The organism is Botryobacter ruber (assembly GCF_003347595.2).
GTDB lineage: Bacteria > Bacteroidota > Bacteroidia > Cytophagales > Hymenobacteraceae > Pontibacter > Pontibacter ruber_A.
The window spans coordinates 228,533-343,875 of record NZ_QCZK02000055.1; the positions used below are offsets into that span (position 1 = coordinate 228,533).

Annotated in this window: 74 protein-coding genes and 1 tRNA gene (1 of these 75 cut by a window edge); 41 read left to right on the forward strand and 34 right to left on the reverse strand. The window is 48.3% G+C overall.

From position 1 onward, the window contains the following. From DCW36_RS19200 to DCW36_RS19215, 4 genes are all read left to right on the forward strand, one after another. Positions 1–509, forward strand: partial view of an AAA domain-containing protein gene (locus DCW36_RS19200; RefSeq protein ID WP_114778375.1) — the 3' end only. The gene continues 3,454 nt to the left of window position 1, outside the view; 509 of the gene's 3,963 nt are visible here — the last part of the coding sequence; the start codon falls outside the window, past its left edge; the stop codon is at positions 507–509. A gap of 237 nt (positions 510–746) precedes the next feature. Beyond that, positions 747–1,301: a hypothetical protein gene (locus DCW36_RS19205; protein WP_114778376.1), complete on the forward strand. Its 555-nt coding sequence runs from the start codon at positions 747–749 to the stop codon at positions 1,299–1,301. A gap of 161 nt (positions 1,302–1,462) precedes the next feature. After that, the gene (locus tag DCW36_RS19210) at positions 1,463–2,335 is read left to right on the forward strand and encodes a hypothetical protein (protein ID WP_240676246.1); all 873 of its coding nucleotides are present in this window, start codon (positions 1,463–1,465) and stop codon (positions 2,333–2,335) included. 157 nt (positions 2,336–2,492) lie between these two features. Next, entirely contained in the window at positions 2,493–3,377 is an 885-nt protein-coding gene (locus DCW36_RS19215; protein ID WP_114778377.1) for an SDR family oxidoreductase, read from the forward strand. Here the strand turns inward: DCW36_RS19215 and DCW36_RS23055 are convergent. Continuing rightward, a complete protein-coding gene (locus tag DCW36_RS23055; protein WP_394344823.1) occupies positions 3,341–3,466 on the reverse strand; it encodes a hypothetical protein in 126 nt (41 codons plus the stop codon). The genes DCW36_RS19215 and DCW36_RS23055 overlap by 37 nt on opposite strands. 123 nt (positions 3,467–3,589) lie before the next feature. Then, positions 3,590–5,467 (reverse strand): hypothetical protein, encoded by a 1,878-nt coding sequence (locus tag DCW36_RS19220; protein WP_128396995.1) that lies wholly within the window; start codon positions 5,465–5,467, stop codon positions 3,590–3,592. Between the two features lie 432 nt (positions 5,468–5,899). Here DCW36_RS19220 and DCW36_RS19225 point away from each other — a divergent pair, with 432 nt between their 5' ends. After that, entirely contained in the window at positions 5,900–6,091 is a 192-nt protein-coding gene (locus tag DCW36_RS19225; RefSeq protein WP_114778379.1) for a cold-shock protein, read from the forward strand. A gap of 88 nt (positions 6,092–6,179) precedes the next feature. Here the strand turns inward: DCW36_RS19225 and DCW36_RS19230 are convergent, their stop codons facing one another. The 3 genes from DCW36_RS19230 to ricT all read right to left on the reverse strand — a co-directional run bounded on the left by DCW36_RS19230 (position 6,180) and on the right by ricT (position 9,196). After that, positions 6,180–7,274 carry an endonuclease/exonuclease/phosphatase family protein gene (locus DCW36_RS19230; RefSeq protein ID WP_114778380.1) on the reverse strand — a complete coding sequence of 365 codons (1,095 nt, stop codon included), beginning with the start codon at positions 7,272–7,274 and terminating at the stop codon, positions 6,180–6,182. Positions 7,275–7,473: 199 nt separating this feature from the next. Further along, a complete protein-coding gene (locus DCW36_RS19235) occupies positions 7,474–7,953 on the reverse strand; it encodes a gliding motility lipoprotein GldH (protein ID WP_114778381.1) in 480 nt (159 codons plus the stop codon). Continuing rightward, positions 7,946–9,196 (reverse strand): regulatory iron-sulfur-containing complex subunit RicT, encoded by a 1,251-nt coding sequence (gene ricT / locus DCW36_RS19240; RefSeq protein ID WP_114778382.1) that lies wholly within the window; start codon positions 9,194–9,196, stop codon positions 7,946–7,948. Before ricT ends, DCW36_RS19235 begins: the two co-directional genes overlap by 8 nt. 369 nt (positions 9,197–9,565) lie before the next feature. Between ricT and DCW36_RS19245 the strand changes: the two genes are divergently transcribed. Both DCW36_RS19245 and DCW36_RS19250 read left to right on the forward strand, forming a co-directional pair. Continuing rightward, positions 9,566–10,999, forward strand: a complete 1,434-nt coding sequence (locus tag DCW36_RS19245) for a lipopolysaccharide biosynthesis protein (RefSeq protein ID WP_125185155.1) — start codon at positions 9,566–9,568, stop codon at positions 10,997–10,999. 12 nt (positions 11,000–11,011) lie between these two features. Next, positions 11,012–12,070: a hypothetical protein gene (locus DCW36_RS19250; RefSeq protein WP_114778384.1), complete on the forward strand. Its 1,059-nt coding sequence runs from the start codon at positions 11,012–11,014 to the stop codon at positions 12,068–12,070. A gap of 20 nt (positions 12,071–12,090) precedes the next feature. Here DCW36_RS19250 and DCW36_RS19255 read toward each other — a convergent pair whose 3' ends face one another. Then, entirely contained in the window at positions 12,091–13,251 is a 1,161-nt protein-coding gene (locus DCW36_RS19255) for a zinc-dependent alcohol dehydrogenase (protein ID WP_114778385.1), read from the reverse strand. Between the two features lie 309 nt (positions 13,252–13,560). On the opposite strand from DCW36_RS19255, the gene sugE reads away from it, so the two are divergent. Then, positions 13,561–13,890 (forward strand): quaternary ammonium compound efflux SMR transporter SugE, encoded by a 330-nt coding sequence (gene sugE / locus DCW36_RS19260; RefSeq protein ID WP_114778386.1) that lies wholly within the window; start codon positions 13,561–13,563, stop codon positions 13,888–13,890. A gap of 518 nt (positions 13,891–14,408) precedes the next feature. On the opposite strand, the gene DCW36_RS19265 is transcribed toward sugE, so the two are convergent. The 5 genes from DCW36_RS19265 to rsfS all read right to left on the reverse strand — a co-directional run bounded on the left by DCW36_RS19265 (position 14,409) and on the right by rsfS (position 19,203). Next, a complete protein-coding gene (locus DCW36_RS19265) occupies positions 14,409–15,239 on the reverse strand; it encodes a hypothetical protein (RefSeq protein ID WP_114778387.1) in 831 nt (276 codons plus the stop codon). Next, the gene (locus tag DCW36_RS19270) at positions 15,229–15,999 is read right to left on the reverse strand and encodes a UDP-2,3-diacylglucosamine diphosphatase (RefSeq protein ID WP_114778388.1); all 771 of its coding nucleotides are present in this window, start codon (positions 15,997–15,999) and stop codon (positions 15,229–15,231) included. The genes DCW36_RS19265 and DCW36_RS19270 overlap by 11 nt, the downstream gene beginning before the upstream one ends. Continuing rightward, positions 15,983–16,633, reverse strand: a complete 651-nt coding sequence (locus tag DCW36_RS19275; protein ID WP_114778389.1) for a LutC/YkgG family protein — start codon at positions 16,631–16,633, stop codon at positions 15,983–15,985. The genes DCW36_RS19270 and DCW36_RS19275 overlap by 17 nt, the downstream gene beginning before the upstream one ends. 10 nt (positions 16,634–16,643) lie before the next feature. Beyond that, entirely contained in the window at positions 16,644–18,767 is a 2,124-nt protein-coding gene (gene ftsH, locus DCW36_RS19280; protein WP_114778390.1) for an ATP-dependent zinc metalloprotease FtsH, read from the reverse strand. Between the two features lie 61 nt (positions 18,768–18,828). Beyond that, on the reverse strand, positions 18,829–19,203 hold the full coding sequence (gene rsfS, locus DCW36_RS19285) for a ribosome silencing factor (RefSeq protein ID WP_114778391.1): 375 nt from the start codon (positions 19,201–19,203) through the stop codon (positions 18,829–18,831). Positions 19,204–19,252: 49 nt separating this feature from the next. Here rsfS and DCW36_RS19290 point away from each other — a divergent pair, with 49 nt between their 5' ends. Next, positions 19,253–20,002, forward strand: a complete 750-nt coding sequence (locus DCW36_RS19290) for a biotin--[acetyl-CoA-carboxylase] ligase (protein WP_114778392.1) — start codon at positions 19,253–19,255, stop codon at positions 20,000–20,002. A 262-nt stretch (positions 20,003–20,264) separates the two neighbouring features. Here DCW36_RS19290 and DCW36_RS19295 read toward each other — a convergent pair whose 3' ends face one another. The 3 genes from DCW36_RS19295 to DCW36_RS19305 all read right to left on the reverse strand — a co-directional run bounded on the left by DCW36_RS19295 (position 20,265) and on the right by DCW36_RS19305 (position 27,168). After that, positions 20,265–22,196, reverse strand: coding sequence for a T9SS type A sorting domain-containing protein (locus DCW36_RS19295; protein WP_114778394.1), 1,932 nt, complete (start codon positions 22,194–22,196; stop codon positions 20,265–20,267). A gap of 841 nt (positions 22,197–23,037) precedes the next feature. Then, positions 23,038–24,705 (reverse strand): T9SS type A sorting domain-containing protein, encoded by a 1,668-nt coding sequence (locus tag DCW36_RS19300; protein WP_164891186.1) that lies wholly within the window; start codon positions 24,703–24,705, stop codon positions 23,038–23,040. Positions 24,706–25,356: 651 nt separating this feature from the next. Further along, the gene (locus DCW36_RS19305; protein ID WP_164891187.1) at positions 25,357–27,168 is read right to left on the reverse strand and encodes a T9SS type A sorting domain-containing protein; all 1,812 of its coding nucleotides are present in this window, start codon (positions 27,166–27,168) and stop codon (positions 25,357–25,359) included. Between the two features lie 591 nt (positions 27,169–27,759). Between DCW36_RS19305 and DCW36_RS19310 the strand changes: the two genes are divergently transcribed. From DCW36_RS19310 to rlmB, 4 genes are all read left to right on the forward strand, one after another. Further along, entirely contained in the window at positions 27,760–28,377 is a 618-nt protein-coding gene (locus tag DCW36_RS19310; RefSeq protein ID WP_114778397.1) for a T9SS type A sorting domain-containing protein, read from the forward strand. A gap of 127 nt (positions 28,378–28,504) precedes the next feature. Further along, positions 28,505–31,459: a glycosyltransferase family 117 protein gene (locus DCW36_RS19315; protein WP_114778398.1), complete on the forward strand. Its 2,955-nt coding sequence runs from the start codon at positions 28,505–28,507 to the stop codon at positions 31,457–31,459. Between the two features lie 232 nt (positions 31,460–31,691). Continuing rightward, positions 31,692–32,963 (forward strand): GWxTD domain-containing protein, encoded by a 1,272-nt coding sequence (locus DCW36_RS19320; RefSeq protein ID WP_240676247.1) that lies wholly within the window; start codon positions 31,692–31,694, stop codon positions 32,961–32,963. Next, positions 32,936–33,781 (forward strand): 23S rRNA (guanosine(2251)-2'-O)-methyltransferase RlmB, encoded by an 846-nt coding sequence (gene rlmB, locus DCW36_RS19325; RefSeq protein ID WP_114778400.1) that lies wholly within the window; start codon positions 32,936–32,938, stop codon positions 33,779–33,781. Before DCW36_RS19320 ends, rlmB begins: the two co-directional genes overlap by 28 nt. 191 nt (positions 33,782–33,972) lie before the next feature. On the opposite strand, the gene DCW36_RS19330 is transcribed toward rlmB, so the two are convergent. Together DCW36_RS19330 and DCW36_RS19335 are read right to left on the reverse strand one after the other, a co-directional pair. Beyond that, positions 33,973–35,049, reverse strand: coding sequence for a mannose-1-phosphate guanylyltransferase (locus tag DCW36_RS19330; RefSeq protein ID WP_114778401.1), 1,077 nt, complete (start codon positions 35,047–35,049; stop codon positions 33,973–33,975). A gap of 1 nt (position 35,050) precedes the next feature. Continuing rightward, the gene (locus DCW36_RS19335; protein ID WP_114778402.1) at positions 35,051–36,022 is read right to left on the reverse strand and encodes a KpsF/GutQ family sugar-phosphate isomerase; all 972 of its coding nucleotides are present in this window, start codon (positions 36,020–36,022) and stop codon (positions 35,051–35,053) included. A 65-nt stretch (positions 36,023–36,087) separates the two neighbouring features. Here DCW36_RS19335 and recQ point away from each other — a divergent pair, with 65 nt between their 5' ends. Together recQ and purD are read left to right on the forward strand one after the other, a co-directional pair. Further along, positions 36,088–38,268 (forward strand): DNA helicase RecQ, encoded by a 2,181-nt coding sequence (recQ, locus tag DCW36_RS19340; RefSeq protein ID WP_114778403.1) that lies wholly within the window; start codon positions 36,088–36,090, stop codon positions 38,266–38,268. 177 nt (positions 38,269–38,445) lie between these two features. Beyond that, positions 38,446–39,741: a phosphoribosylamine--glycine ligase gene (gene purD, locus DCW36_RS19345; RefSeq protein WP_114778404.1), complete on the forward strand. Its 1,296-nt coding sequence runs from the start codon at positions 38,446–38,448 to the stop codon at positions 39,739–39,741. 167 nt (positions 39,742–39,908) lie between these two features. On the opposite strand, the gene DCW36_RS19350 is transcribed toward purD, so the two are convergent. Then, positions 39,909–40,325, reverse strand: a complete 417-nt coding sequence (locus tag DCW36_RS19350) for a BrxA/BrxB family bacilliredoxin (protein WP_114778469.1) — start codon at positions 40,323–40,325, stop codon at positions 39,909–39,911. A 515-nt stretch (positions 40,326–40,840) separates the two neighbouring features. Here DCW36_RS19350 and DCW36_RS19355 point away from each other — a divergent pair. After that, positions 40,841–41,185 (forward strand): hypothetical protein, encoded by a 345-nt coding sequence (locus DCW36_RS19355; RefSeq protein WP_114778405.1) that lies wholly within the window; start codon positions 40,841–40,843, stop codon positions 41,183–41,185. 94 nt (positions 41,186–41,279) lie between these two features. Here DCW36_RS19355 and DCW36_RS19360 read toward each other — a convergent pair whose 3' ends face one another. The 8 genes from DCW36_RS19360 to DCW36_RS19395 form a co-directional block, all read right to left on the reverse strand. Then, complete coding sequence (locus DCW36_RS19360) at positions 41,280–42,623, reverse strand: hypothetical protein (RefSeq protein WP_125185157.1); 1,344 nt, start codon at positions 42,621–42,623, stop codon at positions 41,280–41,282. A gap of 389 nt (positions 42,624–43,012) precedes the next feature. Continuing rightward, on the reverse strand, positions 43,013–43,999 hold the full coding sequence (locus DCW36_RS19365; protein ID WP_114778407.1) for an aldo/keto reductase: 987 nt from the start codon (positions 43,997–43,999) through the stop codon (positions 43,013–43,015). A gap of 149 nt (positions 44,000–44,148) precedes the next feature. Further along, positions 44,149–44,508: a CZB domain-containing protein gene (locus tag DCW36_RS19370; protein WP_114778408.1), complete on the reverse strand. Its 360-nt coding sequence runs from the start codon at positions 44,506–44,508 to the stop codon at positions 44,149–44,151. Positions 44,509–44,553: 45 nt separating this feature from the next. Further along, positions 44,554–45,813 carry a PAS domain-containing protein gene (locus DCW36_RS19375; protein ID WP_114778409.1) on the reverse strand — a complete coding sequence of 420 codons (1,260 nt, stop codon included), beginning with the start codon at positions 45,811–45,813 and terminating at the stop codon, positions 44,554–44,556. A 471-nt stretch (positions 45,814–46,284) separates the two neighbouring features. Then, positions 46,285–46,824 carry a hypothetical protein gene (locus DCW36_RS19380; protein ID WP_114778410.1) on the reverse strand — a complete coding sequence of 180 codons (540 nt, stop codon included), beginning with the start codon at positions 46,822–46,824 and terminating at the stop codon, positions 46,285–46,287. A 224-nt stretch (positions 46,825–47,048) separates the two neighbouring features. Then, positions 47,049–47,462 (reverse strand): hypothetical protein, encoded by a 414-nt coding sequence (locus tag DCW36_RS19385; RefSeq protein WP_114778411.1) that lies wholly within the window; start codon positions 47,460–47,462, stop codon positions 47,049–47,051. 458 nt (positions 47,463–47,920) lie between these two features. Then, positions 47,921–47,997: transfer RNA gene (locus DCW36_RS19390), tRNA-Arg, on the reverse strand. A 70-nt stretch (positions 47,998–48,067) separates the two neighbouring features. After that, positions 48,068–48,793, reverse strand: coding sequence for a TVP38/TMEM64 family protein (locus DCW36_RS19395; RefSeq protein WP_114778412.1), 726 nt, complete (start codon positions 48,791–48,793; stop codon positions 48,068–48,070). A gap of 149 nt (positions 48,794–48,942) precedes the next feature. On the opposite strand from DCW36_RS19395, the gene DCW36_RS19400 reads away from it, so the two are divergent. Both DCW36_RS19400 and DCW36_RS19405 read left to right on the forward strand, forming a co-directional pair. After that, positions 48,943–50,085 carry a cystathionine gamma-synthase gene (locus DCW36_RS19400; RefSeq protein WP_114778413.1) on the forward strand — a complete coding sequence of 381 codons (1,143 nt, stop codon included), beginning with the start codon at positions 48,943–48,945 and terminating at the stop codon, positions 50,083–50,085. Positions 50,086–50,118: 33 nt separating this feature from the next. After that, a complete protein-coding gene (locus tag DCW36_RS19405) occupies positions 50,119–50,643 on the forward strand; it encodes a DUF6141 family protein (protein WP_114778414.1) in 525 nt (174 codons plus the stop codon). Positions 50,644–50,772: 129 nt separating this feature from the next. On the opposite strand, the gene DCW36_RS19410 is transcribed toward DCW36_RS19405, so the two are convergent. Then, a complete protein-coding gene (locus DCW36_RS19410; protein ID WP_240676248.1) occupies positions 50,773–51,417 on the reverse strand; it encodes an OmpA/MotB family protein in 645 nt (214 codons plus the stop codon). A gap of 443 nt (positions 51,418–51,860) precedes the next feature. Between DCW36_RS19410 and DCW36_RS19415 the strand changes: the two genes are divergently transcribed. Then, entirely contained in the window at positions 51,861–52,916 is a 1,056-nt protein-coding gene (locus DCW36_RS19415; RefSeq protein WP_114778416.1) for an isoaspartyl peptidase/L-asparaginase family protein, read from the forward strand. Between the two features lie 418 nt (positions 52,917–53,334). On the opposite strand, the gene rho is transcribed toward DCW36_RS19415, so the two are convergent. After that, the gene (gene rho, locus DCW36_RS19420; RefSeq protein ID WP_114778417.1) at positions 53,335–55,065 is read right to left on the reverse strand and encodes a transcription termination factor Rho; all 1,731 of its coding nucleotides are present in this window, start codon (positions 55,063–55,065) and stop codon (positions 53,335–53,337) included. A gap of 287 nt (positions 55,066–55,352) precedes the next feature. Here rho and serS point away from each other — a divergent pair, with 287 nt between their 5' ends. Beyond that, positions 55,353–56,627 (forward strand): serine--tRNA ligase, encoded by a 1,275-nt coding sequence (gene serS / locus DCW36_RS19425; protein WP_114778418.1) that lies wholly within the window; start codon positions 55,353–55,355, stop codon positions 56,625–56,627. 179 nt (positions 56,628–56,806) lie between these two features. Here the strand turns inward: serS and DCW36_RS19430 are convergent, their stop codons facing one another. The 3 genes from DCW36_RS19430 to DCW36_RS19440 are packed head-to-tail and all read right to left on the reverse strand — an operon-like array spanning position 56,807 to position 59,944. Further along, positions 56,807–57,220 carry a hypothetical protein gene (locus tag DCW36_RS19430; RefSeq protein WP_114778419.1) on the reverse strand — a complete coding sequence of 138 codons (414 nt, stop codon included), beginning with the start codon at positions 57,218–57,220 and terminating at the stop codon, positions 56,807–56,809. A gap of 4 nt (positions 57,221–57,224) precedes the next feature. After that, positions 57,225–58,217 (reverse strand): glycosyltransferase family 9 protein, encoded by a 993-nt coding sequence (locus tag DCW36_RS19435; RefSeq protein WP_114778420.1) that lies wholly within the window; start codon positions 58,215–58,217, stop codon positions 57,225–57,227. A 20-nt stretch (positions 58,218–58,237) separates the two neighbouring features. Continuing rightward, the gene (locus tag DCW36_RS19440; RefSeq protein ID WP_114778421.1) at positions 58,238–59,944 is read right to left on the reverse strand and encodes a DNA polymerase/3'-5' exonuclease PolX; all 1,707 of its coding nucleotides are present in this window, start codon (positions 59,942–59,944) and stop codon (positions 58,238–58,240) included. 160 nt (positions 59,945–60,104) lie between these two features. On the opposite strand from DCW36_RS19440, the gene DCW36_RS19445 reads away from it, so the two are divergent. The 11 genes from DCW36_RS19445 to DCW36_RS19495 all read left to right on the forward strand — a co-directional run bounded on the left by DCW36_RS19445 (position 60,105) and on the right by DCW36_RS19495 (position 87,374). Continuing rightward, entirely contained in the window at positions 60,105–60,506 is a 402-nt protein-coding gene (locus DCW36_RS19445) for a hypothetical protein (protein WP_114778470.1), read from the forward strand. 209 nt (positions 60,507–60,715) lie between these two features. After that, complete coding sequence (locus tag DCW36_RS19450; RefSeq protein ID WP_114778422.1) at positions 60,716–61,120, forward strand: EVE domain-containing protein; 405 nt, start codon at positions 60,716–60,718, stop codon at positions 61,118–61,120. A gap of 939 nt (positions 61,121–62,059) precedes the next feature. Then, positions 62,060–63,076 (forward strand): GntR family transcriptional regulator, encoded by a 1,017-nt coding sequence (locus DCW36_RS19455; RefSeq protein ID WP_114778423.1) that lies wholly within the window; start codon positions 62,060–62,062, stop codon positions 63,074–63,076. Positions 63,077–64,232: 1,156 nt separating this feature from the next. Continuing rightward, positions 64,233–66,272 (forward strand): fasciclin domain-containing protein, encoded by a 2,040-nt coding sequence (locus DCW36_RS19460; protein WP_164891188.1) that lies wholly within the window; start codon positions 64,233–64,235, stop codon positions 66,270–66,272. Positions 66,273–66,308: 36 nt separating this feature from the next. Next, positions 66,309–69,563 carry a SusC/RagA family TonB-linked outer membrane protein gene (locus DCW36_RS19465; protein ID WP_114778425.1) on the forward strand — a complete coding sequence of 1,085 codons (3,255 nt, stop codon included), beginning with the start codon at positions 66,309–66,311 and terminating at the stop codon, positions 69,561–69,563. Between the two features lie 33 nt (positions 69,564–69,596). After that, positions 69,597–71,090, forward strand: coding sequence for a RagB/SusD family nutrient uptake outer membrane protein (locus tag DCW36_RS19470; protein WP_114778426.1), 1,494 nt, complete (start codon positions 69,597–69,599; stop codon positions 71,088–71,090). Positions 71,091–71,186: 96 nt separating this feature from the next. After that, on the forward strand, positions 71,187–72,797 hold the full coding sequence (locus tag DCW36_RS19475; protein ID WP_164891189.1) for a fasciclin domain-containing protein: 1,611 nt from the start codon (positions 71,187–71,189) through the stop codon (positions 72,795–72,797). Positions 72,798–72,894: 97 nt separating this feature from the next. Next, entirely contained in the window at positions 72,895–74,343 is a 1,449-nt protein-coding gene (locus tag DCW36_RS19480) for a fasciclin domain-containing protein (protein WP_164891190.1), read from the forward strand. 18 nt (positions 74,344–74,361) lie between these two features. Next, positions 74,362–77,541 (forward strand): SusC/RagA family TonB-linked outer membrane protein, encoded by a 3,180-nt coding sequence (locus DCW36_RS19485; protein WP_205702964.1) that lies wholly within the window; start codon positions 74,362–74,364, stop codon positions 77,539–77,541. 34 nt (positions 77,542–77,575) lie between these two features. Then, complete coding sequence (locus tag DCW36_RS19490) at positions 77,576–79,330, forward strand: RagB/SusD family nutrient uptake outer membrane protein (RefSeq protein WP_114778472.1); 1,755 nt, start codon at positions 77,576–77,578, stop codon at positions 79,328–79,330. 1,132 nt (positions 79,331–80,462) lie between these two features. Beyond that, a complete protein-coding gene (locus tag DCW36_RS19495; protein ID WP_164891191.1) occupies positions 80,463–87,374 on the forward strand; it encodes a CARDB domain-containing protein in 6,912 nt (2,303 codons plus the stop codon). Between the two features lie 116 nt (positions 87,375–87,490). Here DCW36_RS19495 and DCW36_RS19500 read toward each other — a convergent pair whose 3' ends face one another. The 4 genes from DCW36_RS19500 to DCW36_RS19515 all read right to left on the reverse strand — a co-directional run bounded on the left by DCW36_RS19500 (position 87,491) and on the right by DCW36_RS19515 (position 93,826). Next, entirely contained in the window at positions 87,491–88,180 is a 690-nt protein-coding gene (locus DCW36_RS19500) for a hypothetical protein (protein WP_114778430.1), read from the reverse strand. Between the two features lie 291 nt (positions 88,181–88,471). Next, positions 88,472–89,806 carry an FGGY-family carbohydrate kinase gene (locus DCW36_RS19505; protein ID WP_114778431.1) on the reverse strand — a complete coding sequence of 445 codons (1,335 nt, stop codon included), beginning with the start codon at positions 89,804–89,806 and terminating at the stop codon, positions 88,472–88,474. 411 nt (positions 89,807–90,217) lie between these two features. Further along, entirely contained in the window at positions 90,218–91,501 is a 1,284-nt protein-coding gene (locus tag DCW36_RS19510) for a TIM barrel protein (RefSeq protein WP_114778432.1), read from the reverse strand. 198 nt (positions 91,502–91,699) lie between these two features. Continuing rightward, positions 91,700–93,826, reverse strand: coding sequence for a bifunctional aldolase/short-chain dehydrogenase (locus DCW36_RS19515; protein ID WP_114778433.1), 2,127 nt, complete (start codon positions 93,824–93,826; stop codon positions 91,700–91,702). 781 nt (positions 93,827–94,607) lie between these two features. Between DCW36_RS19515 and DCW36_RS19520 the strand changes: the two genes are divergently transcribed. The 10 genes from DCW36_RS19520 to DCW36_RS19565 all read left to right on the forward strand — a co-directional run bounded on the left by DCW36_RS19520 (position 94,608) and on the right by DCW36_RS19565 (position 115,234). Further along, positions 94,608–95,849 carry an NAD(P)/FAD-dependent oxidoreductase gene (locus DCW36_RS19520; RefSeq protein WP_114778434.1) on the forward strand — a complete coding sequence of 414 codons (1,242 nt, stop codon included), beginning with the start codon at positions 94,608–94,610 and terminating at the stop codon, positions 95,847–95,849. A gap of 307 nt (positions 95,850–96,156) precedes the next feature. Beyond that, a complete protein-coding gene (locus DCW36_RS19525; protein ID WP_240676249.1) occupies positions 96,157–96,999 on the forward strand; it encodes a glycoside hydrolase family 16 protein in 843 nt (280 codons plus the stop codon). A gap of 529 nt (positions 97,000–97,528) precedes the next feature. Next, complete coding sequence (locus DCW36_RS19530; protein ID WP_114778435.1) at positions 97,529–98,419, forward strand: T9SS type A sorting domain-containing protein; 891 nt, start codon at positions 97,529–97,531, stop codon at positions 98,417–98,419. Positions 98,420–98,514: 95 nt separating this feature from the next. Further along, the gene (locus DCW36_RS19535; protein WP_114778436.1) at positions 98,515–101,541 is read left to right on the forward strand and encodes a BNR-4 repeat-containing protein; all 3,027 of its coding nucleotides are present in this window, start codon (positions 98,515–98,517) and stop codon (positions 101,539–101,541) included. A gap of 391 nt (positions 101,542–101,932) precedes the next feature. After that, positions 101,933–106,381, forward strand: coding sequence for a BNR-4 repeat-containing protein (locus DCW36_RS19540; protein WP_114778437.1), 4,449 nt, complete (start codon positions 101,933–101,935; stop codon positions 106,379–106,381). A 406-nt stretch (positions 106,382–106,787) separates the two neighbouring features. Then, a complete protein-coding gene (locus DCW36_RS19545; RefSeq protein ID WP_114778438.1) occupies positions 106,788–107,186 on the forward strand; it encodes a BlaI/MecI/CopY family transcriptional regulator in 399 nt (132 codons plus the stop codon). Next, complete coding sequence (locus tag DCW36_RS19550; RefSeq protein ID WP_114778439.1) at positions 107,161–108,672, forward strand: TonB family protein; 1,512 nt, start codon at positions 107,161–107,163, stop codon at positions 108,670–108,672. The genes DCW36_RS19545 and DCW36_RS19550 overlap by 26 nt, the downstream gene beginning before the upstream one ends. A 139-nt stretch (positions 108,673–108,811) precedes the next feature. Further along, positions 108,812–110,449, forward strand: a complete 1,638-nt coding sequence (locus tag DCW36_RS19555; protein ID WP_164891193.1) for an energy transducer TonB — start codon at positions 108,812–108,814, stop codon at positions 110,447–110,449. A gap of 423 nt (positions 110,450–110,872) precedes the next feature. Next, positions 110,873–113,083, forward strand: a complete 2,211-nt coding sequence (locus DCW36_RS19560; RefSeq protein WP_114778441.1) for a family 43 glycosylhydrolase — start codon at positions 110,873–110,875, stop codon at positions 113,081–113,083. A gap of 339 nt (positions 113,084–113,422) precedes the next feature. Next, on the forward strand, positions 113,423–115,234 hold the full coding sequence (locus DCW36_RS19565) for an NPCBM/NEW2 domain-containing protein (RefSeq protein ID WP_114778442.1): 1,812 nt from the start codon (positions 113,423–113,425) through the stop codon (positions 115,232–115,234). Positions 115,235–115,343: the final 109 nt, after the last annotated feature.

Here is a 115,343-nt window from a genome sequence, read left to right on the forward strand (position 1 = left end):
CCGGTGGCGAAAACCGCCTGAATGTGGCGGTAACACGGGCCAAGCAGCAGATATTTGTCGTCAGCAGCATATTACCCGAACAACTGCAGGTTACGGAAACGCAGCATCCGGGCCCGAAGCTGCTGAAGGCCTACCTGGCCTATGCGCAGCAGGTAAGCCAGGGACTGTTTACGCCCAAACCACGCCACGCACAGGCGCCCGTCCACACCACGCTGCTGAAAGAAAAGCTGCAGCAGGAAACGCTGCCTGCCGGTATCACGCTCAAACCGGAACTGCCCTTCGCCGACTTAACTGTTTTGCAGCAGGGGCGCTACCAGGGGGTGGTGCTGACCGACGATGACCTGTACTACAGCCAACTCTCGGTGCGGCAGTCGCATGCCGATGTGCCGCAGCTCCTGCAACAGCGCCAGTGGCCTTACCGGCGGGTGTACAGCAGGCAGTATTGGGCAGCGCCGGAGGAGGTGCTGCAGCGCCTGGTGCAGGTGCAGCAGGAGGAAAAAAAGCGATGATAAAAATCATTAACAAAAGTGATATTTTGTTAGTTTTATTCAACCGGAAAGCTGCCACCTTTACGCAGGTTTTCCTGTTGGTTGTTGCAGTATAGTTTTGAGAAAGAAGAGCTTAGTTGTCGGAAAGCTCGGGTTAGACAACGATACAGGAGATAACCTGGTCTTTCTGCAACCGGACGTAATTGTTCTGTTGCCGGAAGGCATTTAGCGTCTTTTTCAAAGTTTTATATCTATAAGATGAACTGTATCAAACCAACACTCGCCCTTGTTATTTTCTCCCTGCTTTCCTCCTTACAGCTTTTCGGGCAACATGTAGCAGACAATCATAAAAAAAATGAAGTGCACGAGGAGAAGCATTTCAGGTGTAGCCTGACTATGGACCATACCTATATCGGTACAGAAACAGCCAGGGGGATAAGCTATCATGCTGTACCGGCTGTTGGCTTTGACGCGGAGTACTGGTTTACCGGAAAATGGGGGCTGGGACTACATAACGACATGGAGCTGGTTACCTACGTAATACACAAAGGCGAGGAACTACTGCATGAGCGAAACACCCCTTTGCTGGTTACCATGGATGGCTTATGGAAACCGTACAAACATTTCGTTTTTCTGATTGGTCCCGGGGTAGAACTGGAAGAAGAGGAAACGCTGTTTGTGGTGCGCGGAGGGTTGGAATATGAGATAGAGCTGAGCTCACACTGGGATATTGCCCCAACTGTTTTTTACGACACCCGCCTGCATGCCTTCGATACCTTCTCGATCGGAATTGGGATAGGGAAGCGGTTTTAAGTAGGTTCACTTCGTGTGCTGAGGCTGTGGTGACTGGAGCAGCAGAATAAATTAGCTTATTTAAGGCAGGAAGCTATCGAAAGGCTGGTGTTGCAATAGGTTCCCGGGTATTTTTGTCGGAATTCCGAACCTCTGCTTAACACTTAAGGTAAGTACAGCACATGCAGCCTCTGATACTAAAATTATTTGCCGTGTACGTGTACCTGCAGGCGCTTTTCTGCGGCTGCCTCCCCGACAGGCGTAACAGCGGTTTTGTAAGACTGCGGCAGGAGTACAAGGTAAAGGTGCAGCGTATTGGCCGCCTCGACAGCCGCATTACCGAAAGCTCCGGCCTGGCCCGCGCCTCCGACTCCACCTTCTGGACACATGCCGACGGCGGACCACTGAACGAACTGTACCTGGTGAACCTTACTGGTGAATTGCTGCAGACAGTGCCCCTGCAGGTGCCGAATAACGACTGGGAAGACCTGGCGCAGGAGGGGCCGGATACCCTGTACATCGGTGACTTTGGCAACAACACCAACACCAGGCGCAATCTGCAGGTATTTAAAGTTAATCCCGGAACAAGGGCCGTGCTTGATACCATCCGTTTCAGCTTTGGCGACCAGGCGGCATTTCCGCCTCCACGCAAGGAGCGCCACTTCGACCTGGAAGCTTTTTTCCACTACAACGACACACTTCATCTTTTCACAAAGAGCCGTGCCCTTAAGCCCGTTACCAGGCTTTATAAATTGCCCGCATCCGGTGGGAACTACAAACTTCAGCCAGAAGAAGAACTTCGGCTGCAGTCGGCTGTAACGGCGGCTGATGTTTCGGGGGCGCACGATAAATTTGCGCTGTTGGGCTACGGCAGGCTTTACCTGTTTCAGTTGGAGCCGGAGCAGGCATCGGTAACTTTCAGGGACAGGCGCTTTTGTCTGCCGCTGGGGCGGACGGGGCAGGCGGAGGCCGTGTTATTCCTGTCGCCGGAGCAGCTGCTTATCAGCAACGAGAAAGGGAACCTTTATCTGGTCACAATTCACGAAAAAAAATAAGTGTTGTAATTCAGTTAGTTAGCGGCAGGTTTGTGACTGCCCTGTTACGCCCGTTGCGGGAGGCAGGCTTTTTAGAAAATGGTATATACTATTTTCTATACTCAATGTGCAGTTTCTCCGTAGTTATGGAAATTAAGAGCCAACTAACTGAACAAACATGAGAGAAACAATATTGGTAACGGGAGCCACAGGTACCGTTGGGAGAGAGATTGTAGCCCTGCTCTCCATGCTGGATGTGAAAGTACGTGCCGGGGTCCATTCCATCATTAAAGGGGAAAACCTGAAACGGCTGCCAGATGTGGATATTGTAGAAATGGAGTTTGCGGCACCGGGTTCGCTTACGGCGGCTTTTACCCATGTCGATCGGGTTATGCTAATTACTCCTTTTACCGAGAACCAGGTGGCATTATCCAACATGTTGGTGGATGAAGCTGTGAAAGCAGGTGTAAAGCATATTGTAAAATTATCGATAGCAGGCGCTGAACAGGAGACAGGCGTTCAGGTGTTGCAGTGGCACCGTGAGGCGGAAGCATACATAGAAGCAAGCGGAATTCCGTACACTTTTTTGAGGCCTGCTTATTTTATGCAGAATTACTACAAATATTTCGGCGATACCATCAAAAAGGAAAATGCCTTTTATTTGCCCACCGGCAACGCACAGGTAGCTCTTGTAGATTCCAGAGATGTTGCCACTACTGCCGTTGCTGTATTAACCGGTACAGGTCATGAAGGGAAAGCCTATGAACTGACTGGACCAGAAGCTATTTCGAATGAACAGGTTGCTGCCCTACTGAGCCAGGTAACAGGGCGGGAGATAAACTATGTGGAGGTGCCGGCAGAAAAAGCACGAGAGGCAATGGTGGCCAGGCACATGCCTGAAAAACTGGCAGATGCGATGGTAGAACTTTACAGTGCCTACAAGGCCGGTTTTGGCACCCGGGTAACCAACACTGTTGCTGAAGTTTCAGGACGGGAGCCCTACACTTTCCAGCTCTTTGCCGAAGACTACAAGGATTGTTTTTCTGAGTCCGAAACAAAATAATAAAGGCCGGCTTCAGGCTTAAATTTTCGGTGGTTTGCCTGCAAACAGTAGGAGCAAAGGCTATGGTGGCAGGGGCTGCAGAAAAAAATTACCTGGTTTCCGGGTTAAGCAGCTGCCACCATAGCCTTTGCTGCTGTTAAAACCAGCCACAAAAAAAACAGCCGCCTTCTGTTCGGAAAGCGGCTGTTTTTTTGTGGCTTTTACGCCTTAGCTTAGTCTCGGTCTAGATCCCGGTAGCGGTTGCTGCGCCTGCTCTGATGCTCCTGGTCCTCATCGTAATAGTTAGAGGAACCGCTGCGCTGCGAACTACCCTGGTTTCTATTGTCTCCACGGAAATTCTCGCGGGAAGTAGAGCCCTTGTTGTCGCTGTAATAGGAGGTGTGGCTATCCATAGAACCATAACGGCTCTGGTCGCCGCTGCGTCCGCCCTGGCTATAGCCGCCTTCGCGGTAGTCGCTCTGGCCGTAGTTGCCCTGGCTAGAACCATAGCCGCCACCGCTCATGCCGCGGCTGCTTTCGCCCCAGCTACCGCGCTGTTCTCTGCCATAGCCCGATGGAGAACCATAGCCAGACTGTCCGTAGCTGCTGCCGCGGTCGCCCCTGGATGAACGGTACTCATCGTTGTAAGAGCCGCCCCTGGAGCCGTAGCCGCCCTGGCTGCCATAACCACCCTGCATGTCGCGTTGCGAGCTGTAGCCTCTGCTGGAGCCATAATCGTCGCGGTCGTACTCCCGCATGTTTCTGAAGTCGGAATTGTTGCGGCCGTAACCATAGTCTCTGTTCTGGCCATAGTCGGAACGGCCATAGCTGGAGCCGCCACCAGAGGTGCTGCCGCCTTCGCCGTAGGAAGTGCCGCGGCTGTAATCGCCGGTTGCACCGGAACTGAAGTCTCTGTAGGAGCTTTGTCTGCCACGCGAAGAACTCATATCATCCCAGTCGCCGCGGGAACCATAATTGCTCTGGCTTCCCCAGTCGTCGCTGCGGTCGTGGTCGCCTCTGCGTGAGCCATAGGTGTCGCGGTCCTGCATTCTGCTGCTGTAGTCGCGGCCTGCATAGCCACCGCCGCTGATGCCGCGGTTGCCAAAGCCTTGTCCGCTTCGGCCGCTGTCGTAGCTGCCATAGCCGCCCTGTGCCGAGTTACCTTCCATCCCGAAAGCGCCTGAGGCACCACCATAGATGTTACCACCCTGCATGTCGCCTTCCCGGTCCTGGTAGCCGCCCTGCATACCGCCTCTGGAAGCCCCGAAATCCTGGTCTTGGTTTCTGACACGGTTGCCTTCCATGCCTCCCTGGTTGCCGTAGTTGTAGCCGCCGCTGGAGCCCATGTTACCTTGCATGCCGTAGTCGCTTCCCTGCGAGCCATAGCGTGCGCTTCTGTTCCAGTCCTGCTCCTGCGAAGAAGAGCCATAGCCGCCGCTCTGGTTGCTGAAGCCGGTATTGTCGCCGTAGCCGCGTTGCATGCCGCCACCCTGCGAGGAGGAGCCATAATCGCCCTGGTAGCCATAGCCACTCTGGCCGCCATAGTTGCCATGTTGCGAGCCGTAGCCGTAGCCACCCTGGCTGCCATAGCCCCCTCTGTTGCCCTGTTGCGAGCCCCAGTCCTGGTTTCTGTCCTGTTGGGAACCCCAGTCCTGCTGTGCATTCCAACTGCCCTGGCCTCTCTGGAAATCTTTTTGCTGGCTGCTGCTGCCTTGTGCATATTGATCTGACGTGGCACCAGTGCTGCTCATAGCGCTGCTTCCTGCCTTCTGTGTGGTAGCGCTGCTTTTACTTTTTTTACCGGTTGAAGCAGAGGTGCCGGCAGTTGCTGTTGAAGCTTTGCCGCTCTTGCTGTCGGTTGTTTTGGCTTCTTTGCTGCTGGTGCTGGATTTTGCTTTTGTACCTGTTGTTTTAGAGTCAGATGCAGAAGCTTTACTGCTTTTGGCAGAACCGGAAGCTGACATCTGGCCTGTTGATGTGCCTGCTGTACCGGAAGCAGTAGGAGTGTTTGTGCGTGATGTATCCGTTGATGATGCTTTACTCTGATCGTTGAAGCCGCTTGAAGATGAGGACGGCTGGTTCATGTTCTGATCTTTTTCGTTGTCTTTCATAGTATTGTTCTCCTGAGTTTTAGTTAATATAGTTTTGATTTATTGTTTTATTGTAGATGTTTTAAAGCATATCAATGGATTGATTTTCTGTTTTCAAGAAAGTTCAGGTGCAAGTCAATTTTGTTACAGACCGTTTAAACTATACGAGCACTTTAAGAGAGAGTTATTGATATAGCGCGATATATCAACGTTGCGACCTAACAAAAGTTTGTTATTGCGGGAGGCGGAAAGGCATAAACAGAAACAGAAATATGCAGGTAAAATGAGAAGGGGAGGAATAGTTGTAAATGCTTGTTTTTTTGGTATTTGTGTTTGTTTTCTTAAGCAGTAACAACTGCTGTGCGCCTGTTTTCGGTTATTAATTTTTTTGACGATAGTAAGAATTTAAAACTAATTACTATCTTTGCTTCTCTTATTTAATTATTCATTATCATGAAAACAGGTAAAGTTAAATTCTACAATGTGTCTAAAGGCTTTGGATTCATCATCGCTGACGATACAAACCAGGACATCTTTGTACATCAGACAGGTCTGATCCACGAAATCCGTGAGAACGATCTGGTGTCTTTCGACGTGAAGGAAGGCAAAAAAGGATTGAATGCAATTAACGTAGAGAAAATCTAATTTCTCAGGTTAACGATATATAGTGCCCTTTGGGGCAATCATTCATCTGATTTAACCCGCTCTTTTTGGAAGAGCGGGTTTTTTTGGTTTAAACCTGACCGCTCTGTCTTTTCTTATGGTTTAGCTCATCCCCTTTTTCCAGGCCCTCCTGTATCAGCTCGTTTGCTTCTTTTTTATCGTCCTGGTCAGCAACGGGTTTTTCCTGCTCCTCTTTCTCCTGTGGTTCATAATTTAACGTGATCAGGATAGGGAAGTGGTCTGAACCAAATTCCGGCAACTTCTTCAGGTCAACCAACCGGAAATCGTGATCATAAAAAACATGATCGAGCGGGTACCGGAAAAAAGGAATAAATGCATTATAGGTGTTGAAAAAGCCGCGGCCCACCCGCGGGTCCAGCAAACCGCTTATTTGTTTAAAAAGCTTTGTGGTGTGCGACCAGGCCACATCATTCAGGTCGCCGGCTACGATGGAGGGACGTTGTGTTTCCTTCACCATTTTTGCTACTAGCAATAATTCTGCTTCTCTTGTTTCCGTGTTCTGCATCAGGCGTGGTGGCTGTGGGTGCACGGTGTACAGGTCGAATTTGGTTTGGTAAGGAAGCTCTACTTCGGTATAAAAGGACGGAATGCCATCTTCTACCAGGAACCGAACTTCGCTGTTCGAAAGTTTGAACTTGCTGTACAGGATCATACCATACGTATTTTCGAGCGGCTTCTTGATTGCAAACGGAAAACGCTTATCCAGTTCGGGCTTCAGGCTCTGGTGCCATGCTTCGTTAGGCTCATTTATAATAAGTATATCCGGGTTGTTTTTCAGGACGAGTTGCAGAAACTTGTTGTGTTTTTTATTGGTCATCCGCACATTCGCGATCATGATGCTGAAGCATTTGGATGGTGGGGTTTCCTCCGTAGAAAGGGCCTCTTTAGAAGCAAGTGGCGTGAAAGAATAGATGTATCTTACTTCATTAAAAATGGCGATAAGCCAGACAATAAGTAAAATTGTTTCCTGTGTGCCTCCTTGTCTGTAGAAGCCAATATAAGCCAGAAAAGTAGCTGTCAGGAAAAGCGCAACGTGCGCTCTTGGAAAATCGAAGACCCTCACCCACCACAATGGGGTTCTGAGTAATGCCAGAAATGAAACTAGAGTCAGTACAGACCCTAAAATGAGCAGGGTAAGTTTCATGTAGATTTACAAGGTACTAGTTTAAAGAATCGGTAAACGGAAACCTGTTTTTAAATGTATTTTATATCAGGGTTCTTTATGTACGTGCACAGACCAGCATAGTCTATCCTGATGCAATAGAAAATATAAAAAAAATAGTCCTCCTGCCAGTCTCTAAAAGACATGACAGGAGGACTATATTAAGAGGGTTGTTCTGATCCTATTTCTCTTCCTGTTTTGCTACCCGTACCCCCACGGCCATGATATTTGTTAAAGGGTCGCGGCGCATATATTGGGTAAGCTTGAGTTTATAAGTACCCACTTTTTTGAACCGGACATTTTTGAGCGCCAAAGCCTGTATATCATAAATATTGCTGGAGCCTTTGCCTAATGGCTTGCCGGTTTTTGCATCCATTAAGGTAAGTTCGTGCAAAGCCGCTGAGAGTTCCTTTTCATCCGGTCCCAGCAGTTGGTGCCGCAGGTACAGGTTGTAGAACTCATAAGACAGCTGGTAGCGCACATTCAGGTAAATATTATATGTCTGTGTTGTGTCCTGAATCTGAAACGCAAATACAGGGGTGTTCTCCACATACCAATTGTTATCAGGCAGGTTAATATTTTCCTCAAATACACGTGCTTTATCGCAGCCGGCTGTTATTAGCGCCAACGCAAGGATAAGCCAGGCAACAGTTTTATGCATCGGTTGGCGTTTTGGGTTGATCCGGCCTTCTGCCTTTATTAAAAGGTTTTCGTGGCTTCTGCTTTTTAGGTTGTTGCTGGTTTGCATCTGTAGTTCCCTGCTTCGTTTCCGGAGCCGACTGCCTGGGAGCCCCTTCTTTATGCTTGGGCCTGTTTGGTCTTTGCTTACGGGGTGCCTGTTCAGTCGCAGGCTTCGCCTTGGCATCTGCTGTAGCAGGTTGTGCTGCAGCAGCGGTATTGTCTGGTTTGTTTTTTCTTTTCTTCTTCTTCTTTTTGCTTTTGAACTTTTCGTCGAGACGCTCCAGGTTGCCTTCGACCTGCGCCACGAATTCGTTTTGCTTTGGTTCTGGTGGTGCTTCTTCCAGCAGCGCTTCCACTACAATACCTTTCGCATTCTGGTCCAGTATCTCGCGCACGCGCTCTACCGGCACCGGGTACCAGTTGTTGTCGCCTTTAAAGCCAAACCACATCATCTTTTTAAAGATATCGGTTTTCTGTAGCAGGGCATCGCCTGTTTTAGTTTGTAAGGCACGGGTAACGGTAGGAATATCCTTTAAGGCTTCCATGTACGTTTCCAGTTCGTAGTTGAGGCAGCACTTTAAGCGGCCACACTGCCCCGACAGTTTGCTGGGGTTGAGCGACAGGTTCTGGTAACGGGCAGCAGTTGTAGAAACGCTCTTAAAATCGGTAAGCCAGGTAGAACAGCAAAGTTCCCGGCCACAGGAGCCGATACCGCCCAGGCGACCAGCTTCGTGGCGCAGACTGATCTGGCGCATTTCTATGCGTACTTTAAACTCTTCTGCCAGCTTTTTAATCAGGTCCCTGAAGTCGACACGGTCGTCGGCAGAGTAGTAGAAAGTGGCTTTAGACCTGTCGGCCTGGTACTCTACATCCGAGAGTTTCATTTTCAGCCCGAGGGTTTGTATTATTTCCCGGGCTCTGTACATGGTAGTACCTTCCAGGTCACGCACCTCGTTAAATTTTTCCATGTCGCGCTCGCTGGCTACACGGTAAACAGGGCGGATTTCCTCGTTATTGTCTACCTTCTTTTTCAGCATCTGGAGGCGCACAAGCTCTCCCTTCAGCGATACATGCCCGATATGGTGCCCGTTAGGCACATCTACCACCACCGGGTCACCGGTAATCAGCTCAATTTTGCCTGTATTACGGAAGAAATCTTTTCGTCCGCCTTTAAACCGGACCTCCACAATATCGAATTCCTCGAATGCGGTTGGCAGGTCCATATCGCTAAGCCAGTCAAATACATTTAATCGGTTACAGCCTCCTGTGCTGCATCCGCCATTATTTTTGCAGCCGGCGGGGCTGCCGTCAGCGGTGTTGCTCTTTGAGCCACATCCGCCACTAGAACATGAACTACATCCCACAATTTTATCTCCTTATATAGTCAGGTAAATTCTTGTTTTCAATTCTGATAATTAACAAATATACTAAATTTTTGAGCTTTTGCTTTAGCTGTGGCTATTTGTGCCCGGGTTATTAACTTCACAAAATCGTTTTTTGTGCAGTATTTCCGTTCTGGCTAGCAGAAGGCTCCTCATAAGATAATTTGGGCAAGTTACTAAACGACGCCAAATAAGCATTAATTTTAGGCAATGCTTCGAAAACTACTGTCTCATGCTGCAATTTATGGTTTAGCGGCCCAGGTACCCCGGCTGGCCGGCGTGCTGGCGCTCCCGGTTGTAACACCCTACCTGACACCGGATGACTATGGGGTGGCGGGTGTGGTAATGGCAGTAGCATCCGGGTTAGGATTTTTGCAGTATCTGGGGTTGGGTGTTGTAATGGTAAACAGCTTCGTAAAGTACCCCTTGCGGTATACCTGGATATGGCGGCAAATTAATGGTTTTACCACGCTCTGGACACTGGTTTTCGGATTACTGCTCGGTATTATTTTATATTTTGTTGTTCCGTCGGGGGCTCATGAGAACCGTCTGCAGATAGCGTTACTGTTTGCTGTGCCGGTAATGCTTTTTACAAGTGCAGATATACATGCTAATCTTTTTTGCCAGCTCTCAATGCGGCCGCTGCCGATTGCCATAAAAACTTTTATTGTCGGGTGCCTGGGGGTGGTACTTAATGTTTTTTTTATAAGGTACATGAGGTTAGGCTACATGGGGTGGTTTTATGCAAATTTTGTAGGCGCTGCTGCCGGTTTTTTAATTAGTGCCTACATCGTATATGTACGTCAGAAGCTGTGGCCAATCCTGAATTTTAAATGGTACCGGATTAAAGGCGCTTTACGGGTTGCATTGCCCGTGTTACCTCATAGCATGTCTTTTTTCCTGCTCGATACCTCAGACAGGCTGGTAATGACAGCTCTGCGGGTACCCATTCCATCGATAGGCTTATACAATGTGGCTTCCAACTTCGGAAGCTATTTTCAGGCAGCCAGTGGGGCACTGGTGCAGGCTGCAACGCCCCTGTATGTGGAAAACTACGGACGTACTGGCGATCTTAAGGCTGCCCTGGAGGTGCGGCGGGTAACATTCTTTTTGCAGATTTTATTTTTAGGAGTGACATCGCTTGTCAGTCTTTGGATGAAAGAAATTTTTGAGATTCTGATACGGAATGAGGAATTGCAGCAGGCTTACCCGCTGGCAATTATTATCCTGATGGGGTATAATGCGAGGCCGATGTATTTGGCGGCTATTAATCTACTTGCGGTGCAGGAGCATACTTCAAAACTCTGGAAGGTATCTTTTGTAGCTGGTGCAGGGAACGTTGTATTAAATTTCCTGCTGATTCCGGTTTATGGTTTCCAAGCTGCTGCGTTTACTACTTTTGCTGCCCTGATGTATATGGGGTATTCGGGATACTTTCTGAAAGAGTATAAACAATTGACTTTAGTTAAATACTACCCTGTGCTTTGGTTGTGCATAACTGTGGTGATGCTGGGAGTTGTATTTGAATTATCAGTTTTTGGGCAGTTATATAAAGCCTTTTTTTCTGTTGTATTGGCACTTGCTATGCTAGTTGGAACTTTTGTCATAAAACACCAACACCAGCATTCTGCCTTTAAACTTTAAGTATAGCAGCTTATGAATCATATCTTCTATATCCATAGCTATATTACCTTTTTAGTTGCAAAGACGGTTATCCATATTCAAGACATTCAGAAAAATTTGTGTGTCTTTATGTACGGTAGGGGATTTAGCCCTTCTGAAGAAATAGAGGGTATAAAAGAAATTGTAGTTCCTTACACGCATCATCCTGTTAATTCTTTTTCAATAAAGTATGTGTTCTGGAAAAGCTGGAAAGAATTAGCTGACTTTGATGCGTTTGTACAGAGCCTAACTGCTGGGGCAGACTTTATGCTCTATACCAACCAAACAGGTATAGACTTCATCAGGTTATTTACGTCTCACAAAAACTGTAAGGGATTTTCTTTTTTAGAAGAGGGGATAGCATCGTATCATCCTATTCAGTTTGTAAATAATGTTTTATGTCCAGCAGGGAATTCTACATTTTTTTACAAAGTCTTACTTCTGTTAAATTATAAAGGTAGGCTTACCTTAGGTAAGTGGTTTTATGATCCTGCTTATACCGTTGCTTATGGTGTTACCGAACATGCTTTTCCTGATTATGAAAGAAAAGTACTTTTGCCCTCCCCTTTTATTAACCAATCTAAAGCTCCGGCCTTAAACAATATACTGGTTTTTGATGCTACGGCAGAGTATGGTTTGGTGACAGATGAAAGTATTATCACTGCATTAGCTGAAGCCTTAAATATACTTGTTAAAAGAGGTGTACATGAAATCTGTGTAAAATATCACCCAGATCAGCTGCTTAATTCAAAAACTATGCGGCTCTACAGAAACTTCTTTAAAAGTATTGAGCACAAGATTCGTGTTCAGGAACTCCCACAGGAATTATGTCTTGAGATGATAGCGGGAAACCAAAATTTAGAAGAAGTAAATTTTTATGTTTTTCTCAGTTCGGTGGGATTGTACGCTGGTCTAATGGGTAGAAGTGTTTACTCTTTTGCACAGCTTGTAGTAAAATTCGAGCCTAAATATCAGCAATTAGTTAAAACCTTGCCATCAATTTATACAAAAGTTGTTTCCTTCTGGTCAGATGATGAAAAAAGGGAGGATTGACTCTCCTCCCTCTGCCATGCCTACGGCTTCAGCACCACCTTCATGCAGTTATCTTCTTTCTTGTTAAAGATATCGTACATTTTAGAGGCTTCGCTTAGCGGTACGGTGTGGGTAATGATGTCGTCGAGGACTACTTTCTTCTCCTGCACCAGCGAGATGAGGTGGTCTATGTAGCGGTGCACCCAGGCCTGCCCGCCCATTAATTTAATGCTCTTGTCAAACCATTTGTACAGCGGGAACTTATAGGGCGATCCGTATACACCTACAACGGTTACAGTACCTCCCCTGCGAACAGCAGACAGACATTTTTCGAGTGCTTCCATCGATCCTTTTTCCAACTGCACCACATTCAGTGCTTTGTCCAGTATGCTTCGGTGGGCTTCCATGCCTACTGCGTCCACACAAACATCGGCACCGTAGCCACCGGTCATCTCACGGATAACCTCCACGGCATCTACTTCGGCGGCATTTATTACTTCTGCTTTAGCACTGTTCTGGGCAATCTGCATACGGTAAGGTTGTATATCCACCCCAATCACCCGTTTGGCGCCCTGCAGCCAGGCCGATTTCATGGCCATCACCCCCACAGGACCGCAGCCCCACACTACTACTGTCTCTCCACCTTTCAGATCAGCCCAGTCGATGGCAGACCAGCCGGTCGGGAATATGTCGGTCAGGAACAGGACCTGCTCGTCGGTTAATTCGTCGGGCACTTTTCGGGGGCCATAATCGGCATAAGGAACCCGCACGTACTCTGCCTGTCCGCCGGCATAGCCGCCGTACAAGTCGGTGTAGCCGAATAAGGCAGCTCCCGTTCCTTTTCCAAGAATTACATCACCCTCAGGACCGTAGGTTTTATGGTTTGAATTTTCGCAGTGCGTAGGCAGCTGCATGTTGCAGAAATGGCAGTTGCCGCAGGAGATAGGAAAAGGTACCACCACCCGGTCGCCTTTTTTCAGGTTTGTTACCCCTGAGCCTACCTCTTCTACGATGCCCATGAACTCATGGCCCATCACCATACTTCGGGGTTGTGGCACCATGCCGTTGTAAATATGAAGGTCTGAGCCACAGATGGCGGTGGATGTTACCCGTAGAATCGCATCGCGTGGCTCCTCTATACGCGGATCTTCTACCGTCTCGACACGCATGTCTTTCGGTTTGTGAAATACTACTGCTTTCATAGTTTATATTTGAGGTTAAAGTATTTTGCCCGCTTCCGGGATTATGTGAAGTATGTTTAACGGCTTTACAAGTAAGTTGTTCTGACATGATAATATAGGGTATGTCCAATATTGACTTGCCATAAGTGACGCTATGAAGTGTTTTGTGGCTGCATGAAAAAAATGATCGGGAAATCCAGGATTCAACCTTTCGCTTTTGTTCTGCTCCTGCCACCACAGCCTCTGCTCCTGTTTTTAATCAGATTTACGGGATCAGGTGCTATTAATGGAAAACCTGTACTTTTGTAGCTGTTCCAGGAATAAGAGGATATGAATACAGCGTGGTTTTATCTGGTGCTTGCCGGGATCTGTGAGATCGGGTGGGCTTTTGGCTTGAAGTACAGCGAAGGATTTACAAAGCCGGTGGCAAGTGTGGTTACCGTGGTTGTGATGATACTGAGCTTTGTGTTGTTGGCGCAGGCGATGAAAACATTGCCGCTTGGCACTGCCTACGCCATCTGGACAGGTATTGGAGCTGCGGGTACAGCCATATTGGGTATCTTTATTTTAGGAGAACCAAAAGACCTGATGCGCATCCTGTGCTTGCTGATGATCGTGGCGGGAGTTGTCGGGCTGAAGTTCTTTTCAGAGAGCCAATAGGGGAAGTTAGAGAGTTAGAGAGTTTAGGAGTTTGAGAGGTAGAAAAGTAGAGAGGTTAGGATTTTGTGGGGGGGGAAGATTTTCAACCCTATCACAAACCACATACAAACTTAATCCTGTAAATTCTAAAATTCTGTAAATCCTGGTTCAGACAAAAAAATCCTTTCTGCTCCTGCCTCCATTGCTTCTGCTGTTTGTCTGAACCGTTGATTTACGGTGATTATTTTGATTTCTGTGATTTTATGTTTGTCTGAATCAGGATTTACAGAATTTTAGGATTTTCAGGATTAGGTTTGTCTGAACAAGATTAAGATGATTTAAGGAATAACAGGTCTGGGTTTGTTTGTGGTTCGTGCAGGAGACGCGAGCACCTCGTCTCTACAGATCACAATGCCCAACGCTCTAACTTTCTGTGCTGCTGTTACAGGGTTGAAAATCTTCAACCCCTACAAAATTCCTACCTCTTTACCTTTCTACCTCTCTAACTTTCTAACTCCCAAACTCCCAAACTTTCAAACTTACTGCAGCAGGTAGGCATCCATTTTATCTTTAGTAAAGAGGTAGATATGCCGGTCAGCTACCAGCGCCGATACGTAGGCTGGGGTAGGAGGCAGGGTAATGCTTCGGGTCTGCTGCTTGTAGAGGTCGTAAAAAATAAGTTGTCCGTCTTTTACAAAGTACAGTTCATTTCCCAGGAAATTGATGTAGGAAAGCCCTGTGAAAGGAAGCTTTGTTTTGTAGTTGCCCAGGTTGTCGAACACGAAAATGCCGCCGTTGGTATCGAGCAGGTAAAGCATGTTCTGGTACTCGCGCAACAGCCTGATATCAAAGCGTTCCTTGTCGAGGATAAGCCCGATGGGGGTTTCGACGGTTAGTTTCTGGTAGCGCAGGTCCAGCTTGCTGAGCGTGAAATTGGTTTCGCTGAAAAGCCAGAAGCTGTCGTCGCTGGCGAGGGTGGCGGCTGTTACGGTGCCCGGGAAATCAAAATCGGTAAGCGAGGCGCTGGTAATTGGTCGTAAAAACCGGTCGAGCAGCAGGATTTCCTGTTTGTCTCCGTAAAAAACAAACACCTTCATCGGGTTCCAGGCTTCGATGGTGGTTGGCCTGCTATGCGCCGGTGGTGAATAGGTGAAAACTGCCCGCCCCAGCGAATCGAGGGTATAGAGGTTGCGCCTGGGGCCCAGCAGGTAAACACTGCCCCTGCGGTCGATGGAAATGGTGGTGGGAGAACTGATGCCTACGCTGTGGCTGTATACCAGTTGCTTCTCGGGTTGTTGCGCAAATCCGGGTGCCGCAGCCAATGCAAACAGCAGCAAAAGAAACAGGATGTACAGTGGGCTAGTTTTCAAAATGCATCAGTTTTAATGATTCTCCGTCATATACGGCATACGAGCAAAAATTGACCCATTCTCCTAAATTCACATAACGGCTTTTATCGCCTATGGGCAGGTCGAGGGGGAGGTGCCGGTGCCCGAATACGTAATAGTCGTGGTGCTGGGCTGCTTCTACTTCTTTGGCATACTGCACCAGCCACTCGTCGTCGCCTAAAAAGGCCTCGTCTTTTTCATTATTACTGATGCGGCTCCGCCGCGACCAGGAATTGGCAATCCCGATGCCTGTGTTGGGATGAATCCGGGCGAAAAGCCATTGGCACAGTTTGTTGCTGAACACCCGCTTCAGTAGCTTATAGGTATGGTCGCCGGGGCCAAGGCCGTCGCCGTGGCCAATATAAAAAGTTTTACCGCCCAGCGTAGTAGAAATAGGCTCCCGGTAGATGGGGATATTCAGTTCTTTTGTGAAATAGTCGAACATCCACATGTCGTGGTTGCCCGTGAAAAACATAACCGGTATGCCGGCATCCGTTAATTCCGCCAGCTTGCCCTGCAGCCGGATAAAGCCTCTCGGGATGGCGTGTTTATATTCAAACCAGAAGTCGAAAATATCGCCCACCAGAAAGATGGCCTGCGCATCCTGTTTAATCTCATCGAGCCAGCGTACTATTTTTAGCTCACGCGCTTTGCTTGTTTCAGCATCAGGTGTGCCTAAATGAAAATCGGAAGCGAAATAAACTTTTTTGCCAGGCGCAAGCGCTTTAATGCGGAATGTCATCGATCAGGAAAAGTACTAATTGTTTCGGACCATGCGCCCCCTGTACCAGTGTTTTCTCGATATCAGCCGTACGGCTTGGGCCACTTACCAGCGACAGCATGGAAGGGAAGTTGTCTTTATGCCTTTCGCGCACCAGCTGCAGACCGTCTTTAATATCGGGTACCAGCTGGCTGGCCGTAGCCACCACAATGTGCATGGCCGGGTAAATATTGAGCCTTCTGCCACTGGAGTTTGCCGAACTGATCAGGATACTGCCTGTGCGGGTAATGAGCGCTTCGCAGGTGGTAAGCCCGGCCTCTGCATCTGCAATAAAGTTTTCTTCGTCATGCAGGAAGTCTATGCCGGCATGGTACAGGATTTTTTGCAGGTTTGGCTCCCAGACAAAGAAGTTGTTGATATTGTTTTCTTTTTTGAAGACAAAAAGCTGATCGAAAAAGTCTTCTTCCGATTCGCAGTAGAAAAACAGGCCGCTGTTGCGTAAAAAGTTTTCTGCAAACTGAATGGAAGTATCTTCTGACGGTGCCGGATGCAGCGGAGAGGTAAAGTCAGGTGTAGGAGGCAGAAAAGGCGCTGACAAAGCCAGCGCCTCTCTTACTCTTCTTAATACTATTTCTTTAGATTTTGCTTCGTACATACGTTATGTATCAAGCGGTTTTTGAATTTACCGTGTTGTCACTCTTAGCGGAAGTGTTGCTGTCGTTTATCGGAGTACCTTGTTCAGCTTTTTTTACTTTTGGCTGCTTCTCATTTTCCAGCAGGAGTTGTTCCTCCTGTTCCACCTCGCTCAGGGTTTTGCTTCTGTCGGTACCGGCGGTGTGGGCCTGGTACGTAGTCAGGGCATCAAACGGGCGCGGACCAACAAGGCGCTCCAGGTCGTTTTGGAACAGAATCTCTTTCTCCAGAAGCTCCTTCGCTACGATCTCCAGTTCCTGGCGCTTATCCGATAGTAACTGCTTGGTTCGCTGGTAAGCAGCGTCTATAATGCTTCGTACCTCGGTATCAATGGTTTCGGCAGTAGCTTCGGAATATGGCTTGTTGAATGAATAGTCGGAGTTCTGCTTTGAGTCGTAAAACGAAACGTTCCCGATTTTAGCGTTCATGCCATACATGGTCACGATGCTGTAAGCCATTTTGGTAATGCGCTCCAGGTCGCTTAAAGCGCCTGTCGAGATTTTTCCGAATACCAATTCCTCGGCAGCGCGTCCGCCCAGCGCCATGCACATTTCGTCTATCAGCTGCTCAGTTGTGTACAGGAACTGTTCCTTTGGCAGATACTGCGCATACCCTAATGCGGCTACACCACGGGGTACAATGCTTACTTTTACCAATGGGTCGGCGTGCTCCAGGAACCAGCCGGCTATAGCATGGCCCGCTTCGTGGTAAGCTACAATCTGCTTCTCCTGTGGCGAAATGATCTTGTTTTTCTTTTCCAGACCACCGATTACACGGTCGATGGCATCGTTGAAGTCCTGCTGGTCTACTGCCTTTTTGTTGCGACGGGCGGCAATCAGGGCTGCTTCGTTACAAACGTTGGCGATTTCGGCGCCGGCAAAGCCAGGAGTCTGAGCGGCCAGGTTCTTGGCGTTTACATCGGCAGCCAGCGTTAACGGTTTCAGGTGTACATTAAATATTTCGGTACGACCGTTAATGTCGGGCTTGTCAATGCTGATCTGGCGGTCGAAACGGCCCGGGCGAAGCAGGGCAGAGTCCAAAGTGTCGGGGCGGTTAGTAGCGGCCAGGATAATAACACCAGAGTCTGTGGCAAAGCCATCCATTTCAACGAGGAGTGAGTTCAGCGTATTCTCGCGTTCATCGTTTCCGCCTGGTTGTGCACCGCGGCTACGGTGGCGGCCAATAGCATCAATTTCGTCAATAAAAATGATACAAGGCGCTTTTGCTTTTGCCTGCTTAAAGAGGTCGCGCACACGGGCAGCACCTACTCCCACAAACATCTCCACAAAGTCAGAACCTGAAAGCGAGAAGAACGGAACGTCTGCTTCGCCGGCTACTGCTTTAGCCAAAAGGGTTTTACCGGTTCCCGGAGGGCCTACCAGCAAGGCGCCTTTGGGTATCTTACCACCCAGAATAGTGAACTTAGAAGGATTTTTCAGGAACTCAACGATTTCCTGGATTTCTTCTTTTGCTTCTTCCAGTCCGGCTACATCTTTAAAAGTGATTTTTACTTTATTTTCGGCATCAAACAAGGCAGCTTTAGATTTCCCGATGTTAAAAATCTGGCCTCCTGCTCCACCTGATGTTACACGGCGCATCAGGAACCAGAAGCCAAAAAGCACCAGCAGCAGGAATCCCCAGGTGGAGAATACGTCCATGAAGCCGGTGCGGGTAACTACCTTATAAGGTATCCGCTGTTCTTTTGGAAGATTTGCCTGCAGTGCATCCAGGTCTTTTTTAAATATCTCAGCCGAAACAACGGTAAAATGATAATGAGGGCCTTCGCCTATGGTAAAAGAACCTCTTTCGTTCAGTTCTGACTTGTACTTTTCGTTATCCAGGGCTTCCTTCTTCAGGTAAACCTCTACCAGCTTGTCGTTCACGATATCCACGCGTTGGACATCGTTGCTCAGTAGCATTTCTTCAAAGGCCTGCTGGTTTGTTTCCTTTGAGGCGCTGCTTTTGTTTAACCAGGTTAGTCCGAAGATAAGCAGAATGAGCACAGCCAGCATCCACAACTGCATGGTAGGGCGTGGAGGCGTGGTCGGGATCATCGGCTTTTTCTTTCTATTCCCTTTATTATTATTTTCTGCCATGAATGTTTATTTACTATAAGATAAAAACACCCAGCCTTACGTTTTTGTTTGGCTGAATCGGTTATTCTGATTTTATATGCTCGATGCGGGCGTCGCCCCAGAGTTCTTCCAGCGCATAGAACTCGCGCTTGTCTTTCAGGAAGATATGTGCGACCACGTCTACATAATCTAACAATACCCACTCTTTGTTTATGCGGCCTTCGCTCTGCCAGGGGTTCTGGTGTATGGCCTTATAAACTTCTTCTTCTATGGAGGTTGCGATAGCGTCAAGTTGTGTGTCGGAGGTGGCTGATGCTATAACGAAATAGTCTGAGACGGCATTTTTAAGCGATTTGAGGTTCATTACGACAATATCAGACGCCTTCTTTTCCTGCATGCCTTTTACTACAAGTTCTGCCAATATGTCCGAATTAGCCTCAACCTTGGTTTCTTTCATTTGTGATTCTTAAATTTGATATACAAAAGTATTAAATTTTGATAACTATATGCTGCCTGATACATTGTTTATGGGCCAGCAGCTGTATTTTTTGCCGGAGTGTGAATCTACCAACGCAGAGGCCCAATTGCTTCTTAACAAAAATGAAGCCACAGAGGGTTGTGTAGTACTTACGGCAAAACAAACCAAAGGTCGCGGGCAGCGCGGAAACAGTTGGGAAGCAGCACCTGGTAAAAACATTACACTCTCCGTAATTTTGTCACCTTCGTTCCTGGCTGTCAGGCACCAGTTTTATCTTAACATTGCTGTTGCATTGGGTGTGCTGGACCTGCTGCACGAACTGGGGTTAGCAACGGCTACCATTAAATGGCCCAACGACCTGTTTGTCGAAGATAAGAAACTTGGCGGGATTTTAATTGAAAATACCATTAACAGCCTATGCCTACAACATAGTATTATCGGAATTGGTTTAAATGTGAACCAGCTTCGTTTTAGTTATCCTGCCGCAACCTCCATCGCCAGTGTGCTGCAACAGGAGTTGGATGTGCAGGTGCTGGTAAAACGGCTGCTGGAACTGCTGGAAAAACGCTATCTGCAGCTAAGGGCGGGGCAACATGACCGTTTAAAGTACGCGTACCTGCAACGGCTCTTCCGCTTCCAGGAAAGGCACCTGTTCGAAGTTGCCGGTAAGCAGGTTGCAGGTCAGATTATCGGGGTGCGCGAAACGGGCGAGCTGGCTGTGGAGATGGAGCAGAAACTCCACTATTTTGGCTTTAAAGAAATAAAATATCTTATCTGACAGGTGTCCGGTGGTCTGCAGCACCTGCCTCCATTGCCACAGCACCTCCTTGCTGCCGATAAAGTTGCATTTTTCGCTCCTGCAGGTTTTCTGCTCCTGCCACCACAGCCTCTGCTGTTGCGGGCAACTCATTCAGGCGGTAAAACAGTTAAATGTGCCGGTTTCTTTAGTAAAGCTGGCGGTGGACAGGGAGCAGCAAAAAAAGGAGCGGCCGATGCAGCCGCTCCTTACTTGATCCAGATATATACTTAATTTTTTTATTCTATTTTATTAATAGTTTCTGCGTTTCCACCTTGTGCTCTCCCTGAACTTTTACCAGGTACAGGCCTTTTGCTAACTTCAACTCTGTCAGCGAAACGTTTAGCTCGTTGTCGCCTGACGAGATCAGTTTTTCATATACCTTGCGTCCGTTCATGTCGGTTAAGCTTACTAGTAGTGCTTTTTTGCCAACCTGTGCCTGGTCAAGGGTAATGGTGACGTTGTCGCCTGTTACCGGGTTAGGATAGATGGTCATGCTGCTGGCGGCTGTTGCAGAACTGGTGCTTTCCAGGGCTATCACCTTGCTTAAGGCAGAAGTTCCGTCGGAATCTACCTGTCTTAATCTGTAGTAGTTGATGCCACGGGCTGCAGCCTTGTCGGTGTAAGCGTAGCTTAGTTTAGTTGATGAGTTACCCGCGCCCTTCACGGAGCCAATGGTAGTGTACTCCTTGCCATCTGAACTGCGTTGCACCTCAAACCTGTCGTTGTTTGTCTCGGTGGCTGTTGTCCAGGTTAATTCTATGCCGCCTGGAGTTGCTTTGCCGTCAAAGGAAGACAGTTCCACTGGGAGTGGTGTGATTGGTGTGCGGTCGCAGGTTGTGGTGTTGAAGCCGGTACCGCCGATACCCAGAAAATCTGCAGTAAACACACCTATGTTGTAAAAGGGGAACACTTCAAAGTTAGCAGTTGGAATTGTGAAAGCGAATATATCCGAATCGAATCCCGAGTAGTCGCCAGGAATTCTTTCGTATAATATTTCTGGAGTTATTGTTGGGTCATCTGCTCCGATTACAAATACATTGTAAGTGGGAGTGGTGAGTGCAACAACCGACTCAGGGGCGCCTAGTATACCAAAAGTGACCAATTGCATCGGAGATGCTGTTAAGTTTTTGATCCTGAAGCGTAAGGTACTTGTATTATCTGCGTTTGGTGTTGCTCCCAGGAAAGTATACACAAAGTCACCTGTTTCGTCCAGAATAACACAATCGTATGCAGCGCATTGCACAATATTCGATGTGCTGATATAACTGGCATCACCGTCTTCTGTTACCACTGTAAACTCAAATGAGCGATCTGCCAGCCAGGTAGCAGTAGAAATTGTAAAAGCCAATACATCTTCTTCCATACCAGTTGAAGTTGCCGAGTTCACCTTTGTGTAGGTAACAGTCTGGTTGTTTTCTATTTCAGGATACCAAAGGTAGATAAAGCCGTACTGTCCCAGGTCGTTTATTGGCGATACCGATAAGTGGGATGCACGGGTTCCTGACTTAACCTGAACAAAATCAATTGGTGAAGAGCTGTTGTTTTGAATTTTGAAGCGTACGCGTGTCAGGTTGCCATTAGGGCCTTGTCCAGGTGTCGCGTCTATAAAGCCGTAGGAAGCGTTGCCGTTATCTGATGTAGATGTACAGACAGGTTCGGGTATCTCAGCTTCGTTGGTACAGCCTTTCGGGTTCAAACAAACGGTAAAATTGTAGGGGCCGCCGCTCATGGTGGTGTATTGGAAGTTCATGTTGTTGAACTGGTCGAGCGGAATAGTGTACTGGAATACGTCCGACAAGCCATTCCTGAATGAGCCTTGTGTACTGTCTGAAGCAGTAAATTGTATAAACGGATAAACCGGGCTACCGACGCTGGTGCCAAAGGACTGGGTGTAGGTAAAGCCGGTATTGCCATTTTGTGCCCCGGTGGGAGTGATTCCTTCCGGTAACTGGAATAATACAGAACTAAATGGTATATCGCATTTTGCAGTTACTGTAAATGTTAACTTTGCTGTGTTGTTAGCGACATCTGGCAATACGCCTGAGTACTTTATGGTAAAGCACTCGCTCTCCAGAACCACGCAACCGTTGTCATCTGTAGGTAATGGTAGCTGGGCAGATGCTTGAAGAACGGTTGCAAAGAAAAACGTGAACAGAAGTAAGTATGATTTCATGACATTGCAGTTTTAAATATGGATTGCGCACGATGTTAAAAGCTCATTTTGCGCTATTTTATGAGCCTGTCTTAAAAGCCATTATACTCGATACCTTTTCTGGCACAGTTCACTTGTGCTGAGTTTTGTGACTCAGTGATTGTGAGGCAGGATATTTTCTGCTTTAGAAAATGTAGGGTGGCTTACACACTGCTACTTAAGCAGAAAATGTGTATCGCACAGGGGTGTATTGTGTTTTACTTATATGGTTAAATTTTATCAGGTTGATTAAATTAAATTACTGTTACTATTAATACGTTTTGGTTTTGCTAAGAATCGTAGCGATTAAGTTTTTATACTGCTAAAAATGAAAGGTTTACTAATCTTTTCGTGCTGTTTACCCAAGGTTTTTGCTGCTGTTTGAGGATGTGGGATTAATTATGTGGTTTTGGTAGATAAGTTATAATATATAAAAAGTTATAAAAATATATAAAATTGCTCCATATATAAATTGTATTATATGTGGTGTGTTTAATGTAAGGCGGGTATTGGGGAAGGTAAGATGAAGTTTGCTGAGAATTCTGTTTGCGTTTAGCGGGTGTGGTCGGGGTGGTTGTTTGATTTTTTGTTTGGGAGTGGCAGAGGCCATGGTGGCAGGTGCAGCAGACCGGAAATCGTTTCAGGTGCTGCTTAAGTTGACGGCAGTGAGGTGGCAGGTGGCCTGGAAAGGATGGGGTTCGTGAGATCTTGTCCTTTTATTCTTCGGAGTGTAGTGGAATGCTTTAGCTGGAGTTGTAAACAAAAAGCAGCGCCAGGCATTTGCCTGGCGCTGCTTTTTGTTTAAGGTTAGAACCTGTTGCTCTTAGCGTACGAGTAGTTTTTGTGTTTCAAGCAGGTTGTCTCCCTGTATCTTAACCATGTAAAGTCCTTTCGTGACTCTGGCCTGGTCGAGTGAGAGGTTTACTGCATCGCTGCCAGCGGTTGAGATTTGCTGCTCCATTACTTTGCGTCCGTTCATGTCGGTGATGGTAACTACAAAGGTCTTGTTGCTGTAATCTGATCCGCCCAGTGCAATGTTTACGTTGTTGCCGGTAACCGGATTTGGATAAAGTGTTACACCAGCAGTTTTTGGAGCATTGCTATTTTCCAGTGCAATTACCTTGCTTAGCTGGCTGGTTCCGTCAAAGTCTACCTGCTTAACTCTGTAGTAATTGATACCTTTGGCAGCGCTCTTGTCAGAGAATGAATAGGTTAGCGTTGTGGACGAGTTTCCGGCGCCTTTTACAGTACCTATCGCAGTGTATTCTTTACCGTCTGTGCTGCGTTCTACTTCAAATTTGTCGTTATCTGTCTCCGAAGCAGTTGTCCAGGTCAGTTCTATGCCGCTGGCAGTTGCTTTGCCATCAAAAGAAGACAGTTCAACAGGTAGCGGGTTGATAGGGGAGTCGTCGCAGGTAATGGTGTTAAAGCCTGTGAAGCCGCTGTCGCCTCCTGTTGTGAACACGCCAAGTGTGTAGAATGGTAACAGTTCGTGCGATTCGGTTGGGATCGTGAAGCCGAATATTTCAGTTTCATTTCCCTGGGTTTCGCCATCAATTCTGATGTAGGTGATCAAACCATTTTCTGCATCTACTTCTGCAATAAATCCTTCCGGAGCAATTGGCTCTATAGGTTGCGGTGCATCCGGAATTTCAATTGTTGCCAGTTCCATAGCGGAAGCGGTGTTGTTTTCAAAACTGAATCTGACAGTAGTGGTGTTGTCGGTGTTGTTTGTGGCGCCCATAAAGCCGAAAGTAAAGAGGCCGTCGTCGGTCGTGATAACGCATATAGGTTCTTCGTTTCCGTCGCAATCTTCGGTTGTAACAGCAATGGCATCGCTTGCTGTTCCGCAGTAGCCTTTGGTTCCGCCTACGCCGTTGCCGTTGTTGCCTTTGTCAGTTTTGTTGGCGGTGTCTTCTACATAAACGTTTACGGTGCCGGAGGTGCTGCCAGGTATTACGGTAAGCCGCCCGTCGTTCGGATTGCCATCTTCCACTACAGTCCAATCAGCAGGGTAAGTCCAGGTGAAAGTAAAGTCAGACTTGTTGTTGCCTTTTTGCTTCTCGCTCAGGGTAGCTGTATAAGTTTGTTCCTGGTTGATGCAAACTGTTTCAGGGCCGTTTATTGTTACTTCGAAGCTTTTGCCTGGCTTTACAGGAAGGGTGGCTACTTTAGTGCCGCAAATCGGGTCAGTTACCTTTACTTTCATGGTGCCGCTTTTTTCGCCTACCCGAACTGTTACACAGTTGGTGTTTTGTCCTGAAATAATCTCCCAGCCTACAGGAGGTTCGCCAGCTTGTGCTCTTGGCACATCCCACTCGAAAGAGGTGTAGTTGCGGTCATTTTCAATGCAATAAGTTTCGATAGAGCCAGCGCAAGGGTGTTGGTTACCGGTAATGGGGCGTGGCTGAGATTCACTACAGTTGCTGCTCTGAGCAGACGCTGTAAGTGAGGTTAAAAGGAACGAGAATAAAAGTATGTATATTTTCATGGTTGTAAATCTTGTTTGTGTTATTAAAAACTTTGTAATGTTTAATATTGCCATTAACGAAGCCTGAAAGCAAGTGTTACAACGTAATTGTGGTTTAACCCGCTATTGATAGAATGTGTAACTGGTGTTTCTTTTTTAAAACTATTGTAAATCAAGTAAATAGGCTTTATTTTGGTGAATAAAATTTTTTTAAAAAATATGTTGGAAATGACAAAAACAATATTTGCTCCTTTTTATATAATTATATTTTTATATTTCTATTATTGTAAAAGTTATATAATAATATTAAATTTGTTTTATGGATCGTTTTGTATTTTGTATGAATGTTTTGTGTTTTAGGTATCTTTGCAAACAAGTGTTAGGTAGGTTTTGCGTTGAAAATAAGCCGGAGGTGTGCCTGGTTTTCAGGGGTTTGTGAGGCAGACTTTAAGAACTGGTGTTGTTTGATAGCGGGTAGTTTCCGGGGGTAAATGATGTGAAGGAGAGGGTGTGGTGGCAGGTGCAAAAGTAACTATCGCGGGTGTTGTTGCTGTTTTGGGTGTGCTATGGTGTTGGTTTTTTTGTGAATGGATGGATGAGGTTAGGGTGCGACAAAAAAAGAAACGACCGGATGTTCCGGTCGTTTCTTTTTTTTGTGTTACTGAGTTGCTGCTAGCGTACTAGCAGTTTCTGTGTTTTAAGTAAATTGTCGCCTTGTAGCTTGATCATGTAAAGTCCTTTGGTGACTTTGGTTTGATCAAGTGAAAGGCTGATCTGGTCGCTGCTTGTGGTTGAGACCTGTTGCTCCATTACTTTGCGTCCGTTCATGTCTGTGATGATGACGACAAAGGTTTTATTGCTGATATTAGGTTCATCCAGGGCAATGTTGACGTTGCTGCCGGTAACAGGGTTCGGGTAGAGTGTCATGCCTGTTGAGGCTACTGCAGAGCTTTCGATCGCGATGATGTTGCTGTACTCTGTTGTGCCGCCGGTTTCTACCATGGTTAGCCTGTAGTAGTTGGTTCCTTTGGCTGCGCTCTTGTCGGTAAAGGAGTAGCTTAAGGCGGTGGAAGAATTGCCTGCTCCTTTTACGGTTCCGATAGTTTTAAAGTCCTTGCCGTTGGAGCTTCGTTGAACGTCAAACCGGTCGTTGTTCTGTTCAGAAGCTGTTGTCCAGCTTAGTTCCACACCACTTGGTGTCGGTTTGCCTGAGAAGGAAACAAGTTCTGCTGCAAATGGTGAAAGTTCGCCAAATTCGCAGATTAGTTCGCCAAAAGTTTCCCCGGTGTAGGTGGTAGAAATACCGCCTCCGTTAATGTCTTCTATAACGAGCCCGTAAACTTCCAGGAAAGAGCCGGTTGCAAGTGTGAAATCAACTGACAGGTTGTCGGAGCCAGTGCCTGTTCTTGTGTAAATTACGCTGCTGGTGGTTGCGTCGTAAGTAGCAGTGTAATTTGAGTTGCTAACTGTTGCTGTTGCAGTTGCAGTTGGGTCCAGTAATATAAGCGGAATAAAAATCTGTTCTATATTTTCTTCGCTCGAAATATCAAAGTTTACAGTTGTGTTTGATCCGCTTATAAAAGCTCCCTGGTAGGTGATGGTCATTTCGTTGCCTGCTACAGTTTCGCCGGTAACAAAGGTGCCGGCGGGGCAACCTACTACCTCTACGCACGACTCGGCTACTACACTTGCGAAGCCAAAGTCGCAGTTGGCGTTACCAACACCATTGCCGCTGTTGCCTTTATATAGCGCAACAACTTCGACTGAGACTGTTTCTTCGGTAGCGGGTGTTGGGTCGGGTGCTGTGACGAAAGAAGCGGTGTTTACGTCGGCTGTGGTAACCATGCTATAGCCGGTTGGGCCAGCTGTTACAGCTTCTGATCCGGAGTAGGACCAGTAGTTAGGGAACGTCCAGGTGTGTACATATCCTTTCACACTGTTAGGTTGTTTGCTGGGAGTTGCTGCTGCGGTAAAAGTTCTTGTGGCGTCAGTACATCCGCCGTCGGTTAGTGTTACCGGGAGCAGGCCTGGTCTTACAGGAAGTGTAGCTACTTTGGTGCCGCAGGTAGGGTCGGTGACAGTAGCTTTTACAACCCCGTTTTTTCGACCTGACCTAATGGCAGCAGCAAAATAAGATTTTCCGTTGGGGCCTGGTTCTGTAAACGTGAAACCTGCGGCGCTTCCGGGTAAAGAGTTATTGTCTTTGTCAACTATAATCCAGCCTTCTGCCGGAACAGTACTCATTTCTGACCTGACAACCTGCCAGTTAACAGTTGCAGTAGGGTTTTCTTTCAGGATCATGTAAATCTCAACCACTTGTTCGCAAGGGTTATGAGGTAAGGTTACTGGGTCGTATAATCCGTCTTCGTTAAGAGTTGAGTTAAAAACGCTGATTGGTCGGACTTTACAGGGGTCGTTCTTCTGCGCCGTTGCGCTGAGCAAGGCAATGAAGATAAATGCGAAAAAAAGTATATATCGTTTCATGGCTGTATTTTTTTTAGTTAGCGCCATTTATTGATCATGTTTAAGTTCAATAAACGGTGCGGGTGTTTAAAATAGCTATATTAGTTAAGTCTTATAGTTATTTAAACGAGTTAAAATTTGTGGTGTTGCATTTTTTTAATTTTATTAACAAGGAATGATTTTTTCTGAATAGGGGGTATTGTGTTGTGTTATTGTGTTTTATATCAGCTTCTTTAGCAGGAGGAGGTGTTTTTCAGGGTGTAAAATAACAGGGGTGTAAATTGCATATTATTAATTAAATATCTGTATATCTAGTTTGAGTAATGCGTATTAAAGGTAAAAAACAGTTGTAGGATGTGTGATTGGAATAATTAAAAAATTGAATGTTGTATTATTATGGTTTATACATGAATTGTTGCTGTGGGTGTAAGTGTGGAATAGTTGTTGATAGTAGGATGTTTGCAGCTGGCCAGAGAGTAGCTGCTTTTAATTGAATGAAAGGATGCCGGCAGGTGAGTAAATATGTTTTGCAGTTATGCTTTACTATTACCTGCTTTTAAAGTACCTTTGACATTCCAGGAAGAATTGTAATATTGCTATAAAGATTACTGTATGAGATTGAATACTTTTACTAAACTTTTTCTAATCGTTGCGTTCGCCGGTTCGCAGATAACTGCTTTTGCAGTAAGGGCTGGTAATGACTTTAATACCAAACCTGTTGTTGGTGAGGCTTCGGTTTACAAAGGAGCTGCTGCCGTCTGGAAACAGATGCAGGAAAAGCAACAGCTGCTTTCTGTGTCGGCCCGGAATGCGCGGCCGGTTTTTGTTACTATCGAAGATGAGCACACGTGCTCTAAGTTATATGCTTCGGCGGTAGCTACTTCTTTTCATGTAATGGAGGCGTACAGTTTTAGTAAAGTGTTTTATGGCACTGTAGCTGTTGCCGGCCTGGCCCAGGCACCGGAAACTAAAATGTTGCCTTCTGTTAATGCTTACCCGAATCCGTCGAGAGGAAAAACGCGCTTGTCGTTAAGTCATTTTGGCTATGATAACTATAAGATCCGGGTGTCCAACACCATTGGTAAGGTGGTGCAGACGGTAGATCTTTCCGGAACGGATGTCGCCGATGTGGAGCTGGATTTGAGCAGGCAACCGGCCGGCGTCTATTTTTACAGCCTGATTGTAAACGATAAAACCGTGGAAACCAAGCGCCTGATACTGCAAAAGTAATAGCTGTTTACAGTTGATAACGCGTGAAGCCGACCTCTTTGGTCGGCTTTTTTTATATTAAATGCTGGGGTACTTGGGTTGTAACCAGTATTTATTATTATTTTCGAGGCAGAATTTAAGAAGAACTATGACGGATTATCGAAAGATAAACAACCTGGTGGGCTGGGGTGTGTTTTTAATTGCCACAGCAGTATATATAATGACACTGGAGCCTACAGCCAGTTTCTGGGATGCGGGCGAGTTTATTGCCTGTTCGTATAAACTGCTGGTGCCGCACCCGCCCGGAGCGCCGCTCTATTTGCTTATTGGCCGTATGTTCTCACTTTTTGCAGGCGATGTAACCCAGGTGGCGTGGTGGGTAAACCTGCTATCGGCCCTTTGCAGTTCTTTTACTGTCCTGTTTCTTTTTTGGTCTATTACCATCCTGGCGCGGCGGATACTGCTGAAAGAAGGAGAGGCTGTTACTACAGGTAACCTGGTGTTGATCATGGGTAGTGGCGCCGTGGGCGCTTTGGCCTATACCTTTACCGATTCGGCCTGGTTCTCTGCCGTAGAAGCCGAAGTATACGCCATGTCTTCTTTCTTTACAGCCATTGTGTTCTGGGCCATGCTCCGCTGGGAAGCAAAAGTAGGACAGGTTAACTCCGACAAATGGCTTATCTTGATTGCTTATTTAGTCGGGCTGTCGATAGGAGTGCACTTGTTAAACCTGCTGGCAATACCGGCTATCGCTTTTATTTATTATTTCCGGTTGTACAAGCCAAACTTCTGGGGTGGCGTGGCTGTGTTTTTGGTCAGTGCCGTAATCTTGTTAACCATCCTTTGGGGTATTATTCCTGGCCTTCCAACGCTGGCCGGGCATGTGGAAGTGTTTTTTGTGAATTCACTGGGGCTTCCGTTTGGTTCTGGAATTATCTTTTTTGTGGCCTTGCTGGTTGGGGCTATTATTTTTGGTATCAGGTACTCCATTCGGGAGGGAAATCGGATTTTGAATACAGCCCTGCTGTGCTTTGTTTTTATTCTGATAGGCTACACTTCTTACCTGATGATCCCTATCCGGTCGGGTTACAATCCTACCATTGATGAAAACGACCCGCAGGATATTATGAGCTTTGTAGCTTACCTCAAGCGGGAGCAGTATGGCGACCGACCGCTGCTGTACGGGCCGCAGTTCAATGCACAGCCCGTAGACCAGGAGGAAGGTGCAGCCCGCTATGTAAAAGGGGAAAATAAATATATTCCCACCACCAAGAAACTGTCTTATGTGTACGAGAGCAAAGACAAAACCCTGCTGCCGCGCATTTACAGTGATAAAAAACAGGATATTCAGGAGTACCAGAAATGGGTGGATATCCGGGAGGGGCAGATGCCAACCTTTGGGCAGAATATGGCTTTCCTGTTCCGTTACCAGTTCGGGCATATGTACTGGCGCTATTTCCTGTGGAACTTTGTAGGACGTGAGAGTGATGTGCAGCATGCGGGCGTGCTGTGGTTCGGCAAGGATAAAAGCGATCTGCCGTCACGGGTGGCCAACAACAAAGCCCGGAATGCCTTCTTTATGATACCGCTTATTATAGGAATTTTTGGTCTCCTTTACCAGATCCGGAAAAAGGAACGCGATGCTTTTGTGGTAGGCTTGCTCTTTTTCTTTACAGGTATGGCCATTGCCTTGTACCTGAACCAGCCTCCGCTGGAGCCCCGTGAGCGCGACTATACCTTTGCCGGTTCGTTCTACGCTTTCTCCATTTGGGTTGGACTGGGAGTGCTGGGCATAGCCGATTTGCTGCGTAATGTGTTGCGCAATACCGCTACGCGCGCTGCCGCTGCTACGGCTTTGTGTATGGCTGCTCCTGTTATTCTGGCGGCAGAAGGCTGGGACGACCACGACCGCTCCGACCGGTACCATTCCGTAGATTCGGCCAAAAACCTGCTCGATTCCTGTGCGCCAAACGCCATTCTGTTTACCAATGGCGATAACGATACCTTCCCGCTGTGGTATGTGCAGGAGGTGGAAAAATATAGAACGGATGTACGCGTGGCTGTACTGAGCTACCTGAACACAGACTGGTATATCGACCAGATGAAGCGCCAGGCCTATAAGTCTGATCCGTGGCCGGTGTCGCTGGAGAAGGAGAACTACAGGCAAGGCACCAACGATTACCTGCCGTATGTGGAAAAACCACAGGTAGCTGCCGGTATCGACCTGAGGATGTTTATCGAGCTGGTAAAACAGAACAGCCCGGCCCTGCAGGTGCAGTATAGCTCCGGGTCAACGTTAACGACATTCCCGACCCGCAACTTCTTCCTGAATGTAAATAAAGCGCATGTCAATCAGCTGGGGTTTGTGCCGGAAGCGAAGCAGAATCTGGTTACCGACCGGATGCAGTGGAAAATAAACCAGTCGATCCTGGAAAAGAAACACCTGATTATCCTGGACCTGCTTTCGACTAACAACTGGGAACGCCCGATATATTTCTCAACTACCGTAAACAGCGGCGACTTTATGGGGCTGTCGGATTACTTCCAGCTGGAAGGGCTGGCCAGCAGGATTGTGCCGGTGAATTTCCCGCCGCAGGATGAATATGCCAGTATCAACAAAGAGGTGATGTATGAGAACATGATGAAGCAATTCAAATTCAGGAATTTCAACAGGCCGGATATTTACTACGACGACAACTACTACCGCTTCTCGGCCAACGCCCGCGACAAGTTCGGCAAGCTGGCAAGCGCGTACCTGGCAAGCGGCGATAATGCACGAGCCAAAGAAATAGCCGACTATTGCTTTGAAGTGCTGCCAGCCGATGCTGTTCCGTATGACTATTACACGCCTCAGTTTATCTCGCTGTACGCGAAGCTGGGAGCAGAGGACAGGGCAAAAGAACTGCTGGAAGAAATGGCAAAAGCATCGCAGCAGAACCTGGATTATTACTTCGGAAAGGGCGCATTGTTTGATATGGAGATACAGACCAACATGCTGATGATGCAGCAACTGGTGAGCGAGGCGCAGGAGATTGGCCTGGATGCCCGGGCAAAGCAACTGGAGCAGGCGTTTATGATGTACCTGCAGCGCATGCGACAATAAACAAATTACGATAAGATAGAGTACAAGAGGCTGTTCCGGTTTGCGGGCAGCCTCTTTTGCTTTTGGCGTGTACTAAACAGGCTGCGTTAGCTACTATTTGGCTAGCTGCACGTTTATAGAGGAGCAGCGGCTATGGTGGCAGCTGCAGCAATACCATTTGGCAGAGCGGTTTGCCCGGTCCTGCTTCTGAAATAGCCTCTTTGAAATTGATGAAGGTATTAGTATCTTGTTTATGATGAAAAGATTAACTGCCATGCTATCGTTTCTGGTGCTGCTGGTGTTGCCCTTGCTCTCAGGTTGCAGCACGGCTTCAGCGCCACCGTCCCGAATGCCAGAGCGGGCGCTGTTACGTTCCACTGCACCGTCTAAGCCTGCCGCTCCCAACGTTACGATGCAGCACGATTATTATGCGCTGGAAGATACCCTGCATGTGTTTTTCAAGTTTGAGGATACGCGGCAGCTCCTCAACCTGCAGCGTGCTGTCAGCGGCCTGGAGTACATTGTAAGGGCAGGCAGTTCTGAAAGGGATGCCACCCTGCTGAGAGACTCGGTGCGGGTAACTGCACCCACCGGTGCCGCAGCGTCGGATGGCGCCGTGGGGGTACAGCTGAAGCTTCCGGCAAAACTGGTTGCCGTGCCTAATGTGTTGCAGTTGCGCCTGCTGCAAAAGCAGCGCGGGCAGGAGCGGCCCCTAAGGTTTTACATGCCGCTGAAGCCGGAAATGCTGCAGAAAGATTTTATGGTGCTGCAGGCTGCTTCGGGGCAACCGCTGCTCCGGCAGTATGTAACCACGCAGGAACCGCTTGTCCTGAAGCAGTATAAAGAGGAGCAGCCCACCCAGGTGCTGTATTACAATGCGGAGTTTGTGCCTGCCCTGCCGCCCATGTCTACGAGGCAGGAGCCCTCGCCCAACCTGCTGAAGCCAACCGATTCTACTACCTATACCGGCCAGGATACCATCCGGCTGGAAAAAAGCGGGCTCTACCTGCTGAAGAGAGGCACCGAAAAAGTAAGAGGCCTTACGGCGCAGCCAAATGCGTTTCCGCAGATAACCAAAGCACAGGAAATGCTGGAGCCGCTCATTTATCTGACCACCTCCGAAGAGCGGGACTACCTGATGAAGACCAAAGACCCGAAGGCAACCGTCGATGAATTCTGGCTTAAGATAGCCCAGAACAGCGAAGTGGCCCGGTCGCTGATTAAAACATTTTATTCGCGGGTAGAGGAGGCCAACAAGCTTTACACCAGCCACAAGCCCGGCTGGGCAACCGACAGGGGCATGATCTATATTGTGTATGGTCCGCCCAGCAACATTAGCCGCGTGGGCAACACTGAGACCTGGATCTACCGTGAAACCGATGCCTCGCCGTACGTAAAATTCGTTTTTAATAAAAAAGAGAATACCTTTACCGAAAATTATTATGAGCTGATCCGCCACCGTGACTACGGTGAGAGTTGGTACAGCACAGTTGCAAAATGGAGAGCAGGAATAGCAGAAACGTAAATAGCCGGTACGGCAGTCCCAGGGCGCCAAAGGAAGACAAGATTGAAATGATTTTCGGGCTCAGGCCCATCATCGAGGCCATGCTGGCCGGGAAAACGCTGGAAAAGATTTTCCTGCAGAAGAGCGCCCGGAATCCCATGACGGACGAAATCCTGGATCTGGCCAAAAAAGCGGAGGTGCCGGTTGCTACGGTGCCGGTTGAAAAGCTGAACAAGCTGACGCGTAAAAACCACCAGGGCGCTGTGGCGCTCCTTTCAGCTATTTCGTATTCACCCCTCAGCGAGATTGTGCCTTCGCTGTTCGAGCAGGGGAAAACACCGCTGCTGCTTGTCCTGGACCGCATTACCGATGTCCGCAACTTCGGTTCTATTGCCCGTAATGCCGAGTGTTTAGGCGTGGATGCCATCATCATTCCAAGCAGGGGCGGCGCCCAGATAAATGCCGATGCCATGAAAACATCAGCCGGTGCCCTGAACCTGGTGCCGGTGTGCCGCGAGCCTAACCTGAAGGACACCATCGACTACCTGAAAGATTCCGGTATACAGATCGTGGCCTGTACCGAGAAAACCGAACATCAGCTCACCGATGATTCCAACCTGGATTTTGTTGGTCCTACGGCTATTATTATGGGCAGCGAAGAAGACGGTATTTCGCCGGAGTATTTAAAACGTGCCGATGCCAGGGTACGCATTCCACTGGTAGGCCAGATCGGCTCCCTGAATGTTTCGGTAGCTACCGGCATTATTCTCTACGAAGTGCTGCGTCAGCGCCTCCGGGAAGGCGGCTACTCCAGCCAGAATACCTACGAGCCAAGATAGTTTCTGCCGTCCTGAGCAGGAGCAGCGGCTATGGTGGCAGCTGCAGAAGCGTTTTTTGAGGTACAACCTTGTCAAAAACAGGTTCTGCACCTGCCACCACAGCCGCTGCTGCACTACAGAAAGTCATTAAAACAAAGAAGCCTCTGCCGGTATATCAGCAGAGGCTTCTTTGTTTTAGCGGGATTTGCTTGTTAGATATAATTCGCTCCCTTTTTATTTTTTGCGTCAGACGTAAATTCCTTTACTTTCTGTTCTTCGTTTATCCTGCAAACCATGAGCACGTTGTCGTATTCAGCCACGATAAAGCCTTCCAGGCCCTGCAGTACTACCAGGCGCTCTTTTGGAGTTTTGATGATGCAGTTTTTGGTGTCGTAGAGCATTACATCTCCGTCCACTACATTGCCATCTTTGTCTTTGTCGCTAATCGTATACAGCGAGTTCCAGGTGCCCAGGTCGGACCAGCCGATGTCGCTCAGCACCACATACACGTTGTTTACCTTCTCCATGATGCCATAGTCGATCGACACGTTGCGGCACTGGGAGTAGGCTCTCGTGATAAAGTTTTGTTCTTCCGGTGTGTTGTAGATATTGCTGCCTTCTTCGAAAATCTCGTTCATGTCGGGCAGGTGCTCCCGGAACGCTTTCAGGATGCTTTTGGCGCTCCAGATAAAGATGCCGGAGTTCCATACAAAGTCGCCGCTTTCGAGAAACATCTGGGCTATCTCCAGGTTTGGCTTTTCTGTAAAAGTTTTTACCTTCTTGATGGTTTCGGTGCCGTTCTCGATGTACTGAATGTAGCCGTAGCCGGTATCGGGCCTGCTTGGCGTAATACCCAGCGTAATGAGCACGTCTTCTTTTCGGGCCGCACTCAAGGCTTGCTGCAATACGTTGGTAAAGGCTTCCTCCTTAAGTACCACGTGGTCTGATGGTGCTACAATCAGGTTGGCATTGGGGTTGAGCTGCGCAATTTTGTAAGAGGCATAGGCAATGCACGGCGCGGTATTGCGGCCCACCGGCTCTAACAAAACCTGGTTGCTGCCTAATTCGGGCAACTGCTCTTTTACCAGCGCTTCGTAGTCTTTGTTGGTTACCACGAAAATATTCTCAGGCAGACAAACGTCTCTAAAACGTTTAACCGTCATCTGGAGCATGGTTTCGCCTATGCCCAGCACATCGTGAAATTGTTTCGGGAAGTTTGTGCGGCTAAACGGCCAGAAACGGCTGCCGATCCCGCCAGCCATTATTACCACAAAGGTGTTCTTGTCCATGTTATACTAGTCCTTCTTTGAGTAAATCGTGAAGATGAATAAACCCAACAAACTTGTTTTGCTGGGTCACAATTAATTGTGTAATATTTTTTTCCTGCATGATGGCCATTGCCTCCGCAGCGTACTGTTCCGGTTCAATTGTGATGGGGCTGTGCGTCATAATTGCTGCCGCCTGAATGCCTTCCAGCGAGTCGTACTTGTTGAGCATACGCCGCAGGTCGCCATCGGTAATAATGCCCACCAACTCTTTTGTGCCCGCTTTTACCACAGCGGTAGCGCCTAAACGCTTCGACGAAATCTCGATAATGATTTCTTTCAGGGTAGCCTGCTCGCTTACCTGCGGGGCCTGGTTCATGCCATAAATGTCGCCGACCTTTAAGTACAGGCGCTTGCCCAGCGAACCGCCCGGGTGCAGCTGGGCAAAATCGGCAGTTCCGAACTCCCTGGCTTCGAGCAGGCAGACGGCCAGCGCATCGCCCAGGGCAAGTGCTGCGGTGGTGCTGGTGGTGGGCGCCAGGTTATGCGGGCACGCCTCACGCTCCACATAAGCGTTTAAAACAAAGGTAGCATTTTTTGCCAAATATGAATCTTTCCCGGATACAAGTGCAGCTAAACGGGAACCTTTGCGCTTTAAGAGCGGAACCAGTACCTTTATTTCAGGTGTATTGCCGCTTTTGGAAATACAGATCACAAAGTCTTCGGGCTGAATCATGCCCAGGTCGCCGTGAATGGCGTCGGCGGCATGCATAAACAGGGCGGGCGTGCCGGTAGAATTGAGGGTGGCAACCAGTTTGGTGCCAATGTGTGCGCTCTTGCCCACACCCGTTACCACCACACGGCCTTTCGTCTGTAGGATGGCCTCCACACAGCTTTCAAACTCATCATCTAGATAATCTGCGAGTTTTGCTACGGCTTCGGCTTCTGCCAGCAATACTTTTTTTGCAGTTTGATTGATATTTTTAAGTATATTCAAATTAAATTTGTGTTAATGTATTTGTTAAAATACGCTGCAATCAGTAAAATTTTCTGCTAGCTTACATGTCAGTAAAACAAGAGGTCAATCTCAAAAACAAATTAAAGGAAGTTTTTGGGTATAATCAATTCAGAGGAAACCAGGAGCTGATAATCCATAACATTATCAACGGGAAGAATACCTTTGTAATTATGCCTACAGGTGCGGGCAAGTCGTTGTGTTACCAACTGCCTGCCTTATCGCTTCCGGGAACCGCTATCGTTATTTCGCCGCTCATCGCCCTGATGAAGAACCAGGTGGACCAACTGAATGCCTTCGGCGTAAATGCCCACTTCCTCAACTCTACGCTCTCTAAATCAGAGATAAACAAGGTAAAGAAGGAAACGCTGGCCGGAGAGGTGAAATTGCTTTATGTGGCGCCGGAGTCGCTTACCAAAGAAGAGACAGTGGAGTTCCTGCGCAGCGCCGGGATTTCGTTTGTCGCCATCGACGAGGCGCACTGTATTTCGGAATGGGGCCACGATTTCAGGCCGGAGTACCGCCGCATCCGGGGCATTATCGACCAGATTGGCAACCTGCCCATTATAGCGCTTACTGCCACGGCTACGCCAAAGGTGCAGCTTGATATTCAGCGGAACCTGCAGATGGACGAGGCCTCGGTATTTAAGTCGTCGTTTAACCGCACCAACCTGTACTACGAGGTTCGGCCTAAGCACAACACCAAGAAGCAGCTGATTCAGTATGTAAAGAAAAACAAGGGCAAGAGCGGCATTGTGTACTGCCTGAGCCGCAAGAAAGTAGAAGAGATTGCCGAACTGCTCCGGGTAAATGATGTAAAGGCGCTGCCGTATCATGCCGGCCTGGATGCAAGCGTGCGTATGGCCAACCAGGATGCCTTCCTGAACGAAGAAGCAGACGTGATTGTAGCAACCATCGCTTTTGGGATGGGCATCGATAAGCCGGACGTGCGTTTCGTTATCCACTATGATACACCAAAATCAATTGAAGGCTATTACCAGGAAACCGGTCGTGCCGGGCGCGATGGGATGGAAGGCAACTGCCTGATGTTCTACAGCTACGACGATATTGTAAAACTGGAGAAGTTTAACAAAGACAAGCCCGTAACCGAACGCGACAACTCCAAACTGCTGCTGCAGGAAATGGCTGCCTATGCCGACTCAGCGGTTTGCCGCCGCAAGCAACTGCTCCATTACTTCGGCGAAGCCTACGAGAAAGACTGCGGCTTCTGCGACAACTGCCTGCATCCGAAAGAGCGCTTTGAGGCAGAGCAGGAGGTGCAGCTGGCGCTGAAGGTTGTACAGCAGACAGGCGAGCGGTTTGGCATCGACCACCTCACGGCAGTGCTCACCGGCCTGCGCAACCAGTACACCACCAGCTACGACCATGATAAGCTGGAAGTGTTCGGGCAGGGTAAAGAAAACGATGCGCAATTCTGGAGTTCTGTGGTGCGGCAGGTATTAATGTCGGAGTACCTGGAGAAAGATATCGAGAACTTCGGTGTGCTGAAACTGACGCAGAAAGGCCTAGATTTTATAGAAAACCCTCATGCAATAAAGCTTACAAAAGATCATAATTACGAGCAGGAAGTGAAAGCTGACGAAGAGAAAGAAGAAACACAGGCAGCGGCGGGTCATGACGAGGTGTTGTTCGACTTGCTCAAAAATTTACGCAAGAAACTGGCGAAAGAAAAAGATCTGCCGCCTTACGTCCTGTTCCAGGACCCTTCGCTGAAGGAAATGGCTACGACTTACCCTACCACCCGGGAAGAGCTGGCGCATATCAGTGGCGTGGGCATGGGCAAGGTGCAGAAGTTTGGCAAACCATTTCTTGACCTCATTGGCAAGTATGTAGAAGAAAACGACATCGTAACGGCTTCCGACGTGGTGGTAAAATCCACTGTAAACAAGTCGAAGATTAAGATCTACATCATTCAGCAGATAGATAAGAAGGTAGACCTGGAGGAGATTGCGGCTTCCAAGGACCTGAGCATGCAGGAGCTGATAGAGGAGATCGAGCACATCTGCTATTCCGGCACCAAGCTTAACCTGAACTATTACATCAACAATATCCTGGATGAGGAGCGCCAGGATGAGATATACGACTACTTTATGAGCGCCACCACCGATAACATAGGCGTGGCGCTGAAAGAGCTTGGCTCCGACGACTATACCGAAGAAGACCTTCGCCTGATGCGCATCAAATTCCTGTCGGAGTATGCGAATTAAAATATTAATTGTTGAATTGCTTGATTGTTAAATTGTTGGATAGGTAAATGATTTAACTTAAAGAAAAATGTGTTGGTGGATTACCCATCATTTTTTTACACCTGCACCAATTAAATTCATCCGGCAAAATAACTTTTAACAATTTAACAGTTTAACCATTAAACAATTAAATTCAGAATGAACGTACTTATAATTGGATCTGGTGCCCGTGAGCACGCCATTGCCTTAAAGCTGCACGAAAGCCAATACTGCGATAAAGTATTTGTAGCGCCCGGCAACGCAGGCACAGCAAAATTTGGCACCACCGCCGCCATCGATACCCATGATTTTGAGGAGCTGGCAAAGTTTGCCACCGATTTTAACATCATGATGATTGTGGTGGGGCACGAGAACGCGCTGGTAGAGGGGATACATGACTATTTTCAGAGCTCCGAATACCTCAAGCACATCCTGATCATCGGGCCGACAAAAGCGGGTGCCCAGCTGGAGGGAAGCAAAGATTTCTGTAAGGCGTTTTTCAGCAAGTACAACATTCCTACTGCCCAATACCAGACCTTTACCGAAGATACCTACAAAGATGCCGTAGAGTACCTGCGCAATCATTCCTATCCGGCTGTTATTAAAGCCGATGGCCTGGCGGCTGGTAAAGGGGTGATAATAGCCCAGAACTTCGACGAGGCGCTGGATGCGCTGGAGGACCTGCTACGCAACAAGCGGTTTGGCAAAGCCAGCAGTAAAGTGGTTATCGAAGAATTCCTGCAAGGCATAGAGGTTTCTGTTTTTATCCTGACCGATGGCAAAGAGTATGTGCTGCTGCCTGAAGCAAAAGACTACAAGCGGATAGGGGAGGGCGATACAGGCCTGAACACGGGTGGCATGGGCGCAATATCGCCGGTGCCGTTTGTGACCGACGAGTTTATGCAGAAGGTGAAAGACCGGGTAATCGATCCTACCCTGCAGGGCCTGCAGCAGGAGAATATTCCGTACACCGGGTTCCTGTTTATCGGTCTGATGAATGTGAACGGAGACCCTTATGTAATTGAATACAACGTACGTTTAGGCGATCCGGAAACCGAGGCTATTTTGCCACGCATTAAATCCGATCTGTTTGACTTGTTCACCGCCTTGCACGAGCACAGGCTGGGGAGCTTTAAACTGGAAGTAGATCCGCGCACAGCTGCTACGGTGTTCCTGGTATCAGGTGGCTATCCGGAAGGCTTTGAGAAAGGGAAAGAGATTTCCGGGCTGGACCAAGTGCCGGAAGATGTGCTGGTATTTCATGCCGGCACGAAACAGGATGGCGACAAGCTGGTAAATAACGGCGGTCGTGTGATAGCTGTAACTGCCCTTGGCGATACCATGGATGAAGCCCTGGCGAAAGCAAATGCCGCCGCCGAAACAATAACCTGGCAAGACCGCGTCTACCGCCACGATATCGGTTTTGATCTGCGTAATCCAGTCAAAGCAAAATAACTTAGATAGAAGCAAAAAGAAAGGCCGGTGACGATTCACCGGCCTTTCTTTTTGCTAGCTGTTGCATCAACAGCCCCTATTGTTGATAATGCAAGCTTTTTAGCAGGAGCAGCGGCTATGGTGGCTGCTGCAGCAAATAAAAGCGGACAGTAAAAGCAGGTTAACGCTTAGCAATAAGCCTCAAAAGCGCCTTTCAGGTTGTCTACAATGCGGTGCAGCTCGTTACCTTCGATGTGGTACCGCTCGATCATGTGCACCAGTTCGCCATCTTTAAACAGGGCGATAGAAGGTGAAGACGGCGGGTAAGGCAGCATGTGCTCACGGGCTTTTGCTACTGCTTCCTGTTCCATTCCTGCAAATACAGTAACTAATTTTTCAGGTCGCTTTTCGCTGGAGGCTACAGCCATTTTAAGGGCAGGGCGTGCTTTGGCAGCAGCACAACCGCAAACAGAGTTAACGGCAACCAGTACCGTACCGCTCTTTGAGCTTAAAACCTGCTCAACTTCTTCCGATGTCATCAGTTGCTCAAATCCGGCAGAGGTTAAGTCCTCCCGGATCGGGGCAACCATATATTCAGGATACATTCCCATAGTAATCAAATTTAAAGTGACAATTTTTAAGAACACAAAATTAACAAATTTTCAGTTATAAATCGCACACAAATCTGCGCTGCCCGGCTCCTTTGCCGATACTCCCTTCGCAGCCTGGGCAGAAACTTCACTTTAAAAATAAACTGTTTGATTGTTTTATGAATTTTTAAATGTTTGTAACTAATTGCAATTAGTGTGTGTTAATGAAAAGTGTCTGATTTTGATACGTAGTGAGTGTGTATTAATACTGATTTTTAGTAAAAAATATAACAAATAACTGTAAATAGCTGAAAAACAGAACTTTGATTTGTAATTTAGAAGTATTGTTGCTCAGGTTGATATTTTTTAATTTTTGAAATTTTTAGTTGTTGTTAAATAATAAGGTTTATTTGTGAAATATAATAATATTGATGCAGAGCGAAGTTGGCCGTACGCGGGTTGTATCAGGTATTATAGCGCACAGGTAACAGATATTGAAGGGAAAAATTAACCTGTTTAATTTTTGTAGCATGGGAATAATGAATTCTACTGATTTTACGCTTTCGATGGTATATTATTATTACTTACCTGCCTTTGATAATAAACCAGCAGAAGTAATTGAAGTGCTTCATGGAGACAATCTGTTCGTGCAGGTACCGCTGCGGGATGAGGATAAACGGTTAAGATCTTTTTACCAGCGGCCTTTAACGGTAAAAGAAGTTGAAAACTTCGGCAAGAGACAAGTCTGGCAAATTTTTACCTCCTGGCAGGAACTGGAAGACGATCATACCCGCTGGAATGTGCCGGAGCCGGTGCTGTCGGAGTTAAGAATGTACCAGACTGATTATTTGCTAACCGAGGCAATTGCGGTTTGATACTGGTTATGATGATGGATACCATGCTAAAGCAACAGAGGCTGCCCTGAAAGGGGCAGCCTCTGTTGCTTTAGGGGGAGAAGCAAGCCTGTTGCTAAAAGGATATCTGGTATTGTAACCAGGCAGAACTGGCGTAAGCATCGCGTACAACAGCCCCTCCTGCCTCATTCCTGAAAACAGGGCGCAGCTGGTAGTTCACCGATACCTTGGACATGTGTTTGTTGATTAACCAGTTAACGCCTGTATCAAAAACGGTTACCGGGTCTTCGAGCCTGTCGTAGGACGAGCGGCGGTAAGAAGCGTAGGGCAGCAGCGTTCCGTGCTCTCCCAGCAGCTCGTTTGGCAGGCGCAGGCCTAGTTGTGTGTAAACAGATTCGCCGGTTCCAAACATAGGATAGGCGTTGCCTGCCCCGCTGAAGTTTCCGGCAGCGCTCATGCCGTTGGCGGGATTCATGATGCCGTTGTTCCGGATGTAGTTCCTGCCGTAGTCGGTGTTGAAGTAGCCGGCATAAGCAGACAGCGCATATTTGTTGTCCTGGAGCGGCATATCGGCAAAGGCTGCCACCGACCAGAGCAGCATGTCGTTGAAAACCGCGTTTGTGCCGTTTTCGAGGTGCCAGGTGGCATCTTCCTGGTAGATAATACCGCCTTCCAGGTTCAGAATGCTGCGGTCGCCGAGGTAGGTGCCTGCCATGTATGGGGTCGTGTGCGGCTCCTTGTCCAGGAAGTTATAGCTGAAAAAGCCGTTGTACTGATGCGAGTGGCCGTAGGTAGTGAAGGTGGCATTCTCCCCAGGTGCAGGGGCTGTCTGCCCGTTGGTCTGGATGGGGAAGGGGTCTGAAACGGCGAGGCGGTAGTCCAGTCTACCTAGCTGCCCCCGGGCATACACGCTCAGTTTGCGGGCAAATTCGTCGGTCTGGTCTACGGTAGCCTGCAGGAACACCGGCACATCCGTGGTCATAATGGTGCCGATGCTGGGTTGGGTAAAACGGCTCAACCCGCTCACGATGGTAAGGCCGCCGCCAAGCTTCAGCGCCTCATTATGGGTAAATACCTTGTACTCTCCCAGCACATCGTGGAAGAAGGCCTGCAGTTTACGGTTGCCTGCGTTCTGCGAAAGGTAGTTAAAGTTGTTCATCCCAAACTGGGTGTAAAAAAACACATGGTCTGTCAGTTGGCCAAAAAGCTGCATACGTGAGCGGCGCAGCCCGATGTCGAAGGTGTTGTCGGAGGGTTTGCCGTTGACCAGCGTGCCCGGATTGCTCTCGTTCCAGCGTAGCCAGACCTGGTTCAGAAAAGTTGCTTTCACATACCTCGAGCCATCTTCTGTTAACTTATACTTTAGTTCGCTGACAGGTTTAGGCTGTTCGTTCTGAGCCAGGACAGGTTGTGACAAGCCCAGGCAAAGTGCCAGGGCGGAAAGAAGCATTTTTTTCATTTGTACGAGTATAGTTAACAAAACAGAAATTATGGCAAAGCGCTAATGGTGCTAACAGCCGCAGGTGGTGCCCGGAACGGGAAAAGTTAAAGGTAAGCTGCAAAAATAAGATAGAATAAGCTTTTTAGGAAGCTCTTGTGAATTTACCGGCGAGATGGGTTGTTACTGGATTGATTTGCAGGATGTTAAGCAGGCGTGCTGACGAAATCTGATGTGCAGTGGCTTTGGTGGCTGTGGCTGCAGAGTAAAAAGAGCTTCTATTTGCCAAAAAATACTGCTGCTCCTGCCACCATACCTTCTGCTGCAGCTGAAACCGGGTATTTATCCTTAAAAACAAAAAGCGGCTGACTGATTTGCGCAGCCAACCGCTTCCTTTGTAGCGTCAGTTGTTACCAGAGCGGTTCTACAACAGATTTAAAATACTTCTCATACACCTCCTGAACGCCCTGCATCTGGGCTTCCGACAGTTTGGGTAGAGCGGCTGCCTGCGTATTGCTTGTTACCTGGTCCGGCCTGGAGGCGCCCGGTATAACGGTGCTTACTTCGGGGAACATGAGTACCCAGCGAATAGCCCAGGCTGCTAAGGATTCCTGGCCCGGAAAGAGTTTCTTGATCTCCTCTGCTGCTTCCAGGCCTGTTTCAAAATCTACGCCCGAAAAAGTTTCGCCTTTATCAAACGCTTCGCCGTTCCGGTTAAAGCTACGGTGGTCGTCGGGGCTGAAGGTGGTGCTGGCATTCATTTTGCCGGACAGCAGGCCGCTGGCCAGGGGCACGCGCGCTATAATGCCGCAGTTGTTTTCGCGGGCAGCGGCAAACAGTTCGCGGCTTGGCTTCAGTCGGAACATGTTAAAGATCACCTGCACGGTGGTTACATTCGGGTATTTCATGGCCATCAGCGCCTCGTCCACCAGCTCCACGCTCACACCCAGGTTCTGGATTTTGCCCTGTTCCTTCAGCCTGTCGAAGGCTTCGAATATTTCGGGGCGGGAATAAACTTCCGTTGGCGGGCAGTGCAACTGGATCAGGTCAATGGTGTCGCGTTTCATGTTGCTGAGGCTTTCTTCTACATACCCCACCAGGCGTTCGGGCGTGTAGCCTTCGGCAGTGTGGGGCTGTATCTGGCGCCCGCATTTGGTGGCAATGTACACGCGCTCGCTGCGGCTCTTTACCACCTTGGCAACGGCTGCTTCGCTTAACCCGTTGCTGTACACATCGGCGGTATCTATAAAATTGATGCCCATGTCGATGGCGCGGTTAATAATCTGTTCGGCGTTTTGATCGTTAAAGGGCTCGCCCCAGCGGCCTCCCACCTGCCAGGTTCCTAACGAAACCTCCGATACTTCGAATCCTGTTTTTCCTAGTTTCCGGTATTGCATGTTTTTTTACGTTTGAAAAAAGATGAGCATAGCTGGTGCCAGCTTTCAGTTTCTGGATTTACTACAGCTTGCTTCGATGGTTATAAAGCCTGAATTTAACGATTCAGCAGCAGAAATACCAAATGTTGACCAGCGGAAGCCGTTCCGGTTTAGTCAGCCCGATGATTGTATTTCGCTTCGAGGGTGGCAATCAGCTTCAGAAAACTGTCTGACAGCTGATCGATTTTTTTCATTCCGTCGAGTGCCTGTTCAATTTTACCGTTACCGTAAAGGCTGAAGAGTTGCAGTGCTGTTTGATGCAGCTCCTGGTTTATTTTTGCGAGCTCCCTTAACTCCGGCTCCATGTTGTACCTGACTAAACCAACCGTTGTAAACCAGAGGTTTATGGGGCCCGAGGACGAGAAAAAAGTTTTATCGTAGTTGCCGCCATAAAGCACAGAGCGCACCTTAGACTTAAACAGGATATGTTTAATTCTAATTTGTTGAAAATCGATCTGCGCCAGGTTCATAAGGTTGCTTTTGCTGCGAGTGTGTGGGGTGGTAATGGTGCTTGCTTATTCAAGCTCCTGGAGTTTTTGCCTGTATTTTACCTGCTCGGTAATTTCGTTCCCAAACACCAGGATGCCGGTAATATTGTCTTCTTCATCAAGAAGTGGCTGATAGATGATTGTAAAATACGTGTCTACAAGGTTTCCTGTGCCGGTTTTATCGAGCCTGACAAAAATCTCTTCTGCCACAAACTCCTTGCCGGTTTGGAATACATTGTCCAGGATATCGACAAAGCCCTGCGCTACAATTTCGGGTAGTGCCTCCGCTATCGGCTTGCCTAAGAGCTTCCGGCTTGGGAACAGGTTCTGGTAGTAAGGATTTACCAGCTCAAAGCGGTGTTCCGGTCCTTTTAGGATGCAGAATACAGCGGGGGCCTGCATAATCAGCCTTTCCAGGGTTTTGCGCTCTGCCTCCACTTTCAGGTAGGCCGTCTGAACCTGGTCCGACAGGTGCGACATCTGCTCGTTAGATTCCAGGAGTTCCTGTACCATCTGCCTGGTATCGTGAATGTCGGTGGAGCTGCCAACCCACATCAGAATGTTTCCGTTTTCGTCCTGCATGGGCAGGCAACGGCACAGGAACCAGCGGTAACTGCCGTTCTTTTCGCGCAGGCGCATTTCTGCCTGAAATTCAGTGCCGGCCCGGAAGGCTGCCTGCCACCGCTTTTCCAGCACCGGCAGATCATCGGGGTGTACAAAGGCTGCCCACCTGGTGTCGAGAAGCTCCTTGATGGGGATGCCGGTATAGTCTGTCCAGCGCTGGTTAAAGTAAGTCAGTTCCCCTTTCGGGTTCATGGTCATCACCAACTGGGGCATCGCTTCGGCCATGAACCGGAACTTCTGCTGGCTTTCGGAAAGCGCAAGTTTTGTTATTTCTCTTTCGGTAACGTCGGAGGTGCGCTGGATAATAAACATAACCTCGCCCTGCTCATCCAATACAGGCGTATGAGAGGCCTCCCAGTAGCGGATATCAAAACCTCCGCCATCCGCTTTTGGCTTTGGGATGTCGTAGCGTAACACGTCCAGGTAATCTACTTTCTTTCCGTACAGGGCATTGTCGAGCGACTTGCGCAGCAGGGCAGTGTTGCTGGAGGCGCTGCTGTCGGGGTTGTCCGGAAAAGCTTCCAGAAAGTTCTGCCCGATCAGCTCTTCCCGGGTCCGCATGGTTGCCTCCAGGTAGGCATCTGTAGCTTCAAGTACTTTGTATTCAGGCGAAATTACCACTATGGTTTCCGGAATGTTGACGAAAAGTTTATATAAATCCATAAAAATAAATAGTCCGGGCAGAGAACATGCGGATGAGTTTACTGCAAATTAAGGAATAATGTTTAAACATTCTTGAAAATGAACGGGGGTAATTTTATGCGGCCTTGCTGTAGGTGTGGTTTCTGCTGTAGCGCAACAATTCATGATGCTTCTGATAGCATAGCTGTCGTGGTTACTTTTTTCCCGAAATTCATCGGGGTTTTCGGGGCTGGCAATGGGCAGGCCTCCTGTTTTGTTCTGCTGCACCAGCCACCATAGCCTCTGCTGCAAGTTAGTGGCAGCAGGTTCATGCGAAGTGGAAAAAGCCACTGCCGCAGTACAAAACGAAAGCCAGCAGCAAAGGGGGCGTGTACAATGCTACTGGCTGTGCTTCGTGTTTATAGCCATAAACGGCAGGCATACTGTTTTAATCCTGATTTTTTTGTTCAGGCACTTAAACCGCTAGTCATTCAGGTGCTAACCGAAAATACTTTAATATTGCACCTGGGCGATCACCTCAATATCGCGGGGCTGGCTAAGCATCATATCTTTTACCACGTTAAAGGTTTCCTGCGGCGGAGCAGCCAGTTCCATGTTGTTAATCAGGAAGCGGCGGTGTTCGTGATGTTTTCCCGGGATGGCGCCCCATACCACCAGCCGGTCGTCGGGGTCTCTGCCATAGATATAGGGTGCTACCATTGCGTCTTCCGTTCTGCCTTCTGCGTCTACATACGTAAAGTGGAGCAGGTTCTGGTTGTTAATGGCATCGATAATAGACGTTATCTTAGGATCTCCGTTCAGGATGAATACTCCTTTTTCGGTTATGCGGGCCAGAAGAGGCGTTTTTTCAGCAGGCTCTAAAGCATGGTCTAACACTGACTCCGATTTCGTTTCTATCAGCCCTTCCAGCCGCAGGTCGTCCACATCCACTTCCGATACAGAATCGTGGTACTGGTTTAATACAGGCCTGATATCATGGAAGTTGCCATCGCCATAATAGTCGTACAGGTAAGTTAAGATTTTATTGGTCATAGCAGCATGGTGTTTAGGTTGTTTATATGTTATCAGCGCATGAACAGACAAAGCAACAAATAACTATATATTGCATATACTATTTTAATTCACAGTAGTTATCCGAAAGCCAATAAACTTTTGCCGACAAGTAAAATCTGTTTGCAACGCTTTGAATACTACCACGTTGGCTGCTCCTGCTTTATTAAAAATTTAACAAAGCGGATTTGCAGCCATTAAAGTTGTTAATCGAACAGCCAGTACTTTGCTACTTCCATGTCCAGAAAAATTTCGAGCTTTATGTGCTCCATAACCTCATCTTTTTGCTGTATTGCCTGCTGAATAGCAACATCAGGAAACATCTCTGCACTGGTCGGACTTACAACACAAGCTAACCGGTGATGCAGCGTCAGGTCAAAAGAGGGGAAATATTCATTTGCCGACCAGATTTGATCTGACAACATCGTGTAGTTTAGTTTACGTAAATCGAACAGCCAATGATCGATTTTCTCTTCTCGTGCAAACTTCAATGCTGTCAGCAGGACGTTTCTGAGGGGCTCCAGTTCGGTATGCTGTAACCAGGTAAGCTGGATATACTTCCACTGGCTATTGAGCTCGATTTTAGCATACGCATTGGTAAAAGCTTCAGTCAATTTCATCGGCGCTTGTTGACTTTAAGTATAGCTTCAGTTTATTTGTTGTCTGGTGGAAAGCGTTTTGGTCTACGGTATCTGTTGAGGTGCAACCACTCCTGTTTGCTTGTCTTATACTCGGGCTTTTGATGTTTGTTTTTAATGATGGTGCACTTTGTACGATCTTAGCGATTTAGTAGTAGGAACACAACGCGTTGGGATAGGATAAGTTTCGGAAATAAGCCTGTAGAGGTCAGGTTGATACAAAAGATTAAAAGAGCAGTTATAATACCAAAAGCTATCTACTCGCTTCCAACGCAATCATCCAATGTGGCCTCTCTGGTTCTGCTGCGCCTGCCACCACTGCCTCTGCTCCAGTGCTTAAACTAGGACCTGTGTGAGATGGTACAGGAGGAAATGCAGTTATAAAGATATGTTCTGGTGTAAAATAAAAAAGGCCCTCAGCGTGCTGCTAAGGGCCTTTTTGGTGGTCACGTAGGGAGTCGAACCCCAAACCTTCTGATTCGTAGTCAGATGCTCTATCCAATTGAGCTACGAGACCGTGTACTGTTATTGTGAGTGCAAAGGAACAGCCTTTTTTAATAAGATGCAAGCATCAGCGTAAAAATTTATCAGTTTCTGGTACTGACATTTTGCAGGGTTTTCTTCAGGGCACGGTCGAAAACAAAGTACAAACCTCCTATCGAAATGATAATCAGGCTGATGACCAGCAGCTGGCCGCTCTTTCCGGTATCGGGGTTTTGGAGCAGCGTGAGGACGTTGCTGGCTTGCGTGCCTATCCAGAAAAAGAAAACAGTGCGGGGCAGCATGCCTACAATGCTGGCTACAAAGAATTTTTTCTTATTTACCTGTAGCAGCGACAGCACAAAGTTCATAAGGGCGAAAGGCAGTACCGGCGAAATGCGGGTCAGGAAGATAAGGCTCCAGCTTTCGGCGCGCAGCTCCTGCATGAGCAGGCGTGCTTTTTCGAAGCGGTTCATAAAGCTCATCATCTTACCGTGGTCAATCGCACAGGCCAGGGTATAACCGACGATCGCGGCAATGCCATACGATACCACGACGCCCGGAAAGCCCTGCCAGCCCAGGTAAAAGCCGCTGACAAGCGCAACAAAGGTTGTGGGGGTAAGGGCCAGGGCCATGGTAAAGGAGACGATCACAAAATACAACAGCATCTGCAACCAGCCCAGGTCCTGCAGCAGCCCCTGGTACTCGTACAGTACATACGCGAGCGTAGAGCTAACCACCACCGGCACCACCACCAGCAAGAGCATCGATACAAAGGTGGAGGTGTTCTCTCGGAGCAGGTTACGGAGCAGCGTCAGTTGTTTTTTTGGCATCAGGAGTTGTTTGTTTAGCAGTAAAGGTAGCGGGTAAAGGGGAATCTTTTATGAAAACAGGTGCTCCGGGCAAGGCAAAACCAGACAACAACCGTAAAAAGTAATTTTAGTAACTTGCGGCATAACGTTAAAACTTTAACCTGTAATCTATGAAATTCGGAACAAAAGCTATACACGCCGGCGTAGAACCGGACCCAACGACAGGCGCCATCATGACGCCCATATACCAGACCTCTACATACGTGCAAAAGTCGCCCGGCGATCATAAAGGCTATGAATATTCCCGGACCCACAATCCTACGCGCACAGCCCTTCAGAATGCGTTGGCAGCTTTGGAAAACGGCTCGCATGCCTTGTGTTTTGCTTCGGGTATGGCGGCTATCGATGCTGTCATCAAGCTGCTGAAACCTGGCGACGAGGTGATTGCCACCAACGACCTGTACGGAGGTACTTACCGCATCTTCACCAAAATTTTCCAGAACTACGGCATTAAGTTTCACTTCACCAACATGAGCGACCTGGGTAATGTGGAGGCGCTGGTGAACGAGAATACCCGCATCATCTGGCTGGAGACACCAACTAACCCGCTGCTGAACATCATCGACATTAAAGGCTGCGCGGCCATCGCAAAGAAACATAACGTGCTGCTGGTGGCCGATAACACCTTTGCTACGCCATACCTGCAAACGCCCCTCGACCTGGGGGCCGACATTGTGATGCACTCGCTTACCAAGTACATGGCCGGCCACTCGGATGTGGTGATGGGGGCGCTGATTATGAAAGATGCCGACCTGGCGCAGGAGCTGGCTTTTATCCAGAATGCCTGCGGCGCTACTCCTGGTCCGCAGGATTGCTTCCTGGTGCTGCGCGGCCTGAAAACGCTGCACATCCGGATGGAACGCCACTGCCAGAACGGGCGCAAGGTGGCAGAGTTCCTTCAAAACCATCCGAAGGTGGAAAAGGTGTTCTGGCCTGGACTGGAAGAGCATAACAACCATGCGGTGGCCAAGGAGCAGATGCGCGATTTTGGCGGCATGATTTCGTTTGTACTCAAAGGCGACCGCCAGGAAGATGCGATCCGTACGCTGGAGCGGTTCCATTACTTTTCGCTGGCAGAGTCGCTGGGAGGGGTGGAGTCGCTGTGCGGGCACCCGGCTTCCATGACACATGCCAGTATCCCGAGGGAGGAACGCATGAAGGCGGGGCTGAGCGACTCGCTGATCCGGTTAAGTGTGGGTATAGAAGATGCCGAAGATCTGATTGCGGACCTGGAGCAGGCGATTGGTTCCTGAACAGGCGGTTTGTTGAAATAATGTTGAGAAGCGATGGGAGAGCAGGTGCTCCTGTTCCGGGAGAAGCAGCGGTTTACGCAGTTCTGGCTTTGGGTGGTGATACTGGGAGTAGCTGCCATCTTTTGGGTGGGGTTCATCTACCAGGTTGTTACCGGCAATAACTTCGGGCGCAACCCCATTGCAGGCGCCGAAGCTGCCATACTGGTCGTGCTGGTTGGAATTGGGCTGCCGCTTTTCTTTTACCGGATGGCGCTCATTACCGAGGTGTATCCGGGTAAAGTCGAGCTCCGGTTCTCGCCCGTCAATTTTAAGCCGGTGCAGGTAGAGCTCCACCTGGTGCGCGATTTCGAGCGGGTAACGTATAACCCCATCAGCGACTATGGCGGGTGGGGCATTCGGTTCGGGTTAAAGGGGGTGGCTTTTAACATGGCCGGCAACGAAGGCGTGAAGCTCTATTTCTACAACCGCAAGCCCATGCTCATTGGTTCGCAGCGGGCATCGGAGTTGTTTGAGGCTATCCGGCAAGCGAAAGAAGCCGGAAAAGGGCCGGTGCCATGAAGTAGAGGAGGAGCAGAGGCTGTGGTGGCAGGAGCAGCAGAATTTTTCCGGAACATTTAAACAAAAAGCGCCGGCAACTGTAACAGTGCCGGCGCTTTTTGTTTTTAAAAAATCAGTTTCCCGAAAAGATTAAGACTGGATACCAAGTGCTTTGTAGAAGTCAGTTAAATCCGGCGTCAGGATAATTTCGGTACGGCGGTTTTTAGATTTTGCTTCTGCAGAACGACCGGTGTCGGCTGGTTGGTAGTAAGCGCGGCCGGCTGGGGTAATTCTGTCCGGAGAAAGACCTTTTTCCATCATGAGGCGCGTGATTTCAGTAGCACGCAGTACGCTTAGGTCCCAGTTATCGGCAATTTTCTTTGTACCAGGAATCACTTCTACATCGTCGGTGTGACCTTCTACCGTAACACCTACCTGCTGGTTCTTTTTCAGAACATTTACCAGTTGGTCAAGTGCTTTTTTGCCCTGCGGATTAACTTTTGTGCTACCGGTCGGGAATAATAGTTTGTCAGAAAGCGACACATATACTTTGCCATTACGAACGCTTGTGCTCAGGTCGCCCTGGTTAAAGCCTTTAAGCGCAGCATTTACCTCGTTGCGAAGGTTGTCGAGTGTTTTTTGCTGCTCGTTCATGGAACGCTCCATCTGCGCCAGTTTCTGCTCACGCTCTTTCAGGCTGGCAGCCAGTTCGTCGGCACGCTTGCGGTCGGCAGCTTGCTCGCGCTCTAAAGCTTCTTTGCTGGCTTTCAGTTCGTCGTACTTTTTAGAAGACACACAAGAAGTGGTCAGTAAGCTGGTGCACAAAAGCAAAGATAAAGATGCTTTGAAAAAATTGAATTTCATTAGGGTTTGTGTTTATATAAGGTTGAAAAAAAAGGTTTGTGATACAAATATAAAAGCAATTGTAAAAATGACCGCTAGTAAGTTAGCATTTTAAGCAATTCTTAATGTTACAGGTACGGTTAGTAAATTTTACTGTAGCAAATATTGTGCTGAAGCTATATTTTATCATTTTTATTTTTCTTTATTGCTGATTTTCACACAAAAAATTTTATTGCAATGCATAAACAGGTTTATTTTGGCCTGGAGCCGGAAAATGAGCAACCTGGTCAGCTTCATATTCTGCTGATGTTGGATCTTATAACCATCGTTCAGTTTACTTATCGGGTAAATGCGTTATCTTAGGAAAGTCAGAAAACCTACTTGTTTCAGCAGAAATGAAAACAATTGTAATAGCATTTCTAATAGGTTGCTTGCCTGCTTTAGCCTTTGCACAACAGGCGCAACCGGATTTTAGCAAAATTACACTGGTAATACACGGGGGTGCAGGTGCTATTACCAAAGCCAACATGACGCCGGAAACTGAAAAAGCATATGCCGCTGCCCTGGAACAGGCGCTGCAGACCGGGTTTGCCGTGTTGAAGAACGGCGGCAGCAGCCTGGATGCCGTGGAAGCAACGGTGCGGCTGTTAGAGGATTCGCCGCTGTTTAATGCCGGCAGGGGTGCTGTGTTTACCAATGAGGGGAAAAATGAACTCGATGCGTCCATAATGGACGGAAAATCGCTGAAGGCCGGAGCTGTGGCCAGTGTGACTACCATCAGGAATCCGGTTAGTGCGGCGCGGGCAGTGATGGAGCAGTCGGAGCATGTAATGCTGATAGGAAACGGGGCCGAAAAGTTTGCAGGAGAGAAGGGGTTGCAGTTGGTAGAGCCTTCGTACTTCAGAACGGAGAGGCGCTTGCAGCAACTGCAGCGGCTACAGGAAAAGGAAAACCCACAGCCAGGCGATTCAACGGGCACGGGCAGTACTGAAAATATTTTTACCGAAGACAAAAAGTTCGGGACAGTAGGGGCGGTGGCACTGGATGCTTACGGTAACCTGGCGGCAGCCACCTCTACGGGCGGTATGAGCAACAAGCGCTACGGGCGTGTTGGCGATTCTCCCATTATAGGAGCCGGTACGTATGCCGATAACAATACCTGCGCCGTATCGGCCACTGGGCATGGCGAATTCTTTATTCGTTTAGTTGTGGCCCACGACATCGCTGCGCTAATGGCCTACAAAAAATATTCTGTGAAAAAAGCAGCTGAAGCGGTTGTGCTTAAAAAGCTGGTAGCCAATGGTGGCGATGGCGGAGTTATAGCCCTCGACCGGAAAGGAAATTTTGCCATGCCTTTTAACACGCCGGGTATGTTCCGTGGCTACATCAAAAACGGCGAAAGCAAGGTAGCTATGTTTGGGAGTTTAGGAGTTAGAAAGTTTAGGAGGTAGAGAGGTAGAAATTTTGTAGGGGTTGAAGATTTTGAACCCTGTAACAGAAAAGTAGAGAGTTGGGGGTATGGCTGTAGAGACGCGGTGCCCGCGTCTCCTGCACGAATCACAGGCAAATCCAATCCTGTTATTCCTTAAATCTTCTTAATCTTGTTCAGACAACCCCAATCCTGAAAATACTAAAATTCTGTAAATCCAGCTTCAGACAATTAATCGAGCACAATCAAAATCAAGTAAATCAGAAAAATCACCGTAAATCAAAGGTTCAGACAAAGGAGCAGAGGCTGTGGTGGCAGGTGCAGTAAAACGAAAACAGCCACAAAAGGCTTGTTTTCCCTCTGTGGCTGCTTTTTTATGTGAGGCAGGTTTAACACATGACCTCCCCAATAACTAATCACGAATAACCAATAACGTATAACTAGCTGTTCATCGAAATCAGGAATTCTTCGTTGCTCTTCGTGCCTACCATTTTGTCTTTCAGGAACTCCATCGCTTCTACGGAGTTCATGTCGGACATGTACTTGCGCAGGATCCAGACACGGTTCAGTTCGTCTTTGTCCATGAGCAGGTCTTCGCGGCGTGTACCGGAAGCAGGAACGTCGATAGCAGGGTAAATGCGGCGGTTCGACAGTTTGCGGTCCAGCTGCAGTTCCATGTTACCGGTACCTTTAAATTCTTCGAAGATCACCTCGTCCATTTTAGAGCCGGTGTCTATCAGGGCGGTGGCGATGATGGTCAGCGAGCCACCGTTTTCTACGTTACGTGCGGCGCCAAAGAAACGCTTCGGTTTGTGCAGTGCGTTGGCATCCACACCACCCGACAGGATTTTACCGGACGAAGGTACCACGGTGTTATAAGCACGGGCAAGGCGCGTAATGGAGTCGAGGAGGATAACCACGTCGTGGCCGCACTCTACCATGCGCTTGGCTTTATCCAGTACAATGCTCGATACTTTTACGTGGCGCTCGGCGGTCTCATCAAACGTAGAGGCAATCACTTCTGCCTTCACGCTGCGGGCCATATCAGTTACCTCTTCCGGACGTTCGTCTATGAGCAGGATCATCAGGTACACTTCCGGGTGGTTTTCGGAGATGGCGTTGGCAATCTCTTTCAGCAACACGGTTTTACCTGTTTTAGGCTGGGCCACAATCATACCACGCTGGCCTTTGCCTATGGGGGCAAACAAATCCAGGATGCGGGTAGAGAGCTGGCTTGGTTTGGTGGTTAGTTTCAGGCGCTCTTCCGGGAAAAGCGGCGTGAGGTGCTGGAACGGAATACGGTCGCGGATTTCCTCGGTGGTACGTCCGTTTACGGTTTCCACTTTCAGCAGGGCAAAATACTTTTCGCCTTCTTTCGGCGGGCGAATCTGTCCTTTTACCGTATCGCCTGTTTTTAAGCCAAAAAGCTTAATCTGCGACGGCGAAACATATATATCATCCGGGCTGGCCAGGTAGTTGTAGTAGGTAGAGCGCAGGAAGCCATAACCATCCTGCATCAGTTCCAGAACGCCTTCGTTTAGAATTATTCCATCAAATTCTTTAAAATTGCTGGTGCTGGCAGCGTACTGCTGCTGGCCCTGGCGGCGCTGGTTATCAGGGCGGCCCTCGTTGCGGTTACCGCTAAAATCGCGCTGGTCACGGTTATCGCCGCGATCCGGGCGCTCAGTTCGCTCTTGTCTTTCGGTGCGTTCAGGGCGTTGTTCTGTAGCAACAGCTTGTTCGCGGTTGTCGGAACGGTTGTCGCGGCGGGGTTGCTGGGTGCGCTCCCGTTGTTGCTGTTGCGGGCCATGATCTTTCGCCGGTGCCTGTGCCGGTACAAATAGTTGCGCCTGCTCTTCTTTGCGGGCTACGTTGTCGCGCTGAATGCGTTCTCTTCGGGGAGGGGCTGCAACTGCTGCTTCTTCCAGTACAGGTTCCGGGGCGGCGGCGTTTGTGTTTTCTGAAGTTGATGTTTCAACAGAGGCTTCTGGGCGAGAGGCGGGTTTGGCTTTTTTTGGTAGTTTTTCCGGAGGGGTAATAGCTTGCTGATCAAGGATTTTATAGACCAGGTCTTGTTTACTGAGCTTTTTGAAATTTTTGACGCCCAGGTCTTCAGCAATTTCCTTGAGTTCTGAAAGAAGCCTATCTTTCAATTCTTCAATATTATACATAAAATATGGTATGGTAGTTAGCTTAACTTGCCAGGTTCGCAGCATGCGGACGAAGCGAGAGAATTAGTTTAAAATCCAGGAAAAAGATTATTAAGGTTGTGTAGAGTTAGAGAGGCGCAAGAATAGTGCCTTCTTCAAATTGTATGCAATGTTATTGCAATACCTTCTAATTAACAAATATTACGGAGCTTTTTATGAAAAATGTTTCAAGTTTTGGCAAAAAAAGTTGTAAATGCCACATACTGCTTAAAAAAGTATATTTTTGTGCCGTTATTTAACCCCGAACTATGCTACAGCTTCCCGTTTTAAGAGAGCAGACAGACCTGGTAGTGGCAGGTTTACAAAAGAAAAACTATAAAAATGCTGCTGCAGAAGTAGCCGCTTTGTTAGACCTCGATCAGCGCCGCCGCCAGGTGCAGAGCGAGCACGATGAACTGCAGGCAAGAGCCAACAGCCTGTCGAAAGAAATTGGTGTGCTGATGAAAAGCGGTGAGCGCGAAAAAGCAGAAGCGTTTAAAGCAGAAACCACCCAGCTGAAACAGCAGGCAAAAGGGCTGGCCGAGCAGCTGACAACCTTAGAAACTGAATTACAGGAAGCGCTTTATAGGCTGCCTAACCTGCCCCACGAAAGTGTGCCCGCAGGCAGATCGGCCGAAGACAATGAAGTTGTGCTGGAGCATGGCGACCTGCCGTTGCTGCCGGAAGATGCGCAGCCGCACTGGGAGCTGATCCAGAAGTATGATATCGTTGATTTTGAGCTGGGCAATAAAATAACGGGGGCCGGTTTCCCGGTATATAAAAGGCAGGGAGCCCGCCTGCAGCGCGCGCTCATAAACTTCTTCCTCGACGAAGCCATAAAGGCAGGCTACGCAGAGGTGCAGCCGCCGATCCTGGTGAACGAAGCCTCCGGGTACGGTACCGGTCAGCTGCCCGACAAGGATGGGCAGATGTACCTTGCAAAAGAAGATAACCTGTACCTGATTCCTACGGCCGAGGTGCCCATTACCAACATTTACCGCGATGTGATTGTGCCCGTAGAGCAGCTGCCCATAAAGAATGCCGGCCATACGCCTTGCTTCCGGAGAGAGGCCGGTTCGTGGGGTGCCGATGTGCGCGGCCTGAACCGTTTGCACCAGTTCGACAAGGTAGAGATTGTGCAGATAACGTTGCCGGAAAATTCGTATGAGGCGCTGGAGGAGATGAGCAGCTACATACAGGGGCTGCTGCAAAAGCTGGAGCTGCCTTACCGTGTGCTGCGCCTGTGCGGCGGCGACATGAGTTTTACCTCTGCGCTTACCTACGATATGGAAGTTTATTCTGCTGCCCAGGGCCGCTGGCTTGAGGTGAGTTCTGCGAGCAATTTCGAAACGTATCAGGCGAACCGCCTGAAGCTGCGCTACAAAAATGAAAGCGGTAAAACACAGCTGCTGCATACCCTGAACGGCAGCGCCCTGGCGTTGCCACGCATTGTGGCGGCTATCCTGGAAAACAACCAGACCGCAGATGGAATAAACATGCCGAAGGTGCTGCACCCGTACCTGGGCTTTGAGAAAATAAGTTAATGTGCTGATTTTTTGATGTGCTGATGTGCTAATGGAGGGGCTTGTCAAATTAGCTTTTAGCCGTCATCGTCACAGACAAAAAGGAGCCGCTGAACTTGTTTCGGCGGCTCCTTTTTGTCTGTGACTGTGTGTACTGATGAGCAGAGGCTGTGGTGGCAGGTGCAGCAGACTTTTTCAGCTTATCCGAACTGCTCCAGGTACTGCTGGTAATGATTTTTGAGCTTGTATTTCTTCAGTTCCTGTTGCCGTACGGCTTCCAGTTTTTCTTTGGCTATTTCCTGTTGCTGCAGCAGTTTAAGCAGCGGTTTTTCTGCTGCATCCGGTCCTTCCTGCAGCGTGATGGCTTCGTAGGCCTGTAGAAATTCCGTGGTAAGCGCCAGTTTTTTTTTCTGAATTTGAATGTAGTTAACAGCAAGAAGATGCTCCAGGCTTTGCTGTAATTCGTCGAGTGTAAACACGGTGCCATCAACGGCATCTGCCATCAGCAGGACCTCCTGCAACGGTGCACCGCCTTCTCCTCCTGTTGCTAATAGCAAAGCCTCGAGCAGTTGCGCATCGGTTTGTTGCCAGGTTTGGGTTTGGTTGGTTTGCATAAAACTATTTTTGTTCTACCTGTAGATCATCAAAATTAATATCTCGCATGCACTTAAAGTGGCCTTTGGGGCACTTGCTGTAGCCAATTTTGGAGCAGGGACGGCAGCTGAGGCCCTGCACTTCCAGTACTTTAAAGCTTGTACGGAAGGGGTACATGCCGAATTCCGGAATCGTGTTGCCCCAGATGCTGATGATGTCTTTGCCAAAGGCAGCAGCAATGTGCATCAGCCCGGTGTCGTGACTCACCACCTGCGTGGCCTGCTGTACAAGCGAGGCCGATTGGTTCAGGTTGTACTTGCCACAGGCGTTGTAGATGCTTGTACGGTGCTGGTTGTTTGTTGCCGGGTTGCTGAAATGAGCGGCAATGGCTTCGCCTGTGGCGGCGTCTTCTTTGCCGCCTAACAGCATCACCGGTTTTTGTAGTCGCTCACACAGGTCTATGATGCGCTCCGACGGCAGCCGCTTGGTATAGTGCTGCGCTCCAATGGCAAAAGCAATGTATCCATTTCTGAAAGGCTCCGGCAGCGACTGCAGTGCTACCTCGTCCTGTGTCGGAATAAAGTAGTCGAGTCCTTTGCCGTCATCTTTCACACCGAGTGCGGAGGCCGCTGCTAAGTACCTGTCTACAATGTGCACGCGGGGCAGGCGGTTTAGCTTAAAGTTCACCATCAGCCACTTTTCGTAATTGAGCTTGTTAAAGCTTTTGGACGGCTTGCCCAGCCGGAATTTGATGACGCGGGTGCGCAGGTTATTGTGCAGGTCCACGATGTAATCAAACTGCTCTTCCTGCAGTTCCTGTACCAGTTCTTTCAGGCTTCCTTTCAACAGGTGCACTTTGTCTACGTACGGGTTATTGGCGACAATACCCTGAAACGCCTGTTTCGTGCCATAATGTACCACAGCCCCGGGCACCTGTTGTTTAATGCAGCGCACAACCGGGGTGGTGAGGACGATATCCCCAATGGAGGAGAAGCGGAGGATGAGGATTTTTGGCATGCGTGGTGCTGATGCGTATGCTACTTTAATTTCTTTTTCTTCCGCTCCTTAAAGTACGCCTCCACTTCCTCCACCGACTTTGTGTTAAACGTCATCTCTTTGGTGAGGCCTCCTTTGCGGCCAACTAGCACGCCGTAGCGCATGTCGGCGTAGCCGTTGGTGTGGTGGGCGTCGGGGTTGATGCTGAGTAGCACACCTTTCTCCAGGGCATATTGTACCCAGCGCCAGTCCAGGTCGAGACGCCAGGGGTTGGCGTTTATCTCGATGATCACACTGTTGGCAGCACAGGCGTCTATCACAGCTTTGTGGTTGATGGGGTAGCCTTCGCGGCGGAGTAGCAGTCTGCCGGTGGGGTGGCCGAGGATGGTGGTGTAGGGGTTTTCGATAGCTTTGAGCAGGCGTGCAGTGGCTTTGTTTTCATCCATGTTCAGGTTGCTGTGCACAGAGGCCACAACAAAGTCAAAGGAAGCCAGTACCGAGTTGTCGTAATCCAGGGAGCCGTCGTTGAGGATGTCGGACTCGATGCCTTTGAAGATTCTGAATGGAGCCAGTTTTTTATTTAGCTCGTCTATCTCGCGGTGCTGCTGCGCCACGCGCTCTTCGGAAAGTCCGTTGGCATAGAAAGCAGATTTGGAGTGGTCGGCGATGCCCAGGTACTGGTAGCCCAGCTCGCGGCAGAAAGTAGCCATCTGTTCCAGCGTGTGCGCACCATCGGAGTAGGTGCTGTGGTTGTGGAGGCTGCCGCAGAGATCGGAAAATTCGAGCAGTTGGGGCAGTTTGTGCTCCAGGGCCAGTTGCAGCTCGTTGGTGCCTTCGCGCAGTTCCGGTTCTACATACGCCATGCCGGCTGCTTTATAAATTTCTTCTTCCGAATTATAAGCTTTCTCCCGGGCCAGTGCCAGCAGCGTTTTTGTATCGGCATAAGGCTGCACCAGGTGCGCCAGTGCCGCCGACTGTACAAATACTTCGTTTGCCAGCTGTGCCGGAGGCACCACCTTTAGCTCCAGGCGCAGGCCGGTTGCTTTTTCTGTTCCGCGCCAGGCAAAGGGTCCTGAGAGTGCTTCGTCTTTTTGCAGGACGGGCAGTTGGTCCAGTACTTCCTGTACCTGCAGCGGCTTATCGCTGCCAATAACGAACTGAGCCAGCTCTATTATTTCCAGTTTACGGCGCAGTTCGCCTGTCAGGGTGATGGTAGCTTCCGGAAGTTGCGCTTGCAGCAGTTCCAGTAGTTGCTGTGCAATGGCCTCCGCTTCGGCGTACAATTGTTTCCCCTGGCTTTGCTCGTTGAAGAGGAGGGCCTGCTTTATCGTTTCCTGGGTTTTGGCGCCAAAGCCTTTAATTTTGCTCAGCTTGTCCTGGTTACAGGCATCGAGCAATTCGGCGGTTGTTTCGGCGCCCAGTTCTTTCCAGATGGTGCGGACTTTCTTAGGGCCGATGCCTTTTATGTTGAGCATCTCCACCACGCCCGGAGGGGTTTTGCTGAGCAGCTGGTCCAGTTCAGCAAAAGAGCCGGTTTCGTTTATATCGATAATGCGTGCCGCGATGCTTTTGCCCACACCATTAATACTTTCCAGCGCTTCCTGCGATTTTCCTTCCAGTGGCTCGTCCACGTTGTCGAGCGCAGCTACGGCGTTGGCGTAAGAACGGACTTTAAACGGGTTTTCGTCGTGTAGTTCCAGCAGCGATGCCGCCAGTTTAAACAGCTTTATGATTTTGTTATTTTCCAAGGCAGTTCAGTCGTATAGCTGCAAAGATAGGAAAACCCGACTTAACCTGCTGAATTTGCAGCAGCCCTGGTTTTATATACCTACGTTTCTATATAAAAGATGAAATAGCTATATTGGCCCGCCAACTAAAATGCTTAGCGCCGTGCCCTACTTTACCCATATGAAACAACTGTCGTTCCTGTGTATTATTTGCCTGTTCCTGGTTGCCAATACCTGTAAAGAAAGAAAGCTGGAGAAAAAGCTTCTGCAGAAAACGTGGCTGCATTCCTTTGAAGAAGACGCGGATGATATACTGGTTTACCGGCCCAATACCTATGACTTTCCCCCCTCCAGGGGCAGGACAGGCTTTTCGCTGGAGCCAAACGGGGTGGTAAAAGAATATGTTATAGCGCCGACCGACGGGCTGGAAGAGCATGAGGGCCGCTGGGAGCACGCCGACCATAAATTGCTGCACATTCATTTCAACCCCAAAGACAAGATAATGAAAGACTACAGCCTGGAAATTGTGGAGCTGGAAGATGACGTGCTGAAAGTGAAGAAAAATACAGAAACAATACATTGAAGTTTAGGAGTTTAGGAGTTAGAAAGTTTGGGAGTTAAAAAGGTAGAGAGCGCAGGTTGTTTTTATCTGAGTTGTCATCCCTTTTAATTTTTAGATACATATAATAATTTACAATTATATCAATACTGTCCTTTCTACCTTTCTAACTCCTAAACTCTCTAACTCTCTAACTCCTAAACTCTTAAACTCCCAAACTCAAAAACTCAAAAATGAACTACTGGTTAGTTAAGTCAGAACCTGAAACATATGCCTGGGCAGATCTGGTGAAGGATGGCCGTACCACCTGGGATGGTGTCCGGAATTTCCAGGCGCGCAACAACCTGCGGCTGATGCAACCCGATGACCTGGTGCTCTTTTACCACAGTGTATCGGAAAAAGCAGTGGTTGGTATTGCTAAAGTGGCCGCAGCCGCTTATCCCGACCCCACAGCTGATGACGAAAAATGGCTGGCGGTAGACCTGGTGCCTTTCCGTGAGTTCAAGGATCCGGTTACGCTGGAGCAGATAAAAAAGGATGCACGGCTGGAAAACATTGCATTGCTCCGCCAGTCGCGGCTCTCGGTAATGCCGCTCCGGTCCGAGGAGTTTGAGGTGCTGTTGTCGTTAGGCAATTAGAAGTGTTTTCTGCTACCCTGTTATTTTAATAACTGCTGCAGGATGCGCCTGCGGCAGTTCAATCCTTTTCCTGTTGCAGGAGCAGAGGCAATGGTGGCTGCTGCAGCAGAATTCAAAAACATGAAAGCAGTCTGCTGTATCGCCTGCCCGATCCCCACCTGTAGGTAAAAGTCTTTTACGACACCTGTTCCGCCTTCTTTCTGTTACAGCCTCTGCTCCGGAAGTCAGGTGATATTCAATGGAAAATATAGTATAAATACTATTTGGAACTTCCTGGCTGTTTTCAGCTGTTAGGTTGCTGCGTTTCTGCAGGCCAGATCTGGAACTGAAGCGGGATTAGTGTGAGCAAAGTCCGGAGAGCGGGAAAGATTCGTAGTGCCAGGAGTACCTGCCCTGACGCATTTTTGATGTTCAATAACAGGAAAGATGGAGGAGGGATGGCTTAATGGAGTAAGGTTTGTGCTGTGGTTTTACTATGCGGTGTTACTGGTTAAGACCCTGAAAAATACTAATTTAAGTCCAAAAGGAGCTCCTGTAAATGTTTTCTATCCCACATTCGAAATGGTGCTGTGGTGTAAAGCTTTTAACCGGATATGTTTGCTGCACCAGGTCAGAATAAGTAGAAAAGAGCCAATCAGGCGGGATTTTAGCTGTAAATATAAATCTTACTAATAAGTGTTAGATTTTAAAAAATAAATTAATTAACTTAACAATTGTTAGTGGCTGCCTGGAGCAATGCTGCCTTTTAAAGGTAAATGCTGTGTTTTTAGAAACTGATTAAGCTTTGTTTTGTGCTAAAAATGTAAAGGAATGCGCAATCGATTGTAATGGTTTGATGGGTGAAAAAAGAACACTTGCAAATGCGTTTGAACGGGAGGGTAAAAGCTTGAGCAGCAGCTTGGTAATAGTAAGTTTGTTTTATTAAATAACAGATTGCCTATGGATCTTATGGACCGAATTGAGGAGTCTTCGGCTACTCCAAAGTATTTACAGGTGGTTAATGCTATCATTTCTGATATTGAAGCAGGGGTGCTGAAACGCGGACACCGTATTCCTTCTATCAATGAGACAAGTGAAATGTACTACCTGTCAAGAGATACAATAGAGAAGGCGTATAAGGTACTGCGTAAACGTGGGGTCATCAGTTCTGTGAAAGGGAAAGGGTGTTACATCAGCAATACTTTCGCTTCTGACAAAATCCGGGTTTTGTTGTTGTTTAATAAATTAAGTGCCTATAAGAAAACTATTTACTATGCCATTCTGAAATCACTGGGCGAAGACGCCGTTGTCGATCTGCATATCCATCATTTTGACGGCAAAATCTGTGAAAGCCTTATTACTGACAATATTGGCAGGTACGACTACTTCGTAATTATGCCACACTTCTATCATAATGCAGAACTTGCGTTAAGGTCTATCAAAAATATTCCACAGGAAAAATTGCTCCTCCTGGATAAAAACATTGAAAGCTATACAGGCAACTGTGCTGCTATTTACCAGGATTTTGAGCATGACATCAGAACTGCTCTGCAATCGGGGCAGGACCTGCTTCAAAAGTATGAACGGATTGTGCTGGTTTATCCAAAAGATGTTTTATATCCGGTTGAAATCGTGAAAGGCTTCCGCTGTTTCTGCCGGGAAGCCGCTTTCGAGCATATTGTGGTGAGCAGTATGTGCGATGTGCAGCTGAAGCCAAAAACGGTTTACATCACACTTGAAGAATCGGATCTGGCCGAGGTGATAAAGAAAAGCCGGGCGCAGCAGATGCGGCTGGGAAAAGACATTGGCGTGATTTCTTATAATGATACGCCGCTAAAAACAATCCTGGACAGTGGCATCACGGTTATCTCTACTGATCATGAAAAGATGGGGGAAACGGCAGCGCACCTGATGCGGCACAAACTGCGCGATAAAATTCATAATCCTTTTACCTTGATACGACGCAATTCGCTATAAAAAGTAATCCGGGGTTCTTGTTTACCTGACGGCTATGGCGTGGGTGACATAAAAAACCGGACCTGTGAGAACGGGCAGGTGTTGCAAAAGCAGGTCCGGTTGCAAAGCTGATCCTTGCCCCCGGCCGGTGAGGCTGTGGTGAAAGTGGCTGCAGAATAAACGGAATGTTTTATATACCTGTGTTTGCTTGTTTTGCACCCGCAGTTAGTCGGGAATGAGTGGCACGGATTTCTGGTGCCTGGGGGTATAATAATAGGGGTGCAGCGTGATTTTTGGAGGTGTGGCCAGAGCTGAAATTAAAAGGGTGCAGGATAGGGCAGGATAGATAAAGCAAAAAAGTGTCTTATTTTTAACACATTAACGAGGCAGACAGTAAAGTGGCGGTTGGTTTGGGTGAGGGTAACGTCTTTGTTAACCAGGTTTGCTGACATTCTGGTGGAAAGACAGAAGCAATTCAGGTTTGTGTGCGGAAGGGAGGTCTGACCTTTGTAACCTATTTTATTTGGTAACTAATGTTAGTTAATAATGCTGTTAGCCGGTTCAGGAATTAAGTTTGCCAGGGCAGGAGCGGAGGTAGTTGCAGGTATTATAACAAAAGGTGAAAGATTTAAAAAGTGCGTAAAAGGTTTTTTAATTTATAAGTAATAGCGTGTGTATGGGGAATATATACAAAACGACAATTTCAATTATTCATTTCTTTGATGCTGCAGTTAAGTAAAGTGTCTGGCTTTCCTGATTTGCAGTTATTGTTTTTCTTATGCCTGTATTTCCGGATGCAGCGGTAAATAAGCTGTATTTGGTTTGTAGGATAGAAGCCTTTGCGCCTGTTTTTATTGCAACTCTTACTGTTTAACAGAGCTTGAAAACGAACGATAACTGACTTTTACGCAAGGTCTTGTGTGGCTATGCTGTGTCCTGATGCCTTGTTTTGGTCTCTGTCTGAAAAAAGAAAAAGCTACTACCTGTATGATTATCTAATCCTTAATAAAAGAATAATTAAAGTTTTTTACCATCTAATATAATTATGATCAAACCTGCAAAAGTTTTATTGTACTATCTGTCATTGTTAGTTCTGTTAACTAACTGTGATACAAAGGATGATTATTATGCTCGTCCGGAAAACTTAGGCGATCCGATTTATCAGCAATTGGAAGCCATGGGGAATTTCAAAAATTTTCTGGCATGTGTGGATAAGGCTGGATACAAGCACACCTTGAGCAGCTCGGGTTACTGGACCATTTTTGCTCCAACCGATGAAGCGTTTCAGCAGTTTTTTGCAACCTCAGGCCTGGCAGGTATAGAAGCGATAGATGCAGCGAAGGCCCGTGAAATTGTGACCTATGCCCTCATTTACAATGCTTTCAACAAAGAAAGGCTTTCCGATTACCAGTCCAATATAGGCTGGGTGGAAGATGAGTCCTTCAGGCGGAGAACGGCTTACTATACCGGTTCCTATACTGCTGATGTAGCTGGGAAAAATGAGCAGGTAGTGGCCAGCAACCGCAACGGCGGCAGCTATGTGCCGGAGGATAACAACAACAAGTACATAACTTATTTTACAAGCGATTATTTTGCTGCGCATGGCCTCTCTGAGGCAGATTATACTACTTTTTTTCCTGGTGTACCCTTTACAGGCTTTAATGTAGTAGATGCGGCTGTTGTTGATAACAAACACAGCATTCGTGCAGAAAACGGAATGATCCACGTGGTAAACAAGGTGATTCTGCCGCTTCCCAGCATCGACCAGTACTTAAGCGGCAAGCCTGAGTATGCTGAGTTCAGAAAACTCCTCGAGAAATACGGCGCCGTTTACACGCATAGCCCGATAGCTACCGAAAAGTGGAATAAAATTAAAGGAACAACCGATCCTGTTTACCTGAAAACATTTGCTCCTGCACTGGCCTTTAACCCGGGCAATGAAAACTTCCTGAAGCAAACGGATAATGACGGGCAGTTTGATGCATGGTCAATGTTTGTGCCTACGAACCAGGCTCTGACGGCTTATATCAATGAAGTGTTGCTGGAGCATTACGAATCGCTGGACGAGATGGATCCGCAAATTATTTATGACTTCCTGAATGCCCACATGTGGCAGACGGCTGTATGGCCAACCAAGTTCAACGCCACTGCCAATTTTGTGGGTGAGCCTGCGCGCTTTAACCGTGCTACTGATATTATAGATCCGAAGATTCTAAGCAACGGGATGTTTTACGGCGCCAACAAAGTACAGCGGTCAGATGCGTTTCATAGTGTTTTCGGTAAAGTATATCTTGATCCGAAGTATTCGATGATGAGCCGGTTCCTGCAGCGGGAATTACGAAATGCCGTATCGAACCCAAATGTTCGCTTTACCATGTTTTTGCTGTCTGACGAGGCCCTGACTGAGGCCGGTTATTCCTTTAACATACAGGAGAATAGCTGGTACTACAATGGCTCTACCAATCAGGCTGTTAACCGCCTGGACAGGCTCATTAACTCTCAGATTGCCGTAACACTACGCGGAGAACTGGATAACCTGGGTGGAGAAGGTATTATAGATACGTATGGCGGTGAACTGATCAAGTTTAAAAATAACATGGTTTATGCTGCCGGTAACCTGGAGCCAGATCCGCAGGCAGCTCTTACCGGCGAGAATCTGCCAAGAATTACTGCTAAAAAAGAGACTTCAAACGGAGTAGTGTATTATATAGACAAGCCACTGCTGTTTCCGGAGCAGGCAATTGGTTTGCATATGAAGCATTACCCGCAGTTCAGTAAATATTTCTCTTACCTGGAGAACTCTCCGCTTTACAACAAAACTACCGGCGAGATCAACGGCATCGCCAATGGCGCTTTCTATACTTACTTCATTCCTTCAAACGCAGCGATGGACCAGGCTGTTGCCGATGGCGTACTGCCTGCCGACCCAACTTCCACGAATGTGGCTGACAGGGAAATGATTGATGGTTTTTTGATTTACCATATCCTTAACAGGTTTGCTATCATTCCAAATGGCAAGGAGGAAGGAAGACTGGAGTCTGTTTTTAAGACATTAATAGGTGACGTGACAACCATCACAGTTGATAATGAGCCGAACCAGCTGAAGTTGACTGATATGAAAGGGCGTACCGCCAATGTGGTAGTTGCAAACAGCAATAAGATTGCCAACAGGAGCGTAATGCATCAGATTGATAATTATCTGCAATATGTTCAGTAGAAAACTTAAAATTAAAAAGCTTATTAGGTATTGCTTATGAAAAGTATAAATACATTGATTCTTTGTGTCCTTGTAGGTACGGCAATTCTGCTGGGCAACACCGCCTGGGCGCAAACCAAGGCGGGGCCACTCATACGGGGTACAATTATTGACAAACAGACGAAAGAGTCTCTTATCGGAGTTGTTGTGATGGAGGTTGACAGTGATCAGCGGGTAATTAATGGTGCGAATACTGACCTTAACGGTAAATTTGCGCTAAAAACCTCTGATGCGAAAAACAGCATCCGGATCTCTTACATAGGCTATATCACTATTACGCAGCCTATAGGTAATTCCACTGAACTCAATATCCAGTTGCAGCCTGATTCCAAAACCTTAGGTACAGTGGAAGTTGTTGCACAACAGGCCGTTAGAACCGGTATGCTGGATGTGGCCGAACGTGACCTGACGACGGCTATTGCCAAGATAGATGCCCGTGAACTTGCTGAAGTTCAGGCGACATCTATCGACCAGGCGCTGCAGGGCCGCTTGGCAGGTGTGGACATTGTAGCCAACTCAGGCGATCCGGGTGCAGGTATGGCTATCAGGATCAGGGGTACATCTTCTATTAACCAGGGTTCAGACCCGCTGGTAGTGGTAGACGGTATGCCGTACGACATTACTATTTCCGATGACTTTAACTTTGCTACTGCCGATGAGCAGGGGTATGCGCAGCTGCTAAATATTGCTCCTACCGACATTAAAGATATTGCTGTACTGAAAGATGCGGCTGCCACTGCCATGTGGGGACCACGTGCTTCTAACGGGGTACTGGTAATTAATACCAAGCGTGGCGCGAAAGGCAAGCCTACCGTTAGCTACTCATTTAAAGGAGTAGTTAGCAAGCAGCCGGATGCAATTCCGATGCTTACCGGTGATCAGTACTCTATGCTGATTCCTGAAGCTTATATGAACCGCGACGGGCGCCCTTTAAATACCAACAGTATAAAAGAGTTTCAGTACGACCCCTATGACCCTTACTGGTATTACAACTACAGCAACAATACCAACTGGATTGAAGAAATTACCCGGACAGGGCACCAGCAGGACCACAACATCTCGTTGCAGGGTGGTGGTGATAAAGCTACTTATTTTGCATCGCTTGGCTACAATAACACAGTAGGTACCACTATCGGATCGGACCTGAGCCGTATCAATGCGCGTATCAACCTGGATTATAAAGTGTCGGACCGCATTCGTTTCCGTACCGACCTTGCCTACACGCACGTGGACAACAACATGAACTATTCGTCGAACCTCCGGTCGATAGCTTATACAAAAATGCCGAACATGTCCGTGATTGAGTACGATGAAAATGGTGTACCGACAGGTAACTACTTCTCGCCGGAGCTAAACGTGCAAGGCCGGTATTCCGGAACTTACAACCCGGTGGCAATGGCCATGGAAGGAAAGAGCAACAACGTGGGTGACAGGATCCGTCCGACTTTCAATTTGCAGTACGACCTGATTCCGTCACGGCTGTTAACTACTTTCGACGTAGCGTTCGATATCAATAACAGCAAAACCACCCGTTTCCTGCCGCAGACTGCAACTGGTCTGCCGTCAGACAACACAAACGTGAACCGTGCTGAAGATATCGACAATGACCGGTTTAATGTTCAGACCAAAACAAACATTATTTATACACCGGAACTCGGAGAAAACCACAACCTGCAGGCCTTGTTCTCGCTACAGACCAACGACGACAGGAACGTTTCTTATGCGGTAACAACTGCCAACTCTGCCTCTACATATTTCCAGGACCCAACTGCACCGTCAAGAATCCAGAACCCTGACTTGCGATTGGAATCCGGTATGGCGCAGAGCAGAACAGTGGGTGCCGTAATAAACGCACAGTACTCCCTGCTGGACAGGTACATCATTAATGGCGGTTTACGTTTGGATGGTAACTCCAAGTTTAACGAAAATAACCGTTATGGCCTTTTCCCTTCCATCTCCGGCCGCTGGCGTATTTCCGGTGAAAGCTTTATGCAGGACATCAGCCAGATTAATGACCTGAGCTTGCGCGTAAGCTGGGGCTCTACCGGTAACCCGCCAAGAAACAGCTACTCCCACTTTGCGCAGTACAGAAGCTTCGACTGGAACTACATGGGCTTATCAGGAGTTTACCCGATGGACCTGGAGCTGCGAAACCTGAAATGGGAAACTGTAATTCAGACCAACTACGGTATTAACCTGCGCGCTTTCGATAACCGCTTAGAACTGGATGCTGAAATTTATAAGAAAAGAACGCTGGATATGTTCTATCCTGGTCTGCAAATTTCCTCTATCTCCGGTTTCAACTCTGTGGATATGAACGTGGGTGTGATGGATAACAACGGATGGGAAATTATGGCCGGTGTTACCCCAATCAGGTCAAAAGACCTCACCGTACGGTTTGACTTCAACATCTCCAGGAACTTCAACATCATCCAGGAAATATCTGAGTACTATCCGCGTGAAAGAGGCAACATCTATCAGAACGGTCAATACAAAATCTTCATGCAGGAAGGGAATCCGTTTGGCTCTTTCTATGGCTTCCGTTACAAAGGCGTTTACAAAGATGCTGAAGCAACCGTTGCTCGGGACAAAGATGGAAACCAGATTATCGATGCCAACGGCGCACCTATCTACATGCGCTTTAACTACCCAACCTTCGATTACCTCTTCCAGCCTGGCGATGCTATTTACGAAGACATCAACCATGACGGAAATATCAACTACATGGACGTAGTTTACCTCGGCAATGCCAATCCAAAGCTGACCGGTGGTTTCGGACCAAACATTACCTGGAAAGATTTCAGACTTAATGTATTCTTTAACTACCGTTACGGGTACCAGATCATTAACCAGACAAAAATCAGCACAGAAAACATGTCCGGCTACAACAACCAAAGTACAGCAGTGCTGAGAAGATGGAGAGATATAGGTGACGAAACCGATATGCCAAGGGCCGTGATCGGACCAAACTACAACTCGCTTGGATCTGACCGTTTCGTGGAGGATGGCTCCTTTATCCGTATCAAGTACATCACGTTGCGCTATAGCCTTCCGGCCGTGTTAGCCAACCAGGTACATATGAAGGACCTGGCTCTGTTCACCACCATCGAGAACATTTATACCTTCACGAACTACACAGGACAGGATCCGGAAGTATCTTACCGCGGTAACGACCCATTCCGTGTAGGATATGACACCTCTATGACACCACCGGTGAAGACACTGACTCTGGGTCTGAATGCCCGGTTCTAAAAGAAATTGTAGATCATAATAACTTGATTCATCATGTTTAATAATAAAATAGTAAAAGCATTTCTTGTAGCGCTCGTTTTCCTGGGCAGTTCCTGCGATAGTTGGTTATACCTGGAGCCACAGGATGCAATTGTGCGGCAGCAGTTCTGGAAAACGAAAGAGCAGGCGGAAGCAGCCCTGATCGGGTGCTACGCTTCACTGCTCGATTCGGATTTAGGTTATAAAATGTTTGTTTGGGGAGAGCTGAGAGCCGATATGGTTGTGCCAAACGACCGGGCCACGCTGGATGAGCGTGAAATTGTGGGCGGCAATATCCTGGAAACAAATAACGTAACCAACTGGCGTCCTTTTTACAGAACGATTAACTATTGCAATACGCTGATAGAGTATGCGCCGCAGGTGCAGGAGCACGACCCTACTTTCCGGGACGAAACCCTTGCTGCTTATATTGCAGAAGCAAAAGCTATCCGAAGCCTGATGTACTTCTACCTGGTGCGTACTTTTGGCGAAGTGCCCCTGAAGTTAGATGCAACTGTAAGCGATGATCAGGATTTTACATTGCCAAAATCATCCGAAGAAGCAGTTTTGCAACAGATCATTAAAGACCTGAACGAGGCTGAGGCGGGAGCTATGAGAACCTTCGGGAACAAGATGTACAACAAAGGCCGCTTTACAAAATCAGGAATTAATGCCCTGCAGGCTGATGTATACCTGTGGGCTGAAAAGTATGAAGAGAGTCTTGCTGCCGCAAACAAAGTTATTGAGTCAGGGCAGTACGGCCTTGTAGCAGGAGACAATTCCTGGTATAACACGCTTTACGCGCAAGGCAATTCAAATGAATCGATTTTTGAAATTCAGTATGGCGCCCAGCCACACCCTTATTTCCCGATTATCCGGAATGGCCAGCGTTTCAGTGCAGCTCCTTTTGTACTGGAAGAGCTTTATACCATAGATTTTGTTGACCCGACAAATTTCGATATCAGGGCCGATGGCGCTTCGGTACAGGCTGATGGCAGAATCTGGAAGTATATAGGCTTTAATTCTAGCGTACAGCGAGCAGATGTTGCTCCTTACCCGAACTGGATCGTGTACCGTTATGCGGATGTTCTTTTAATGAAAGCGGAAGCCCTTGTGCAGTTAGCAAAACGTGACAACAATTTAGAATATAGCCAGCAAGCACTTGACCTGGTGAAAATGGTGCGTGACAGAGCAAAAGCACTGGAAGCAACAGAAAGAGGTGTAGAACTGGATGACTTCAGTGGCCTGACGGATTATATCCTGGAAGAGCGGGCGCGCGAGTTAGCTTTTGAGGGTAAAAGGTGGTTTGATGTGCTGCGGAACAGCAGGCGTAATAACTACGAGCGTATGGACATCCTGTTGAACATGGTTTCGCAGAGCGCTCCTGCCGACCGCCAGCAAAGTATCATAAATAAATACCGTGACAAGTTGAGTCATTTTCTGCCAATCTACCAGTTTGAACTTCAGACGAACAAAAACCTGGTGCAGAATCCTTTTTACTCCAAATAATTTAAATAATAAAATACTAATAGAATGAAGTCAATCCTAAACTACAAATATTCAACGGTACGGTTCCTTGGAGTCTTCGTACTGTTGAGCGTTCTCATGATGAGATGTAAGGATCCGGATCTGGTGATGACTACAACAGACGACGTGAACATTACAGGTTATCTGGAACGGTTCCCGGAGGAGTACTCGGAGTTCAAAAAGATCCTGGATTTAACCGGTAACTCCAGCTTCCTGGGTGCTTATGGTACTTACACCATCTTTGTGCCTAACAATGCTGCTGTAAAAAAATTCGTAGAGGAGCAAGGCAAAACTTCGGTTGACCAGTTAGATGTGAATGAACTGAAAACGATAGTGCGGTTTCACCTGATTCAGGATACTGTTTCTACCCAGACATTCACGGACGGAAAAATCAGCCAGCCAACCATGTATGGGCAGTACCTGACTACAGGCGCTACCAACGTGGATGGTACCTCTTATATTACCATCAACAAGCAGGCAAAGGTTGTAAAGAGCAATATTAAATTAGGTAATGGCGTGCTGCATGTGGTTGACAAGGTAATGGAACCTGCCACGCAAACCCTTGCCCAGATGCTGGAGGCAGACCCGGAGTATTCCATCTTTACAGCGGCAGCGAAAGCTACCGGTTTTTATGATACCCTGAACATTCCTGCATCGGAAAACACGAAACCGAATCGCAAGTGGCTTACTGTATTGGCTGAGTCCGACGAAACGTTGAAGGAAGCAGGCTTTGAATCTTTTGAGCAGTTGAAAAACCGCTACTCCACTACTGGCGATCCAAAAAATCCTTCAGATAGCCTTTACCTGTACGTAGCCTACCACATTCTGCCACGCAACAGTTATGTAGCAGACCTCATCACTGCTCCATCGCATGAAACGCTGGCCCCGCTGGAGGTAATAACTACCCGTTTAGAAGGTACAGACCTGAAACTGAATGCAGATGAGTTTGCAGGCGTACGAGAACCAGGCGCTCTGGTAAACCGTGATCAAAGTGACTTTTCTGCAACAAATGGGGTTATGCATGACATTGAAGACCATTTCCGCATCAAGGTTCGTAAACCGACCGCTGTATTCTGGGAAGTGACAGATCAGCCTGAACTGCGAAAAATGGTAAGTGTTTTCAGACAGTTACCAGGCACCAGCACGCAAATCACGCCCGGATCGTTAAGTGAAGTTAGCTGGCCAAAAGGAAACCTTGTTTATGTAACAAGCAGTGGTGACCGTCATGCTTATTACGATTACTTCTCCATCAACATACGCCCGGCAGTTGTGCCTGAAGTTACTTTTAAAACTCCTTTACTGGTAAAAGGAAAATATAAAGTGTGGGTGTGCTACCGACGCGTGAATGCGAATGATATCCAGGGTTTCTTTAACGGCGAACCGCTGCCCCGCTTATTCGGCCTGAACCCAACCCCGGGTTATCCGGGTGGTGGTGTTACACCGGAAGAAGCTGAAGCGCAAGGCTGGAAACTATATACCGAACCGACAGACTCCAGGTATGTAGGCCGAATGATTGGTGTAATTGATGTAAAAACCACAGACCGCCATGATTTCAGAATGCTGGGACTAACCAACAGAGGTGGTAGTACGGGTAATGCCTTCAGGCTGGATATGATTCACTTTATTCCGATAGATCAGAATCAGATACTTCCACGGTTCCAGCAAGATGGGACACCTGTTTATGAATAATCTGTAATTATAGGGCTTGTAAAGCCCCTTAACGATGTTTATAAGGCCCGGCAGTGCCGGGATAAGTAAAAGGATTTATAAAAGAAAAATTACAATAATGGCTTATAGAAAAATATATTTAATCTTCCTTACTGCCTTCGTACTGACTGCTCTGTCGGCGTGTGAAGATAAATGGGAAGAACATACAGCGCTGCAGGATGCTGTGCTGAAGGAGAACCTCCTGGAGCCTATCAACACAAACCCAAACCTGAGCAGGTTCGCAGAGTACCTGAAAAAATCAGGGTATGATGAGTTACTGAAGAGCTCCAAGCTTTTCACGGTTTGGGCTCCTACAAACGAAGCGCTGGTGGCCATTGACCAGGATGTGGTAAACGATCCTGAAAAATTGCGTCAGTTTGTTGGGAATCATATCAGTTACCAGCAGTACTACACGTACAGCCCGAATCCTTCTCTCCGTATCAAAGCGATCAACGGAAAATATCTGGTGTGGGACCGTTCAACCGAAACGATAGAAGGCGCTTCTGTAGTTGAAGCAAACATGCAACGCGGCAACGGTGTTTTACATGTAATCAACAAAACACTGGAACCGAAGCCAAATACCTGGGAGTACCTGAATTCGCTTACAGTAGGGGAAAGACAAAAGGAGTTTATCAACTCGCAGAGCTTCGACTTTTTTGATCCAAACCTGGCCGAGCAAACAGGTGTTGATCCTGCAACCGGCGCCCCTGTATATAAGGAGGGTACTGGTATAGTATGGCGAAATACTTACCTGGAAAAGGTGCGTAACATCATGCACGAAGATTCTCTTAACACCTTTATCGTTCTTACTGACAATGCCTTTGAGCAGGAATACAATAAAATCAGCAATTTTTTTGTAACTACTTCCGAAGACAGTACCAGGGAATTAACCTCCTGGAATGTGGTGAAAGACCTGGCTTTCAGAGGCCTGTATACACCAGAGAACCTGCCTGATACGCTTGTTTCATTGTTTGGCGTAAAGGTACCTATCGATAAAAGTGCTATTGTATCCTCTTTCCGCACAAGCAACGGGATGGTTTATGTAATGAATAAAGCAGACGTTCGAATAAAAGATAAAATTCAGACCAGGATCATAGAAGGGGAATCGGCAATCAGACCACGTGACTTCAGCACAGACCAGCGCAACGACAGGATTCACTACCGTTACAGATCCAATGCCTCTAATAACCACGATCTGCGTGTGTACGACCATGGCCAGAACAGCGGCATGTGGGTTCGTTACCAGTTATATAATGTACCGGCCGGAACTTATAAGTTTTACATGAAAGCGGTTAAAGATTTCGGTACTGCCGATCTTACCCAGCGATTGGCAATAGGTGATTTTACACAGACCACCACTTTCCCTGCTGTAACCATACCGATGTACCAGGAAGAGGAACAGTATCTGGGGGAATATACAGTTGACAAATATGGCAAGCTGACTATGTTTGTTATCAGCAATCCAGTGTCAGGTTCAGATCTGAACCCAATCGTTCTGGATTACATCAAAATGGTACCTGTGTTATAATTAAAATCAAAGTAGATAATGATGTATACTTATATAAAGAAATTTGGCGGGCTGGCTGTTTTTTTAAGTTTGTCTGTTTGTGTGCCGGAAGCATTCGGACAGCAGGCAGATTCTGTTACTGTTCGTGCGGTACAGAAAGATGGTCCTACCGTAACAGGTGTTGTAAAGGATGCCAACACTGGTGAGCCGCTTGCAGGTGTAAACATTTCCGTACCAAACTTTTCGTCGGCTATTACCGATGATAATGGTGCTTTCTCGATCGTAGTGCCTTCCGGAAACGCTTCCCTTCTTATTGCCGGAGCCGGCTTGCAGCAAAAGCAGGTGCCAGTGAAAGGAAGAGAGATGGTAACAGTTTCAATGTTGCCGGCTTCTGCCAATTCCATACATGATCTGGCCTACCTGCCAACAGGCCAAAAGCCACTCACCCAGACCACGAATTCCGTAGTGACGGTGAACATGCCGAACAAGTGGGGCCGCCCGATGGAAACGCCAGATACCTATCTGCAGGGGCAGGTGGCCGGGCTGAATGTGGTGCGCCGTTCTGGTACTCCGAGTGTGGGTGCGAACATGATGTTAAGGGGCTTATCTTCGCTCAACGGCACCAATCAGCCACTGGTGATAGTAGATGGGATGATCTATGATATGAACGAAGATGGAGGTTCTCTGATAAATGGATTTCATACAAATCCGTTAGCGCATATCGATATCAAAGACATCGAGAATATCACGTTCATCAAGGATGCCGTTTCTACGTATGGTTCAAAAGCCGCCAATGGAGTTATGTTGATAACTACGGCCTATGCGAAGGAACTCGGAACTAAAATTGACTTCTCAGCCTACGGCGGCGCTAATTTCAGGCCATCTAACATTCCTGTGCTGCAGTCTGATGATTACAGGATTTACCTGGCGGATGTGCTGAAAACAAGAGGTTTCACCGACGATCAGATTCAGGCCTTGCCTTACATGCAGGACGATAGAAGCAGAGCTGATTATTACACCTACCACAACAACACCAACTGGCAGGACCAGGTGTTCCGCAACGGGGTAAGCCAGAATTATAACCTTCGGGTTACCGGTGGTGATAACATAGCCAAATATGCCCTGTCGGTAGGTTATATGAATCAGAAAGGTATTGTGGATGAAACCAATTATGACAGGTATACTACCCGCTTTAATGGTGACTACCAGATCACTCCAAAACTGACTGCGAACTCCCGTCTGGCTTTTACCTACAGCGAAAATAAGTTACAGCAGGAAGGACTGGAAAAAAAGACAAACCCATTGTACCTGGGACTGGTAAAATCACCTTTGTTAAGTACGAATGAGCTTTCAGAGGATGGTATCCAATCTCCGAACCTGGCCGATGTTGATATATTCAACGTTAGTAACCCAAGAGCGCTGATCGATAAAGCAAATTACCGCAACAACAACTATCGTTTCTTTGGTTCTGTTTCTGCTGCTTATGCCTTCAGGCATAACCTTAAGTTAAGTACACTGGTTGGTCTTACTTACGATAAAGTAAGAGAAATAACGTTTGTGCCCCGCAAAGGTGTTTTAGCCGATACCCTGAGCAGCGCTGTTGTCTACAGCCGAATGGGTAATCAGTTACAGCGTTTATTCTCTATCTACAACGATACGAAGCTGTCCTTTAACCACGACTTTAGCAGCAGCCATGGGTTTACAGGTGCTGTTGGTGTACGTTACAGCTATAACCGTCGTGAAGAAGACAGAGGGCTTGGCTATAACTCCGCTACCGATGAACTTCAAACAATTGGCCAGGGGGTGAATGCGCTCAGAAGCACTTCTGGCGGAATCGGGCGTTGGAACTGGCTGAACTACTATGCCAACGTAGATTACCAGATATTGAATAAATATTTCCTGTCCTTCAATATGGGTGTCGACGGATCCTCAAGGTTCGGAAGCGAAACCGAAGATGGCCTGACCATGTTTGGGCATCGGTTTGGTGTATTCCCTTCTTTGGGAGCTGCCTGGTTAGTATCGTCTGAAAACTTTATGGCTGGTTTAGATGCCATCGAAGTTCTTAAGCTGCGAGCCAGCTACGGTATTACAGGCAACGACGACATCGGAAATTATTCTGCTAAGCAGCTTTATGTTTCACAGAACCTGCTAGGCATGCAGGGTCTTGTACGTGCCAACATCGCAAACCCTGCACTTCAGTGGGAAACGAACCGTAAGTTGAATGCAGGTTTCGACCTGGCCCTTAAAGATGAGCGTGTAGGACTGAGCGTGGATGTGTATCGTTCTCAAACAGACAACATGCTTACTTTTGAGCCGGTAGCCAAAATCACAGGTTTCGAGTACATGCTGGCCAATAGTGGCGCCATGCTAAACAAAGGTGTTGAAGTTGCTTTAAACAGCCGCATCCTGACCGGTGATCTGAAATGGCAGTTAGGATTAACGTATGCAGCTAACCGCAACGAGATTACGGCGCTTCCAACAGATAACATGACATCAAGCTTCGCTGGTGCTACCATGCTTACCAGAATTGGTGAGTCTGCCGGCTTGTTTTACGGTTATAAAACAGCCGGAATTTACGCCACTGATGCAGAGGCAGATGATGCCGGTTTATTTACCAAACTGCCTGATGGCTCTTTAATACCTTTCAGAGGTGGTGATGTTCGTTTTGTGGACCAGAACGAAGACAATGAAATAAACGATCAGGACCGTGTGATAATCGGTAATGCAAATCCTGATTTCTTCGGGATGTTCTCCAATCGCTTCGAGTACAAGGGCTTTTCACTGGATGCTGCTTTCACCTTCAGTGTAGGCAACGACATCTACAATTACACCAGAGCACAGCTGGAATCTGTAAACGGGGCCGAAAACCAGACGCAGAAGGTTGTGAACAGGTGGAGAAGCAATGGACAAGTGACGGATGTACCGCGCGCAAACTGGGGCGATCCGTTAGGCAACAGCCGTTTCTCAGATCGCTGGATCGAAGATGGTTCTTACCTGCGTCTCAGAACTCTGACGCTTGCATATGAGTTACCGGTAAAAACAAACATTGTAAAATATGTAAATCTTTACGTGACCGGTAACAACCTGCTGACCTTTACAAATTACCTCGGATACGATCCTGAATTCAGTGGATCCAATGATATCCGTTTCCAGGGGATTGATGCCGGCCTGGTGCCGCAGTTCCGGTCAGTAATTGGAGGCGTACGATTCGGCCTCTAGTAATAAAATATTTATTCTTAATTGTTGTCATCTGATGAAAAAGAAATTATTCAAATCATTAAGGCGAGCGTTCCCGGTAGTACTACTTAGTTTGGGTTTATTTTCTTGTGATAAATTAATAGACGTTCAGCCGGATAATGCGCTGGAGCAAGATCAGTTCTACCAGGATAAGTTTGATGCCGATGCAGCTGTAATAGGTATCTACGGTAAATTCCTGAACCTGGCAGAGCATCATATTATTCTGAACGAGCTGCGTGCCGACCTGATGGCGGTAACGCCTGCCGCCCGCGAAAGCATGGTGCAGCTAAGCCAGCATACCGTTACGCCCGATAATGTGTATGCAGACCCAAGGCCGTTCTACGAACTGATTGTGAACTGCAACGATGTGCTTACCAACTTCGACCGCATGAAGGATGAGAGCAAAATGTCGCAGGCCGATTACGCCGAGCGTTATTCTGATATTGCTGCCCTGCGATGCTGGCTGTACCTGCAGTTAGCTATTCACTACGGTAACGTTCCTTACTTTACTGAACCCCTGGCAAAAATTACGGATATAACTAACTTAACCTTAAGTGACTTAAGCCGCTTCGATAAGTTCACTCTGGATCAGATGATCGACGAGCTTATCCGGGTTATGGAAGCATTGCCGTATGAAGAGCAGTACTCTCCGCTTAACTCGTTGAACAGAAGTATTGACGGTTACAACACCAGAAAATTCTTTATCAACAAAAGAGTATTGATGGGAGACCTTTACCTCTGGAAAGGCGAGTACCTGAAGGCTGCCGAGCAGTATAAAACGGTAATGGAAACACCAACCAGCGTTACCGGTGCCAGCAATGAGTTTGATTCCTACAAAATTAAATGGGCCGATGTAACTAATCATAACGACCTCTCCGTTGGTTATGTACGTTATGCCGACCAGGACGTAACAGCGCTGATAGACAATAACACGCAGGGCTGGAAATCCATGTTTATCAGACCTATGGACGGCTTGTTCAATGAAGAGTGGATCTGGGCATTGCCTTTTGATTACACTTTCGGGCAGAAAACACCATTTGTTAAGTTATTTTCAAATGTGGGTGGCGATTACCTGGTAAAGCCTTCGCAACATGCCATCGATCTGTGGGAGTCGCAGGTGCAGCGAAACGGTTTCCCATGGGACCAGCGCGGAAGATGGTCCTGGAAAATGCAGAACGGTCAGCCGGTTGTAATGAAGCATATCTATAACTTTGACCCGGTAAACCCACTGCAAACAAATGGTAAATGGTTCCTGTACAGGGCAGCGCTTCTGCACCTGCGCTTTGCAGAGGCCGCTAACCGCGATAACCAGCACAAAATTGCATGGGCACTGTTAAACAACGGTGGTGCTGCTTTCGATGATCCGGACATTACAGATGTACGTGAGGAGTTGGATACGTTTGAGCCATTCCCATACAATTTTGCTTTCCGTTCTACCAACACGCCGTACTTCCGTGATATTTATCATAGAAGTGCAGGCATCAGAGGACGTGCCAATCTGACTTATTTGTCTATTCCAGGAGGTATTTCTTCACAGGATTCTACCATTTATATAGAGAATAAAATTATAGAGGAAGCAGCACTGGAGTTAGCGTTTGAAGGACACCGTTGGGGTGATTTGGTGCGGATAGCCAAACGCCGTAACGATCCTGCTTTCCTGGCAGATAAAGTATATGCAAAGCTTGTAAAAGCCGGTAATCCAAATGCCGACGCTGTAAGAGCAAAGTTGATGCATCCACAAAACTGGTTCCTGCCTTTCCGCATGGAATAACACAACCCTTTACACCAAAAAAAAGAGGCTGCTCCGGTTTTCCGGAGCAGCCTCTTTTTTTATTTTTATATTAACTGATTTCAGTTCGTCATAACCCGCTAACCCGCTTCTAAAAAAACATTAATTTTTTGTCATCATGGAAAGATTGTGTGGGCGGGAACTATAAACGATTGTGAAAAGAGTTGATTTTTATTAAATGCCGTGGAAGAGCCTAAAATCCTAACTGGTATGATTTCTTCTTTACAGGTTTATTAATTGCTGTGCATGTTCGATTAATCAATTGTTGCCTCTTTACTCCAAACACAAACTTGATACTTTCTTTAGTCTCATTGACGGTACCCTTGCCCGGCAAAAGCCGGTAATCTTATATCCTTCCTATTTCCAATACGGCGTCTCATGGCCTTTGGGCAGAATATAGAGCAAACTTTTACACTCGGTTTTGGCGGGGTGCGGCAGAGGCTTTGGTGGCAGGTGCAGAGGCTTTTTTTGCTTTGCAAAATTCGATTGTGCTTTCCAGAGGCTTAAAATGGAAACTTGCGGTAGCATAATTCATAGAAATCAGATGTTGTTGGTTTACAATACCATTTCGGTTGTTCTGTAGCTGCCACCAAAGCCTTTGTACCTCCCCTAAATAGAGGTTTACATATAAATGAGACAATTGCATTTTTAGCTTAATTACATTAAGCATCCTCTTAGGACCTTGGGTGATGCGGCATTATACTTTATACTTTCTGACGGTTCAGTTCAAATTGTCATTGTTCGAATAAGGAACAGGACCGGTAAAAGTAGTTTAAAACGAAACTGTTGTGCACTGTGGCATAATAAGAAAAACTGCAGCGGGAGTGGAGGCAGGAACAGTAAAGTTTAAGATGCTTAAAAAAATTATGACAGGTGTACTATGCTGGGATAAGTTGCTGCCTATTTCTCATTAATAATTTATTAAAAGATTTTATAATTTTTATAAATATATGATAATGAGCGGTTTGAAATTGAATAGCAGCGTCTTTTTAAGGAGTGGTAAAATATTATGATTATAATATTTTGTATTATAAAAATCAAATCTATTTTTGTTAATAAAATACAACAAGAAATTTTTCAGCCCGCTTATTCAAAATTTTTACACCCGATTTTTATGAAATATTATTCAGCAGCTAATGCTTCTGCATCACAATGGAAGCTGTTATTAGCTGTACTGCTCTTTTTTGCAGGTTCGCAGGCAAGTTTTGCCCAGGCAGACTTGGCCATTCAGGGAGCGGCGGTGTCGCCTACATCTGTGGCTGTGGGTAACAGTGTTTCAGCCACCAGTACTATTTACAATTTAGGCAATACTGCCGCATCGTCCAGCAACATTGGTTACTACCTGTCGACCGACAACACCCTGGATGCAAGCGATACATTTATTGGATCTTCTACCGGGGGGATATTAAATGCATCAGGCCTTTCCGGGTCATTTTCTTATCGGAATGGTACGGTAACAATTCCTTCTAACACGGCTGTTGGGGCCTATTTTATACTGTTTGTAGCCGATTACCTGAATGTGGTAGCTGAAGGAAACGAAAATAACAATGTTAGCAGTGTTTCGATAACGGTGGTGCCACAGAGTGTAGACTTTACTGTAACAAACCTCAATACGTCCGCCACTACAGTATCTCCGGGCGTTCTGATAAATGTAGATGCGTATGTGGTGAACCAGGGAAATATCGCTTCATCTTTCAGTAACATGGGCTACTATTTATCTGCAAATACCACACTAGATGCTTCCGATGTGTTTATCGGTTCCAGTTCTGGCAATAGTATTGGGGCAGGCAGCTACAGGTATTTCTCTTCGTCGGTGTCCATTCCCGCGAATACGGTGCCGGGGAGTTATTATTTAATATTTGCTGCGGACTATCTGAATCAGGTAGCGGAGAGCAATGAAACGAATAACACGGGCTACAGGGCGATCACAGTTGTGGCTCCTTATGTGGATTTAGTGCTGCAGTCGCCGTACATCTATAATTCCAGTGTTACGGCCGGCAGTACTGTAGGAACGGAGGTCCGTATCCATAATTTGGGCAACAGCAGTGCCTCTTCCAGCAACATCGGGTATTACCTTTCTACGAACTCCACCTTCGATGCGAGTGATGTATTTATTGGCTCCTCTTCCGGCGGAACTTTAACAGGCGGAAACTACAATTACCGCTCTAACAGCATTACCATTCCGGCGAATACGGCGCCCGGTTCATATTATATCGTTTTCGTAGCAGATTACCTCAACCTGGTGACGGAGAACAACGAAAATAACAATATAGTTAGCGCTGCCGTTACAGTCGTACTGCCAAACATTGACCTGACACTTAGTTCGCCTTCCATAAGTCAGGCTTCTGTTTCGGCGGGCAATCCGGTTAGTGTTGGAGTTACGATTAATAACCAGGGGAATACAGCAGCTCAATCCAGTAATATCGGTTATTACTTATCTTCCAACAGTACGTTTGACGAATCTGACCTGCTGATCGGATTCAGCAATGGCTCTTCTCTGGCTGCAGGAAACAATTCCTACAGAAACGAATCGGTTACAATACCGGCTAATACCACACCAGGAACCTATTATCTTTTTATCGTTGCAGATTACCTGAACAGTGTAACGGAGAGCAATGAGAACAATAATGTAATTAGCACGGCCATAAGTGTTATGGAGTTCGGTACAATGTTCCTGATGCCTGCTTCCGGGGCGCTTAACTTTACAACCTGCACCGGTACGTTATATGATAATGGCGGCACCGGTAATTATTCTAATTACGCCAATGGTACTGTAACACTTAACCCAAGTGTAAGCGGGAATAAAATACGCCTGACTTTTAGCTCATTTATGCTGGAGAGCTGCTGCGACTATCTCTCCATTTACGATGGCACCAGTACGTCAGCACCCTTAATCGGTACATATAATGGTAGTAATAACCCGGGTACTGTTTATGCGACAAACAGTACGGGTGCCTTAACCTTGCGCTTTTACACAGACGGTAGTGCAACTTATTCTGGTTTTGAGGCTGCCATTGCCTGTGTTACTTCGGTGCCGTTAGCTGATCTGGTAATTCAAAATCCTGCTGCTACTCCTACTTCCCTTACAGCCGGAAACGTGATGTCTGTAAGTTCCCAGGTATACAACCAGGGGGGAGTTACGGCTGCATCGAGCAATGTCGGGTATTACTTATCTACTAACAATACCTTTGATCCGTCAGATGTTTACCTGGGATATTCTTATGGGTATAGCTTGACCGGTGGCTCCGTTTCCTCCCGTAATACTAACCTGACCATTCCGGTTTCAACGGCAGCAGGAAATTACTTTTTGCTCTTTGTGGCGGATAACACCAGTTTAGTAACCGAAGAGAATGAAACAAACAATGTGGCCAGTGTAGCCATAACCGTTGAAGCAGCTACCATAGATCTACTCATGCTATCGGCATTTCCTTCTTCCAGCACCTTAACGCCGGGTAATGCCTTTAGTGTTTCTAGCTTTATTGCCAACCAGGGAGCTTCCACCTCGCCAAGTAGTAACGTTGGCTACTACTTATCGGCGAACAACACTTTTGAAAGCACTGATTTGTTCTTAGGCAGCTCCAGTGGCGGCGCCCTGACCAGTGGCAACTCGGCCTTACGAAGTGCTTCCTTATCGTTGCCAGCCACCATTACAGCCGGAACTTATTATATCTTTTTTGCCGCCGACCATACAAACGCTGTAACAGAGACCAACGAAGCAAACAATATCAGGTTTATTACTGTTACGGTTTCTTCGTCCAATTTTGTAGACCTGGAAATAGCCTCAAAGACTTTAGCGAGCGCCAGTATTGTGGCGGGTGAATCGGTTTCGGCAACTGCCAATGTGAAGAATAATGGTAATGTGGCAGCTCCGCGCAGTGCTGTCGGGTTTTACCTCTCCTCCAACACCACACTGGACCAGGATGATGTATTGCTCAATACCATGCAAACAGCCTCTACCCTGGCAGCCGGGGCAACAGAGGCTGTTACGGCGAACCTCACCATCCCGGCTAATACCGAGGCGGGCAGTTATTATATCTTGTTTAAGTCGGATTACGAAAATCACATTGCAGAATCAAACGATGCCAATGATCTGGCTTATCAGGCCATCACAGTTGTGGGCGCATCGGTTGACCTGGTTGTTCAGACGGCAGCGGTAGCGCCTGTATCCATACCGGCCGGCCAGCCGGTAACAGCCACTGCCGGCATTCGCAACCAGGGTTCGGTAGCGGCGGCTTACAGCAGCATCGGCTACTATTTATCTGCAAACAATACCCTGGATGCTTCGGATGTACTGCTTAACGTTTCTACCGGTAATGCGTTAGCAGCAGGAACGACAGCAAACAGATCTGCCACACTTACTATTCCTGAAGGCACTGCCGCAGGCTCTTACTTTATTCTCTTTGTCGCCGACCATGCCGAAGCACAGGACGAAAGCAGCGAAACGAACAATGTAAAGGCTGTGGCACTTACAGTAATAGCACCTACCGTCGACCTGGCTGTTCAGACACCAACGGTTTCGGCGGCATCGGTGGTGGCGGGCACAGGCATAACACTCACTGCCAATGTAGTGAATGCCGGTACCGTTGCTTCCACAGCTACCACCATCAGGTACTATCTGTCGCCAAACAACACCATTGAAAGTTCCGACGTGGTACTTGGCAGCGCAGACGTCAGCAGCATGGCAGCCAGTGGTTCCGTATCGAAAGTGGTTTCGTACACGATACCTGCAAGTACTGCTGCGGGAAATTATTTTGTGCTGTTCCAGGTGGACCCTGACAATACAAATACCGAGAGCAATGAAAATAATAACACCGCCAGCGTTGCCCTGGCCATTACACTGGCTCCTGCCGAAGTGGACCTGGCCGTACTGACTCCTACGGTTTCTGCTGCATCAGTTGTAAGTGGCGGTACTGTGAATGTGACAAGCACCATCAAAAACAATGGTACTACTGCAGCTGCTTCGAGCACGGTAGGTTATTATTTATCTGCTGATGCTGTTTTCAACAGCGCTGATGTTGTCCTGGAATCCTCGTCCGGTGGAACACTTGCTGCCGGAGCTACTGCATCCAGAACAGCCACCCTCACTATCCCCGACGCTACAACTGCAGGTAACTACTACATTCTGTTTGTTGCCGACCATGCCAATGCTGTTTCCGAAACAAATGAGACGAACAATGTTGCCAGTGTTGCCCTCGCTGTCACTGCGGCGCTCCGTGCCGATCTGTTAGTAACGGCTGCATCTGTTTCGAAGGCAACTACGGTGGCCGGCGATACAATTGCCGTAACCGCTACTATCCAGAACAGCGGCCAGGCTTCAGCTGGCGGCAGCATGGTTGGTTACTATTTGTCTGCCAGGAATGTCTGGGACAACACCGCCGTCAGGATAGGACAGAGCGAAGTAACTACACTTGCAGTGGGAGGTACGGCAAGTCCTGAAGCTAACCTGATTATACCTGCCGGTACTGCTGCAGGCGATTATTTTGTGCTGGTAAGAGCTGACGATACCGGTGCTGTTACAGAATCGAGCGAAACAAACAACGTACGTAGTATAGCTGTTACGTTAGCTGCGCCTACGGTAGACCTTACGGTGCAGCCTGCTGCTTTTGTAGCCTCGGTAACGGCTGGTAACAGTTATTCCTTCGCAACCGAAATCAGGAACAGTGGCAATGTGGCTGCAGCAAGTAGTAATGTGGGACTTTATTTATCTTCCAATACGAGCTTAGAAAGCTCTGATTTGTTGCTGAGCACGATTACAGGTGGCCCGCTGGGTGCAGGCAGTGTAGCTGTCCGGTCTTCAAGCATCACCATTCCGAGCAATATAAGTCCGGGCACTTATTACATACTGGTGGTTGCTGATCCTGCAGACCTCGTAACTGAGTCTGTTGAAACAAACAATATGCAGACAGCTTCCATTACCGTAGTTGCCTCGCTGGTACCGGATTTGAGAGTTCATTCCCCTGGTCTGAGCGCGTCCACTGTTAATGCGGATAATATAGTTGGTGTTTCCGGAACTGTTACGAATATTGGTACCGCTGATGCGCCTGCCGGAAAGGTCGATTATTATTTGTCGACCAATAATACCTTCGAAAGCAGCGATGTGCTGGTAGGTGAGAGCAACCTGCCGTTACTGGCATCGGGAGCTTCATCGAATGTATCTGCTAACCTGAGGATTCCGGCAACTACTGCCAACGGTAACTACTTTGTGCTGTTGATTGCAGATGCAGCAAACCTGATCGTTGAAAAAGACGAGACGAATAACCTGGCCAGCATTGCTCTTACCGTTTCGCCTCCGGCATTACCCGACCTGGTAGTTAACAGCGCAACTGTTTTACAATCTAATTTTATGCCAGGCGATACAGTTGCCGTAACAACTACAATTCAAAACAATGGACCTGGTTCCGCCGCGGCAAGCTCCATCGGCTATTATATCTCCGACCGGAATGTATGGGATAACACCGCTACCTTACTGGTGCAACGCCAGGTAACTTCATTGGCAGCAGGAGGCACCACCAGTTTAACTACCTATATGTCTGTTCCTGCCGGTATTGTAGCAGGTACATATTATATTCTGGTAAAAGCCGACGATATGGGTGTTGTTACAGAAACCAATGAAACAAATAATGTACGCAGTGTGGCTGTAACTGTAATACCCCCAGTGATAGATCTGGTAGCCGAAAACATTACCTTTGAGGGAACCGTTTATGCAGGCAACAGTTATAACATCTCCGCAGGAATTAAGAACAATGGCAACGTGACATCCCCAAGCAGTAATGTTGGGTTTTATTTGTCCACCAACACTACTTTCGATAGTAGCGACGTCCTGTTAAGAAGTATTTCAGGTGGCCCGTTAGCGAATGGTTCTATAGCAACCCGCAGTTCGAACATTATAGTACCTGTTGGCACTGCTCCCGGAACTTATTATATGCTGGCTGTGGTAGACCATACAGGTGTTATAATTGAATCGAATGAAACCAATAACAGCAGATCGTTTGCCTTTAACTTACTTGCTGCTTCTGCGTTACCCGACCTTAATTTGCACAGCCCTGGCCTGGGAACTGCATCCGTGCGGGCAGGCGATAATGCAGCAGTTTCGAATATTGTGACTAATGCGGGTACAGGGAATGCACCTGCCGGTAAAGTAAATTATTACCTGTCGACAAACATGGTGTTTGATTCCTTTGACACCTTCCTGGGCGAGAGCAGCGTGCCCCAGCTTGCGCCAGGCGCTTCGTCTACACAAACTGCCAGCGTGTTAATTCCGGGTACCACTGCCAGTGGCAGTTATTACCTGCTTATGGTGGCTGATGCAGCTAATGTAATCCCGGAGAGTGATGAGGTGAATAATATGAAATCTGTGCCGGTGAATGTGGTGCATACCCTCCTGCCAGATTTACACTTATATTCCAGTTTTATCACTTCTTCTGTAATGCCAGCAGGTAATCAAGTTTCAGGTCATGCTGTAGTAGCAAACCTAGGGAATGCAAATGCACTCGCCGGAAGTGTCAGCTATTACCTGTCGACTGACAAAATTTACGATGCCGCTGATGTATTTTTAGCTGAGACTGCTTTACCCATTATTGAAGCCGGTGTTATTCATCATACATATGATAACTTCAGAATTCCGGCCGGTACGCCTGTCGGCAACTACTATGTGCTGGTAATAGCAGATCTGGGTAATTTGATAGCTGAGCTGGATGAGACAAATAATATGGAAGCGTTGCCTCTTGCTATAAGTACAACAACGGGTGTGGACGATATGGTAGCAGACAGCAAGTTGAGTATATGGCCAAATCCGGCTTCTGATGTCCTGACCATAGAAGCTGCAAACTTCGGAAAAGGAGAGAAGGTAGCTGAAGTAAGCTTGTACAATGCCATCGGAGAGAAAATAATGTCCAGGCAAGTGGCCATAGGAAAAGATAAATTACAGACATCTTTCCAGGTGCAGCATCTGGATACAGGAATGTACCATCTTCATATAAAAGCAGGAAATACCGTAACTGTGAGGAAGGTAGTAATCCAGCGGTAACAGTATTTTGATAGCTTACAAGTAAAAGAGGCTGCTCAGGTTTTCCGGAGCAGCCTCTTTTATTATTGGATCCAAGTGACAAATGCAACTTTATCTGACTGAACAGAATTGTTACTTTATTCACGCAAGCTATCATAATAGGCCACCACCTGTAGCAGCGCCTGCTCAAAATTATTCCGGAAATCAAGGTTCTCTTTGTGGATGAAATTTTCCAGTGCCTTTTTCCTGTCTTTCAAAACTTTTAGCACACCCTTCTGATTCTTTACCGGATGGTACTGCTTGTTTTTATACAGGTAATAGCGGTTCTCCGTCAGAAAACGCTCTGCTACACGCTGATAAGTTGTTTCCTTGAAAATATACTTCTCCCGACGGGCAAATACCTTGGTTTTTCCATCATGAAGCCTTTCATAAAAACCTGCCGGTAGACCGTCCTGCTCATTTAGCCGGACAAACGTGTGCTCGAGTATCTTAAAAGAATCTACTTTCTCGCTGATTAGCCGGAGCTTGAGTGCAGGAGCGTCAGGTTCAACCGGGGGTAAGGTTACCTCGTCGCGTACCAGGTCGTAGCGGAGAGGTGTACGCTCAAGTGCAACACCCTCGTACCAGATTGTACCCGGTAGCCATTCTTCGGAACCAAAGTAGGCATGCCCCAGGATGCCGGGATCGTAATCGGGTTTCTTTTTCGCTTCTTCCAGGCGTTTGGCCTTGCGTAGTTCTTTTTTAGAGGGTGTTTTGGTAGTCTGCGCATGTAGTTGCGGTACAGCCAGTGTATAGCAGCAAAGGGGAATTAAGAGATACTTTAACATGTAGAGTTTACGCTGTAAATAGTTCCTGAAGCAAGATACAAGATAAAAAAATACCTGCTTAATTGAAAGCCAGGCCCGGCAACCAGGAGGGCAGCAGGCTTGCCAGATGAAGTTGCCACAAGTTACGCTAAGGCAAGACATGCGGCAGTTTTCTGAACTGCAGAGGCTGTGGTGGCAGGTGCAGCAAACTTTAAAAGGGCTTTAAATAAAAAACGAAGGCAACGCGAGTGGCTGTTTGCACAGTTTATCGCGTTGCCTTCATTTTTTGCAACCGGAACGGCTACAATTATCCTACTTCCAGAGGTCCATCACCAGTGCAGCACCCAGCGCTGTACCCTGTGCTGATTTGCCAGCTTTGATGCGGAGGTCAGGAAAAGCTTTGCCGAGCAAGGTCATAAAAATCGGGTTCCGGCTGAAGCCACCGTCAACGAGCAGGATATTGAATTTGCTCATATCATTTTCAGCCGCCAGCAGAATAGACTCCAGCTGCTGGCGCAGGAGCTGCACTACCAGGTGGTGGTAAGCCGCTTCGTAGGTGCCATATAACGCCAGGTCCATGTCTATTTTAACGGCGGTGGCCACATGGTCTTTTACTGAAACTTCTTTCTGGTTTTGTACCTGCGCCAGTTCCTGGTATTCTTCTTCCTTAATCAGCTGCTCGTCATATTTTACGGTCTTGAAATAATCGGCCGGCGTTTGGTAGTGTTCTGCCAGAATCTTTACCTGCTCCTCGTGTGCATTGCCAATAAACTTGCGCGAAGCCTTTACCGGATTCCCATTGTACGTCAGGTACTGCAGGCAGTCCTGCTGCAGTTCGTTTACCGTGAGCGGCTGCTGGGCAAAGGGGTTCAGTGTAATACCCCAGGTGCCGGTCGAGAGCAGCAGGAATGGCTCGTGGTACTGCTTCAGGTATGGAATTAAGGCGGAAGAGCTGTCGTGCAGACCAATGCCTGCCGGTATTTTTTTGCCACGGAAGCTGATGCTGAATGGCTCGCTGTGTTCTCTTACCGGCGGAAATAATTTATCCAACCCTTCGGCATACACCCAGGCATGGTAATCTTTTTTCTGAAAATCCCAGAGGGCGGTGTGGCAGCCAAGGCTGGTGTAGTCGGTGGCCATTTCGCCTGTGAAGATGTACGACACATACTGGGGCAGGTGCAGGGTGTGCGCGATCTGCTCAAACAGTTGCGGCTTCCGGTGTTTGAGCCAGTAAAGCTGCAGGCCGGAATTCAGCATGCCCAGTGGCGGCGAAGAAGTTTCTGCGGCTATCTGGAGCTTGTCGCCATAGGTATTGTAAAACTGCTCTTCCAGGTCCTGCGGAAAAGCTTTCAGGTAATTGTAAAGTGGCGTTACCGGCTCTCCAACTTTGTTCAGATGCACCAGGCTTGCGCCGTAGGTGGTGAAATTTACAGCCTGCACGTCGAAATTCTGATCGGCTTCAATTTCCTGCCAGATGCTGCGTAACCAGTTGGTCAGCGCTGTCAGGTTTTCGCAAGGTTCGCCATCATCATCTGTAATTTCGTTACAGTGTTTCTGAGCTTCTTTGATGATCTGGTAATTCTGATCAAAAAGCAAGATTTTCTTATTGGTTTTACCGATATCAAAAACCGCAATACAAGGCACCATAGTTAAAAGTAAAGAATATTATAAACTAAATCGAATATCAGTTGCTGCTATGCTTCAGCAAAAACAGCGGATTGGGCTCCCTTTGAAGGCAAATCTTGTAGGGAAAAATTGTCTGCAGCTGCGACCATTGCCTTTGCTCCTAAAAAAGCAAAAAACTGCTTCAAGTTTTTAACTTGGAGCTATCATTCCAGCAAGTTTTCAACTTGCAAGAGTATTAAATCAGGTAGGTTCAGCCACGAAAGCTGAAAGCTTTCCTGATAAAAAGCTCCAAGTTGGAAACTTGAAGCAGAAATTTTTTCCCTACAAAATTAGCTTCAAAGTGGAACAAAATACCTAAACAGACAGAAAGCCAGAGTAGTGTTCTCCGGCTTTCTGTTATTTGTTTATGACAATGCAAAATCAGGAAAGATATTACAAACCGGTCGCAAACGTTTTCTCGCCACGTTGCTTAATCAGTTCCTGCCTGATTTTGTTTTCGCGGTAGAAAGCAACAGGGTTTAGCGAAGCACCTGCCTGTAAGCGGGCCTCTGCCAGCAACGGACGTACATCGGTGCGGTAAGCGTTCTGCATGATTTCCTGCGCCAGGGTAGCGTCGTTTTCCTGCTGTGCTTTTTCAAGGGCCTTACGATCGATGATCAAAGCCTGCGCATAGGCAATCTTGATCGCCTCTACCGACTGCAGCAAATCTTCCAGCGGATCTTTGATGTTGTGGCTGGCGTCGATCATCCAGCTCAGTTCCGGATTGTTTACTTCGGAGCTGGTCATTCCTTCTACCAGTTCGTTGAAGATCAGGAACAGCTGGTAAGGCTTCACGGAACCTACAGTCAGGTCGTCGTCGCCGTATTTGGAATCGTTGAAGTGGAAACCGCCCAGTTTGCCTTCCATCAGGAAGCGCGATACAATCTGCTCGATGTTGGTGTTTGGCAGGTGGTGGCCAAGGTCAACAAGTCCTACTGCTTTTTCGCCAAGTTTCTGGCAGAACAACAGGGAGCTGCCCCAGTCAGCAATAACGGTGGAGTAGAAATGCGGCTCGTATGGCTTGTATTCTACCAGCACTTTCCAGTCGGCAGGCAGTTCGGCATAAATCTGCTTGATGGAATCCAGGGTGTTCTGGAACTGGCGGCGGAAGTTCTGCTGGCCCGGGAAGTCGGTACCGTCAGACAGCCAGATAGTAAGGGCTTTGGAACCTAACTCGATGCCATGCTTAATTACTTCAATGTTGTGGGCAACAGCCTGGTCGCGCACGTTCTTATCTGTGTGCGACAAAGAACCGAACTTGTACGAAAGTTTCTGGTCTGGCTGGTCCTGGAATGTGTTGGAGTTAACGGCATCGAACTGCAGGTCAAAAGAAGCTGCCAGTTGTTTGATGGCTTTGTAATCCTGCGGGATGTCCCACGGAATGTGCAGCGAGATAGCCCCGCTCGATTGGTTTAAGGCATGCAGCAAGCCTACATCCTCAATTTTTTCTTCCAGGCTTCTTGGTTCACCGCCTCCGGCGAAACGGCCAAAGCGGGTACCGCCTGTACCTAGTGCCCAGCTGGGAATGGCAATCTGAAAGGCAGCCAGTTTTTTTACCAGTGCGCTTACATCATGGCCTTCGTCGCTTAGTACAGAAGAGAGTGCATTAAATTTTTTCTGGTGGGAAGAACGCTGCGAGTCATTGTACTGCCCGATCAGCGATTTGTCTAGTATCATACTTATGCTTTATTTAGAGTTAACCTATCGCAATCAGTTGATGAATTAAAATAGGCAACGGTACGTGTACCTGGTTTGATTTTTAGCTGTGAATTTATTTTAAACTAAACTACTCAATAAAAACTACCTAATCTGTCTTTGCTAAAAATAAACCTGCGCACGCACCGTTGCCTATAAATTACTTATTGCGCTACTGCACTACCTTACGAAGGCCATGGCAACGCCACCATCTACGTTCAGTACGTTTCCGGTAGACTTGCTCAACAGTCCGCCAACAAAAGCGAAGCAGGCATTGGCAATATCTTCCGGTAAAATGATCTGGTTCAGTAAGGTGCGTTTTGCATAGTAAGCAGGCAGTTCAGCTACCGTGATACCGTATGCTTTGGCACGGCCTTCAGCCCAGCCGCCAGCCCAGATATTGCTGTCGGAGATAACGGCATCGGGGTTAACCACGTTCACACGGATACCGTCGCCGCCAAGCTCAGCAGCATTCAGTCGGCTTAAGTGTAACTGAGCCGCTTTGGCGCTACCGTAACCGGCGTTGTTTGGTCCGCTTACAAGTGCGTTTTTGCTTACAATGTTGATCACATCACCGCCGATATTCTGCTTACGCATTACCTCAACAGCAGCTTGTGTCACAAAGAACTGGCCTTTCACCAGTACATCATATAACAGGTCCCAGTCTTTCTGGGTGTGGTCCTGGATGGATTTAGAGATAGACAGACCTGCGTTGTTGATCACGATGTCTACACCGCCAAACGCTAAGGCAGCGGCATCCATGGCGCCTTTAATCTGATCTTCTTTCGTTACGTCGAGCACAGCAGTGGCATAAGAATCTTTTCCGTATTTGGACTTGAATTCTTCGCCTGCTCCCTGTAAACGCTCTTCGTTCATGTCGTTGAGTACTACAACAGCACCTTCCTCTACAAACTTCTTCGCGATAGCTTTACCAATACCGCCGGCACTACCTGTAATCAAAGCGATTTTACCGGAAAGTGCTTTTGGCTTCGGCATACGCTGTAACTTGGCTTCTTCGAGCAACCAGTACTCGATGTCGAAAGCTTCCTGGCGTGGCAGCGACGTGTATTCAGAAACCGCTTCAGCGCCTTTCATTACGTTGATGGCGTTGATGTAGAATTCAGAAGCAACGCGGGTTGTTTGCTTGTCTTTGGAGAAAGAGAACATACCTACGCCTGGGTACAGGATGATAACCGGGTTGGTATCGCGTACTGCCGGGCTGTTCGGGTGCTTGTGGTTCTCGTAGTAGTCCTTGTACATCTGGCGATACGCCTCGAATGCAGGAGCTAATTTTTCTTTCAGCGCAGCTACGTCCGACAGGTCGGCATCTGGTGCCAGGTCAAGCACGAGCGGGCTGATTTTAGTGCGGAGGAAGTGGTCCGGGCAGCTGGTACCTAGTGGAGCCAGTCTTTCCAGGTCGTTTGAGTTGATGAACTCCAGTACGCGGACATCGTCGGTGAAGTGACCGATCATGCTGCGCTCGCTTGAGCAGAAACCGCGCAGTACCGGTGCAATGGCAGCAGCCTGCTTTTTACGGCTTTCCGGATCCAGGCTTTCGATTTTCTGACCACCAAAAACAGGACCTTTTTTACCGTAGTTCTGCTCCAGGTATTCCGCGCACTTCTCGATTACTTCCAGCGTGTTTACATAGCTTTCGTAAGCCGTGTCGCCCCAGGTAAACAGGCCGTGTGAGCCCAGCATGATTCCACGGATACCAGGATTTTCTTCCAGGCACTGGCTTAATTGCAAGCCCAGGTCGAAACCAGGACGCTGCCAGTCTACCCATCCGATGGTACCGCCGAATAATTCTTCCGTAATTTTCTTGCCGTCTTTCGCGGCAGCAATGGCAATGGCTGCATCGGGGTGCAGGTGGTCGATGTGCTTGAACGGCAGGAAGCCGTGCAGCGGGGTATCGATAGAAGGTGCTTTTGAGTTCAGGTCGAAGATGCTGTGGTTGAAAAGCTCCACCATTTCATCTTCGTGTTCAATGCCACGATACACATTTTTCAGGCTACGCAGGCGGTTTACATAGAGTGCCGCCAGACCGCTACGCTTTAATGTACCAATGTCGCCACCTGAACCTTTGATCCACATTACTTCGGTTTCTTCGCCGGTAAGCGGGTCTTTTGCCATGGCTTTGCAGGAAGTGTTCCCTCCGCCATAGTTGGTTAACCTGAGGTCAGCACCCAGCAGGTTTGATCTGTAAATTAATAAGGCAACTTCATCTCCGGCAAGTTTGGCTGCTTCTTTCTCATCCCATAGATAGCTTACATGCTTGAAAGTAGTAGCCGATACAGTGTTTTCCATGTTAAAAAATAATTATTGTTTGTCCCTGTTTTAAATCTAATAAAAGAATTCCTGATTTCTGTAATTAACTGTCTGTATAACGCTTATTTCTATGCAATTTGTGTATATAAAAACAAAAATAGAAACTAAACCTAAATTTTCTATCCTGTACTGTCCTGTAAAAGATTAGACTTTCCGGATATAGTATTAAAAGTTCGGTTACAGGTTATGTTATGCTATAAGAGCTTTCGGAAGCAGGTGCCGCCTCGTTCGGTGCAGGAGTTTGTAAGTTGGTGTTCGTTTAAGCAGCAGGAAAGGGAGTGGTGGGTGGTGCAGCAGACTTTTTGCTCCCGCGGTGGAAGCCAAAGGGTGGTGGCAGCAAGAACTGCACCTGCTTTTGTGAGTTTTATGCTTTCCCGGTTACGGTTAGCAGCTCTATAGGCAGGACCTCCTAAGGGAGGCTTTTTCTTCCGAAGTTAAAGGGGTGCCTACCAGCAGTAACGAATACCAACCGGTTAATTTACCTGTTCTGAGTAACAACTATTAGAAGCTCGTTTCCGCCCTGTTTCCTCAGATTCTGTGATTGAAATCGAATAAGCCCTGTTTATTTACGAGTTTACCTCCTGTGGCAGCAGCTGGATAATTTTATTTTTGACTAACGATTAATTGTTTAAAAGTCATGCACAGAGTAACCTGTAAAAGTGTGTGCGATCGGGCGGGCAGTAAGTGACGAACTGATCTTGTTTTGGCTGCCTGCCATGCCAGGGAAGGTATTTGTGCAACAAGGTAGAATGGATTTGATATGAGAAAAATTGTTATTATCGGAGGAGGGGTGCTGAGTTTGCTTACAGCTTATTATTTAGCGAAAGCGGGATTAGAAATAACCATTGTGGCTGAAAATGCCATAGCGCGTGATGATGCCAGTGGAGATGACGGGGTGGGGATGCCGGATCATCTCATTCAACTTTTCATGGCAGAAACAGCTGCTACGAATAGTACCAGACGCGTAGAAGCCTGCCGCCAACCCTTTTATATCAAATCAAAAGAATGCGCAGGAGTTGGCCAGTGGTCCTTTCTTTCAAACAATTACACTTCCGGAAACCTGCCAGATTACAGCATGCAGGGGCTGGCGCACCTGAGCATGCGAAGTAAAGACCTGTACCTGCAGTTATCAGAAACACATCTGTCTGCTGATTTTGGAATGGAGAAAAAAGGACTGCTGATGCTCTTCAAAACAGATGCAGCTGCTCAGCATGAAAACGAAGTTGCACATCGTGCTAACATGCAGGGTATAAAAGCGCAGGTCCTGACAAGGCGGGAAGTTCAGTTACTCGAGCCACACGTACGCCTGAACGTGGTGGGAGGAGTGCTGTACCCGGGAGATGCTTGCCCTGATCCAAAAATGCTGAAGACTTTCCTCGGTAGGTACCTAAGGCAAAAGGGGGTAACCATTCTTGAAAATACAAGCGTTCTGAATTATGTGTCATCCGGGAAAAGTATAAGAAGTGTACAGACATCGGCCGGAAACGTATCATGCGATCATGTCATTATTTGTGCTGAGGCATGTACCGGTGACGTAGCTGGTAAACTGCAGCTAACCTTGCCTGCTTACAAAGGGGTTCAGTTTACAGCTGACAATCTTCCATCCTTAAGCAAATCTGTTATGCTCGTAGAAGAACAGGTTATGGTAACTCCTGTGGGAAACAAATTACATATCGGAGGTGCGATAAAAACAAACTATCTCAATAAAATACTGGGAGTGTGCCCTGGAAGCCGTATCAATACGATTGTAGGTCGGTATTTCGAGCATAAAAAGGATGCCGCTGCCGGCATACCGCTTCAGCTGCACGGGTTGCGGCAGTCATATTCCAATGGCATGGCCTGTGTTGGTGCGTCGGCGTACTTCGAAAATGTGTGTTTTGGCAAAGGGTACATAAATCTGGCTCCTGCTATTGGGGAGTGGTTAACGGATATGGTCCTGAAAAAAATAGCGGTACATCCCTTAAGCAGTGCGACAGGCGGAGAAGGCGCTGGCTTGTTTTAACCTCGTTGTAAATTTCCCCCCTGAAATTATGAAATAACCCCCTGTCGGACTGCGTAAGTTCCGCTACTTTTGGTTGATTCGTTTTCGGAACAAACGTTTGTGATGTGCATAAAAACTTTACTGCACTACCCACCACAACCACTGCTGCTGCGTGGAAGCTTGAACAGGTAAAAAGGTGCAGCAGAAAGGTTGTGGTACACTATTTATAAATCGATAAACTTTGAAACTCCTACTCATGTACAGTGCCAGGAACTTGTTTTGGGCGTTAATATGCTGCTTTGGGCTTAGTCAGTGCCAGCCTTCCCTGATGGGGAATCAAGGAAAAGGTCCCGAAAAAATTCCCCGCGTAGCAGGGTATGAACTGGTGTGGAACGATGAGTTTGAGGTGGCTGGAAAGCCGGATAGTACCTCCTGGTCTTATGAAGAAGGCTTTGTCAGGAATAACGAACTGCAGTACTACCAGGCCGACAATGCGAGCGTGAAGAATGGACTGCTGGTGATAGAAGGAAGGCGGGAAAAAGTGAAAAATGAAAAGTATGAGCCGGGGAGTAAAGACTGGAGGAAAAACCAGGAGTATGCCTCCTATTCTGCCACGAGTATTCACACCCGTGGTAAAAAAGAATTCCAGTATGGTATTTTTGAGGTTTGTGCTAAACTGGACACAGCCCGGGGGATGTGGCCAGCCATCTGGACACTTGGAATAACAAAGCCATGGCCCGCAAACGGCGAGATAGACCTGATGGAGTACTACCGCATAGACGGCAAGCCGCACATTCTGGCAAATGCCGCCTGGAAGCACCCGCAGGGCGGAGCTGCCTGGGACAGTGAAAAAATACCTTTCGCGACTTTTTTGCAAAAGGACCCGGACTGGCCGGATAAGTTCCACGTCTGGAAGATGGACTGGACCGAAGACTACATCAGGTTGTACCTCGATGGCGAGCTGCTGAATGAAATTGATATAAATACCTCTGCAAATCCGGATGGCTTTCATCCATTCAGGCAACCGCACTACCTGTTGCTAAACCTGGCATTGGGTTCTAACGGGGGAGACCCGGTCAATACCCCTTTTCCTAAAACCTATGAAGTGGATTATGTAAGGGTTTACCAGAAAATAAAAGACAGTACCCGGAAATCAGCTTTGGCACCATAAGAAACGATTTCTACAGGTTAACAGCATAATTTTTTACTTCTCATTTTTCCGGCCAAATGACTTCAACCTGGGGTTTTGCTCCCCATTGATTCCATCGTCTTCACAATTTACGCCCTGGTAATAGTGGCCATGGGGTACAGGGATATCACGCTCTGAAAAAGGAGAAGAGAAAACGGCACAAGAGTATTTTTCTGGCTGATAACCGACCCGGCGGAGCAGGAGAGGTGCAGCTCCGTCTTAACTTTTCAGATAAGGTATGCCGCTGTCTGTAACAGGTAAAAGAATCTGGTTGCTGCCCGGTAAACGATAGCAAGGAAGATAACAGGGTTGATAACAACCGTTGCTGCTTCTTCAATCCTGACCAACAGTAAAACTTACCTGCATAAGTAGCCTTTTTGATAAATAGTAGGATTTTACCACCTCTTAAATACTATTTCCACCCCCTTTATTTTGTGGGAATGCTAATAGATTTGCCTAACAAGCATTCGGTAAACAAACAAAAAAAAATTAAACCCTTAATTAACAACTTATGAAAATTAAAAATTTACTCGCTTTAGTGTGTTTGATAGTAGGCATTAATACTATCAGTTTTGGTCAGACCAACCTGATGGCTAACTGGGCTGGGCCGGATGGTTTGGGAGGAGGTGCTGCAACTGAATACGGTTGGGCTGTAAGAACAGGAGAAGGTGGTATGGATGAGGCAAACCACGTAGTATGGAATACTGCCAATGCCAGCAGTGGCGTCCGGTACAGGGATGTTGATGCGTCAACAAATCCCCAGACGATGCGTGATGGGGCTGTTTGGTCAGGTAGAGTACTTTATCTTCGCTGGGATGCCGGATCGAATACCATTAATTACGTGTTCAGTTATCCGGTACAACTTCAGGCAGGTACTTCCTACAGGTTCTCCATGCTGTACCAGTGGTGGTCTAATGGTAACGCTCCTACCTATACCGTTGGCATCAGCAGGGATATGGCAGGTACAGATAATGTAACCACCCAACAGTTTTTTGCCGAGACACGAAATGTGATGCAGTCTGGTGAAATAACATTCACAGCGCCATCAACAGGCACATACTATATAACATTTAAATCTAATCAGGCTGTACTGGGTGGCTTCTCTAACTTCAGTTTAGTAGCAACTACTACAACAAGCGCAGCCAAAGATCTGGCTGCATCCGGCTACTCCATCTACCCTAACCCAAGCAACCGTACTGAAGGTCTTCGTATAGCAGCCACTGGCGCTAACGAGTCTGCCAGGCTTTACATCTACAACACCACCGGTCAGGTGCTGAAGCAGCTGACTATAAACGCTGCTCAGGATAAAAAAGTAGACATCAGCGACCTGTCTGCTGGTATGTATGTAGCGAAAGTGGTTACCAGCAAAGGGGTGTTCAGCAAGTCCCTTGTAGTACAGTAATAACATCTTGTGGGAGGCTCCTTATGTTTTGCCTGGTCACCCTACAACCAGGCAAAGCATAAGGAGCTTTTTCTTTTAATTTCAGTAAGCTTGATATGCAAATAATAAAGATCTTGTTCCTGGGCTGCCTCCTGTTGCTAATTCGTACGGCAGGTAGCTGCCAGGCAAACCTGTTGGCAGGCTGGGAGGGCAACGGCGACACAAATCCTGCTACCTCTTTCCCGGACAGGTATGGCTGGGAAGTTTCGCCGGGTACCTTTAACTATGCCAACTCCACCAGCGGCATCCGCTATGCCGATGTAACTTCAGGGCATACGCTGAACGGTAGCAATTATACAGGCCGTTTGCTGATGGTTCGCTGGGATGGCGCCGGTTCCACTACCCTGAATTCCGTCTATAGTTACCCGGTAGCCCTGGAGGCCAACAAGAAGTACCGGTTCTCCTGGATTTATGAATGGTGGAATAATGGATCGGTGCCTACCTATACGGTTAAGATCAGCCGAAACAAGGCAGGTACGGATGTAATTGCCTCCAAAGAATTTGTGGCCGGCGCCCGAAATGAGCTCCTGCCCGGCGATATGAGCTTTTATGTAGCCTCAGCACAAACTTATTATGTAACGATACAGGTCAATAACCTGGCCGTATTGGGCGGCATCGGTGAGTTACGTCTGGTAGAGATACCGCCTGCACTGGAGAGCAACGTGGCCTCGGTGCAGCTGAATTACTATGAGCCGGAAACAAGCATAGCCATTTCTCCGAATGGTTCTGCAGATGGTATTACCCTGACAGCCCCTGCCGGAATTGGGCTTTCTGCTGCCACACTGCCTGCTACCGGTGGCACCGTGGTGGTATCCTCTACAACTACTGGCAATGTTTCGGGAAACATCAGGGTACAGCAGGGGAGCGATGTGCTGGAAATCCCGGTGACAGCCTCTTTTCCTGAAGACTTTCTGCAGCTAAGCAACATTGACACCCTCAACAGGGATGGCGCCTGGTGCTGGTTCAACGACCCGAGAGCTATTTATCATAAAGGTCAGAAAGAGCAGACCTACTTCTCGTGGGTGAACAGCGTGGGCGATATCTGGATATCGGCTTATAACCACGAAACAGGCGAATACAAAGAACACCGGCTGCACGAACGGCTGGAAGTAGACGACCACGACAACCCGGCCATCCTGATCCGCAACGACGGGCGTATTATAGTTTACTACTCCAAACACACTGTTGGTCCTGTTTACCAGTATATTTCTACCAATCCGGAAGATATCACTTCCTGGGGGCCTGTGCTGAACTATGGTACGAATGTGACTTACCCGTACCCCTTCCAGGTGGGGGAGCAGATTTACGTTTTTTACCGTGGCATCAACTGGCATCCTACCTTGGTTGTTTCAGACGATAATGGCGCCACCGTAGGTACGCCGCAACAATTTATTACAGGCGGTGGCGGTCGTCCTTATACCCGCTATGCCCAGGATGCCACAGGCGCCATTCATATTGCCGTTACCACCGGGCATCCCCGCAACGAACCAAACAACAAAATATACTACGCCCGTTTTAAAGACGGCAAATTCTACAGAGCAGACGGCACCTTCATCAAAGACTATACTGGTTCTGCCACTGCGTTAAATCTTGATACCGAAGCGGAGGTAGTATACAATGCCAGCAATGGCAAAGGCTGGATATGGGATATCACTGTTGATGCAGACAACAACCCCGTCATGGTATATGCCTCCTTCCCGACCGGTACGGACCACCGCTACCATTATGCCCGCTGGACCGGCACCCAATGGTTCCGGAAGCAGCTTACGGATGCCGGCAAATGGTTTCCGCAAACCCGGCCCGGTGCATCAGAACAAGAGCCAAACTACTCCGGCGGCATCTCTTTAGACTACGACAACCCATCAGTTGTTTACCTGTCCAAGCCGGTAAAAGGCGTGTTTGAAATATTCAAGTTTACGACTCCTGATCAAGGTGTCAGCTGGGACTCTACGGCGCTCACCTGGAACACGCCTGCGCACCTGCTCAATGTACGGCCCATTGTGCCGCGGCATCATAAGGAAGGATACTTTGATGTGCTCTGGATGCGGGGCACCTATGTGCACTACACCAACTACAATACCTCCATTGTCTACCAGATGGGTGAAACCGTAACGACGGTGGATAGAATCGAAATCACACCCGGCGAAACAGAGCTAACACAAGGGCTGAGCAAGCAGCTTTCTGTTACATTTTACCCCTTTATTACCAGCAGCAAAAGCCTGACCTGGACCTCGTCGGACGAAAGCGTGGCACGGGTTGTAAACGGCCTGGTAACGGCAGTAGGTACGGGAACAGTTACCATAACCGCCACCGCTCAGAATGGCGTAACTGCCGAAACCAGCATACGGGTAGTGCCGCCGGTGTATGAAGGCAATACCTATTTTGACTTTGGCACCAGCGATTCGCCTGTTACCGGTGGAGCACTTAAAATGCATAATGCCATCATGCTGGAAAATTCTTTTGGCTGGCAGGCGCCGGTATTGTCCAGAGACAGAGGCAATGCTGCTTCTGACGAACTGCGGGATTTTAACATGGCCTCTGCCAGTACCGATTTTATGGTGTTTGTGCAGCCCGGTACTTACCACATTACCGCCAGGCAGGGCGACTTGTCGTTCCCGCACGACAACATGAGCATTTATGTAAACGGCGAGCAAAAAGTTTCCGGTGTATCGGCTGCGGCAGGCAGCTATGTTACTTCCGAATTTGACGTGAACGTGACCGGTAACTACCTCCGGTTCACTTTTGCCGACGAAGGCGGTTCGGATGTGAACTGGGTAATCAATTCACTGAAAATTGAGCGGACCGTTACTTCAACAGAAAAGGATTTGGCAACAGTACCAGACTATCAAATTTATCCGAACCCGGTTAAGCGGGCTGATGGTTTGTATTTTGCCGCCAGTGGTACTTTAAACGAGGTGGTGGAACTGTACATCTACAGCATCGCAGGAAAGTTACACAAACAGCTCAGCCTGAATCCTGTCCGGCAAAGCAAACTGGATATCAGCGACCTTGCACCAGGGTTTTATGTAACGAAAGTAGTCAGTTCCAAAGGTTCGGTAAATAAAACACTGGTAGTGCAATAATCAACAGGCTGAAGGCAAGCAGTGGCTATGGTGACTGCTGCAGAAGAGAGCAAAGGCTAGAGGATGGGGTGAAACATCTGTCAACGTTTCACCCCATCCTCTAGCCTTTTGCCTTTGTGCAGCTGTAGCTGTACTTAGAGTATTAACGGAATACGGATAGGTGAATTGAAAAGAGTTTGCCCCCTCTTTATTACGAATATCCCTTCCGTATTTTCAGCACTCCCGGTTTATTTTTGAAAAACGAACATTAGTTTCGGTGCTTCTGCAGCTGCCACCATAGCCTTAGCTGCTGATCAATTTTTATGAGCAAAATATTTTTATAAAACAGGACAGCTATTGTTGGCTGGCAAACATTGTCGGGAAGAAACCGCTCTTATTAAGATAAATATTTATGAGAAAACCAGTTTTACTACTCTGTTCTTTTTTCCTGCTGCTGATTTTCCTGGCACAGGCAGGTGGCCGTAGCGAATTGTTGTCGGATGCAGCCGACAAAGTTTACAAACGCTTAGCTGCTGCGGCCTCACCTGGTGCCGGCGCCGCTGTTTCCATTGCACGAAACGAAGAAGACAACGCTGCGATGACCTTGCCTGGCGGCGCTGCCGGAGCCAACAGTAATGTCACCATCCCGCCGCTTAACATCACATCGCTGCCCGTTACCATCGAAGCCTGGTTTAAGCCGGAGGGAACCCAGAACGACTACGCCAGCATCTGGTTTACCCGCAGCCCTTCTACCTCCAACGCTGCCACCTCTACCCTGAGCGGCTTCTACATCAGGCCCAACCTGCCATCGGGCGGAGCAAACGAATTGCGCTCCAACTGGGACGGGCAGGGCGGCCTGACCGAAACAGGCCTGCGGGTGGTGAACAACGAATGGAACCATGTGGCAATGGTAGTTACCGCTACAGGACGCACCCTTTACCTGAATGGCAAGGCCTTTGAATATTCCGGTACGCATCCGGTGGAGCCCTTCGAAGCACCTTCGCACCTGGGCTGGGACAACGTCTTGCCCGGACGTACCTTCAGAGGCCAGCTTGACGAGGTACGCTACTGGACAAAGGCGAGAACAGCGGAAGAAATCAACAGCACGAAGTTTACTTCGCTGACCGGCAACGAAGAAGGCCTGAAAGGCTACTGGCGCTTCGACGACAACAACACCGCACACGCAACAGACTATTCCGGCAACGGTTTCCACGGCACCATAAACGGCGGTACCTATTCCGCTTCGGGTGTGTTTGCCCCGATGGCTTTCCTGAGCGCAGATGGCATGCAGCCTACTGCCAGCATACAATCCGGTTCAGCGGATAACCCGGTGTTCCGTCTCGAAATAAATACCCAAAACTACGCTGAACCACTCACGCTAAGCTCCATCGATATCAATGCTACCGGCACCACCTCGCTGGCAGACATCCGCGATGTGCACGTGTACTATACGGGCAGCAACGGAAGCTTCAGCGCTGCCGATAAAATTGGTAGCCTGGGCGCCTCGCCATCCGGGCAGGAATTTGCCGTTACCACCAGCAAGGTATTAACAGGCGGTACCAATTACATCTGGATTGCTTACGATGTGGCCAGAGGCGCTGCCAACGGCAACGTGCTCGATGCAGCTGTGCCCGGTTTTACCCTGACAGGGGCCAATACCAGCAGGCATGAACCTGCCACCACTGCCACAGCAGGCCAGCTCGTGGTGAACAATACCCTGTTTGTGGACCACACCAAGCTTTCTGCTGATGTTGTAACCACCTCTGCAGCCACGCCCTCCGGCGGTGCTAACTTTGTGTCGTTTCAGCAGGATGCCATTACCACTTACAATGGCTACCAATACGTGTCGTACTGGAAAAACACCTTTCAGGTAGCAATTGCCCGTAAAAAGCTGCCGGTAGGGGCGTGGGAGGAGGTCGTATTTACCGACCACACCGTCAACGCTGCCCGGGTGGCCGATAATCACTACAGCATTTCGATTGGAATTGCCCATACCGACGGCACCATTCACATTGCCTTTGATATGCACGATGATAACCTGCGTTACCGTAAATCGGTGCCGGGCCTGGCGAACAACCCGGAAAGCATTCCCTGGACGGCCGCCTCTTTTGGTCCGAAGCAGGACCACCTGATACCCGGTTCAGTGCTGACGCTGGTAACGTACCCACGCTTTGTAACAAAACCAGACGGCAACCTGTTGTTTGAGACACGCCTCGGTGGCAGCGGCGGCGGCGACTCCTACCTGTGGGAGTACTCCGGCAGCACCGGCAACTGGACCTACATAGGCGAATACATCGATGGGCGCTCGCTTAGCCCGACGCAGAATGCCTACATCAACGGCATCCACTACGACCCGAACGGACGGCTGCATGTGTCGTGGGTATGGCGCGAAACCCCTGACCCGCAAACGAACCACGATGTATATTACGGCTATTCCGACGACCATGGCCGCACCTGGAAAAACGCCGCCGGTACTACGGTGGCGCAGGTAAATACCAACCCTATGACGTTAAGTACGCCCGGTCTGCTGGTGAAGGCGATCGGTAAAAACCGCGGCCTGATTAACCAGGAGTCGCAGGCCGTGGACAGCCAGGGCAGAATACACATCCTGCAGTCGTTCATGCTCGACAGCGAACCCAACTCCACCAACTTCTGGAACGGACGGGGCAAAGCCTACCTGCACCACATTTACCAGGACGAGAACGGCGTGTGGCAGAGCGATAACATCGGCGCCGTTTCCGCCAACAGGAGCGAGATTGCCGTGGACGAAAACGACAACGTGTATGTGGTGACCGCGAACCACATGGTTTATTTTGCCACGGCAGCCGATAAATGGAGAACCTGGACCGGGCTCGACCTGTCCGGAAGCTCCATGGCTATCAGCGAGCCCCTGATAGACAAAGCCATGTTGCTGAACGAGAGTGTGCTGTCGTTTGTATTCGCACATAACAACGGCGAAGTGCGCGTGCCATATTACCTGCTCGAGAAGTCGAAGCCGGGAACTGGTACCGGCCTGCAGATAGCCATCTACAGCGACACCCGCTTTTCCGAGCCCGTAGCACAGCGGCTAGGTGCGTTGGATATCACCTCGGCAGGCAGTACCGTAGCAGGCGACAGCCTGAGCATGCGCTTTGCAGGTGAGGTAGAAACAAAGTACGCCGAAGCCTACACCTTATACCTGACCACCACCGGCAAGAGCAGGGTGTGGGTGAACGAAGAGCTGGTGCTGCAGACAGGCAACATTACCGCAGCAACCGAATATGCCATCCCGCTGGATTTGGTGCCGTCGCATAAATACCGCATCGTAGTGGCAGGCGCTTACGCCAAAGACAATGTGCAGACGAAGCTGGAATGGTCGAGTGAGCAGCAGGCCCGGGAACTGGTGCCGCTGACAGCCCAATACGGTTCGCTGCAGGACGAGCTCAGGACGCTGGCTCCGGCAAGCCTGACAGCCGAGTTGCTTACTCCTTCCAAAGTCAGGCTGAACTGGACTGCCGGTACCAACGCCACTGCTTATAACCTGAAAAGAGCCTCGGGTGCTGCAGGGCCGTTTGAAACAATTGCCGCCAACACGAACCAGCGTACCTTCCTGGATACCGGCCTGGCGCCGAATACTACTTATTACTATGTTGTATCTTCTTTGAGTTTAACTGGTGAAAGTGCCAACTCCACCGTGCTGGAAGTGACGACCGAGGAGTTGCTTGTTCCGACAGCCGTTCAGAATCCGCGTATCGCTTCCGGCGACGGTAAGGTAACTTTAACCTGGGACTTCATGCAGGAGGCGAAGTATGATGTGCTGCGGGCAGACACCGAGAGCGGTCCTTACACCACCATTGCCACCGACCTGGAGGCGCTGCGCTACGAAGATGCCGGCAGGGAGAACAACAGCACTTACTACTACAAAATAGTGGCCCATAATGTCACCGGGCGCGGTCCTGAAACAACGGTGCTGGTTGGTACGCCCCAGCAGGGGCAGCACCTGAACCTGGGCTTTGCTGAGGCATCGGGTACCGTGGCAGCTGATACCTGGGGAGCCTATCATGCTTTGCTTCAGGCTACTGCTACCCGGGCAGAGGGTAAGGTAGGTCAGGCAGTAAAGCTGGATGGATCGGCTACGTCTTATGTGTCGCTACCGGAAGGGGTGGTAACCAGCCTGACTGACTTCACCGTTTCCACCTGGGTTAAAATGGATGCACTTGCCAACTGGATGCGTGTGTTCGACTTTGGCACCGGAACTTCTAAGTACCTGTTCCTGACGGTTCAGGCAGGTATGACCAATGGGCAGTCCAATGTGCGCTATGCCATCAAGAACGGCGGGTCTGAGCAAGTGGTAACTTTCCCCTACGCCTTCCCGCTGAATACATGGGTACACCTGGCGGTGACACAATCGGGCAACACGGCCAGTTTGTATATCAATGGCGCCCAGGTTGCTTCAAATTCAGCCGTGACCATTAAGCCGGCTGATTTAGGCATCACCACCCAGAACTACATCGGCAAAGCCCAATACCCTGACCCGCTGTTGAGAGGTACGGTAGATGAGTTCAGGATATATAACTACGCGCTGAGTACGCAAAGCATTACAGACCTGGCCAACAGCAACCCGCTCTCTGCGCAGAAAGAGTGGGCTTCCGGCCTGCTGGTTTATCCGAACCCGGCTTCTTCGGTAATCTACATCGACGGGCTCGAAGCCAAGACTTATCAATACCAGGTGTACAACCTGCTCGGTAGTGTAGTGGCGCAGGGCAGGGTAGAACAAGGGAAGATCAGGCTGCCCGAGAAATTGTCAACAGGAAATTACATCCTGCAGCTGACAACAAACCAGACGACAGTCCTGCGAAAGCAGGTGCTAATTCAGAAGTAATAATATAAGGAGCAGAGGGAATGGAGGCTGCCGCAGCAATGTGGCAGCCTCCATTTTGTTTTAGGAATCTTCGGTTCGATCATGGAGCAAGGTAGATGCAAAGCCTGTGAGAGAAAAATTTTGAGTATTAGAATAATCAGAATCAACATGCAATAAATCGATTATTAAGGGGATAGTTGTAGGACGGAATGCATCAATGGATATCTTGATTAACGGTAATAACTCCGAGGAAGTAAAAGTCTGTTGAAATGGTGGTTGTCAATTGTAGTGGTAAGGTTTCAATACCATCCTGAGCCAGTGAATCTGTTTCTGCTGCCGAAAAAAAGTTTTGATTAACTAAACTTTTAGTTGAAAAACTAAGTATTTAGTTATATCTTTAGTTTATACATTATCCAGCGCAGCTTCTATGAAAGAACTAACGAAAGCAGAAGAGGAGGTGATGCAAATCCTCTGGCACATCCGGAAAGGATTTGTGAAGGATATCATCGAACACTTTACGGAACCCAAACCGGCCTACAACACCGTCTCCACCATCGTGCGCATCCTCGAAAAGAAAGGATTCGTTGCCTACACGGCATATGGTAAATCGCATGAATATTACCCGCTCATTGCCCGCGATAACTACAAGAGCTTCTTCCTGAAGAACTTTATGAGCGGCTACTTCGGGGGCTCCTTCGGAAAACTGGTTTCTTTTTTTGCCAAAGATAACAACCTGAATGTACAGGAGCTTGACCAACTGATGCAGCAAGTAAAAGGGGAACTTAACCAGGACAACGACGATGGCGAGCCAACTGATAAACCATAGCCTGCAGTCCAGCCTGTGCCTGCTGCTCTTTTACCTGTTTTACTGGTTACTGCTGCGTAAGCAGCCTTCGCTGGTCTTTAACAGGCTGTACCTCTTGCTGGCGCCGCTTGCGGCTGTAGCCCTTCCCTTTGTTGACTGGGATTTTTCTACTGCACCACTCACCACACTCTCTCCTGCCATACAGGCTTTCCAGTTACCGGAGGTTGTCATCACCGCAAATGCACCAGCCGAAGCGGGCAAAGCTGTTTTTATCACGTCTACAGGATTTTCCGAATACCTCATCGCCATTTATTGTATCGTAACCGTTGTGCTTGCAGCACGATTTTGCTGGCAGCTCTTACTCATCCGATACTTAGCCATAGATGCGGATGCCTTGCCCGGCAGTACAGCGCAGGTGAAGCTACTGGCGGTGGAAGAATCGCAACCTACCTTTGCTTTTCTGAATTACATTTTCCTGAACTACCCGCCGCACCTGACGGAGGCGGAACGGCAGCAGGTGCTCGACCACGAGCTGGCGCATGTGCAGCTGCGGCATACGCTGGATGTGCTCTACTACGAGCTGCTCGTGTTACTCTTCTGGTTCAACCCCGCTATCTGGTTGCTGCGCGCCCGTCTGCTGGACGTGCACGAGTACCAGGCCGACGCCCGTGTCCTTCAAAAGCACCATCCGCAGCACTACAGCTCCCTGCTGGCAAAGTACACCCTCTATGCGAATGGTGTTTCTATCAGTAGTAATTTCAGCAGGCACCAGGTGTTCAGGCGCCTGCACATGCTAAAGCTGGTTGGCCGAAAAGGAAGTTTGTGGCGGCAGGTAATGCTGCTTCCGGTGCTCTGCCTGATGGCCTTCTTTTTTGCAGTCCGGCAGGCAGCTGCCGACCAGGTCGGGGCACTGGCTGCCATGCCATTTGCTGCAACTGCTACTAATCCGGACGGAAACCTGGACTTACAGATTACATGGGCAAACGCCCCAGTCGAAGTCCCGGTAATGAGCATTACCTGGAATAACAGTGAAGCAACAGAAGAGAAGCCTGCGCCTGTTCGGCCAGCTTCGGCTGCCAGCCCGGCACAGTCCGTGCAGGCGCAGCCACCGCAAAAGAAACCTGTAGCAGCGCCACCCGCTGTTGTGCCTGACAAGGTAGAACAGGTTGTGCAAGCGGAACAGGAAGAGCGGCCCTACACCTTTGTCGAGCAGATGCCGAGCTTTAGCGGTGGGCAACAGGCTATGTTTCAGTTTATTGCCGAAAATATAAAGTACCCGGAGGAGGCGGTACAGGCAGGAATACAGGGGCAGGTTTTTGTCTCATTTGTGATCTGGCAGGATGGGAGCATTGGCGATGTGAAGTTGCTGCGTGGCCTCGGTGCCGGTACCGACGAAGAGGCTGTAAGAGTAGTAAATGCGATGGCGGGGAAATGGGAGCCTGGCCGCCAGGATGGTCGCGTGGTGCCTGTGCGGTATAACCTTCCAATCAGATTTAAGCTAAACTAACAGGAAAGACCTAACCACCCGGAATCTTATTTCATCCCTGAAAACTTCAGCAAAAAACTGAAGCAGGACTTGTATTGCCTTAAAATCATGTTTTAAACCAAAAATCAAGCAAATGAAAGCACTTACAACATGCACAAAAATGGCTGCAGCGTTACTAATCGCGCTGGCGCAACTGCCTGCAATCGAAACGGTAGCTCAAACAGCCGCGCGGTCTGATTCTAAAACTGTGGCCCTAGTAGGGCAGAAGCCCCGCTTTTCGGGCGGCGAACAGGCGCTGTATAAGTTTATCAAAGAAAATCTCCGACACCCGGACCCGGAATATACTCCAGTGGTGCAGGTTACTTTCAGCGTCGGTACCGACGGCAGTGTGCAGGATGTGCAGGCGGTAAAGGGCGTGCCGGAGGAGTTTGCAAAAGAAGCTGTCCGGGTGGTAAAGCTGATGGATAAGATGTGGGAGCCGGGCAAACAGGGCGACAAGCCCGTGGTGATGAAACAGCATGTATCCATCTATTTTGAGAATGAGAAGAAGCGGACTGCTGCCATTACCAATAGCGCAACACCCGGCACCGCAGCAGGCAGTCTGAAAAATACCGTCGCCCAGGGAGAGGAAAAGCCTTACACGTTTGCAGAAAAAATGCCTTCGTTTAAAGGTGGCGAACATGAAATGTTCAAATACCTTGCAAGGGAGATGAAGTATCCGCAGGAAGCCATTCAAAAAGGAGCAGAAGGACAGGTGTTTGTCAGTTTTATAGTTGGTAAGGACGGTAGCCTGCGTGATATAAAAATTCTGCGTGGCCTCGGTGCCGGTACCGACGAAGAGGCTATTCGGGTTATCCAGTCGATGCAGGGAAAATGGGAGCCGGGTATGCAGAACGGAAAGCCGGTGCCGGTGCGTTACAACCTGCCCATTAAGTTCAGCCTGAACAAAGGTGCCGCTCCGGCCACTACTGTCTTTCCTCCTGTAAAGCCCGCAGATAAACTTCCGGTTGTTGCCAACCAGCATCCACATTACAAACAAGGCGAAGCCTCCCTACACCAGGCGCTGGCGCTACAGTTGAAACTGCCTGAGCACGTGAGCCCGGAGCACCTGTATGCCAACCTGGTGCTCAAGTTTGTGGTGGAGAAAGACGGCAGCATTTCAGATGTCCGGCTGGAACAGACAAAGGTGCAGAAAACAATTGTGCCGGGTTCGGAATTCGAGTACATGGATGGCAACAAGATTGGCCTGCTAAACAAAGCCGTGCTGGCGCAATTGGCAGAGGCTGCTACCACAGCCCTGAAAAGCACCAGCGGCAATTGGGAGTCTGGTACCCGAAATGGCACCAAGAGCAAAATGGAAATAGAGCTGCCCGTTGCGTACCGGGGAAGCCTGCAGCCTGTAGTTGGCAGTACGAGTGCACCGGCCACAGAGCAGGCGGAACGCAAGCTGCTCAAAAACAACCCGGCCTATACAGGAGAAAAGAAGGAGATGCTGCGGTTCATTTCGCAAAATATCCGGTACCCGGAAGGCGCTCCTGACAAAGGGGTGGTGAAAGTCAGGATTACGCTTAACGCCGCGAAAGAACTTGTTCACTATCATCTTTTACCTTCTAATGTGCCTGCTTTCGACGAAGAGGTGGCGCGGATGATGGAGCTTGTGAAAGGGAGCCGTTTCACAGACCCGGACAAGTACGATTTACTTATTGGGATACTTACCTTCAGTTTCCAGACAAAGGAAGCAGCTGCCACCGGAACAGCTCTTGAGCCCGCGGATATTTATGTGGTGAGGCAAAAGTAAGCCAATATAAGAACGTCTTAAATCAGAAGGCTGTCCTGTGAAGCAAATCATCGGGACAGCCTTTTGCTATTCAGGGTCTTCCCGAAGTAATGGGAGCAGGTGTTCCTGTGCAGTGGTTGTGGTGGCAGGTGCTGTAAAGCTTTTTAAGCATAAAAGCACTTTCCGAGGCAGCAGTCAGCAGCAACACCGTGCGTGTGGCCATTATACGTAAGCCTATTTTAATCAAATGGCCCTCCTAATTACTGATTTACCACCCCTTCCTGCAGCTGAAATGTGTTAACTTTGCCTAACAAGTGTTCAGTAGTAGCCTGGCCGGCAACTTACAGGACACTGCCGGATAGTTGGATAAAGTGTTTATTTTACATTTGATTGTAGCTCTTCGGCCAGATGCCTGGAGCGGGAGTTTTAAAAATTTGATACCATATGTTTCTCAGAAAAGAAAAAGTGAAAAAGTACATTAGCGTTTGCCTGGTCCTGGGCCTGTTTACCACTGGTTGCTCGGCTGTCAGAACCGACAGTTCCGGTAAGCAAGATACTACGACAGCAGGCGTGTCAGAACAAAAGTACACCGCCTACCTCTTCACCTACTTCACCGGCAACCGCAAATACGAGGAAGCTATCCGCTTTGCCCTGAGCACCGACGGCTACAATTACCGCGCCCTCAACAGCAACCAGCCGGTGATCAAATCCGAAGCCATCAGCGAAACCGGGGGCGTGCGCGACCCGCACATCCTGCGTGGCGCCGACGGCAAAACCTTTTATATGGTGGTAACCGACATGGTGTCGGCCAACGGCTGGAGCTCGAACAGGGCCATGGTGCTGCTCAAGTCCACGGACCTGGTTAACTGGACTTCCAGCGTAGTCAACATTCAGAAGCGCTTCCCGGGCAATGAGAACCTGCTGCGGGTGTGGGCGCCGCAGACCATTTATGATCCGGAGGCCAAGAAGTACATGGTCTACTTTTCGATGAAGCACGGCAATGATCCGGATAAAATCTACTATGCCTACGCCAACAAAGATTTCACCGACCTGGAGTCGGAGCCGAAACAGCTTTTCTTCAGCCCGACCAACAACGCCGCCATCGACGGCGACATCATCCTGAAAGACGGCAAATACCACCTCTTTTTTAAAACCGAAGACGCCGGTTCCGGTCTGAAAGTAGCCGTGTCTGATAAGCTGACGGAGGGGTACGAACTACGCGATAAGTTTGTGCAGCAGACCAAAGATCCCGTGGAAGGCTCGGGCGTGTTCAAGCTCAACAACGGCGAAGGCTACATCCTGATGTACGATTTGTACACCAAAGGCAGGTACCAGTTCACCAAAACAAAAGACCTGGAAAACTTCGAAGTGGTGGACGACGCCATCAGCATGAACTTCCATCCGCGCCACGGCACCGTGCTGCCCATTACCACGCAGGAAGCAGAACGCTTGATGAGCAAATGGGGCACGGTAGACGAAGCTACCTTTGCACCGCAGGCAGAAGCTATCAAGAAAATAAATGTGGTGGTGGATACGGCCGAAAAGAAAGTGTACCTGCCTGTAAAGCCGGGTACGGATTTAAAGAAGCTCAACCCGGAGTTCAGCCCGCAGCAGGGGGTAACGATTTCGCCTAATGGCGCACAGAACTTTGCCGCCGGTCCGGTAGCCTATACCGTAACCATAAAAGGAAAAGCCCCTCAGGCCTACCAGGTAATTGCCAAAGAAGATCACAACGCCATCCTCGGCGGCCTGTATGCCGACCCCGATATCATCTATTCCGAAAAAACGGGTAAGTTCTACATCTACCCCACCAGCGACGGCTTTACCGGCTGGTCGGGTACCTATTTCAAAGCCTTTTCGTCGCCTGATCTGGTAAACTGGAAAGACGAAGGCGTGATACTGGACCTGAAAAAAGACGTGAGCTGGGCCGACCGCAACGCCTGGGCCCCCTGCATCATCGAAAAGAAGGTGAATGGCCAGTATAAATACTTCTACTACTTTACGGCAGCGCAGAAAATAGGCGTGGCCGTAGCCGACAATCCGGCGGGTCCTTTTGTGGATTCCGGCAAACCGCTGATTGATAAATTCCCGGAAGGCGTAACCCGCGGGCAGCAGATTGACCCGGACGTGTTCACCGACCCCAAAACAGGCAAAAGCTACCTCTACTGGGGCAATGGCTACATGGCTGTGGCGGAACTGAACGCCGACATGGTATCGCTCAAGCCGGGCACGACCAAAATACTCACGCCGGTGCGCTCCTACAACGAAGGCACGCATGTGTTCTACCGCAACGGCAAGTACTACTTTACCTGGTCCGAAAATGACACCCGCGACGAAAACTACCAGGTACGCTACGGCACTGCCGACTCGCCAACCGGTAAAATAAATGTGCCGGAAAACAACCTGGTTATTGTAAAAGACAAGGCAGCGGGCATCCTGGGCACCGGGCACCACTCCACCATCCAGCTGCCGGGCACGGATGAATGGTACATTGTGTATCACCGCTTCAACTACCCCAAAGGCGCCACCATGGGCAGCGCTGCCGGCTACAACCGCGAGGTGAGCATCGACAAACTGGAGTTCAACGCCGATGGCAGCATCCGGCAGACGAAGCCGACGCATGAGGGAGTGCAGGCCGTTCGCCTGGCCCAGTAGTAACAACCGGGTAACAAAATAATTGCTCCAGGTTGCCCTTGTGCCGCAGCAGGCAGGGCAACCTGAAGCAATTATTTTGTTTTTGAGGTGCAGTGGCTGTGGTGGCAGCTGCAGAAAAGTATTTCAACGCATTTAACCTGCTACAAACGACGACACAACTTCCCGGGAAAGCTTCATCGATAGGTACGATCAACACACACATTCTTTAAAATCAGGAGGATAGGTAAAAGGGACACGGTATGATGAAAACGAAATATACAGGACCGGGAGTTGGTGGGCGTTATGAGGCGTTAAACCGGTGAATTGAAATCAAAAAGCTTATAGCAACATAAATTTAACATGAAAAGAAGCATCGTATTCGTTTTAGCTTTTCTTTATTGCGGATTCTCAGCAAATGCACAGTCAAAAGTTTCTGTTTCGAAAGAAAGTAAAAAAGATTTCCATGATTGGGCAAAAACACCTCCGCTGGGATGGAACAGCTGGGATATTTTTGGAACTGCGATAACTGAAAAGCAGGCACGGGAGCAAGCCGATGCCATGAAAAAACACCTCCTGCCGTCGGGCTACGACGTCTTCACTGTGGATATCCAGTGGTACCAGCCAACGGCCAAAAACCATTTTTATGATGCAGATGCCATCTATAGCCTGAGCATGGATGCGTATGGGCGCCTGACCCCTGCCGTTAATCGCTTTCCGTCTGCTGCAGACGGAAAGGGCTTTAAGCCTTTAGCAGACTATGTGCACAGCCTGGGGCTGCGCTTCGGCATCCATATCATGCGCGGCATTCCCAAGCAGGCGGTTAAGGAGAATACGCCGGTGCTGGGGACGGATGTCCGGGCGCAGGATATTGCCCTAACCAATTCCGTCTGCTCCTGGAACCCGGATATGTACGGCGTTGATGCTACCAAGCCCGAAGGCCAGGCTTACTATGACTCGATCATCAAACTCTACGCCTCCTGGGGGGTAGACTATATCAAGTGCGACGACATTTCGCGGCCTTACGACGCGGTGCAGCAAGCCGAGATCGAGGCCCTGCGCAAAGCCATCGACAAAAGCGGCCGTAAGATCGTGCTGAGCCTTTCGCCGGGAGCGACACCTTTAAGCAAGGGGCCCCACGTGATGGAGCACGCCAACCTCTGGCGCATAACCGACGACTTCTGGGACAGGTGGGGGCTGCTGTTTGCCATGTTTGAGCGTACCCATGCCTGGGAGCCCTACCGTGGACCCGGACACTGGCCGGATGCGGATATGCTGCCGATCGGTTTTATCGATTTTGGTCGTCCGACCAAGTTCACCAGGGATGAGCATTATACACTGATGAGCTTGTGGAGCATTGCCCGCTCGCCCCTTATTTTCGGGGGCGACATGACCAAACTCGACGACTTTACGAAAAACATGCTGACCAATCCGGAAATGCTGCAGGTGAACCAGAACAGTACGAACAACCGTCAGGTTTCGCGCGACAAGAACCTGATTGTGTGGGCCGCCGATGTGCCTGGCAGCAAAGACAAGTATGTGGCGCTGTTCAACGCCCAGAGCAAAGGCGACAACCTGGACTTTGCCAATGCCGACTACGCCAGCCCGGTTATTGCGGGAAAGTGGAAATCGCAGGAGATCAAGGTGTCGGTGAAGGACGGAAAGCGCCTGGTGCTGTTTGTAAAAGATGGCGGCAACGGGATCAGGTTTGACCGTGGCGTCTGGGTTGATCCGGTGCTTCATGGCCCGAACGGCGACCTGAAACTGACCGACCTGAAATGGTCCTATGCCTCAGCCGGCTACGGCGAAACACGTGTAAACCGGACCTGCGACAACGATCCGCTGATGGTGGAGGGGAAGGAAGTAACCGGCATCGGCACCCATGCCGAGTCGATCATTATCTACGATCTGCCAAAGGGCTATGATACCTTCACTACCAGGGGTGTTGTGAGCGACAATGGTTCTGTGGTATTCGGTGTTCTGGTGGATAAAGGCGAGCAGAATACGTCCGATACCAGCATGGTCAGTGTTAACTTAAAGGATCTCGGTATCAACGGCAAGGTAAAGGTCCGTGACCTGTGGGGCCACAAGGACCTGGGCCAGTACACCAAATCGTTCGGGCAGGAGCTGCCGCTGCATGGCGCCGGCATGTACCGCCTGACACCGGTTAAGTAAGAAGTTTACCGGTACTGCCATATTGCAGGTTTACTCCTGCACCGTTCTCAGGTTAGAAGGGACGCAGCACGGAATTGTGTAAAATTGAATTGATTTGTACAGAAGCAGC

Excerpts from the sequence above, each read along its gene's own strand:
- DCW36_RS19555 (WP_164891193.1), top strand. The coding sequence starts at position 108,812 with ATGGCTGCAGCGTTACTAATCGCGCTGGCGCAACTGCCTGCAATCGAA.
- DCW36_RS19245 (WP_125185155.1), top strand. The coding sequence starts at position 9,566 with ATGCTTCGAAAACTACTGTCTCATGCTGCAATTTATGGTTTAGCGGCC.
- DCW36_RS19360 (WP_125185157.1), bottom strand. The coding sequence starts at position 42,623 with ATGAAAAAAATGCTTCTTTCCGCCCTGGCACTTTGCCTGGGCTTGTCA.
- DCW36_RS19220 (WP_128396995.1), bottom strand. The coding sequence starts at position 5,467 with ATGAAAGACAACGAAAAAGATCAGAACATGAACCAGCCGTCCTCATCT.
- DCW36_RS19530 (WP_114778435.1), top strand. The coding sequence starts at position 97,529 with ATGAAAATTAAAAATTTACTCGCTTTAGTGTGTTTGATAGTAGGCATT.
- DCW36_RS19275 (WP_114778389.1), bottom strand. The coding sequence starts at position 16,633 with ATGTACGAAGCAAAATCTAAAGAAATAGTATTAAGAAGAGTAAGAGAG.
- DCW36_RS19385 (WP_114778411.1), bottom strand. The coding sequence starts at position 47,462 with ATGAAATTGACTGAAGCTTTTACCAATGCGTATGCTAAAATCGAGCTC.
- DCW36_RS19475 (WP_164891189.1), top strand. The coding sequence starts at position 71,187 with ATGATGAGATGTAAGGATCCGGATCTGGTGATGACTACAACAGACGAC.
- DCW36_RS19485 (WP_205702964.1), top strand. The coding sequence starts at position 74,362 with ATGATGTATACTTATATAAAGAAATTTGGCGGGCTGGCTGTTTTTTTA.
- DCW36_RS19535 (WP_114778436.1), top strand. The coding sequence starts at position 98,515 with ATGCAAATAATAAAGATCTTGTTCCTGGGCTGCCTCCTGTTGCTAATT.
- ricT (WP_114778382.1), bottom strand. The coding sequence starts at position 9,196 with ATGGACCTGCCAACCGCATTCGAGGAATTCGATATTGTGGAGGTCCGG.
- recQ (WP_114778403.1), top strand. The coding sequence starts at position 36,088 with ATGTCAGTAAAACAAGAGGTCAATCTCAAAAACAAATTAAAGGAAGTT.
- DCW36_RS19230 (WP_114778380.1), bottom strand. The coding sequence starts at position 7,274 with ATGAAACTTACCCTGCTCATTTTAGGGTCTGTACTGACTCTAGTTTCA.
- DCW36_RS19520 (WP_114778434.1), top strand. The coding sequence starts at position 94,608 with ATGAGAAAAATTGTTATTATCGGAGGAGGGGTGCTGAGTTTGCTTACA.
- DCW36_RS19305 (WP_164891187.1), bottom strand. The coding sequence starts at position 27,168 with ATGAAACGATATATACTTTTTTTCGCATTTATCTTCATTGCCTTGCTC.
- DCW36_RS19235 (WP_114778381.1), bottom strand. The coding sequence starts at position 7,953 with ATGCATAAAACTGTTGCCTGGCTTATCCTTGCGTTGGCGCTAATAACA.
- DCW36_RS19470 (WP_114778426.1), top strand. The coding sequence starts at position 69,597 with ATGTTTAATAATAAAATAGTAAAAGCATTTCTTGTAGCGCTCGTTTTC.
- DCW36_RS19435 (WP_114778420.1), bottom strand. The coding sequence starts at position 58,217 with ATGCCAAAAATCCTCATCCTCCGCTTCTCCTCCATTGGGGATATCGTC.
- DCW36_RS19355 (WP_114778405.1), top strand. The coding sequence starts at position 40,841 with ATGGGAATAATGAATTCTACTGATTTTACGCTTTCGATGGTATATTAT.
- sugE (WP_114778386.1), top strand. The coding sequence starts at position 13,561 with ATGAATACAGCGTGGTTTTATCTGGTGCTTGCCGGGATCTGTGAGATC.
- DCW36_RS19480 (WP_164891190.1), top strand. The coding sequence starts at position 72,895 with ATGGCTTATAGAAAAATATATTTAATCTTCCTTACTGCCTTCGTACTG.
- DCW36_RS19415 (WP_114778416.1), top strand. The coding sequence starts at position 51,861 with ATGAAAACAATTGTAATAGCATTTCTAATAGGTTGCTTGCCTGCTTTA.
- DCW36_RS19375 (WP_114778409.1), bottom strand. The coding sequence starts at position 45,813 with ATGGATTTATATAAACTTTTCGTCAACATTCCGGAAACCATAGTGGTA.
- DCW36_RS19550 (WP_114778439.1), top strand. The coding sequence starts at position 107,161 with ATGGCGAGCCAACTGATAAACCATAGCCTGCAGTCCAGCCTGTGCCTG.
- ftsH (WP_114778390.1), bottom strand. The coding sequence starts at position 18,767 with ATGGCAGAAAATAATAATAAAGGGAATAGAAAGAAAAAGCCGATGATC.
- DCW36_RS19330 (WP_114778401.1), bottom strand. The coding sequence starts at position 35,049 with ATGGACAAGAACACCTTTGTGGTAATAATGGCTGGCGGGATCGGCAGC.
- DCW36_RS19455 (WP_114778423.1), top strand. The coding sequence starts at position 62,060 with ATGGATCTTATGGACCGAATTGAGGAGTCTTCGGCTACTCCAAAGTAT.
- DCW36_RS19295 (WP_114778394.1), bottom strand. The coding sequence starts at position 22,196 with ATGAAATCATACTTACTTCTGTTCACGTTTTTCTTTGCAACCGTTCTT.
- DCW36_RS19215 (WP_114778377.1), top strand. The coding sequence starts at position 2,493 with ATGAGAGAAACAATATTGGTAACGGGAGCCACAGGTACCGTTGGGAGA.
- DCW36_RS19250 (WP_114778384.1), top strand. The coding sequence starts at position 11,012 with ATGAATCATATCTTCTATATCCATAGCTATATTACCTTTTTAGTTGCA.
- DCW36_RS19460 (WP_164891188.1), top strand. The coding sequence starts at position 64,233 with ATGGGGAATTTCAAAAATTTTCTGGCATGTGTGGATAAGGCTGGATAC.
- serS (WP_114778418.1), top strand. The coding sequence starts at position 55,353 with ATGCTACAGCTTCCCGTTTTAAGAGAGCAGACAGACCTGGTAGTGGCA.
- DCW36_RS19205 (WP_114778376.1), top strand. The coding sequence starts at position 747 with ATGAACTGTATCAAACCAACACTCGCCCTTGTTATTTTCTCCCTGCTT.
- DCW36_RS19365 (WP_114778407.1), bottom strand. The coding sequence starts at position 43,999 with ATGCAATACCGGAAACTAGGAAAAACAGGATTCGAAGTATCGGAGGTT.
- rsfS (WP_114778391.1), bottom strand. The coding sequence starts at position 19,203 with ATGAAAGAAACCAAGGTTGAGGCTAATTCGGACATATTGGCAGAACTT.
- DCW36_RS19500 (WP_114778430.1), bottom strand. The coding sequence starts at position 88,180 with ATGTTAAAGTATCTCTTAATTCCCCTTTGCTGCTATACACTGGCTGTA.
- purD (WP_114778404.1), top strand. The coding sequence starts at position 38,446 with ATGAACGTACTTATAATTGGATCTGGTGCCCGTGAGCACGCCATTGCC.
- DCW36_RS19310 (WP_114778397.1), top strand. The coding sequence starts at position 27,760 with ATGAGATTGAATACTTTTACTAAACTTTTTCTAATCGTTGCGTTCGCC.
- DCW36_RS19445 (WP_114778470.1), top strand. The coding sequence starts at position 60,105 with ATGAAACAACTGTCGTTCCTGTGTATTATTTGCCTGTTCCTGGTTGCC.
- DCW36_RS19350 (WP_114778469.1), bottom strand. The coding sequence starts at position 40,325 with ATGTATCCTGAATATATGGTTGCCCCGATCCGGGAGGACTTAACCTCT.
- rlmB (WP_114778400.1), top strand. The coding sequence starts at position 32,936 with ATGGAGAGCAGGAATAGCAGAAACGTAAATAGCCGGTACGGCAGTCCC.
- DCW36_RS19545 (WP_114778438.1), top strand. The coding sequence starts at position 106,788 with ATGAAAGAACTAACGAAAGCAGAAGAGGAGGTGATGCAAATCCTCTGG.
- DCW36_RS19495 (WP_164891191.1), top strand. The coding sequence starts at position 80,463 with ATGAAATATTATTCAGCAGCTAATGCTTCTGCATCACAATGGAAGCTG.
- DCW36_RS19490 (WP_114778472.1), top strand. The coding sequence starts at position 77,576 with ATGAAAAAGAAATTATTCAAATCATTAAGGCGAGCGTTCCCGGTAGTA.
- DCW36_RS19450 (WP_114778422.1), top strand. The coding sequence starts at position 60,716 with ATGAACTACTGGTTAGTTAAGTCAGAACCTGAAACATATGCCTGGGCA.
- DCW36_RS19515 (WP_114778433.1), bottom strand. The coding sequence starts at position 93,826 with ATGGAAAACACTGTATCGGCTACTACTTTCAAGCATGTAAGCTATCTA.
- DCW36_RS19255 (WP_114778385.1), bottom strand. The coding sequence starts at position 13,251 with ATGAAAGCAGTAGTATTTCACAAACCGAAAGACATGCGTGTCGAGACG.
- DCW36_RS19370 (WP_114778408.1), bottom strand. The coding sequence starts at position 44,508 with ATGAACCTGGCGCAGATCGATTTTCAACAAATTAGAATTAAACATATC.
- DCW36_RS19540 (WP_114778437.1), top strand. The coding sequence starts at position 101,933 with ATGAGAAAACCAGTTTTACTACTCTGTTCTTTTTTCCTGCTGCTGATT.
- DCW36_RS19270 (WP_114778388.1), bottom strand. The coding sequence starts at position 15,999 with ATGACATTCCGCATTAAAGCGCTTGCGCCTGGCAAAAAAGTTTATTTC.
- DCW36_RS19465 (WP_114778425.1), top strand. The coding sequence starts at position 66,309 with ATGAAAAGTATAAATACATTGATTCTTTGTGTCCTTGTAGGTACGGCA.
- DCW36_RS19380 (WP_114778410.1), bottom strand. The coding sequence starts at position 46,824 with ATGACCAATAAAATCTTAACTTACCTGTACGACTATTATGGCGATGGC.
- DCW36_RS19430 (WP_114778419.1), bottom strand. The coding sequence starts at position 57,220 with ATGCAAACCAACCAAACCCAAACCTGGCAACAAACCGATGCGCAACTG.
- DCW36_RS19565 (WP_114778442.1), top strand. The coding sequence starts at position 113,423 with ATGAAAAGAAGCATCGTATTCGTTTTAGCTTTTCTTTATTGCGGATTC.
- rho (WP_114778417.1), bottom strand. The coding sequence starts at position 55,065 with ATGTATAATATTGAAGAATTGAAAGATAGGCTTCTTTCAGAACTCAAG.
- DCW36_RS19290 (WP_114778392.1), top strand. The coding sequence starts at position 19,253 with ATGCTGCCTGATACATTGTTTATGGGCCAGCAGCTGTATTTTTTGCCG.
- DCW36_RS19510 (WP_114778432.1), bottom strand. The coding sequence starts at position 91,501 with ATGATACTAGACAAATCGCTGATCGGGCAGTACAATGACTCGCAGCGT.
- DCW36_RS19400 (WP_114778413.1), top strand. The coding sequence starts at position 48,943 with ATGAAATTCGGAACAAAAGCTATACACGCCGGCGTAGAACCGGACCCA.
- DCW36_RS19210 (WP_240676246.1), top strand. The coding sequence starts at position 1,463 with ATGCAGCCTCTGATACTAAAATTATTTGCCGTGTACGTGTACCTGCAG.
- DCW36_RS19505 (WP_114778431.1), bottom strand. The coding sequence starts at position 89,806 with ATGGTGCCTTGTATTGCGGTTTTTGATATCGGTAAAACCAATAAGAAA.
- DCW36_RS19560 (WP_114778441.1), top strand. The coding sequence starts at position 110,873 with ATGTTTCTCAGAAAAGAAAAAGTGAAAAAGTACATTAGCGTTTGCCTG.
- DCW36_RS19300 (WP_164891186.1), bottom strand. The coding sequence starts at position 24,705 with ATGAAAATATACATACTTTTATTCTCGTTCCTTTTAACCTCACTTACA.
- DCW36_RS19315 (WP_114778398.1), top strand. The coding sequence starts at position 28,505 with ATGACGGATTATCGAAAGATAAACAACCTGGTGGGCTGGGGTGTGTTT.
- DCW36_RS19395 (WP_114778412.1), bottom strand. The coding sequence starts at position 48,793 with ATGCCAAAAAAACAACTGACGCTGCTCCGTAACCTGCTCCGAGAGAAC.
- DCW36_RS19525 (WP_240676249.1), top strand. The coding sequence starts at position 96,157 with ATGGGGAATCAAGGAAAAGGTCCCGAAAAAATTCCCCGCGTAGCAGGG.
- DCW36_RS19225 (WP_114778379.1), top strand. The coding sequence starts at position 5,900 with ATGAAAACAGGTAAAGTTAAATTCTACAATGTGTCTAAAGGCTTTGGA.
- DCW36_RS19320 (WP_240676247.1), top strand. The coding sequence starts at position 31,692 with ATGATGAAAAGATTAACTGCCATGCTATCGTTTCTGGTGCTGCTGGTG.
- DCW36_RS19405 (WP_114778414.1), top strand. The coding sequence starts at position 50,119 with ATGGGAGAGCAGGTGCTCCTGTTCCGGGAGAAGCAGCGGTTTACGCAG.